The organism is Mediterraneibacter gnavus ATCC 29149 (assembly GCF_008121495.1).
GTDB lineage: Bacteria > Bacillota > Clostridia > Lachnospirales > Lachnospiraceae > Mediterraneibacter > Mediterraneibacter gnavus.
In genome coordinates this window covers 2,408,211-2,523,553 of record NZ_CP043051.1, presented here as the reverse complement: position 1 = coordinate 2,523,553, position 115,343 = coordinate 2,408,211, and the positions used below count along the sequence as shown (strand labels likewise).

The 115,343-nt window shown below is 42.0% G+C and carries 100 protein-coding genes, 1 pseudogene and 1 riboswitch (2 of these 102 cut by a window edge); of the genes and pseudogenes, 29 read left to right on the top strand and 72 right to left on the bottom strand.

Annotated elements, in window-relative coordinates:
• The 3 genes in view from FXV78_RS12440 to FXV78_RS12430 are tightly spaced (at most 24 nt apart) and all read right to left on the bottom strand, a layout consistent with a single transcriptional unit that may run on beyond the window.
• On the bottom strand, positions 1-37 hold the beginning of the coding sequence (locus tag FXV78_RS12440; RefSeq protein WP_004843343.1) for an LCP family glycopolymer transferase. It extends 1,427 nt beyond the left edge of the window; only the first 37 of its 1,464 coding nucleotides appear in the window; it begins with the start codon at positions 35-37; its stop codon lies beyond the left edge, outside the window.
• Between the two features lie 24 nt (positions 38-61).
• On the bottom strand, positions 62-3,121 hold the full coding sequence (locus FXV78_RS12435) for a fucose pyrophosphorylase domain-containing protein (RefSeq protein WP_004843344.1): 3,060 nt from the start codon (positions 3,119-3,121) through the stop codon (positions 62-64).
• Positions 3,122-4,477: a sugar transferase gene (locus FXV78_RS12430; RefSeq protein ID WP_081448187.1), complete on the bottom strand. Its 1,356-nt coding sequence runs from the start codon at positions 4,475-4,477 to the stop codon at positions 3,122-3,124.
• Between the two features lie 277 nt (positions 4,478-4,754).
• Between FXV78_RS12430 and FXV78_RS12425 the strand changes: the two genes are divergently transcribed.
• The 18 genes from FXV78_RS12425 to FXV78_RS12335 all read left to right on the top strand — a co-directional run bounded on the left by FXV78_RS12425 (position 4,755) and on the right by FXV78_RS12335 (position 21,799).
• Entirely contained in the window at positions 4,755-7,799 is a 3,045-nt protein-coding gene (locus tag FXV78_RS12425; protein ID WP_009273766.1) for an SrtB-anchored collagen-binding adhesin, read from the top strand.
• A gap of 234 nt (positions 7,800-8,033) precedes the next feature.
• Complete coding sequence (locus tag FXV78_RS12415; protein WP_004843348.1) at positions 8,034-8,360, top strand: YdcP family protein; 327 nt, start codon at positions 8,034-8,036, stop codon at positions 8,358-8,360.
• Positions 8,361-8,375: 15 nt separating this feature from the next.
• Positions 8,376-8,759 (top strand): YdcP family protein, encoded by a 384-nt coding sequence (locus FXV78_RS12410; RefSeq protein ID WP_004843349.1) that lies wholly within the window; start codon positions 8,376-8,378, stop codon positions 8,757-8,759.
• An 86-nt stretch (positions 8,760-8,845) separates the two neighbouring features.
• A complete protein-coding gene (locus tag FXV78_RS12405) occupies positions 8,846-9,331 on the top strand; it encodes a DUF6560 family protein (RefSeq protein ID WP_004843350.1) in 486 nt (161 codons plus the stop codon).
• 91 nt (positions 9,332-9,422) lie between these two features.
• The gene (locus FXV78_RS12400; RefSeq protein ID WP_004843351.1) at positions 9,423-10,814 is read left to right on the top strand and encodes an FtsK/SpoIIIE domain-containing protein; all 1,392 of its coding nucleotides are present in this window, start codon (positions 9,423-9,425) and stop codon (positions 10,812-10,814) included.
• Entirely contained in the window at positions 10,807-11,298 is a 492-nt protein-coding gene (locus tag FXV78_RS12395; RefSeq protein WP_009905022.1) for a hypothetical protein, read from the top strand. The genes FXV78_RS12400 and FXV78_RS12395 overlap by 8 nt, the downstream gene beginning before the upstream one ends.
• Positions 11,299-11,447: 149 nt before the next feature.
• On the top strand, positions 11,448-12,644 hold the full coding sequence (mobT, locus tag FXV78_RS12390) for a MobT family relaxase (protein WP_004843353.1): 1,197 nt from the start codon (positions 11,448-11,450) through the stop codon (positions 12,642-12,644).
• Positions 12,645-12,656: 12 nt separating this feature from the next.
• Positions 12,657-12,791 (top strand): DUF3789 domain-containing protein, encoded by a 135-nt coding sequence (locus FXV78_RS12385; RefSeq protein WP_004843354.1) that lies wholly within the window; start codon positions 12,657-12,659, stop codon positions 12,789-12,791.
• A 1-nt stretch (position 12,792) separates the two neighbouring features.
• Positions 12,793-13,014, top strand: a complete 222-nt coding sequence (locus tag FXV78_RS12380) for a hypothetical protein (RefSeq protein WP_004843355.1) — start codon at positions 12,793-12,795, stop codon at positions 13,012-13,014.
• 73 nt (positions 13,015-13,087) lie between these two features.
• A complete protein-coding gene (locus tag FXV78_RS12375; protein ID WP_004843356.1) occupies positions 13,088-13,396 on the top strand; it encodes a hypothetical protein in 309 nt (102 codons plus the stop codon).
• A gap of 87 nt (positions 13,397-13,483) precedes the next feature.
• Positions 13,484-13,780 carry a hypothetical protein gene (locus FXV78_RS12370; protein ID WP_004843358.1) on the top strand — a complete coding sequence of 99 codons (297 nt, stop codon included), beginning with the start codon at positions 13,484-13,486 and terminating at the stop codon, positions 13,778-13,780.
• The gene (locus FXV78_RS12365; protein WP_004843359.1) at positions 13,699-14,202 is read left to right on the top strand and encodes an antirestriction protein ArdA; all 504 of its coding nucleotides are present in this window, start codon (positions 13,699-13,701) and stop codon (positions 14,200-14,202) included. The genes FXV78_RS12370 and FXV78_RS12365 overlap by 82 nt, the downstream gene beginning before the upstream one ends.
• Before the next feature lie 17 nt (positions 14,203-14,219).
• Entirely contained in the window at positions 14,220-14,723 is a 504-nt protein-coding gene (locus FXV78_RS12360; RefSeq protein WP_004843360.1) for an antirestriction protein ArdA, read from the top strand.
• 116 nt (positions 14,724-14,839) lie between these two features.
• Entirely contained in the window at positions 14,840-15,238 is a 399-nt protein-coding gene (locus tag FXV78_RS12355; protein ID WP_004843362.1) for a conjugal transfer protein, read from the top strand.
• Positions 15,216-17,666: a conjugal transfer ATPase TcpF gene (gene tcpF / locus FXV78_RS12350; RefSeq protein ID WP_004843363.1), complete on the top strand. Its 2,451-nt coding sequence runs from the start codon at positions 15,216-15,218 to the stop codon at positions 17,664-17,666. The genes FXV78_RS12355 and tcpF overlap by 23 nt, the downstream gene beginning before the upstream one ends.
• Positions 17,666-19,867: a CD3337/EF1877 family mobilome membrane protein gene (locus FXV78_RS12345; protein ID WP_004843364.1), complete on the top strand. Its 2,202-nt coding sequence runs from the start codon at positions 17,666-17,668 to the stop codon at positions 19,865-19,867. Before tcpF ends, FXV78_RS12345 begins: the two co-directional genes overlap by 1 nt.
• Positions 19,864-20,871 carry a bifunctional lytic transglycosylase/C40 family peptidase gene (locus FXV78_RS12340; RefSeq protein WP_004843365.1) on the top strand — a complete coding sequence of 336 codons (1,008 nt, stop codon included), beginning with the start codon at positions 19,864-19,866 and terminating at the stop codon, positions 20,869-20,871. Before FXV78_RS12345 ends, FXV78_RS12340 begins: the two co-directional genes overlap by 4 nt.
• Before the next feature lie 16 nt (positions 20,872-20,887).
• Entirely contained in the window at positions 20,888-21,799 is a 912-nt protein-coding gene (locus FXV78_RS12335) for a conjugal transfer protein (RefSeq protein WP_004843366.1), read from the top strand.
• Between the two features lie 55 nt (positions 21,800-21,854).
• Here FXV78_RS12335 and FXV78_RS12330 read toward each other — a convergent pair whose 3' ends face one another.
• A complete protein-coding gene (locus tag FXV78_RS12330) occupies positions 21,855-22,217 on the bottom strand; it encodes a helix-turn-helix domain-containing protein (protein ID WP_004843367.1) in 363 nt (120 codons plus the stop codon).
• Between the two features lie 148 nt (positions 22,218-22,365).
• On the opposite strand from FXV78_RS12330, the gene FXV78_RS12325 reads away from it, so the two are divergent.
• Entirely contained in the window at positions 22,366-22,590 is a 225-nt protein-coding gene (locus FXV78_RS12325; RefSeq protein WP_004843369.1) for a sporulation initiation factor Spo0A C-terminal domain-containing protein, read from the top strand.
• A gap of 19 nt (positions 22,591-22,609) precedes the next feature.
• A complete protein-coding gene (locus tag FXV78_RS12320) occupies positions 22,610-22,972 on the top strand; it encodes a hypothetical protein (protein ID WP_015530300.1) in 363 nt (120 codons plus the stop codon).
• A 34-nt stretch (positions 22,973-23,006) separates the two neighbouring features.
• On the opposite strand, the gene FXV78_RS12315 is transcribed toward FXV78_RS12320, so the two are convergent.
• Genes FXV78_RS12315 through FXV78_RS12300 form a run of 4 tightly spaced genes read right to left on the bottom strand, consistent with a single transcriptional unit; the run spans position 23,007 to position 26,364 of the window.
• Positions 23,007-23,885 (bottom strand): sensor histidine kinase, encoded by an 879-nt coding sequence (locus FXV78_RS12315; protein ID WP_004843371.1) that lies wholly within the window; start codon positions 23,883-23,885, stop codon positions 23,007-23,009.
• Positions 23,886-23,911: 26 nt separating this feature from the next.
• Entirely contained in the window at positions 23,912-24,733 is an 822-nt protein-coding gene (locus tag FXV78_RS12310; RefSeq protein WP_004843372.1) for an ABC transporter permease, read from the bottom strand.
• On the bottom strand, positions 24,726-25,643 hold the full coding sequence (locus FXV78_RS12305; protein WP_004843373.1) for an ABC transporter ATP-binding protein: 918 nt from the start codon (positions 25,641-25,643) through the stop codon (positions 24,726-24,728). Before FXV78_RS12305 ends, FXV78_RS12310 begins: the two co-directional genes overlap by 8 nt.
• Positions 25,644-25,698: 55 nt before the next feature.
• The gene (locus FXV78_RS12300; RefSeq protein WP_004843374.1) at positions 25,699-26,364 is read right to left on the bottom strand and encodes a response regulator transcription factor; all 666 of its coding nucleotides are present in this window, start codon (positions 26,362-26,364) and stop codon (positions 25,699-25,701) included.
• 107 nt (positions 26,365-26,471) lie between these two features.
• Here FXV78_RS12300 and FXV78_RS19055 point away from each other — a divergent pair, with 107 nt between their 5' ends.
• The 4 genes from FXV78_RS19055 (at position 26,472) to FXV78_RS12270 (ending at position 29,281) form a co-directional block, all read left to right on the top strand.
• Entirely contained in the window at positions 26,472-27,179 is a 708-nt protein-coding gene (locus FXV78_RS19055; protein WP_004843375.1) for an RNA polymerase sigma factor, read from the top strand.
• Positions 27,180-27,182: 3 nt separating this feature from the next.
• Entirely contained in the window at positions 27,183-27,437 is a 255-nt protein-coding gene (locus tag FXV78_RS12290; RefSeq protein ID WP_002322727.1) for a helix-turn-helix domain-containing protein, read from the top strand.
• A gap of 371 nt (positions 27,438-27,808) precedes the next feature.
• Entirely contained in the window at positions 27,809-28,012 is a 204-nt protein-coding gene (locus tag FXV78_RS12275; RefSeq protein ID WP_004613735.1) for an excisionase, read from the top strand.
• Positions 28,013-28,090: 78 nt separating this feature from the next.
• The gene (locus FXV78_RS12270) at positions 28,091-29,281 is read left to right on the top strand and encodes a site-specific integrase (RefSeq protein WP_004843378.1); all 1,191 of its coding nucleotides are present in this window, start codon (positions 28,091-28,093) and stop codon (positions 29,279-29,281) included.
• 473 nt (positions 29,282-29,754) lie between these two features.
• Here the strand turns inward: FXV78_RS12270 and FXV78_RS12265 are convergent, their stop codons facing one another.
• The 8 genes from FXV78_RS12265 to FXV78_RS12235 all read right to left on the bottom strand — a co-directional run bounded on the left by FXV78_RS12265 (position 29,755) and on the right by FXV78_RS12235 (position 41,107).
• Entirely contained in the window at positions 29,755-31,056 is a 1,302-nt protein-coding gene (locus FXV78_RS12265; RefSeq protein WP_004844482.1) for a S1C family serine protease, read from the bottom strand.
• A 100-nt stretch (positions 31,057-31,156) separates the two neighbouring features.
• Positions 31,157-32,983: a glutamine--fructose-6-phosphate transaminase (isomerizing) gene (gene glmS / locus FXV78_RS12260; protein ID WP_004844483.1), complete on the bottom strand. Its 1,827-nt coding sequence runs from the start codon at positions 32,981-32,983 to the stop codon at positions 31,157-31,159.
• A gap of 92 nt (positions 32,984-33,075) precedes the next feature.
• A complete protein-coding gene (locus FXV78_RS17950) occupies positions 33,076-34,620 on the bottom strand; it encodes a cohesin domain-containing protein (protein WP_009243943.1) in 1,545 nt (514 codons plus the stop codon).
• A 60-nt stretch (positions 34,621-34,680) separates the two neighbouring features.
• Positions 34,681-36,240 carry an LCP family protein gene (locus FXV78_RS12255; RefSeq protein ID WP_009243944.1) on the bottom strand — a complete coding sequence of 520 codons (1,560 nt, stop codon included), beginning with the start codon at positions 36,238-36,240 and terminating at the stop codon, positions 34,681-34,683.
• Positions 36,241-36,342: 102 nt separating this feature from the next.
• A complete protein-coding gene (locus tag FXV78_RS12250; RefSeq protein ID WP_004844486.1) occupies positions 36,343-37,269 on the bottom strand; it encodes a glycosyltransferase family 2 protein in 927 nt (308 codons plus the stop codon).
• Positions 37,256-38,587 carry an O-antigen polymerase gene (locus FXV78_RS12245; RefSeq protein WP_004844487.1) on the bottom strand — a complete coding sequence of 444 codons (1,332 nt, stop codon included), beginning with the start codon at positions 38,585-38,587 and terminating at the stop codon, positions 37,256-37,258. Before FXV78_RS12245 ends, FXV78_RS12250 begins: the two co-directional genes overlap by 14 nt.
• A 15-nt stretch (positions 38,588-38,602) precedes the next feature.
• On the bottom strand, positions 38,603-39,685 hold the full coding sequence (locus FXV78_RS12240; protein WP_004844488.1) for an LCP family protein: 1,083 nt from the start codon (positions 39,683-39,685) through the stop codon (positions 38,603-38,605).
• Positions 39,686-39,700: 15 nt separating this feature from the next.
• Positions 39,701-41,107 (bottom strand): undecaprenyl-phosphate glucose phosphotransferase, encoded by a 1,407-nt coding sequence (locus tag FXV78_RS12235; protein ID WP_004844489.1) that lies wholly within the window; start codon positions 41,105-41,107, stop codon positions 39,701-39,703.
• 226 nt (positions 41,108-41,333) lie between these two features.
• Here FXV78_RS12235 and FXV78_RS12230 point away from each other — a divergent pair, with 226 nt between their 5' ends.
• Positions 41,334-42,314: a glycosyltransferase family 2 protein gene (locus FXV78_RS12230; RefSeq protein ID WP_004844490.1), complete on the top strand. Its 981-nt coding sequence runs from the start codon at positions 41,334-41,336 to the stop codon at positions 42,312-42,314.
• 46 nt (positions 42,315-42,360) lie between these two features.
• On the opposite strand, the gene FXV78_RS12225 is transcribed toward FXV78_RS12230, so the two are convergent.
• From FXV78_RS12225 to FXV78_RS12095, 27 genes are all read right to left on the bottom strand, one after another.
• Positions 42,361-45,066, bottom strand: a complete 2,706-nt coding sequence (locus FXV78_RS12225; RefSeq protein ID WP_004844491.1) for a glycosyltransferase family 4 protein — start codon at positions 45,064-45,066, stop codon at positions 42,361-42,363.
• A gap of 99 nt (positions 45,067-45,165) precedes the next feature.
• Positions 45,166-45,777 carry a GerMN domain-containing protein gene (locus tag FXV78_RS12220; protein ID WP_004844492.1) on the bottom strand — a complete coding sequence of 204 codons (612 nt, stop codon included), beginning with the start codon at positions 45,775-45,777 and terminating at the stop codon, positions 45,166-45,168.
• Between the two features lie 15 nt (positions 45,778-45,792).
• On the bottom strand, positions 45,793-46,641 hold the full coding sequence (gene rfbD / locus FXV78_RS12215; RefSeq protein WP_004844493.1) for a dTDP-4-dehydrorhamnose reductase: 849 nt from the start codon (positions 46,639-46,641) through the stop codon (positions 45,793-45,795).
• A 79-nt stretch (positions 46,642-46,720) separates the two neighbouring features.
• On the bottom strand, positions 46,721-48,247 hold the full coding sequence (locus FXV78_RS12210; RefSeq protein ID WP_004844494.1) for a glycosyltransferase family 39 protein: 1,527 nt from the start codon (positions 48,245-48,247) through the stop codon (positions 46,721-46,723).
• Positions 48,248-48,256: 9 nt separating this feature from the next.
• Positions 48,257-49,606 (bottom strand): DUF6056 family protein, encoded by a 1,350-nt coding sequence (locus FXV78_RS12205; protein WP_009243947.1) that lies wholly within the window; start codon positions 49,604-49,606, stop codon positions 48,257-48,259.
• A gap of 135 nt (positions 49,607-49,741) precedes the next feature.
• Positions 49,742-52,186: a glycosyltransferase family 2 protein gene (locus FXV78_RS12200; protein WP_004844496.1), complete on the bottom strand. Its 2,445-nt coding sequence runs from the start codon at positions 52,184-52,186 to the stop codon at positions 49,742-49,744.
• A 9-nt stretch (positions 52,187-52,195) separates the two neighbouring features.
• Complete coding sequence (locus FXV78_RS12195) at positions 52,196-52,804, bottom strand: hypothetical protein (RefSeq protein WP_004844497.1); 609 nt, start codon at positions 52,802-52,804, stop codon at positions 52,196-52,198.
• 15 nt (positions 52,805-52,819) lie between these two features.
• Positions 52,820-53,554, bottom strand: coding sequence for an ABC transporter ATP-binding protein (locus FXV78_RS12190; protein ID WP_004844498.1), 735 nt, complete (start codon positions 53,552-53,554; stop codon positions 52,820-52,822).
• Positions 53,555-53,563: 9 nt separating this feature from the next.
• On the bottom strand, positions 53,564-54,340 hold the full coding sequence (locus tag FXV78_RS12185; protein ID WP_004844499.1) for an ABC transporter permease: 777 nt from the start codon (positions 54,338-54,340) through the stop codon (positions 53,564-53,566).
• A gap of 16 nt (positions 54,341-54,356) precedes the next feature.
• The gene (gene rfbC, locus FXV78_RS12180; protein WP_004844500.1) at positions 54,357-54,908 is read right to left on the bottom strand and encodes a dTDP-4-dehydrorhamnose 3,5-epimerase; all 552 of its coding nucleotides are present in this window, start codon (positions 54,906-54,908) and stop codon (positions 54,357-54,359) included.
• 15 nt (positions 54,909-54,923) lie between these two features.
• On the bottom strand, positions 54,924-55,808 hold the full coding sequence (rfbA, locus tag FXV78_RS12175; RefSeq protein WP_004844501.1) for a glucose-1-phosphate thymidylyltransferase RfbA: 885 nt from the start codon (positions 55,806-55,808) through the stop codon (positions 54,924-54,926).
• A gap of 81 nt (positions 55,809-55,889) precedes the next feature.
• Positions 55,890-56,966, bottom strand: a complete 1,077-nt coding sequence (rfbB, locus tag FXV78_RS12170; protein WP_004844502.1) for a dTDP-glucose 4,6-dehydratase — start codon at positions 56,964-56,966, stop codon at positions 55,890-55,892.
• Between the two features lie 165 nt (positions 56,967-57,131).
• Positions 57,132-61,070 carry a GBS Bsp-like repeat-containing protein gene (locus FXV78_RS12165; protein ID WP_004844503.1) on the bottom strand — a complete coding sequence of 1,313 codons (3,939 nt, stop codon included), beginning with the start codon at positions 61,068-61,070 and terminating at the stop codon, positions 57,132-57,134.
• 50 nt (positions 61,071-61,120) lie between these two features.
• Positions 61,121-62,056, bottom strand: coding sequence for a glycosyltransferase family 2 protein (locus FXV78_RS12160; RefSeq protein WP_004844504.1), 936 nt, complete (start codon positions 62,054-62,056; stop codon positions 61,121-61,123).
• A gap of 69 nt (positions 62,057-62,125) precedes the next feature.
• Positions 62,126-63,778, bottom strand: coding sequence for an LTA synthase family protein (locus FXV78_RS12155; RefSeq protein ID WP_004844505.1), 1,653 nt, complete (start codon positions 63,776-63,778; stop codon positions 62,126-62,128).
• Positions 63,779-63,879: 101 nt separating this feature from the next.
• Complete coding sequence (locus FXV78_RS12150; RefSeq protein WP_039960159.1) at positions 63,880-64,791, bottom strand: nucleotidyltransferase family protein; 912 nt, start codon at positions 64,789-64,791, stop codon at positions 63,880-63,882.
• A gap of 25 nt (positions 64,792-64,816) precedes the next feature.
• Complete coding sequence (locus FXV78_RS12145) at positions 64,817-65,092, bottom strand: HPr family phosphocarrier protein (protein ID WP_004844507.1); 276 nt, start codon at positions 65,090-65,092, stop codon at positions 64,817-64,819.
• Positions 65,093-65,107: 15 nt separating this feature from the next.
• The gene (locus tag FXV78_RS12140; protein ID WP_004844508.1) at positions 65,108-66,415 is read right to left on the bottom strand and encodes a CdaR family protein; all 1,308 of its coding nucleotides are present in this window, start codon (positions 66,413-66,415) and stop codon (positions 65,108-65,110) included.
• The gene (gene cdaA / locus FXV78_RS12135; protein WP_004844509.1) at positions 66,402-67,271 is read right to left on the bottom strand and encodes a diadenylate cyclase CdaA; all 870 of its coding nucleotides are present in this window, start codon (positions 67,269-67,271) and stop codon (positions 66,402-66,404) included. Before cdaA ends, FXV78_RS12140 begins: the two co-directional genes overlap by 14 nt.
• A 17-nt stretch (positions 67,272-67,288) precedes the next feature.
• Entirely contained in the window at positions 67,289-68,461 is a 1,173-nt protein-coding gene (locus FXV78_RS12130; RefSeq protein WP_004844510.1) for a hypothetical protein, read from the bottom strand.
• Between the two features lies 1 nt (position 68,462).
• Positions 68,463-68,858, bottom strand: coding sequence for a hypothetical protein (locus FXV78_RS12125; RefSeq protein ID WP_009243955.1), 396 nt, complete (start codon positions 68,856-68,858; stop codon positions 68,463-68,465).
• Positions 68,859-68,911: 53 nt separating this feature from the next.
• On the bottom strand, positions 68,912-69,586 hold the full coding sequence (locus tag FXV78_RS12120) for a ComF family protein (protein WP_023923728.1): 675 nt from the start codon (positions 69,584-69,586) through the stop codon (positions 68,912-68,914).
• Between the two features lie 5 nt (positions 69,587-69,591).
• Positions 69,592-71,802, bottom strand: coding sequence for an SF1B family DNA helicase RecD2 (recD2, locus tag FXV78_RS12115; protein WP_004844513.1), 2,211 nt, complete (start codon positions 71,800-71,802; stop codon positions 69,592-69,594).
• A 152-nt stretch (positions 71,803-71,954) separates the two neighbouring features.
• The gene (gene mreB, locus FXV78_RS12110) at positions 71,955-72,944 is read right to left on the bottom strand and encodes a rod shape-determining protein (protein ID WP_004844515.1); all 990 of its coding nucleotides are present in this window, start codon (positions 72,942-72,944) and stop codon (positions 71,955-71,957) included.
• A gap of 145 nt (positions 72,945-73,089) precedes the next feature.
• Positions 73,090-75,936, bottom strand: a complete 2,847-nt coding sequence (gene uvrA / locus FXV78_RS12105; RefSeq protein WP_039960160.1) for an excinuclease ABC subunit UvrA — start codon at positions 75,934-75,936, stop codon at positions 73,090-73,092.
• Between the two features lie 29 nt (positions 75,937-75,965).
• On the bottom strand, positions 75,966-77,951 hold the full coding sequence (uvrB, locus tag FXV78_RS12100) for an excinuclease ABC subunit UvrB (RefSeq protein WP_039960124.1): 1,986 nt from the start codon (positions 77,949-77,951) through the stop codon (positions 75,966-75,968).
• 105 nt (positions 77,952-78,056) lie between these two features.
• A complete protein-coding gene (locus FXV78_RS12095) occupies positions 78,057-79,103 on the bottom strand; it encodes a PDDEXK nuclease domain-containing protein (protein WP_004844518.1) in 1,047 nt (348 codons plus the stop codon).
• Positions 79,104-79,844: 741 nt separating this feature from the next.
• Between FXV78_RS12095 and hcp the strand changes: the two genes are divergently transcribed.
• The gene (gene hcp, locus FXV78_RS12085) at positions 79,845-81,482 is read left to right on the top strand and encodes a hydroxylamine reductase (protein ID WP_004844520.1); all 1,638 of its coding nucleotides are present in this window, start codon (positions 79,845-79,847) and stop codon (positions 81,480-81,482) included.
• A gap of 86 nt (positions 81,483-81,568) precedes the next feature.
• Here hcp and FXV78_RS12080 read toward each other — a convergent pair whose 3' ends face one another.
• From FXV78_RS12080 to FXV78_RS12010, 16 genes and pseudogenes are all read right to left on the bottom strand, one after another.
• Positions 81,569-84,100, bottom strand: a complete 2,532-nt coding sequence (locus tag FXV78_RS12080) for an FAD-dependent oxidoreductase (RefSeq protein ID WP_039960126.1) — start codon at positions 84,098-84,100, stop codon at positions 81,569-81,571.
• A 27-nt stretch (positions 84,101-84,127) separates the two neighbouring features.
• Positions 84,128-85,285: an iron-containing alcohol dehydrogenase gene (locus tag FXV78_RS12075; protein ID WP_004844522.1), complete on the bottom strand. Its 1,158-nt coding sequence runs from the start codon at positions 85,283-85,285 to the stop codon at positions 84,128-84,130.
• 124 nt (positions 85,286-85,409) lie between these two features.
• Positions 85,410-86,612 (bottom strand): HAMP domain-containing sensor histidine kinase, encoded by a 1,203-nt coding sequence (locus FXV78_RS12070; protein ID WP_004844523.1) that lies wholly within the window; start codon positions 86,610-86,612, stop codon positions 85,410-85,412.
• Between the two features lie 47 nt (positions 86,613-86,659).
• A pseudogene (locus FXV78_RS12065) lies at positions 86,660-87,073 on the bottom strand (response regulator transcription factor); the annotation flags it as partial.
• An 80-nt stretch (positions 87,074-87,153) separates the two neighbouring features.
• Positions 87,154-87,462, bottom strand: a complete 309-nt coding sequence (locus FXV78_RS12060) for a hypothetical protein (RefSeq protein ID WP_009245229.1) — start codon at positions 87,460-87,462, stop codon at positions 87,154-87,156.
• A 168-nt stretch (positions 87,463-87,630) separates the two neighbouring features.
• Positions 87,631-87,756 (bottom strand): hypothetical protein, encoded by a 126-nt coding sequence (locus FXV78_RS18480; RefSeq protein ID WP_004844526.1) that lies wholly within the window; start codon positions 87,754-87,756, stop codon positions 87,631-87,633.
• Between the two features lie 22 nt (positions 87,757-87,778).
• Positions 87,779-88,435 carry an ABC-2 transporter permease gene (locus FXV78_RS12055; RefSeq protein ID WP_004844527.1) on the bottom strand — a complete coding sequence of 219 codons (657 nt, stop codon included), beginning with the start codon at positions 88,433-88,435 and terminating at the stop codon, positions 87,779-87,781.
• Positions 88,432-89,283: an ABC transporter ATP-binding protein gene (locus FXV78_RS12050; protein WP_004844528.1), complete on the bottom strand. Its 852-nt coding sequence runs from the start codon at positions 89,281-89,283 to the stop codon at positions 88,432-88,434. Before FXV78_RS12050 ends, FXV78_RS12055 begins: the two co-directional genes overlap by 4 nt.
• A gap of 3 nt (positions 89,284-89,286) precedes the next feature.
• Positions 89,287-89,658 (bottom strand): GntR family transcriptional regulator, encoded by a 372-nt coding sequence (locus FXV78_RS12045; protein WP_004844529.1) that lies wholly within the window; start codon positions 89,656-89,658, stop codon positions 89,287-89,289.
• 122 nt (positions 89,659-89,780) lie between these two features.
• A complete protein-coding gene (locus tag FXV78_RS12040) occupies positions 89,781-90,062 on the bottom strand; it encodes a GNAT family N-acetyltransferase (protein WP_009245230.1) in 282 nt (93 codons plus the stop codon).
• A gap of 34 nt (positions 90,063-90,096) precedes the next feature.
• A complete protein-coding gene (locus FXV78_RS12035) occupies positions 90,097-90,591 on the bottom strand; it encodes a DUF2798 domain-containing protein (protein WP_004844532.1) in 495 nt (164 codons plus the stop codon).
• 143 nt (positions 90,592-90,734) lie between these two features.
• Complete coding sequence (locus FXV78_RS12030; protein WP_004844533.1) at positions 90,735-91,625, bottom strand: hypothetical protein; 891 nt, start codon at positions 91,623-91,625, stop codon at positions 90,735-90,737.
• A gap of 15 nt (positions 91,626-91,640) precedes the next feature.
• Complete coding sequence (locus FXV78_RS12025) at positions 91,641-94,331, bottom strand: ABC transporter permease (protein ID WP_004844534.1); 2,691 nt, start codon at positions 94,329-94,331, stop codon at positions 91,641-91,643.
• Positions 94,331-95,035, bottom strand: coding sequence for an ABC transporter ATP-binding protein (locus tag FXV78_RS12020; protein WP_004844535.1), 705 nt, complete (start codon positions 95,033-95,035; stop codon positions 94,331-94,333). The genes FXV78_RS12025 and FXV78_RS12020 overlap by 1 nt, the downstream gene beginning before the upstream one ends.
• A 95-nt stretch (positions 95,036-95,130) precedes the next feature.
• Entirely contained in the window at positions 95,131-96,048 is a 918-nt protein-coding gene (locus FXV78_RS12015; RefSeq protein ID WP_004844536.1) for a sensor histidine kinase, read from the bottom strand.
• A gap of 4 nt (positions 96,049-96,052) precedes the next feature.
• Positions 96,053-96,733: a response regulator transcription factor gene (locus tag FXV78_RS12010; RefSeq protein ID WP_004844537.1), complete on the bottom strand. Its 681-nt coding sequence runs from the start codon at positions 96,731-96,733 to the stop codon at positions 96,053-96,055.
• A gap of 203 nt (positions 96,734-96,936) precedes the next feature.
• Between FXV78_RS12010 and FXV78_RS12005 the strand changes: the two genes are divergently transcribed.
• The gene (locus FXV78_RS12005; RefSeq protein WP_004844538.1) at positions 96,937-98,499 is read left to right on the top strand and encodes a nitrite/sulfite reductase; all 1,563 of its coding nucleotides are present in this window, start codon (positions 96,937-96,939) and stop codon (positions 98,497-98,499) included.
• Between the two features lie 78 nt (positions 98,500-98,577).
• Here the strand turns inward: FXV78_RS12005 and thiC are convergent, their stop codons facing one another.
• The 8 genes from thiC to FXV78_RS11965 form a co-directional block, all read right to left on the bottom strand.
• Positions 98,578-99,882, bottom strand: a complete 1,305-nt coding sequence (gene thiC, locus FXV78_RS12000; RefSeq protein ID WP_009245232.1) for a phosphomethylpyrimidine synthase ThiC — start codon at positions 99,880-99,882, stop codon at positions 98,578-98,580.
• Positions 99,883-99,971: 89 nt separating this feature from the next.
• Positions 99,972-100,081: riboswitch (TPP riboswitch) on the bottom strand.
• 32 nt (positions 100,082-100,113) lie between these two features.
• On the bottom strand, positions 100,114-101,271 hold the full coding sequence (ytvI, locus tag FXV78_RS11995; RefSeq protein WP_004844540.1) for a sporulation integral membrane protein YtvI: 1,158 nt from the start codon (positions 101,269-101,271) through the stop codon (positions 100,114-100,116).
• A gap of 54 nt (positions 101,272-101,325) precedes the next feature.
• Positions 101,326-101,946, bottom strand: a complete 621-nt coding sequence (yihA, locus tag FXV78_RS11990; RefSeq protein WP_004844541.1) for a ribosome biogenesis GTP-binding protein YihA/YsxC — start codon at positions 101,944-101,946, stop codon at positions 101,326-101,328.
• Between the two features lie 3 nt (positions 101,947-101,949).
• Positions 101,950-104,244, bottom strand: coding sequence for an endopeptidase La (gene lon, locus FXV78_RS11985; protein WP_243250508.1), 2,295 nt, complete (start codon positions 104,242-104,244; stop codon positions 101,950-101,952).
• Positions 104,245-104,381: 137 nt separating this feature from the next.
• Entirely contained in the window at positions 104,382-105,656 is a 1,275-nt protein-coding gene (clpX, locus tag FXV78_RS11980) for an ATP-dependent Clp protease ATP-binding subunit ClpX (protein WP_004844543.1), read from the bottom strand.
• A gap of 31 nt (positions 105,657-105,687) precedes the next feature.
• Positions 105,688-106,269, bottom strand: coding sequence for an ATP-dependent Clp endopeptidase proteolytic subunit ClpP (clpP, locus tag FXV78_RS11975; protein ID WP_004844544.1), 582 nt, complete (start codon positions 106,267-106,269; stop codon positions 105,688-105,690).
• Positions 106,270-106,362: 93 nt separating this feature from the next.
• Positions 106,363-107,649, bottom strand: coding sequence for a trigger factor (gene tig / locus FXV78_RS11970; RefSeq protein WP_004844545.1), 1,287 nt, complete (start codon positions 107,647-107,649; stop codon positions 106,363-106,365).
• A gap of 100 nt (positions 107,650-107,749) precedes the next feature.
• Entirely contained in the window at positions 107,750-108,298 is a 549-nt protein-coding gene (locus FXV78_RS11965; protein ID WP_009245236.1) for a DJ-1 family glyoxalase III, read from the bottom strand.
• Positions 108,299-108,475: 177 nt separating this feature from the next.
• On the opposite strand from FXV78_RS11965, the gene FXV78_RS11960 reads away from it, so the two are divergent.
• Together FXV78_RS11960 and FXV78_RS11955 are read left to right on the top strand one after the other, a co-directional pair.
• Entirely contained in the window at positions 108,476-108,919 is a 444-nt protein-coding gene (locus FXV78_RS11960; RefSeq protein WP_004844548.1) for a CYTH domain-containing protein, read from the top strand.
• 121 nt (positions 108,920-109,040) lie between these two features.
• Positions 109,041-109,409, top strand: a complete 369-nt coding sequence (locus FXV78_RS11955) for a helix-turn-helix domain-containing protein (protein ID WP_004844549.1) — start codon at positions 109,041-109,043, stop codon at positions 109,407-109,409.
• 47 nt (positions 109,410-109,456) lie between these two features.
• On the opposite strand, the gene FXV78_RS11950 is transcribed toward FXV78_RS11955, so the two are convergent.
• From FXV78_RS11950 to secA, 5 genes are all read right to left on the bottom strand, one after another.
• Positions 109,457-110,665, bottom strand: coding sequence for an aspartate kinase (locus FXV78_RS11950; RefSeq protein ID WP_004844550.1), 1,209 nt, complete (start codon positions 110,663-110,665; stop codon positions 109,457-109,459).
• Between the two features lie 17 nt (positions 110,666-110,682).
• The gene (locus FXV78_RS11945; RefSeq protein ID WP_039960164.1) at positions 110,683-111,897 is read right to left on the bottom strand and encodes a cofactor-independent phosphoglycerate mutase; all 1,215 of its coding nucleotides are present in this window, start codon (positions 111,895-111,897) and stop codon (positions 110,683-110,685) included.
• Positions 111,898-111,905: 8 nt separating this feature from the next.
• Positions 111,906-113,123 carry a homoserine dehydrogenase gene (locus FXV78_RS11940; RefSeq protein WP_004844552.1) on the bottom strand — a complete coding sequence of 406 codons (1,218 nt, stop codon included), beginning with the start codon at positions 113,121-113,123 and terminating at the stop codon, positions 111,906-111,908.
• A 37-nt stretch (positions 113,124-113,160) separates the two neighbouring features.
• A protein-coding gene (gene prfB / locus FXV78_RS11935; RefSeq protein WP_179954364.1) for a peptide chain release factor 2 occupies positions 113,161-114,274 on the bottom strand; the annotation gives its coding sequence in 2 pieces (ribosomal slippage) (positions 113,161-114,210 and positions 114,212-114,274; 1,113 coding nt in all).
• A 125-nt stretch (positions 114,275-114,399) separates the two neighbouring features.
• A protein-coding gene (gene secA / locus FXV78_RS11930) for a preprotein translocase subunit SecA (protein WP_004844554.1) crosses the window boundary here: on the bottom strand, positions 114,400-115,343 show its end. It continues 1,627 nt past the right edge of the window; 944 of the gene's 2,571 nt are visible here — the last part of the coding sequence; its start codon lies off the right edge, out of view; the stop codon is at positions 114,400-114,402.

Genomic DNA, 115,343 nt, shown 5'->3' with positions numbered 1-115,343 from the left:
ATATGCATAATCCTATTTTTCTGCTGATATAATTCATTTTTCTTTCCTCTCATTTTGCATTTTATTCCCAGACAAATTCCGTCTCCCAAACATCTACGCCTGAATCTTCAAACACTTGTTTTAATCGTTCCCGCAGTGCTTCTTTGGTAACGCCTCTTTTCAGAATGACCTGAAGAAATCCTCCGCCGCCTGCACCGGAAATAAACCTTCCATCGATCATGTCCTCGCAGGACTCAAAGATCTGATCAATACAGGTATTGGTAGATCCCTGATCCAGCAGCTTTGATACTTCCCAGTGTTCATTCAATAACTTTGCGAATGCATCGATATTTCCCTGTTCCAATTCAAATCGCATCAGCACTGCCAGGCGTTTCATTTCTTTTAAAGCCTCGATCGATTCTCTTCTTCCGCCGATATAATTTCCAACAACTTCTCTGAGCAAGTTTCTTGCCAGACGCCTCTGTCCCGTATAGATCAGTACAAATCTCTCCTGCAGTTCTTTTTTGGTGTCCTGATCCAATTCCAGATAAGTCACATGTATTTTCTGTCGGATCCCCGGACGTGAAGTAATATATTTTACTCCCGGAGTCAGGCCGCCAACCTGATCCTGCCATCCGCCGCCGGTACTCATAATCTGTTCCATATTCAAGACCAGTTCATACACCTGGCTGTCTGACCAGCTCTGCCCCAGGAACTCTCCGATGGCTTTCACACAGGCCCCGGAAAGGATACTGCTTGTTCCAAGTCCTGACCCCTTCGGTACATTACAAACTTTGGTGGACAGATAAAAGCCTCCGCCCATTTTTTTCAAAATTTCTCTCAGCTCTGCATGTCCATCAAGCGGAATCACTCCGCAGGCGATCAAGGCTGCTTTATGTAGCGCAAATGAATCATATGGGTTATGGCAGTCTTGAATTTCTTCCACCGTTTCCGCTTTTCCATATGCATAAAAGTCCAGACTTGCAAATTCAATTCGATATTCCGGGATCTTTTTTATTTCCACCTCAATTGGCTTTTCTCCTTTGAGTAAAATCGGTGCATTTAAAACTACTCCTCCGTTTTCATTGCAGTATGGCGGAGTATCCGTCCAGCCGCCGCCCCAGTTTACCCGGACCGGAAGTTTTATCTGTACTACTTCTTTTGCGATCTTATAATCTGCCGCATGACGAATAAAACTTTTCTGAAACAACATCTTCTGTATTTCTGAAAAACATTTTTGTTCCACCAGATCATATGAAGCACCATGAAATGTGACTGACTGATATTTCATGGAGCGTGAAATTGCATAGAGCACTCTGATTTTCTCTGAAAATTCCATATGATCTGCTTTTTCCATCAAAATTTCATACTGCTTTTCATTCAATTCTTCTTCACCGAAGATTTTCAATGCCGCGATATAATTTTCTCCGCCTTTTAGTGCCTTTAAAAAGCGTTCAATCAGGATTCTGTTTTCCAGTTCTTCATTCCATTCTACAAAATGTGCAGTATCCCCCTGTGCAAAAGATTCACACAAGCTATATCGTTTTCTTGCCTTCCATGCACAAACTTCCTCTTCGTCTGCCTCTTTGCAGCTCATCTTCCACAAAAGCAGCGCTTCCTCGGCCGCCTGATCTTGTGCAGGATGTGCAGAGTAAAGCTTTGCATTCCAAAGAGAATGATCCTGTGTATCCCAAAGATCATCTGTACATAACCCGTTGTCTTCTAAAAACGTCTGCAATGTCCCTTTTAAAAATCCTGCGTTTTCTTCCAGGGTCTTCTTCGGGTTATCCGTTACTGCATATGTACGCACAAGATATGCGTTTTGCTCTTTCAGACGGATCCCATGCCACACGGTGTCTTCCGGCACAGTCATATCCTGCAGGATCATTTGGGATACGATTGCCCCCCTTTTTACGACCGTACTGCCTGCAAGCCAGCTGCTCTCAATATAACATCCGTCTTCCAGTACCACGTCTTTTTCCAGCAGCCCGTCATGGATGGCGCTTTCCACTCTCTGTGTATTGGTAAATACGTTGGGTCTCCAGTCCAGAAATTCATAATCATTGATCTCTTCTGTCAATAATTTCAGAAGTTCTGTTGTTGTTCCAAAATGAATAAACTCTGCCGGCGACAGGCACACCAATTTCATCTGGAATTTACAAAGTGTTTCCCAGATTTTTTTTCTGCATACCATCAGCTCTTCGCAGTAAGTTCCTTCCGGCTGCTCATTATAATACTGTTCCAGTGTGGAATCTGACGCAAGAGGATATAAAAAATCCCCATAAAAACTAATTCTTGACTGTTCATTGACAAACATCTGATATTTTTTTTCATTTACCTCTCCGTGGTCTGAGATCAATGAAAATAATGCCGATACAAGATTTGCATCACACAAAACTGCGCCTGTATCCAAATCTACATTTCCCTGATCATTGACAGCGCCTAAGTTCAAAAGTGTATCGAGAGGTTGTTTATGTAAAAATTTTTTGACGTGATCCGTTCCGTCGTTTAAGAATACGCCGTGATCTTTCCCGATCTCAGCCGGTGATTTCATAGAAATAGCTGCAGCACCTGAAAACTGTGCATCAATCTGCAGCGGATTGAACAACAGCAGCACATCTCCGGAAAGCACCAGCATCCCCTCCTTAAATCTGGACGGGACTCCTGACATTCCGATCAGAAATTCATCAAATAGCGTAGATCCTCTTCCATCCGGCAATTCCCTTGGCACCGGAGAGAATAATTTTCCACATACGGAATACTGCGGAACACGTTTGCTGTCTCCGCCGGAATGTATCACAAGAATTCTCTTTCCATGAAAATCCCCCAAAAATCCTTCCCGCTCAGAAAGCGTCCGCAAAACATGCAGCGTTGCGCCACCGGAACCAATCCGTTTTCCATCCGGATCTGGAATTACCAGAAATTTTGTGGCGTCTGGCAGCACACCTTTTTCACTTCTATATTCTATCTGCTTTTGGAACGCCTTTCCCTGCTCTTCATTGGACGCTGTCAGGACAATATAATCCCACTTCGGAAAACTTTTTTTCAAAATACTTCTTTGATAATCTTCCCAGGCATCCAGATAGCTTTGCCTCAAAAACAGATTTTTCAATCTTCGATATTTGTTCATCTGATTTTGCATTTATTTTGCTCCTTTTCCTCCGAACACTCCAAACACTGTCTTTAACAAAATCTTCATATCCAACCCCAATGACCAGTTGTCTATATATTCCAGATCAAGCGCCAGGACTTCTTCAAAATCTGTAATGTCACTGCGGCCTGTGGCCTGCCACATTCCCGTGATCCCCGGACGGATACTGAGTCTTCTTTTATAAAATGTTTCATACTGCTCGAATTCATCCAGAGTTGGCGGCCTTGTTCCAATCAGGCTCATATCCCCTTTCAGCACATTCCAAAACTGTGGAAGCTCATCAATGCTTGTTTTTCGGATAAACTTCCCAACTTTTGTAATACGCGGATCATTTTCAAGCTTAAACATCAGGCCTTTCATTTCGTTCTGTGCCATCAGTTCCTTTTTTCGTTCTTCTGCATCTTTATACATAGATCGAAACTTATACATCTTAAACTTTCTTCCGTTCAGTCCTACCCGCACCTGTGAAAATATAAGCGGCCCCGGTGATTCCACCAACAAGACAGGCGCAAGAAATACAGTCACAATTCCTGTGACAATAAGTCCGACAATTGCACCTATAATATCCATCATGCGCTTAACAGCTCTCATTTTCAGACTGGAAACGCTCTCTTTGAATGTGATTACATAATAATCCCCAAAAGCTCTTAACTCTTTGGATTTGCATTTTAAATTCACATCATAAATCTGAAGATTCAAATTCACAGCAATTCCGATTGCCTCATACTGTTCGATTGCCTTGGCAACATGAATCCCTTCCGAATAGGGAATATGAATGAAGATTTCATCCACAACTCTTTGAGTGACACAGTCATACATATTGTTATAATTTCCCAGAATCGGAATGCCACAGCATTCTGTTCCAACTGCTGTGTCCGGCACATCCAGCAGGATCAAACCTTTTAAAAGATAGTTCCACATCTCGTCCATGCCAAGACGTTTTTTTATTTCCTCTACATTTTCAGCCATTGTCAAGATGACCAGACGCTTTGTATTGATACTTTTTTTGGCAACATGCAATAAAAACCCTTTGTAAATACTTCTGAATACAAAAACAAGGGTAATCGCAAAAAAGTAAAATAAGAAAAAAGCGATTCTCGAAATTTCGGATGCAATTTTAAAACAAAACATACTTGCAATCAAAAGTGCTGTATATTGTGTCACCTTAGCAGTTACTTCCACCAGCTCTTCCCATGGTCCTCGTTTGAAAAAATCCTGTTTTGAATTTTTCAAAAAGGCCAGCAACAAATAAAGCAAGATCATGTACAATATTGCGGTAGACAATTCTATGTCAATGTTTTCATACCAAAATCTACGATTTCTAATATAATTTGCACTTAAAAACACAATAAAAATCTGATTATCCGCTAAAACACAGTATCTATCAGCATTTTCAAGGAAACAAACACATCAATTTACTACTTATTTACTACTAACGAATGAGCCTTGATACGCAAGTTTTCCTAGATATGCAAAGATATGGTACAACACATCAGTATTGAAACAAGAAAAAATTGAATAACTTATAGACTATGGAACGCCTAACATGACGTTCCTTTTCTATTTCCAGCCGTTCTTATTGGACGGCTATTTTATTACCCAAAATGAAAGGAGCATTAGATTTATGAAAAAGATGTTAAAACGATTGTGTACTGGCTTCTTAGCTCTTGCAACTGTCGTTACTACTTTACCGACGACACCCGTTCATGCAGAAAGCAAGCAATACTGGACGGAGTCAAAAGAGCGTGTCGGTATCGTTGAAAAAGTAATGAATGACGGTTCGATTGGTTCTACTTTTAACGAGGGACATTTGACCGTCGAGGGCGAGGACGCTTACTGTATCGACATTAACACAGATTTTAGGAATGGCTACAAGACCAGAATTGACGCAAGCACCCGTATGAGTGCCGACCAGATAAGCGACGTTGCCTTATCTATCGAATATGTGAAACAGTACACAGACAGCCACAGCGGAATAAGCAACAATCACGCCTACCTTTTAAGACAGCTTGTTGTCTGGCAGAGATTGAGCGTACATCTTGGCTGGCAATGCGACAACGTGAGAGCTTCTTATGATGAAATTCCAAAGGCAACGCAGGACGAAGTTTTCTCTGGTGCAAGAGCCTTTGTCAAAGAAAATAAAGGACGTTATGAATGTGGCGGTTATATCTACTCTGGCGAGGGGCAGGAATTGGGGCAATTCTGGGCGAAGTTAAATATCGGAAATGCGAAACTTAAAAAGGCTACCAGTAATACCAGCATTACAGACGGTAACGGGAATTACTCTATCGCTGGTGCAACATACGGTGTCTTTTCTGATAAGAACTGCACGAAACAGCTTGCCACTCTTACGACTGATGAAAACGGAAATACAGATGTTGTAGAGGTAAAAGCAGGCACAGTCTATATCAAGGAATTATCCGCACCAGCAGGATATAAAGTAGATAAAACTATATATTCCTTAAAAGTTGAAGCTGGAAAAACAGCGACTTTGAAAGTATCTGATACACCAAAAGTAACGGACACGTTGATTGAGCTTTTCAAGATTGATATGGAAACACAGAAAGACAATCCGCAGGGGAACGCTTCTCTAGCAGGTGCGGAATTTACATGGAAGTATTATGCAGGCTTCTATAATAAAGACAATCTCCCTGCCGAAGCTACTCGTACATGGGTTACAAAGACAATCGCTGAAACAGACAGCGACGGGTCAACCCACTACATCACAAAATTTGCGGACGCATACAAAGTATCTGGCGATAGCTTCTATATGCAGGACGGTAAAGCGGTTCTTCCACTTGGAACGCTAACCGTTGAAGAAACAAAAGCTCCAAACGGATACTTGTTAGACGGTGCATATATGCAGGCTGGCGATAAGTCCGAACAGATAAAAGACTTATACCTTACACAGATTACCGAGGACGGCGACCTTGCCGTATTATCTGGAAGTAACCAGTTTTCCGTATCAGATAAGGTTATCCGTGGCGGTGTGAAAATTCAGAAACGAGATTTAGAAACGGGCGATACCAAACCACAAGGAAGTGCAACTTTAAAAGATACTGCCTTTGACATCATTTCCTTAAATGATAATGCAGTATTGGTTGAGGGCAAGCTCTATAAGAAAAATGAAGTGGTAAAGACAATTCGTACCGATATTGAGGGTATCGCTTCTACTTCTGCTGACCTTTTACCTTATGGAAACTTCCGTATCGTTGAGAGCGAAGCACCAGACGGATATTTGACAGACGGTGCAAAACCGATTGATTTTACAATCACAGAAAATGGAAAAATCGTGGACTTAACCGACGAAGCCCATTCTATCTATAATCAGATTAAGCGTGGAGATATTGAGGGTGTAAAAATCGGTGCAGGCACACACAAGCGTCTTGCTGATGTTCCTTTTAGGATCACAAGCAAGACAACGGGCGAAAATCATATAGTTGTAACTGATGATAACGGGCAGTTTTCCACTTCTTCTGAATGGGCTTCGCATAAGCACAATACCAACGCAGGCAAGACCAGCGAGGACGGTGTGTGGTTTGGAACTTCTGAACCAGACGACAGCAAGGGTGCATTACCTTATGATACCTACATCATTGAAGAAATGCGTTGCGACAGTAACAAAGGCTTTGAACTTATCCCACCTTTTGAAATCGTGGTATCAAGAAATAACCTTGTGATTGATTTAGGAACGTTGACTGATGAATACGAAAAAGAAATCTCTATCCATACCACAGCGACCAGCAAGGACGGCGAAAAAACTATCCTTGCAGGAAAAGAGGTAACAATCGTTGATACTGTCAAATTAAACGGGCTTACAAAAGGCACAAAGTATCAGTTGAAAGGTTGGCAGATGTTAAAGGAAGAAAACGCCGAGCTTATCATTGACGGGAAACGTGTAGAAAACGATTATACCTTTGTCGCTGATGATGAAGAAATGAAAGTGGAAATTTCCTATATATTCAATGCGTCTGCTTTAGGTGGCAAGAACCTTGTTACCTTTGAAGAATTGTATGATTTCAGCAATCCAGACGAACCCGTGAAAGTTGCGGAGCATAAAGACATTGAGGACGACGGGCAGACCGTACTTATCACAGAGCGTATCATCAAAATTCATACGACTGCTACCGATAAGGACGGCAACAAAGAGCTTGAAGCTGGAAAAGAGGTAACAATCATTGATACCGTAACCTTAGAGGGCTTAGAAGTCGGTACACAGTACAAACTGGTGGGCTGGCAGATGTTGAAAAAAGAAAATGCCGAGCTTCTTATCAATGGGAAACGTGTGGAAAGTGATTACACTTTTACTGCTGACAGCGAAACTATGAAAGTGGAAGTTGCCTTTACCCTTGACGCTACTTCCCTTGACGGCAAACAGCTTGTAACTTTTGAAGAATTGTACGATTTAAGCAATCCAGACGATCCGAAGAAAGTTACCGAGCATAAGGATATTGAGGATAAGGGACAGACGATTACCTTTAAGGAAAAGCCAAAAGAACCAGAGAAACCCGAAACACCACCGACACCAGAAAAGCCAAACAGACCGAGCGACAGTCCCAAAACGGGCGATAACACAAACCTTTACGGACTGCTTGCACTTCTTTTGACCTCTGGTGCTGGACTGGCAGGTATCTTCTTCTACAAACGCCGTAAAATGAAAAAATCATAAGGCGGTAACGGTATGAGAAAAGAAAAATCACGCTCTCCGCCGAAGTTGTCAAACGGCAGACTTCCGCTTATTCTGGCTTGTCTGCCAACAACCTGCAAGAACACGGATAGTCAAGGGTGCGTAAGCATTGATTTTACCCTTTACTATCTGTGGGATTGCTGGTACTTCCCAAACCGCCAGAATAAGAAATCACAATCAATTTATCAAAAATAGAAAGAAACGAGGTAAAACAATATGGAAATGAAATATGTCGTGCCAGATATGGTACAGTCTTTTGGAACTCTTGAATTTGCAGGCGAAAGTGAGCCAGTCTTTGAAAGAGATAAAAATAACCGCAGGGTCTTAGCAAGACGAAGCTATAACCTTTATTCTGACGTACAGAAAGGCGAAAATGTTGTGGTAGAAATTCCCGTGCAGGCTGGCGAAAAAAAGTTCAAGTATGAACAGAAAGTAAAACTTGTCAATCCGAAGTTATACGGCAGAGGTTATGCAATCGGGGATATGGGACATACCGATTATGTGTTAGTTGCTGATGATATTGTAGCAGTTGAAGAAAAGTAAAGGAGTGAAGAATTTATGAGATTATCAAACGGGTTTGTTATTGACAAAGAGAAAACATTTGGAGAATTAAAATTTACAGCGGTGCGTGATGTGTTCTTACAGAATGAGGACGGGACACCGAGTACCCAGCTTAAAAAGCGTATCTATGATTTGAAGTGCAGTTTGCATGGTGGAATTATCCCCGTGTCTGTACCGCCAGAAGTACCGTTAAGAGAATTTCCGTACAATGCAGTTGTGGAGCTTGTCAATCCAGTAGCCGATACGGTATCAAGAAAGACCTATACGGGTGCAGATGTGGACTGGTATGTAAAGGCAGAGGATATTGTATTGAAGAATAAAGGCAATCAAAACGTAGGCAGTCCACAGAACCATACACCGCAGGGACAGCCGAAAAAATAGGCTTGCTGAATAGATTTTCGTTGTAGCGGATATATAAAACTGTTATAATATGGGTATGAAAAATTTAATTATAAGGAGTGCTGTTTATGATAAGAGCTATTATATTTGCTGTATTCGTTGTCCCTATTATATCTCTCGTATTAGATAAGACACAAAAAGCAACTAAAAAAGAAAAATTCACAAATACTGTTTTTGTATCACACGCCTATCAAACAGTATGTCATATTTGTTCATTGATAATGGTAGGAATTGCAATAGCTTTAGGATTGTTCATGGGATTTGATAATACGGTGGGACACTCTGTTGTTTTTGCTATTTTTGTTCTATTGATTGAATTTTGTGCGTGGGCATTAAAAAGACATAAGGTAGTAATTGACGGAAATAATTTGCGTATTACTCCTGCTGTTGGAAGAACAAGAGAAATTTCATTTAATGATATTTCCCGTTGCACAGAAAAAGAGCAAATAGGATTGAAAATATTTGTAGGAAACAAAAAAATTTGTACAGTTTCTTGCGACTGTGTTGGATATAAAGAATTTCTTGAAATGTTAAAAGAGAAAAATTTACTCTAATACGTTTCGCCCAAATAAACAGTTATATTATTTTAGCAGTTAGTCTTAGGATTGACTGCTTTTTTCATACCCAGAAAGGAGTGATTGATTTATGCAAAAGATTTTTAACAAAGGACACCGTATCAGAGCCAGCGACAAGCACCTTGTCTACCACTTTTCCATAGGAACGCTTCTGTTTGTATTCGTGGCGGTTCTCCTGCTACTGAATATCAAACAGCTCATGCGTACTGATTGGGAACATTTCAGCTTGTTAGAGAACGGCTTGACGCTTTCCCCTTACAACTTCATAACTATACTGATAGCGACTGGTGTTTGTGCATTGGTCGTTTTTCTGTATTACCACTTCTGTTACGATAGTTTCAAGAAGCTCCTGCACCGTCAAAAGCTGGCAAGAATGGTACTGGAAAATAAGTGGTATGAAGCCGATACCGTACAAGACAGCGGTTTTTTTACTGACCTGCAAAGCAGATCAAGGGAAAAAATCGTCTGGTTTCCAAAGATTTATTATCAAATGGAAAAGGGACTGCTTCATATCCGCTGTGAAATTACGCTGGGAAAATATCAAGACCAGCTTTTACGGTTAGAGGATAAATTGGAAAGTGGCTTATATTGTGAGCTGACCGACAAGACCCTGCATGACGGCTATATTGAATATACCCTGCTTTATGATATGATAGCGAACCGCATTACCATTGATGAAGTACGGGCAGAAAACGGCTGTCTGAAACTGATGAAAAATCTTGTCTGGGAATATGACGCACTCCCTCACGCTCTGATTGCTGGTGGAACGGGTGGCGGTAAAACTTATTTTCTGCTGACGCTTATTGAAGCCTTACTGCATACCAACGCTGTCCTTTACATCTTAGACCCGAAGAACGCTGACCTTGCAGACTTAGGGACAGTTATGGGAAATGTGTATCACACCAAAGAAGAAATGATTGATTGTGTCAATGCCTTTTATGAGGGAATGGTACAGCGAAGTGAGGAAATGAAGCAACACCCGAACTATAAGACGGGCGAAAACTACGCCTATCTGGGACTGCCACCCTGCTTTCTTATCTTTGATGAATATGTGGCATTTTTTGAAATGCTGGGGACAAAGGAAAGCGTGGGCTTGCTTAGCCAGTTAAAGAAAATCGTTATGTTAGGACGACAAGCAGGTTATTTCCTTATCGTTGCCTGCCAGCGTCCAGACGCAAAGTATTTCTCTGACGGTATCAGAGATAACTTCAATTTCCGTGTGGGACTTGGGCGTATCAGCGAATTAGGTTACGGTATGCTGTTCGGTTCAGATGTGAAAAAGCAGTTTTTCCAGAAGCGTATCAAGGGGCGTGGCTATTGTGATATGGGAACAAGCGTGATAAGCGAATTTTACACGCCTTTAGTCCCCAAAGGACATGATTTTTTACAAACAATCGGCAGGCTTGCACAAGAAAGACAAGTCATGCCAGAACAACAAGGAAAGGAAGATGTGATTGAATAAGGACACATTAAATGTTTATCACGCACCCACAGAGAAAAACTACCTCTGTTTGTGCTTGAATACAGATATTTTTACAACGGATTGCAGGAAATATATGTTAGATTGTTTTTTAGATTATTCTGTCAATCCAAATCTGCGATTTCATTCAAGGATAGATAAAATCATTGATGATGTTATTCGTGAAAAAATCAACATTCCTCATAAGTTTAGAATGAGGTTGGAAAGTAGACATTGCGTTGAAAGCAGGATAATCTATTTTCGATTTCGAGTTTTAGATAAGGCTTGTCTGCAATGTAATGTATTTCTTAAAGGGCTGTCTGAAGAAATGAAAGAAGCACTTTCAGATGAAAGAATAGATTTTGCGGTTATCTATGAGGGCATACAAGGTTCACAGCAGGACACAGACACGGACGACAAGGACGGGTTTTGCGGTTCTCAACCGCAAGTTCCGTTCTTGGCGGACGGGGCTTGTCCCGTCCGCTGATAAAACCCCTCGGTATCTAACAGAGGGGTACGTTTACAAATAGACAATAGACAAAAAACATAGGAAACATAAGGCTTCTGGCATGATTTTCTAACAAAAATCGGCTGTGAAGTCGCCTTAAAAAACTTCACACTTTATAGATTGGGGGTATGGTTCTGAATGAAGAACAATGGATAAAAGAATTACGGGAGAAGCGGATTGCTTACGGTATCTCACAAGGCAGACTGGCGGTGGCTTCTGGTATCACAAGGGAATATCTCAACAAGATAGAAAGTGGAAAAATGAAGCCGTCAAAGGAACTTCTGGAAACTCTGTATAAAGAACTGGCAAGGTTCAATCCAGAAGCACCGCTTACCATGCTGTTTGATTATGTGAAAATTCGTTTTCCCACGCTGGATATACAGCACATCATCAAAGATATATTAAAACTGAATATCAATTATATGCTCCATGAAGATTACGGACATTACAGCTATACGGAGCATTATTCTTTAGGGGACATCTTTATCTATACGTCGGCTGACGAGGAAAAAGGTGTCCTTTTAGAGTTAAAGGGGCGTGGTTGCAGGCAGTTTGAAAGTTACCTGCTGGCACAGCAAAGAAGCTGGTATGACTTCCTCATGGACGCATTGGTAGACGGTGGCGTGATGAAGCGTATCGACCTTGCTATCAACGACCATACGGGCATTTTGGATATTCCAGAGCTTGCGGAAAAATGCAGGAAACGGGAATATATCGGAAAGTCCAGAAGTTATAAGTTTTACCAGTCGGGCGAGCTTATCAAGCACAGAGAGGACGACAGAGAATATATGGGACGCACCCTTTATCTTGGTTCGCTGAAATCAGATGTGTATTTCTGTATCTATGAAAAGGACTATGAGCAGTACGTCAAGCTGGGGACACCGCTGGAAGAAGCTGATATTATCAACCGTTTTGAGATACGGCTTCGCAATGAACGTGCCTATTATGCAGTACGGGATTTGCTGACCTATTATGACGCAGAGCAGACCGCCTTTTCTATCATCAACCAGTATGTGCGGTTTGTTGATGAAGAACCAGACAAGCGGAAAAATGACTGGAAACTCAATGACCGCTGGGCTTGGTTTATCGGCGATAACAGACAGAGCTTGAAGCTGACGACAAAGCCAGAGCCTTACACCTTAGACCGTACATTGCGTTGGGTACAAAGGCAGGTAGCACCGACCTTGAAAATGCTGAAAAGAATTGATAAGGGAAACGGTACAGACTACATGGAAACAATCGAACAGCAGGCAAAGCTCACAGAAAAACATGAAATGATAATCAAACAGCAGACGACCCCTGCAAAAGATTTGGTGGAAAGTTAGGAGTGATAAAAAATGTGGATATTATTAAAAGACTTCCTGCTGGTATCTCTGGGAATGGGTATCGGCATAGTCTTGATGTGTATTTTGACTGTCGGCAAAGAAGCTGACTGTGAAATGAAACAATTAGAAGAAAGAGAGGACAAATAACATGAATTTCGGAAACAATTTGTATCAATGGTTTTTATCAAACGCACAGAGCTTGGTGCTTATGGCGATTGTGGTTATCGGTATCTACTTAGGGTTCAAGCGTGAGTTTTCCAAACTTATCGGCTTCTTGGTAGTTGCCTTGATTGCTGTCGGTTTGGTATTTAACGCCGGCGGTGTGAAAGATGTACTGTTAGAGCTATTCAACAAGATTATCGGTGCATAAATTTTTATTGTGATGTTGTTAATGGGGTGATATAATATGGATATAAAAATACAACTTTAGGAAGTGATATTTTATGTTAGGATTTAGTATAATGATGTGGTTTGTTTCTGCTATCCTTATATTCGTGAGTATTTCTTTATTAAAGGGAAATTACTCTTTTGTTCATGGTAAAGTATTTGATACTACTGATAACAAAAAAGGATATGCAAAAGAATTAGGAAAACCTGTTTTATTCGTAGGGATTGGTATTTTAGTATCTGGGGTAATTGCGATTATAGTAAAAAATCATTCTATTCCTACCGCAGTTTTTTTCTTGGCAATTATAGCTGGTATTGCTGGACTATGGCTACACAAAATACAAAAAAACTTCCGAAAATTTTAGTTTACAAATTTATATTTATATGCAAAGCAGTTGGTCTTAGGATTGACTGCTTTTTTCTTACCTAAAATTTCAGATTGGAGTGATTACATGAACGATATTTTTAAGGATATGCAGGCAAAAGTCGGCTGTGAATACATTTCCGACCTGCCCTCTTACAAGCGTAAGGTGTGGCAGGAAATGAAACGGTTGAACCCTGCCGATTATGAAGAAAAACAGTTAGAAGATTTTTCAAAGTATGTGTTTGGTATGTCGTACCAGAGCTTAAAAGATGTGATGAAACAACAGAAAGGACGTGAGGAACAATGCAGGAAACAAGGGTGCTGGTGGAAACGAGAGGAACAACTGGCAAAGAAACAACATCATACTGGTTCGACCTGCCGATAGATGTTGCAGAGTTTGAAGAAAAGTTAGGTGTCGGTGCAGAAAGTCAAGATTACCGCATTATCGAAAAGGTACTGCCCTTTGCTGATGAAGTCCACGAACATACAAGCGTGTACCAGCTCAACGAACTAGATTTTATGTACCGCCAGCTTTCAAGCGATATGCAGGAAGAATATACAGCACTTCTTACCGTGTATGAAAACTTAGAAGCACTTTATATTTGCAGAAACGTGATTACGGTTTATCCCGACTGCAAAAGCATGATAGATGTTGCAAGGCAAAAGCTGATGAATGACCCGACATTCAAGCATTTATCCGAGGACTGTCAAGAATATTACTTTGACTTTGAAGCCTATGCTTCTCACTTGCAGGAACACGGGAAATTTTTAGTAACAGAACACGGTATCTTTGAACTGCCAGAGTAGGAAATGAGGTGGTGCTTATGATTGATGATATGGCGGTTTATATTGCTAATCTTGGCAAATACAATGAGGGCTATTTAGTCGGTGCTTGGTTCACTTTTCCTATTGACGAGGAAGATGTGAAAGAAAAAATCGGCTTGAATGAACAGTATGAGGAATACGCAATCCATGATACCGACAACTTCCCCATTGCGATTGGCGAGTATGTTTCCATTGAAGAACTCAATGAGATGTATGAAATCATAGAGGAACTTCCTGACTATATCGTAGAGTGTCTGGACGAATTTATCAGCCACTACGGGACGCTGGAAGAAGTTGTGGAACACAAGGACGATATTTATTATTATCCCGACTGTGAAACCATGACAGACGTTGCCTACTACTACATAGACGAATTGCAGGCACTTGGGGACATTCCACCCAGCTTACAGAACTACATTGACTATGAAGCCTACGGGCGAGATTTGGATATGGGTGGTTGCTTTATTGAAACAAGCCGAGGTATGTGCGAGATACCATATTAACGCTGGAAGATCAGCGACAAGCATGGTTGCTACTGACAGCGTATTTCTCTTTAAGGGACAGTCTGAAACATGGCTGTCCTTTCCATTTAGAAACTTACGAAAGGAGCTGAAAGAACTTGAAAAAGATTAAATCTTATACGGGTATCTGGAACGTGGAAAAAGTCTTGTATGCAATCAATGACTTTAACTTACCCTTTCCCGTTACCTTTACACAGATTACATGGTTTGTGATTACGGAATTTATCATCATTCTGTTTGGGGATATTCCCCCACTTTCCATGATTGAGGGAGCATTTCTCAAATACTTTGGTATTCCCGTTGCTCTCACTTGGTTCATGTCGCAGAAAACCTTTGACGGAAAGAAGCCGTACAGCTTTTTGAAATCACAGATAACCTATGCCCTGCGACCTAAAATCACTTATGCAGGAAAAGCCGTAAAACTGCATAAGCAGACCTTGAATGAAACAATCACGGCAGTAAGGAGTGTGAACTATGTTCCCGATAAAATATATTGACAATAACCTTGTCTGGAACAAGGACAATGAGGTATTCGCCTACTATGAGCTGATACCGTACAACTATTCTTTCTTATCCGCAGAGCAGAAATTTATCGTGCATGACAGTTTCAGACAGCTCATTGCACAGTCCCGTGAGGGTAAAATTCATGCGTTGCAGATTGCCACAGAAAGCTCCATACGAAGTATGCAGGAGCAGTCAAAGAAACTGGTAACGGGAAAATTAAAGGAAGTTGCCTACCAGAAGATAGACGAACAGACCGAAGCGTTAGTATCTATGATTGGGGACAATCAAGTGGACTACCGCTTTTTTCTTGGCTTTAAGCTCATGGTTACAGAAGAACAGCTTAATCTGAAGAACATCAAAAAATCGGCGTGGCTGACATTCAAGGAATTTCTCCATGAAGTAAACTACACGCTGATGAATGACTTTGTTTCCATGCCGAATGATGAAATCAACCGTTACATGAAAATGGAAAAGTTACTGGAAAATAAAATCTCCCGTCGTTTTAAGGTGCGTCGCTTGGAAATCAACGATTTTGGGTATCTCATGGAACATCTTTACGGCAGGGACGGTATCGCCTATGAAGATTATGAGTACCAGCTACCAAAGAAGAAATTGCAGAAAGAAACGCTGATAAAATACTACGACCTTATCCGTCCGACAAGGTGTGTGATTGAGGAAAGCCAGCGGTATTTACGATTGGAACATGAGGACAAGGAAAGCTATGTGTCCTACTTTACCGTCAATGCGATTGTTGGCGAGCTTGATTTTCCGTCAAGTGAAATCTTTTATTTCCAGCAACAGCAATTCACATTCCCCGTTGATACTTCTATGAATGTAGAAATCGTGGAGAACAGAAAGGCTCTTACCACAGTAAGAAATAAGAAAAAGGAATTGAAAGACCTTGACAATCACGCTTATCAAGCAGGAAGTGAAACCAGCTCAAATGTGGTGGACGCATTAGACAGCGTGGACGAGCTGGAAACCGATTTAGACCAGAGCAAAGAAAGTATGTATAAGTTAAGCTACGTGATACGGGTGTCTGCACCCGATCTTGACGAGCTGAAACGCCGTTGTGATGAAGTCAAGGACTTTTACGATGACCTCAATGTAAAGCTGGTGCGCCCTGCTGGGGATATGCTGGGGCTTCATTCTGAATTTCTTCCAGCCAGCAAGCGATATATCAATGACTATGTGCAGTATGTAAAATCAGACTTCTTGGCAGGGCTTGGCTTTGGAGCGACCCAGCAGTTAGGGGAAACTACGGGTATCTATATGGGCTATTCCGTTGATACGGGAAGAAATGTGTACCTGCAACCGTCTTTAGCTTCGCAGGGCGTAAAAGGCACAGTTACAAATGCCCTTGCTTCTGCTTTTGTCGGTTCGCTTGGCGGTGGAAAGTCGTTCTGCAACAATCTTCTTGTGTATTATTCGGTGTTGTTTGGGGGACAAGCGGTTATCTTAGACCCAAAATCAGAGCGTGGCAACTGGAAAGAAACACTTCCAGAAATCGCCCATGAAATCAATATCGTAAATCTTACCAGCGACAAGGACAATGCAGGACTTCTTGACCCATTCGTGATTATGAAGAATGTTAAGGACGCTGAAAGTCTGGCAATCGACATCTTGACATTCCTTACGGGTATTTCCTCTAGGGACGGCGAAAAATTCCCCGTACTTCGTAAAGCGGTTCGTTCCGTTACCCAGAGCGACAGTCGGGGCTTGCTCCATGTGATAGACGAGCTACGCCGTGAAGATACGCCCATATCAAGAAATATCGCAGACCATATCGACAGCTTCACGGACTACGACTTTGCACATCTGCTGTTTTCGGACGGTACGGTAGAAAATGCTATCAGTCTGGATAACCAGCTCAATATCATTCAAGTAGCCGACCTTGTGTTGCCAGATAAAGACACGACCTTTGAGGAATACACGACCATTGAATTATTGTCGGTGTCTATGCTAATTGTGATTAGCACCTTTGCCCTTGATTTTATCCATTCGGACAGAAGTATTTTTAAGATTGTAGATTTGGACGAAGCATGGGCGTTCTTAAATGTGGCACAAGGGGAAACCTTATCAAATAAGCTTGTTCGTGCTGGACGAGCTATGCAGGCAGGCGTTTATTTTGTTACACAATCTTCTGGCGACGTGTCAAAGGAAAGTCTGAAAAACAATATCGGCTTAAAATTCGCTTTCCGTTCTACTGACATCAACGAGATAAAGCAGACCTTAGAATTTTTCGGTATCGACAAGGACGACGAGAACAACCAGAAACGGCTTCGTGATTTGGAGAACGGACAATGCTTATTGCAGGACTTATACGGGCGTGTCGGTGTGGTGCAGATACACCCCGTCTTTGAAGAACTGCTACACGCCTTTGATACCAGACCGCCCGTACAGAGAAATGAGGTGGAGTGATGAAAGAAAGGATAAAAGGTGCGTTCAAAAAAAAGAAGATTTTCCACTTTCTCAAAATGGTTCTGTTTGTCGTGGCACTCTCCCTTATCCTGCTTTCACTTTTGGGGACGGTAGCTCATGCGACGGGGCTTGTGGACGATACCATAAACGCAGAAAATCTATATTCAAAATATTCTCTTTCCAACTACCAGCTTGATTTTTATGTGGATAATAGCTGGTCGTGGTTGCCGTGGAACTGGCTGGACGGGATTGGAAAATCGGTGCAGTACGGGCTTTACTGCATTACCAACTTTGTCTGGACGATAAGCCTTTATTTAAGCAATGCTACGGGCTATGTGGTGCAGGAAGCCTATAAGCTGGACTTCATCAATGATATGGCAGACAGTATCGGAAAAAGCATACAGACCCTTGCAGGCGTAACACAGAACGGTTTTTCCAGTTCTGGCTTTTATGTCGGTTTCCTGCTTCTCATTATCTTAGTGGTGGGACTTTATGTTGCTTATACGGGACTGATAAAACGGGAAACCAGCAAGGCACTTCACGCTGTTATCAACTTTGTGGTGGTGTTCGTGCTGTCCGCTTCCTTTATTGCCTACGCTCCCGACTATATCAAGAAGATAAATGAATTTTCATCAGACATCAGTACCGCTTCTTTGGACTTGGGAACAAAAATCATGCTCCCCAACTCTGACAGCGAGGGCAAAGACAGCGTGGACTTGATACGGGACAGCTTATTTTCTATTCAAGTACAACAGCCGTGGCTACTTCTGCAATTCGGTAACAGCAACGCAGAAGAAATCGGGACAGACCGTGTCGAAGCTCTTGTATCAACAAGCCCAGAGGACGAGGACGGCAAGACCAGAGAGGAAGTCGTGAAAACAGAAATTGAGGATAACGACAACAACAATCTGACGATACCGCAGGTCGTAAACCGTTTAGGTATGGTGTTTTTCCTACTGTTCTTCAATTTAGGGATAACGATATTTGTATTCTTGCTTACGGGCATGATGTTGTTCAGCCAGATACTTTTTATTATCTTTGCAATGTTTTTGCCTATCAGTTTTTTACTCTCCATGATACCGAGCTATGAAAGCATGGCAAAGCAGGCAATCGTGAGGGTATTTAATACCATAATGACACGGGCAGGAATAACGCTCATTGTAACGGTGGCGTTCAGCATTTCCAGTATGTTTTATAACATCTCCACAGACTACCCGTTTTTCATGGTGGCGTTCTTGCAGATAGTGTGTTTTGCTGGTATTTATATGAAGCTGGGCGACTTAATGAGTATGTTCTCACTTAATGCTGGCGACAGTCAAAGCATGGGACGCAGGATATTCCGCAGACCGTATCTGTTTATGCGACATAGGGCTAGGCGTATGGAACACCGTATTGCAAGGGCGGTAAGTGCTGGCGGTATTTCGGGCGGTGTGGCTGGTGCGGTGGCTGGAAGTGCCGTTGCTAATAAACGAGCTGAAAGAAAAAATACAGCTTCTAAAGAAAATCGGGGCAATACCACTTCCAGCATGGGACAGCGTGCAGGCTCAAAGGTGGGTGCTGTCTTAGATACGAAAAATAAAGTGAAAGACAAAGCAAACGCTGTCAAAGAAAACATCAAGGATATGCCGACACAGACCGCTTATGCGGTGTATTCCGCAAAGGAAAAGGCAAAGTCCAGCGTGTCCGACTTCAAGCGTGGCATGGTGCAGGAACAGCAGTACAGACAGACGGGACGCTTGGAAAAGCAGGAACAACATAGACAAAATATCGCTGACAAGCGTATGGAGCTTCAAAAGGCACAAGAAGCAAGGCAGGCACAGCGAAAGTCTGACGGATCAGCGACAACGGGAGCTACCCGTCCCCATGAGCGACCAGCCACAGCTTCAAAGCCGAGTGCGGAAAAAATGCAGGAAGTCAAACGCCCTGCCACAGCGACCACTTCAAAAGCAAGTGAACCAGTCAAGACAAATGTTATCAAAGAGCGTCCGTTATCTTCTGGTGCTTCTGATAGAAAAGCGACCCAACCTACGCAGACAGTACATAGGCAGAATGTAGAAAAAGTAGTATCGCAGGAAACACGCCAGAATTACACCAAAGACCGCAGGATAAAGGTTCAGCAGACGCAGACCGTCCAAAAGAACCAGCAGACCACAGAGAAAAAACGTAACCTTGTAACGAAGAAAGGACAAAAGAAAAAATGAAACTGAAACATATCGCTCTCATTGGCAGTCTGTTTCCTATCCTCTTTTCTCTGGTGCTTTTCTTTGGTGTCCTCATTAGTGCAGACAGCGACGACGAAAACAGCAATTTTTCTTCTGGCATTACGGGTATGAACTTATCCGCAGAAGTCTTGAAACATCAGCCTATGGTGGAAAAGTACGCCAGAGAATACGGCATTTCTGAGTATGTCAATGTGCTATTGGCTATCATTCAAGTAGAAAGTGGCGGTACGGCAGAAGATGTTATGCAGAGTTCAGAAAGTCTGGGACTACCGCCCAACTCTTTAGATACGGAAAGCTCAATCAAGCAGGGGTGTAAGTATTTTGCGTCCCTGCTTTCTTCCTGCAAAAATCAAGGTATCGACGACTTGAATGTAGCGATACAGTCCTATAACTATGGCGGTGGCTATGTGGGATATGTGGCAGGAAAAGGAAAGAAACATACCTTTAACCTTGCAGAGAGCTTCGCCCGTGAGAAATCGGGTGGAAAGAAAGTAACCTATACCAACCCGATAGCCGTTGCAAAGAATGGGGGCTGGCGGTATGGCTATGGAAATATGTTCTATGTGGAATTAGTCAATCAATATCTGACCGTGGCACATTTTGATAATGCGACGGCACAAGCGATTATGAATGAAGCATTGAAATATCAAGGCTGGAAATATGTGTATGGTGGCAGTAACCCGAACACTTCCTTTGATTGTAGCGGACTTGTGCAATGGTGTTATGGAAAAGCTGGTATCTCCTTACCGAGAACAGCACAAGCACAGTATGACGCTACCCAACATCTTCCACTCTCGCAGGCAAAGGCTGGGGACTTGGTATTTTTCCATTCTACCTATAACGCTGGTTCGTATGTAACCCACGTCGGCATTTATGTAGGAAATAATCAGATGTACCATGCAGGCGACCCGATAGGATATGCAGACCTAAGTAGTAGTTACTGGCAACAGCACTTAATCGGTGCAGGACGAGTAAAACAATAGAAAGGACTTGAAAAATATGTTTAAGAAGAATAAGAAACAGACAGAAACTATCAAAGAACCAAAAGAAAAAAAGGTGCGTACTGTTAAGGTAGGCACACATAAGAAAACCGTGATTGCGTTGTGGGTGGTGCTTATCGCAAGCGTGAGCTTTGGAGTGTATAAGAATTTTACCGCTATCGACCAGCACACGACCCATGAAAAAGAAATCATTGAACTTCGCTTGCAGGACACCAACGGGATTGAAAATTTCGTGAAGAATTTTGCGAAGTCCTATTACACATGGGATAACAGCAAAGAAGCGATTGAAGCAAGAACGCAGGCAATCAGCGGTTATCTGACAAAAGAATTGCAGGATTTGAATGTTGATACAATCAGAACGGATATACCGACCAGCTCCACAGTTACAGATGTGATTGTATGGCATATCGAGCAATCGGGAACGGACACTTTTTCTGCTACCTACGAAGTAGATCAGCAGATAAAAGAGGGAGAACAGACAAGTAATGTCACGGCAACCTATACCGTAAAAGTCCATGTGGACGCTGACGGGGATATGGTAATCGTTCAGAACCCTACCCTTGCACCAGCAATCGAAAAATCAGACTATGAGCCTAAGACACCAGAAACAGACACAAGCGTAGACGCTGATACGGTAAATGACGCTACCGCATTTCTGGAAACATTCTTTAAGCTGTACCCGACAGCCACAGAAAAAGAACTTGCCTACTATGTATCGGGAAATGTGATTGAACCTATCGGCAGGGACTATCTTTATTCTGAATTGGTAAACCCTATCTTTACAAAGGACGGGGACAATGTGAAAGTCAAGGTTGCGGTAAAATTCATTGATAATCAGACAAAGGCAACACAAGTATCACAGTATGAACTTGTGCTACAAAAGGATAGCAACTGGAAGATTGTAGAATAAATGATATAAAAAGACCGTAGCCTGTAATACACATTTATGTGCCTTACAGCTACGGTTATTTTTGAAATTGATTGCGTATATCCTTGTCTTTACGAAACGCTATTTTAGCAGACTTCATTAAATCTACTAAGAAACGTACTTCGTATTCATCACAGTCTGACAAAATATCTTTTGCTTCTTTTTCAAAAACGATTTTAGAAGTAATCACATTATCGCATAAAAGAGTATCGACTGATACAGAAAGTGCATTGGCAATCGCAATCAAGGTTGGTAAACTGACTTTTGTTTTTCCTGTTTCTACATTGCTCATGTGTGCTGGCGTAATGTCTATAAGGTCGGCAACGGTTTCTTGTGTTACGCCCTTTTTAATTCTTGCAATTTTAATACGCTGTCCGATTGCTTTGTAATCAACTTCCACAGTTTCCTCTCCTTTCCTGCTTTTTTATATTGTAACCATTCGCAGAGTGTAATATAATACTCTGTATAAATGAACAATTCTTTCAGTATATATTCAGGCTAAAAAGTTTAAAATATGGAAGAATATAAATGCAAAGGGGTATGTCTATATGTTAAGATTTCGTAAAAAGGATAGTAAAGAGCTTATAAAAAGAATGGCTAAAACAAATGGCTGTTCGGTATCTGAAATTCGCAGAGAAATGCAGTATGCTATTGATGAAGCTAGAAATAGTGATGACCCAGACAAGCAAGCGGAATTTCAACGCTTATTTGGAAATAAGATACCTAGTCCAGAAGAATTTATTTGTGTAGTTGGCAAGAATTTAAAATTTTAGCAGATGTGGAGCGTATATGATGAAAAAAGCAGAAATGCAGGAACAGGAATTTTTAGAGATTTGTTCTTCTTATGACTATGACTTATTAACTAACAAAATAGAAATGACATTAAAAGACTATCAACGAATTACTTATTTAGTTGGTTCTCTAGGATATAGTCAATATCTTCAATTCCTTATTGGAAAATATATGGACTTAGCACAGGCTGACGAAGAACAAGAAGAAAGAGAACATGAAATATATTTGGAATACCCAGAGTATTATGAGGACGAGGGAATTTTGGAAGAGGAAGAAAAATGGCTGGAAGAATTTTTAAATCAACTTCCAGAGAATAAAAGAGAATATTTTGAAAGACTTATAAAAGAAAGTCAAAGCTACTAGAAAAATAAAAAGTTACTGTATTCAGATGTTCTGATCACAGTAACTTTTTATCATTATACAAGGGAAAACAAATGCTGATAGACAAAATATTTCCTTCGTAACTTACATTTTCAATTTTACCGTCAATTTTTTTTAGCAATTCTTTTACAATATACAAGCCTAAACCAGAACTTCCTTTGTTGCGTGACTTATCAGGGGTATAAAACTTGTTAAATAATAAGTTTACATCAATATTATCAAGAGATTTTGTTGAATTTTTAATCGTGAACACTCCTTTTTGATTGATAGAAACTTCAATGTAGTTATCTGAATAACGAAGTGCATTTACAATTAAATTTTCAATAATTCGTTTACAGATAAGATTATTTCCGTATATCCATACAGGAGAATTTTCTGTTTGAATGATTGGCTGGATTTCTCCAAATTCATAATACTTTTCAATTAAACAATCTGTAACAATTCTATTTATATCAATACGCTCACATTCAACATCCGATTGCTCATTTTCTAACACAGACAAATCATAAAAGTATTGCACTAACTCTGTGAGATAGTCAGTTTTTGCTTTAATGATTTTCAGATATTGTTCTTGCTCCTGTTTATTTTCACATTCCTGCAAAAGTGTTAAATAGCCTTGTATAGATGTCAAAGGTGTTCTTAAATCATGGCTTATATTAGATATAGATTGTTTTAACTGTTCTTCCTCCTGCTTAATTTGAACCTGCATTTTTTTATGTAGAGTATCTTTTTGATTGATTGCATAAGCTAATTCTTCAATATACTTATTTGATAAGGACACCCGTATTTTCCGCTGTTCCTTTATTTGCTTATTTATATTATGAATGGTTCTGATAATAGAGAATAGGGAAAATACTAATATGAAAATAAGACAAATCAATAAAAAATATAACATATTCGCATTTCCCCTTTCTGTTATGATTAGCGTATTTCTTGCTTTCTTAATATCAATGCTGAAACAAGAAATGTAATAATTACAGTTCCTACAAAATAAGTCAGAATATTGATTTCTAAATGATTTATCATATTGTAAGAACAAGTATTCATCCAGTAGTACATAGGATTTATTTTTAAGTAGGTTAGAACTCTCCATGACTGAACCGACATATTATCCCATGTCATCATATAGATAAGCGGTCCACTAAATGTAAACAATGACATAGCACCTACAACGATTGCCGTATGTTTGAATATTACACATAACATAAGTGTGATTCCGATAAATGCTCCCATAACCATACAATTTAGTCCTGCAATTTTCAGCATTGGAAACAGTTGTATTGGAACATTAAATTTCGCACATTCTATTATAAATGCAATCATAATAAATGAAAAGTATAGAAATATACTGGTAATCGTAATCACAATATATTTCGCAACAAAAAACTTAATTCGGCTTTGTCCGCTTGCAATCGCAATTTTAATTGTTGAATCCGTATATTCTCTTGAAAAGAAAATGACAGAAAATATAAGAACAATCAGCCAGAAAAATACCGTATAAGATGTGGCTGTCCTTATTATTTCTTCAATCATTGGGTGTGCTGTATCGCTATAAGCACGTGCAAGAAATCCAACCGTTTCTCCTATTTTCCATGTTCCGTCTAAACTTGAACTTGATACCACAAATTGTTGCTGACCGCCTATGGAGAAAATTCCAAAGACCGCTAAAATCAAAGCAAAGGTTAAGTATAATGCCTTTGTATGAAATAATTTATAAAATTCTGCTCTTATTTGATTAAACATTTTTTCGTCCCCCTATTAGATTTTCAAAATATGTTTCCAAATTTTCTCCTTGCACAGAAATTTCATCAATAATAACTCCATTACTGGATAGCAATTTAGAAATCATTCTTACATTCTCTAAGCACTCGTATATACGAATAGAATTATCAGGGTAAACGGAGTAATTGTTAATTTTTCCCTTTTGCTCTAATAAAAGAGTGGTTTTTTGGATATTATCTGTCCTTAAACAAATATGGCGTTTACATTCTTCGTTTAATTTTTCAGCAGAAATTTGTTTCAAAAGTTCTCCTTCATGAAGAAATCCATAACAGTCAGCAAGCTGATGTAATTCACTTAATATATGGCTGGATATTAAAATCGTTACCTCTCGTTCTTTTACTAGTTTTTTAAGAAGTTCTCTTAATTCAATAATTCCTGTTGGGTCAAGTCCGTTGACGGGTTCGTCCAAAATTAAAAATTCTGGCTCACCTAATAATGCAACACCTAAAGCAAGCCTTTGTTTCATTCCTAAAGAAAAGTTTGCCACTCTTTTTTTGCCAGCATTGGATAAACCTATCAACTCTAAAGTATCGGCAATACACTTTTTGTTTGGAATCCCACGCTGTATCCTTTGTACTTCCAAATTTTGTGAAGCCGTCATATCCTTGTATAATGCTGGCATTTCAATCGTGCAACCGATTTTTGCCCTTTCATATTGTAGATTATCCGTATGTCCAAACAGGATTATTTCTCCCTCGCTCTTAAAATTAAGTCCCGTTAATAATCGGATTAAAGTTGTTTTTCCTGCCCCATTTTCGCCTACAAGACCGTAGATTTCTCCTTTTGGAATAGTTAAGTTCACATTCTTTAAGGCATAGAAATCTTTATATTTTTTGCTTAGATTTTTTGTTTCGCATATAAATTTTTTCATTCTAAACACTCCTTTCTATGCCACTATATCCGATAAGTCTAAAGAAAATCTAAAGTTATTTAATTTTATAACCGATTCCCCAAATGGTTTGTATATAATCTTCATTTGTAATCGCCTTAATTTTTTTACGAATATGACTGATATGGGTATTTATCGTATCATCATCATAAGCATACGTTTCATTCCAAATGGATTCATATAAATTTTGCTTTGAAAAAATTTTTTGCGGATATTGTAATAATAGTCTTAAAATCTTTAACTCGGTTGATGTAAAAGGTACTAATACTTCTTTTATATAAACTAGAGAGTTGTTGATTTCAATATCTCTATATGTCAAAGTATCATTTTGACAGGAAGTATTTGAAGTCCGTTTCAAATTTGCTTCAATACGAGCAAGAAGCTCATGCAAGTCAAACGGCTTAGTCATATAATCATCAGCACCTAATTTTAATAAGTCTATTTTTGTCTGTACCATTGTTTTTGCAGAAACAACAATAACTGGAGCGTTTGTAAATTTACGCAATCTCTGTAATACATCATTTCCGTTTAACCTCGGTAACATAATATCAAGTATTATTAAATCTGGAACAAGCGATTTACACAATTCTATTCCCTCTGCACCATTCAATGCATAATGAACGATATATTTATTATTTTCTAAGAATTTTGCAATCATATTGCAAATGTCTATATCATCTTCGATAATAGCAATTTTATTCATGCGGTTTCATCTCCTCTAATCAGATATTGTATCATAAGGATTTTTTACTATCTACATAAAACAAAGTAGTATGCGACAGATTTAGAAATTATTTAGAAATATACTTTATGATTTTGGAAAATAATTTTGATATGCAAATTAAGAAGTATGTTTCATGGAATGTTTTAAAGAAATCTATCGGCTATAAATGGAAAAAACAATCAATCAAATCGTTAATTAGATATATAAATTCATTCGCTCGTGCAAACATTCTGTTTTGTGCGGGCTTTTTTCATACCCGAAAAAAATTCAAAAATTTTTCAAAAGAGGTCATTAAATCACACCTAGCTGTCCTTATATGGTGCGGAAAGAGGGATAAACACTTTTCAAATCATAAAGGAAAGGGGGTGAGATTGATGAAACCGTCTGACTTCCAGAAAACAGTTCAATGTCGTTTTGAAAGTTGTTTAAAGAAAGTTGTCCGTAGTGTCGTGAAAGATTATTACAAGGAATTAAACCGTCGTAAGAATAAAGAAATATCTTTCAGCGAATTGCCAGATGTCCTTGTTGATAAAATGGCTGTTTGGGACGACTACGAAACAGATTATACAATCTTTTCAGTATGTGGCATTGATATTCGTGTCCTTGATGATGAATTGGCAGAAGCCTTGAAGAAGCTTCCAGAAAGAAAACGCAATACTCTGTTGATGTATTACTTCTTGGAAATGACAGAAAGTGAAATTGCCAACTTGCAGAAAATCACGCAAAGCGGTGTATTTAGAAACCGACATCACGCTTTGGAAACTATGAAAAAAATACTCAAGGAGGAACATTAGAAAATGAAACAGTTATTTAAAAAGCCGTCCTATTACTTGATTTCATCAGCTATGGACGGAAACGAAAAAGCGATTGAGAAATTGCTGGCATTTTATGACCCTTACATATCAAAGTGCTGTTTACGTTCACTTTATGATGAATACGGCAATGTTTATATCGTTGTAGATATGGAACTAAAAGGACGTATCAGAGAAGCACTTATCAAAATGATTTTAGGTTTTGATATTGAAGATATGGACTTAGAACCAGAAGAATAAGCAGTTTTTAGCGGAGCATGATTTAATGTCCCCCTCTTTCCTGCTCTGCACCTGCTTTTACATGAAAGCAACACGCTTTCGCCACAGCTCTTTGACAACTGAATAAAGCAGACAGATACGTTTGTGAGATAGCGAGCCACGGGAACTGTACGCCACGACCTTTCCAAAAGAAAGCGAGCGACCCACGCAGTGATCCGAGAGCGACTGTTGGAAAAGTCGTTTTGCCACGACCTATCCTCACAGAATAATGATACGTCCGCATGGTGTGGTTCTGCCCACAAGAATGGGAATAGTTGAGATACTAACGGAGCTTTCCAAAGCCGTCTGCCTGCTTGTAAAAAATGACACACAGTAAAGGGGGTGCATAGATTATGAACAATACTGATGTGCCTATCTGGGAAAAATATACGCTGACGATTGAAGAAGCGTCCAAATACTTCCGCATTGGCGAAAAGAAATTGCGTAAATTAGCCGAAGAAAACATTGACGCTGGCTGGGTTATCGTGAACGGTAATCGTATTCAGATTAAGCGAAAACAATTTGAAAAAATCATAGATACATTGGACGAAATCTAATGTCATTGAGCCGTAGATATGGTATAATAAGGTATAGCGTATCACGGCTCATTCCATGACGGAAAGGAGCTTTACACTATGTCTAATGTGAAACGAAAAGACAGTAAAAATCGCAATTTGCGTAATGGAGAGAGCCAGCGAAAAGACGGAAGATACGTTTATAAATATACCGATATATACGGAAAGCCACAATTTATCTATTCTTGGAAACTTGTACCGACAGACAAGACACCTGCTGGAAAGCGTGATGATATATCGTTGAGGGAAAAAGAAGCACAGATAAAAAAAGACCTCAATGACGGTATCGACACGGCAGGCGGTAAAATGACAGTCTGCCAGCTTTATGAGAAGAAAAACAGCCAAAGAAAGAACATCAAGAGGGCTACTGAAAAGGGACGACAGTATCTTATGAACGCTCTGAAAAATGACCCATTGGGTATGAGGGCGATTGATACTGTTAAACAGTCGGACGCTAAAGAATGGGCTATCAGAATGAGCGAAAAAGGATATGCCTATAAAACGATTGATAACTACAAGCGTTCCTTGAAAGCGTCATTTTATATGGCAATACAAGACGACTGTATCAGAAAGAACCCGTTTGAATTTAAGCTAAGTGATGTTCTGGAAGATGATACGGAACAGAAAGTTATCCTTACACCAGAGCAGGAAGAACGCCTGCTTGCCTTTATGGAAAAGGACAAGATTTACAGCAAGTATTATGATGAGGTTGTGCTTCTGCTGGAAACGGGACTTCGTATTTCTGAATTTTGCGGACTGACGACGCATATTGATATGCAGAATAGAATACTCAATATAGACCACCAGTTATTGAAAGATAGCGAAATCGGCTACTATATTGAAACGCCAAAGACTAAAAACGGAAAACGGGAACTTCCATTAACAGAACGGGCTTATCAAGCAATCCAAAGAATACTAAAGAACAGAGGAAAGGCACAACCGCTGATTGTAGGTGGTTACAGCAATTTCTTATTCTTGAACCGTGAGGGCTTGCCTAAAGTTGCAGGAAACTATGAGGGCATGGTGCGAGGACTGATTAAGAAGTATAACAAGTACCACAAGGACAAGTTACCGAACATCACACCACATTCATTCCGACATACTTATTGTACGAATATGGCAAACAGAGGAATGAACCCTAATACCCTACAATATCTCATGGGACACGCTAACATAACCATGACACTTGGCTATTATGCACACGGTACATTTCAATCTGCAAAAGCGGAGCTGGAAAGACTGGCTTGTTAATATCGGAGCCTATATTTACTACTCATTTACTACTTTTGGTTGCATTTTCATGCTGGTAAATGCCAGCTTATGCAAGGTATCTTCCAAAAAGAAAATACCGATAAAGCCCTAAAATAAGGGATATATCGGCATTTACCAACTTATGAAAAGATAATCAGAAATTTAGTAAGTTTTTGTATTAAAAAGCTGATCATAATTCCTGCAATATCCAAAAGCGATAACACTACAATCTGTATCTTATGTTCTTTCTGTTCCATCATATTCCATTCCCCCCCCCTAAAATTTTCTCTTTTTTACTTCTATTCAGACTATATTTCTGTATTTTATACTATATCCCTTTATTTTAACCTTTTATAACTATAATACATTTCTTAACATTTTTCAACATTTCTTTTGGTTTTTCCATTTTCACTTCTCAACTAACGCAAACAAAGCGCACAGATATTCTGCACGCTTTGCTTCATCACTATTTTTTACTGAGCTTTGCTTCCCAATGTCACATCAACTGTCTGTTCCTGATATTCTCCACCATCTCCGGGAACCTGAAGCGTCAGTGTTACCTTTTCGCCTTTCTTATAGTACTGGAGCTGCTCCTGCAATGACTCCATACTGTCAATTGTGATTCCGTTGAATCCTACAATGATACTTCCTTTTGTAATTCCTGCATCAGCTGCTCCGCCTCCGCGTGATACTTCGGAAATATAAACACCTGTCGGCATTCCATAACGCTGAGAATCAGAATCTTCTACATCCAGTCCTGTAATTCCGAGATATCCTCTCTCTGCCTCAGATACTTTTGTCTTTGTCTCCTGATTCATCAGGTTTGTAATAATGTCTGTGACATCTGAGATTGGAATTGCATAGCCGATTCCTTCTACATTCTCTCCGATCAGTTTTGCAGAGTTGATTCCAATGACTTCTCCATTTGCATTCACAAGAGCTCCTCCACTGTTTCCGGGATTGATCGCTGCATCTGTCTGAATCAGTTTTACATCAGAAGATCCTGTTGTCTCTCCTGTTGCACTGTCTGTTGTCTGGCTCTCTCTGTCTGTTGCACTGATCACTCCTGTTGTCACGGACTGTCCGTATCCCAGTGCGTTTCCGATTGCAATGGCAGGTTCTCCTACTTTCAATTTTGTAGAATCTCCAAGTGTCGCTACTGAAATTTTGTCCAGTGTATCATCCGAAATCTTATCCAGCTGAACTGCGATCACAGCCAGATCATGTGCGGAATCTGTTCCTTTGATATCTGCTTCCACACTGCTCTGATCGTCAAATGTCACTGTCAGCTGATTGCTGTCTGCAACGACATGATTATTTGTAACGATCAAAAGCTCTGAATCTGTCTTTTCAATGATAATTCCTGTTCCTGCACTGGTCACTTCCTGCTGGGAGGTTCCTCCAAAGAAGCTCTGCACCTGCTGAACACTCATATTTGTGATGGATACAATTGATGGCATCACAGATTCCACAACACTGGAAACATCCGATGTAACTACACTGGACGTCTTCGTCAGTGTCGCTTTATTCTGTGTTGTATTAGATACTTCTTTTGCAGCCTTCTGATCCAGTCCCAGCACTTTGTTTCCGACTACATTTGTTGTTAAAAATGTGGCACTTGAAACCACTCCGAACAGCAACGCGCATCCTGTCACCACAACGGCCTTTGGCATCTTCTTTTTTGGTTTTTCATGATGCTCCGGGTTCGGCTGACTGCTATAAGATGAATCATTCTGCGGTTCCTCAGAATGGTAATAATTGTATTGATTCTCCATATCAATTCCTTCTTTCTCTTGTATTTTATACTGCTATCATACCGTCCTTTTGTGATGAAACTGTGTTCAATCCTTTAACAATTCTTGAAACCAGCTTTATTTATTCTACTGTTACAGATTTTGCCAGGTTTCTCGGTTTATCCACATCGCATCCTCTTCCGACGGAAATGTAATATCCGAACAGCTGAAGCGGAATGATCGCCAGAGAATTTGCAAAATATCGATTGGTCTGCGGAATGTATACAACGTAATCTGCCGCTTTTTCAATCTCATGATTTCCTTCATTTGTAATGGCAAGAACAAATGCTCCTCTGGTCCTTACTTCCACGATATTGCTGATGCTCTTTTTGTACAGCTCTTTCTGTGTAAGAATCGCTGTTACCAGTGTTCCCTCTTCGATCAGAGAAATGGTTCCGTGTTTCAATTCTCCCGCAGCATATGCCTCTGAATGGATATAAGAAATCTCTTTTAATTTCAGAGATCCTTCCATGGAAATCGCATAATCGATTCCTCTTCCGATAAAGAATACTTCTCTCGCTGCCAGATAACGGTTGGCAAACTTCTGGATGCGATTCTTGTTATTTAATAACAGCTCCACCTGCTCCGGAAGTTTCTGAAGATCTTCAATATATCCCCGCATTTCCGAATCTGTGATTTCCCCTCTCACAAATGCAAATTTCATGGCCAGCAGATACAATGCGATCAACTGACTGGAGTATGCTTTTGTTGTCGCAACCGCAATCTCCGGTCCCGCCCATGTATACATGACATTATCTGCCTCTCTTGCGATAGAACTTCCGACAACATTGACAATTCCAAGTACCTTTGCCCCTCTCTGCTTTGCTTCACGCAGTGCCGCCAGAGAATCTGCAGTCTCTCCTGACTGGCTGATGATCACAACCAATGTTCCGTCCTCCATGATCGGATCACGGTATCTGAACTCAGAAGCCAGATCTGTTTCCACCGGAATCCGAGCCATTCCTTCCATCACATATTTTGCAGTAACTCCCGCATGATATGCAGATCCACAGGCCACGATCATGATTTTGCGGATTGCCTTGATTTCCTCATCAGACATCCCAAGCTCTTCGATCACGATATCATTTCCTTTGATGCGCGGTGAAAACGTATCCAGGATTGCTTTTGGCTGCTCATACATCTCTTTCAGCATAAAATGCTCATATCCGCCTTTTTCTGCTGCATTGGCATCCCACTCAATATGCTCAGGAGTTTTCTCGATTTCTTCTTCATCTACATTGAAAAACTGCATCGAATCTTTTTCCATACGTACAATCTCTTCATTTTCAATAAAATATACATCTCTTGTATATTTCAGCACTGCCGGAACATCGGATGCGATCACACATCCGTTTTCTGTCTCTCCCACGATCAACGGACTGTCTTTTCGCACTGCATAAAGTTCATCCGGATGATCCTGGAACATGATCCCAAGTGCGTAAGACCCTTCTACTCGATGCATTACCTTTGTAATCGCCTGCAGAGGGTTTCCCTGATAATAGTAATCCAGAAGATGTGCCAGTACTTCGGTATCTGTCTCCGACACAAACTCATACCCTTTTTTCTCCAGCTTCTGTTTGAGTTTCAAATAGTTTTCAATAATTCCATTGTGCACAACAACAATATTTTTATTTTTGTTATAATGTGGATGTGCATTTACATCTGACGGTTCACCATGTGTTGCCCATCTGGTATGACCGATCCCGATTGTTCCCGGCATTGTCTGTCCGTCATGTGTCAGTTCACTGAGCACCTTTAAACGACCTTTTGATTTTTCTGTCTGAATCTCTGCTCCGTCATAGACTGCAATTCCGGCTGAGTCATATCCTCTGTATTCCAGCTTTGATAATCCATCCAGCAAAATCGGCGCTGCCTGCTTTTCTCCTACATATCCTACAATTCCACACATATCTTTCTCCTCCTTATACTCTCCTTAAAGTGACTATTTATAAATAAAATTGGGGCATACCACAGACTTTCTCTGTTGTTTGCCCCAATTTCTTATAAATCTATAAAATCTACATCATAACTGTCTTTTTCTTCACGAGCAGACGATCTTCGTTTTGGCTGATACTCCGGAACATCATCCTCTTCTTCGTCATCATCATAGTCCTCATACTCATCGTATTCGTCGTCATAATCATCATCTTCATACTCGTCATCGTCGTACTCTTCAAAATCATCCTCATATTCATCCGAATCGTCCTCGTATGTGTCGTAATCATCTTCCCCATATTCGTCATCATCTTCGTACTCTTCGTATTCATCAGGATCTTCGTCATCTGTTTCCTCTTCGTCTTCGAAGTCATCTACAAAATCATCCTCTTCGTCCTGATATCCTTTGAACTGTTTACGAGATTTTTTCTCAACAACTGCACGACTTCCTTTTGAATTCCCGATGGATTCATGCTCATCGTAGAATTCATCAAGTTCTTCATTTCTTCTGCGTAATTTCACGCCGACTACAATAATAATGATGATCAAAATTAAAATAACCGCCCAGGCTGCTGCTACAACAATCAGCACCTGATCCTGAAGAAAGTTTTTTACTTTATCTATCAGTGTTGTCGAAGAACTTGTACTCTTTTCTTTTACATCTGTGACTGGATATCTCTGGTACGTTTCATCCTTTGTATCATACTGGTAGAACGATTCCTCTCCTGATTCGTTCATCGCATACATCAGATAAAAGTCCTCACTCTCTGAATTCTGCCATACCGGGAAAGTCAGTGTGCCGACTGTCAGTTTTGTTTTCTTAAACTGAGACGGCAGTCCTTTTCCATCATTTGTTCCCAACAAAAAGATATAACTGGAATCTGTAATCGACACCATCTCTGTAATCGCAAATGAGTTATCTTTTTCATTGTAAAGTGCCATCACTGGGTCTTTGTCTCCCTCAACCAGATACACAAAATACTTTCCGGAAGTTTCCTGCAAAATCGCGTTTACAGTTTCTCCGTTATACTCCATCGTAGTTCTGCTGCATCCGTCCGGAACAAGCGCGTCGGAAAAATCATTGTAAATTGTGTATGTGACTCCGTCGATCTCTACACTTCCCGTTCCTGTGGCCACCGCAGTGGTCCCTGCTGAGCTCTCTGACGATGTTCCGTCCCCTGCCTCCACGGTAACTGTGGAATCACCTGTTGTCAGATTTAAAGTTTCATCAGAATACAGATAAGAGGTATAATCTGACACCTCCAGCTTTGTTGCTCCTTCTTTCAGCGCTTTAAAGACCATGGTATACTCCAGCTCTGAAACAGTTCCATCCCCGGTAGCCTCCAGCTTCACCGTTCCGTCCCCACCGGTTGCATTGGTTCCGCTGACAAACTCCAGTGCTGCTTTGTCATATGTTACTGTGACAAAACCATCCCCGATTGCTTCTCCACCAGTACTGATCTTAGCTTTGACTGTAACATCCTCTCCTACTTTTGCTGTAGGATCCGAAAACTGAAACGTTCCTTCTGCCGCATGTACAGACACTGAAGGATACAGCATCAGAAAGCACACTGCAAACAAAAGAATCCCTATCTTTTTCAACGACTTCATGTACATCTCCTCTTTCCTGTCTCTCGACTTTTCTTCGTATAAATAAAAACTGTTTTTCCCTTATTCTAAGCTCTCTCCACCGGTATCACCACTGTCGCCGGTTCCGGTATCCGGTATCTGGGAATTACTGTCGCTGCTTCCACTGTCTGTACCGCCGCCATCTGACGGAGGTACATAATCACCGCCGGTATCTTCTGTATACCCATTACCAGAGCTGCCATCTCCATAGCCACTGTCCTGATATCCGCCAGTTCCATAACTGTTATCTGTGTAGCCGCTGTCATATCCGGAATAATCCTGAGAATATCCATACTCATCATATTCTGTATCGTAAGATTCTCCCGTATCATACGTGGAGTTGGAAATATCCTCACTGATACTTTGTACCGTAGAAGACGGTGTATAATCGTTCTCTCCAAATAAGAACTGGTGCAGCTTCGTCACATCGGATGCCAGATCTGTCGCTACAACAGAATTTCCAACATCAAGATCAGCCGTTGTACTTTCATACGGAAATCCCTGCGTCTCTCCAAATATATAAGACTTCACGTCTTTTGCATAAGCAATCGTCTCCGTCAGTGTAAAATTCGTCTTCACGTTGTCAAACACTTTATCAATGATCTTGTTGATCGTGGAAAGTTTTGCTTTCTGCGCTTTTATCGCAATCTGCTCCAGTACTTGCCGCTGTCTCTCTGTTCGCTTATAATCGTCACCGCCGCCGTATCTGAGACGGGCATAAGCCGTTGCCTGTACTCCATTCAAATGCTGCTGTCCTAACTGCGTAAACGGAGCTGAATCCACTCCTGTATTTTTAATCACTTCTACAACATAGTTGTTCAGATACGGAATGATGTCCATGCCATTTTCCGCTTCTTCTACATTAATATCAATTCCGCCAAGGGCATCTATCACATGAACTAAAACGGAAAAATCCACTGACACATAGTGCTCAATATTCAGATCCAGATTCTTATTGAGCATAGCAACCGCTTCTTCTTCACCGCCGTAAGCATATGCTGCATTCGCTTTATTGTAAGTTCCATCTGAAAGCTGCAGAAGCGTATCTCTGTACACAGAAACCAGCTTGATTTCCTTTGTCTCACGGTTCAGAGACGCCACCATAATCGTATCACTTCGGGATCCCATCTCCTCATCTGTCTCACGCGTATCCAGACCAAACAGTGCAACAGTCAGGTAACCGGTACCGCTGATCTCTGCTTCCTCCGAAATCGCAAGCTTATCCGGATTTAATGCAACACCGCCAATTTTTCCCCATTTTGCCGCAACCACTGCAACGGTTGCTGTAATCAGCAGGATCAGAACCCCCATCAGAATCGCCACTGCTTTTTTCCCTGTAGACCAGGATGCAAATCCTCTCTTTGCCCGCTTTCTCGAACGCCCCTTCTGTGAAGGTCTTCCGTTCGCAGACCGCCTTCCATTGGCAGAAGTGCTGCCGGACGGTCGTTTTCTCTGGGCGGACCGCTGTCTCTGCGTTTTGTCCCTGTCGTCTCCCATCTGATTTCTTTGCTCCGGACGGCGGCGCGGCTGCCCCGACCTCTGAGAACTTCTTCTGTCCGCTCCGGACATTACTGCTCTCGAACGCCTTCTTGTATCTCCCATAATTCTATCCTTTCTCATGGCATACATCATAGATTGCCTAAAATATGCACTTTAACATCATACAATATTTTCCTTCAAACATCAATGAAAAAACTGTGAATTTCAAGTTTCTCTCCAGTATCGTGGATTCATCGTACATTTCAAAATCAGCCACCGGGGCAGTTTCTTATAATTTTTCCCCAGTTTATATCCTATGTACTTCCACCCGCTCTTGCATACAAGAGATACCAGAAGCCATGGTCTGCCCGACTTCAACAGATATTTTGCTGTATCCTTCACCAGACGTATCCCTTCTCCTTCAGAAGGTACTCCTTCAAAAATCTCCGGATGATCTGCCTGTGAGACCGCCAGGTCAAAATTCCGGTGAAACTGCTGTCTGCAGTTATAATTGTGAGAATGGATCACTTTTGCATCTGCCGCATAATAAATCTTCCATCCCGCCTGAATCATCCTGCCTGCCAGGATCATGTCTTCATTGAAAATCGTTTTTCGTACAAATCCTCCAAGCCTTTCGTATACATCCTTTTGGTATGCTGCACAGACATTAGAGCAGAAATAGGTTTTGATTCCCAGTTTGGAAAGATCTTCTTTGGATTTCAATCTGCTGGTTTTCGGATAATTAAATTCTCTTGTATAGCGCTCAATAAACTGACAATCCGCTGCCGGCAGCTGTCTTGCATAAACTGCTGCTACGTTTTCATACGAAAATCCGTAAAGCAGACGCTCGATCAGAAATTGATCCGCCGGCATAGCATCCTGGGTCATGTAGACAAGAATCTCCGCATCTGACATCTCAGCTCCCAGATTTCTCGTACCACCGTGATCAAACTCTTCCGGCAGAATCCGGTGGATCTTGACTCTGTCAGAAATCGTATACAACTCTTTTGGAAAGATCCCGCTCTCTGTATCGATCAGATAGATCCGATTGACCTGAACACTCTGGCTTAACAGACGTTTTACCAGCTGTACGCATCTCTGATCCGGCTTATACGTAGGGATCAGCACATCCACTGTTCTATTTCCTTCCATGTGAACCTTTTCCTTTCCTGCGATATCCGACAAACCAGTACATCATCAAAGTCAGTGCCAGCCAGAACCAGGTCGTCGGATTACTGAACCAGGTCGTAAAAAAGGCAAGCCCCAGATAAATCGCAATCTGTCCATAAAACATATACGTCATCGGATTTTTCTTCTGACGCACCGGAATTGAAACTGCTGCTGCAGTCAGACCGATTATAAACGCAAACAAAGCGGTTCCGATGATTCCAAAATCATAGTAGGCATCATAAAACATCGTTAACGTCGTAAGCTCTGTTTTTGTGACAAAATCCGGAATTGTCACCAGCTGTGGAAATACAAATTTCAATCCCGTCAGTGCAAAAAACGGAAACAGCATCTGCAGTCCCCATGTGTGCGCTGTCAACTGCTCTACCATACAGTTAAAATTCTCAAAATTATTGGCTACATAAATATAAGGCTGTGTAATAAAAATCGGCATTTTGGAATTTTTCATCTCAAAAATTCCATTTAAATAAGTCACATTATGCCGTCTTGCAACTGTCAGAAGTACATACACTGGAATCATGATCAATAAACCTGTGACGATCATCTTCCATGTGATTTTTTTATACAACATCAGATACATCACTGCCGCAAAGCCAACCGCAAACAACAGCTGAAATCTGGAGACACATAAAATAGGAATCGCCACTGCCGTCAGGTTTCCTGCAATTAAAAGTATCCATGTCCTGACCGAAATTTTTTCTGTAACCTTGGTATACAATACAGTCAGTGCCGGAATCAAAATGCAGCTGATTGTAAAATAGTGCACTCCCGAAATATGAAAATAAGAATATGCATGAGGCGCTGAATTGAACAATGGAATATAACCTACCACCACTGCCTCCAACGTAAAACATGCAATGGAAGCTGCCATCAGTCCGAAGATGCAGATCAGAATCCGCTTTGCCGAGATCTCATCTCTTTTTACTTCCTGCCTCTGTTCTTTCGAAAAACGGCCAAGCCAGAGATCATATCCCAGATTGAAACACACATAGATCAGAAAAAAGGTCAGCCATGTCACATTGCTCCAGTCACTCTGCAGCCTGCTGAGCTTCAGGCATGCGATGCCTTCTCCGCCTACCCATGCCAGCGTAAAAAGCCCCCGCATATCCACAAGATTTTTTGTCTTTCTAAAATTCCATATAAACAAAAACATTGCCTCTGCCATCAGAAGTACTGCAGTCACATAATCCAGATGTGCCTTTGCAGCCAATACCGCTGCCGCATAAACTAAAGTATAAGAACTATATTCGATTTTTCTGTCTGCGATCATTTTTCGTAACATTCTTTTCCTCTTTCGCTACTGTGCATAATTTTCCGGATAAACCCCCGTCAGATAAGCCACATCCTGACTGATCTGCTGTACTTCGTCCGAAGGCTGGTATCCAGTCTCTCCAAAAAGCTGCTCATGGAGCTGTCTTACATTGTCCGCATGTCCGATCGCAACCGCATAAGAGCCTTCCAGTCCAATGACATTTTCACTGGTCGTAATATCAAACGGAAAGCCTTTTGTCTCTCCAATTTTGTATCGGAATATATTCAGTCCCAGTTTCATGATATCCGGTGTCGTCATATTCGTTGATATTTCCGGCAGTACCTGATCCAGAATCTTATTCCATTTTACCGGTCCTGCTGTCTTCAGCTTCTGAATCATCTTCTGCAATATGATTCTCTGGCGCTCTGCACGCTTAAAGTCATCTCCGGCTGTATAACGGATCCTGGTATAGGAAACTGCCTGTATTCCATCCAGATTGTGAACTCCCGGAGAATTCTCATCCAGGGTATGTGTCTGCCGTCCTACCACCTGTGAGGTTTCTGCCGTATATCCATTCAGCCAGAATATTTCCTCACTGGTCAGCTCTACTTCCACCCCACCCAGGATATCTATGATATCTGCAAGCGAATTGAAATTTACAGAAGCATATTTTGTAATATCCAGATCCAGGTTCCGGTTGAGCATTGCCACTGCCTCCTGCGGACCTCCAAAGGAATACGCCGCATTTGCTTTCTCATAAGAACCATCCTGCTGCTTTAGCAGCGTATCCCGATATACGGAAATGATCTTTACATCTCCGGTCTTATTGTTGATGCTGACAATCATAATACTGTCACTTCTCACGCCGCCACTTAGCTCTCCGTCTCTGGAATCCAACCCGAACAATGCCACATTCGTGTATCCCTTCGGTGTCTCATGTAGTTCCAGGCTGCTCTCATCCAGTGTATTATGGTTGAGATGATCCAGCTTGTACATCATAAATGCCGCCAAAACAAGAACCGCAAGTATCAGAAATTCCAGGACCAAAAACAGGATTCCCCGCCTTTGTCTTTTTTTATTCAATCGTTTTCTCTGCTGCAGCGATATTCGCTCTCTTCTGCGAAACATAGATCCGCCTCCGTCTTAGTATGCGTTTTTGTTGATAAAGCCTTTCAGAAACGTCAGCAGGATAATCTTAAAATCCAGTCCCAACGTCCAGTTTTCAATATAATACAGGTCACACTCAATCCGCTTCCGGATCGAAGTATCTCCACGATAGCCATTCACCTGTGCCCATCCGGTCAGTCCCGGACGCACCTGATGCTTGATCATATATCTTGGGATTTCCTCCTTAAACTTTTCTACAAACAGTGGTCTCTCCGGCCTCGGACCAACCAGGCTCATATCTCCTTTGAGCACATTGAATAGCTGTGGAAGCTCATCAATGCTGGTCTTCCGGATAAATTTTCCTACCGGAGTCACTCTCGGATCATCTTTTGTCGTCCAGCCCTTCTTCTCTTCGCTCTCTTTCTGTACGATCATGGAACGGAACTTATACATGTAGAACGGCTTGTTCTGCAGCCCGATCCGCTCCTGTTTAAAAATCAGCGGTCCCGGTGCAGTCAACTTGATCAGCACAGATACAACCAGCATCACAGGTGAAAAAAGAATGATCGCAACGATCGCACCAAAAATGTCTACTGCGCGCTTCACAAACTTATTCAAAGCATTATTAAGCGGTACATGACGGATGTTGATCACTGGAAGTCCCTGGATATCTTCTGTATATGGTTTTGTCGGAATGATATTGTTATAATCCGGAATAAACTTTGTATGCACACCTGATTTTTCACACATATTTACAATATATTCCAGCTTGTGATACTCATCCAGTCCCAGTGTGATCGCAATCTCATCGATCTGATTCTGCGGAAGAATGACCAGCAGATTGTCGATACTCCCGATCACCTTGATCCCTTTATACTCCATTCCTCTCGGCTGGTGGTCATCCAGAATTCCCCGCACGGCATATCCCCACTCCGGGTTTGCAAGAATCCGGTCAATATACTGCTCTGCCGCGCGGCTGTAGCCAACCAGAATCATATGTTTCTGATTATATCCGTTCTTTCTCGCCTTGCGCAAAACCATCCTCACCATATTTCTGGCGAATACTTCCATGGTAATATTGACAAAGCAGAAAATAAATACTACCCATCTGGAATATCTGTCTGAAAGCTTTGCAAGGAAAAATACCATGGTCACACCCATCAGGCCGATCACATTCGCCTGTACTACATGCCAGGCTTCCAGCCTTCTTCCCTGTACCCGCTTCGGCGTGTAGAGCTGAAATGCGTAATACAGGATCAAATAGGACGGCACCAGAAAGAACAGTACCTTCATATACTCTCTCAGTGACAGATACCATGGATCCAGGTCAAATAATCCGCTCCGAAAACGGATATACCAGGACAGCACATATGCTACAATGATCACTCCTGCATCCAGCACAACCTGAATGCGGTTTAATAATTTCTGATTTTCTTTTATCATAATACGACCTTCCGTTATCTTACTTATAAAAACACATTATCTATGATATAATACAATACTTTATTTCAATGGACAAGCACAAACTTGATTTTAACAGTATTTTATTCATTTTTCCGTAATATTTTCGTAATTTTTAATAAACATATGTTTGTATAGAAAAACAGAACCGAATTTGATATAATACATTCGCGAAATAAATTACAGCAGTAATAGAAATGAGGAGCACATGAAAGTTACTATCATTATTCCCAATTATAACGGAAAACATTTTATGGAGCCCTGTCTGGCTTCTTTAAATGAACAGACTTGCCGGGATTTCAAGATCCTGATCGTGGACAATGCCTCCACGGACGGAAGTCTGGAATATATGGAACAGACTTACCCTGATATCGAAGTGCTGGCCCTGGATTCTAACTATGGATTCAGCCGTGCGGTCAATGAAGGGATACGTCACGCAGATACCCCGTACGTCATTCTTTTAAACAATGATACAACCGTGGATTCTCGCTATGTCGAAGAGATGATCCGGGCGATCGAGGTCTCTGACCGGATTTTTTCTGTGAGCAGCAAGATGATCCAGATGTATCACCCCGATCTGATCGACAGCGCAGGAGATCTCTATACCTTGATGGGCTGGGGGGTATGCCGGGGAGCCGGACGACCGGTTTCGAATTACACCGAAGATGATACGGTATTTACGGCCTGTGCCGGAGCTGCTATCTACAGACGAAGCGTGTTTGATAAAATCGGCTTCTTTGACGAAAGCCATTTTGCCTATCTGGAAGATATCGATGTTGGTTACCGTGCCATGATCTACGGCTATAAAAACCGGTTCTGCGCTTCCGCTCTTGTGTACCACGTCGGAAGCGGAACGAGCGGTTCCAAATATAACACTTTTAAAGTGAAACTATCCGCCCGCAACAGTGTCTGGCTGAATTACAAAAATATGCCGCTTTTGCAGCTGATCCTGAATTTCATCCCATTACTTTTGGGATATCTGGTGAAATATTTATTTTTCTGCAAAATCGGATTTGGAACAGATTACAAAAACGGAATCAAAGAAGGAATCCATGGTCTGTCCAAATGCCGCAAGGTTCCGTTTCGGATGGAGCATCTAGGCAGCTATATCCGGATCGAATTTGCCCTGATACGCCACACATTCGGTTATGCGGCCGACTGGCTGAAAAGAAAATTATTGCATAAATAGAAAACACAGGAAGGAAAGAGACTTCTGTCATCTCTTTCCTTCCTGTTTATCTTTTCTTATACCATCTGGCAAATTTTCTTACAAATTGTGATTTCCAATACTTAATATTTTCTTCCGGGAGAAGAACACGGGTTTCATATGGGGCTGTAATCCATGCTTCTACCTCTTTTTGCATACTACGTCCTAATACAGGCAAATGCATTTCTTCACGCAACGCCTGTGCATAGTCTGTATCTGAAAGGATCAGACTTCTCTTTAGCATGGTAAGACTTTGAATCCCAATCTGTATGTTTGTTCCTATATAGTCAAGTTCTGCCGTCTCACAAAATATTTTTTTCAATGTTGATATTGAGCCCGGAAGTAATTTATATTTATTTAAATCCCCTAATTTTTGGAGATAATCCAGATTTTTCCTATCTTTGATCCAGATATACACTGTTTCGTACTCTTCCCTTAACATATTCAACATTCTGCTGTCTTCTTCCCTGCAATCTTTTTTCTCTTCCAAGACTACTAACACTTCTTTTCCTTTTTCTTTAGGGATTTTTTTGCATCTCTGTGCTGTCAGACTCCATAAAGACGGACATCCCGTCCGTATCACATTATGAATTCCTATCTGCTCCAGAAAATATCTTGTCTTCTCATCACGAACTGCATGAACTCCTTTGGAAGATAACAGAAAGTGAAGTACATTCTGTGTATAATCACTAATCTGATCACCTTCTGTAAAATCACACACACCTGCTCCCATAAGATAAATTCCCTGATATTCCATCAATTGTTCTAAAAGCAAAAGCTGTCCTGATTTTTCCATCTGTTTTGAAAGCACATTTGCACCACATAAAATTTTTCTGCTCCCAGTTAGTTCTCCTGCACTTTTTTTACAATAATATGGTGGCACACAAATAAGCGGTCTGTCCAAAAATAAATCTCTACATATCTCTCCACTTTCTTTCATCACCATTTTATCTTCAAAATAATTTGTCCTGTCTGCTATATCAAAAAATACTATTTTATCATCAGAAAATTTGAATTTTTTTGAATCTTTCATTATTTGAATTTGATGAATCCGTTCTTTTTCGATTTGACTGGATACTTCTCCTTGAAAATATTCATGTAGCTTTGGAGTTATTATTTCATATAAATCGATCTCTGGGACTATCTGCACTTTATTTTGGAAAAGCTGTTCCAGATATCTTATATAGTCATCAAACTTCAGTTTATCTTCTATCCATGCTTTTGCACCCGTCAACACTTCTTCCCGTCTCTCGCTCAAAAGCTGTTTTGTCACTTTCGCCATTTCCTCAACATCAAACTCAGAAATCAAATTTCCTCTGCCTTCGTCCAGCATTGTATTGACCCCACCAGAATTCTTAAATGCTACTACCGGAATTTCATACTTCATTGCCTCCAATACCACCGATGGAAATGGATCCTCTCTTGATGTAAGCCAGAATACATCTGCATGTCTCAACAATTCATGATATTTTTGTTTATCTTTAATAAACGGAATAAAATGAACTTTTCCTTCTAGGTTCGATTGACGAATCTGATTATAAATCCATCCTTCCAAAATCGGATCCGAAAATTTTCCTGTCCATACAAAGTGGACTTCCTCTGTTTTTTCTTTTCGAGAAAGAATCTGTGCTGCTGATACAAATAAATCTGTTCCCTTCCTCAATTCACACGTTCCTGAGCACATGACAATTTTTTGATCCAATGAAAAACCATATTCTTCAAATGAGAACCTTGAATCCCCCTCTTCGTCAACCTGCATATACACACCCTGAGGCCGAATCGAACATTTCCCCCTGATCACTGGAAAAAGAGTCTCAAATCCCTTCTGTACACTATAATCGGGAAATACAATGTAGTCAGAGTAATATGCAATCGACTCACCTGGAGATAGAAATCCATACAACTCTATCGTTGTCTTCATCTCATGTATCAAAGAAACAATAAAAAATCCATACTGTTTTAAAAGAGGAACATACTTCCCTGACACAACAGTATTCGTAATCACTCGACAAAATCCCTCTTCTCTCAAAAGCTGCATTAAATGCTCCAGATATTCTTCGGCCTCCCAGTTTTTTGACTCTCCTTTTGTACCACACCAGCCGACTGATATCTGATTTCTCGCATTATCATGCAAATAGAATATAGGAATCTCTTTTTCTGCATACTTTTCTTCTAAAAATCCATCCCCATGATTCGCAGCCAATACCACAACATCTCGACCATTTTCTTTCAGCTTTTCCGCAATATGATATGCCAAAAGCGGTGCTCCTGTATTACTCATATCATGAGTCAATACTGCTATCTTTTCTTTTCTGCCAAGTTGTCCCATATTTTCTTTTAATGCATTCAGAGCATTTTCAGAAGATGCTGAAGCAATTTCCAATTTTTCTATTTTCACAACAACATTTTGATCTGATAAGTCCAATCGAACTGCCTCTGCCGGATAAGGAAAATAGATTTCTTTCTCTATATGCCTATTCAAATATAGTGGAAAGTGGTATGCTTGTTTTTCACTAAATACCTCGCCTTTTCCTTTATAATACAGCACAGCATTCAAAGCTTCTATTCCTTCAATACAAAGAAAAAAGGATAAACGAACGCCCATCACTGATTCCGTAAAATAAACATGAAGCTGTGGATCCTGTTCCTGTAACTCCCACATATTGCCGGTCTGCTCCATGTTTACATAGGATCTGCATGCTTCGTTTTCTATACTTATTCCATCTCTTTTCATCCCCCTGTACCTCCCCGCTGATTTTTTCTTATTGTACCATATTCTTCTGTAGAAAAAAAAGACAAGATTCCTTAAATCCTGCCTTTTATCTTTTGTTGTTTAAGAAAATCTTGTCATATAACCCGGATACTCCGCGTGTCCTGTGGCAAGCATTTCTCCGTTTACTGTAATGTGAATTTTTGCACAATGGTAAACATCCAAATACGTGTTGCAGATGCTTCCAATCACCAGATATTCTGCGGAAGATCCCATCTCTTTAATGTAAGTTCCAAACTTTTCGGAGAGATCCAGATCAATGACCTGTTCTCCATCCTTTTCTTTCTTTGTAAAACTTAGAACTGTGGTATCCGATGGAAGAACTCCGGCTGCTGCCAACTGAGAAAGGACAGTTTCCGGTGTGATTGCCTCAAGTGAAACCTCTTTTTTATCAAAGCCGGATACATCCTTGTTCTGGGCATACACAGTAATTGTTCCTGCTCCCAGATTATTTGCATCCTGTGTGTTTTCTGTCTGCTCCTGCTGTGTCTGGTCTTGTTCATTCTGTCCGTCCTGATTGACATCCTGATCAGATGTGTCATTGTCCTGATCCTCTTTCTGCTCTTCCTGTGTTGCATTTTGTTCCGGAGTTGATTCTGTTGTTTTTCCACAGGCTGTAATTCCAAACATCAGCACAACCACTGTCAAAATTCCCAATACATATTTTTTCTTCATACTCCCATTCCCCCCTTAACGTATTTCTGACAGATATCTTTTCAAGGCATCCTGCCAGGTCGGAAGCGGCGTGAAGCCGTTTTTCTTCAGTTTAGATTTGTCCATTCTGCTGTTGTGAGGGCGTTTTGCCTTTGCCGGAAATTTGTCGCTTGTCACCGGAACTACATTGACATCCATTCCTGCCTGCGCAAAAATCTCTTTTGCAAATTCATACCAGGTGATATATCCCCCTTCATTTGTCACGTGATATTTTCCATAAGCATCTTTTTCCAGCATATCCACAAGCAGTCTGGCAAGATCATAAGTATACGTCGGAGTTCCTACCTGATCATCCACAACTGTCAGAGTATCATGTGTCTCTCCCAGATTCAGCATGGTCTTGATAAAATTCTTTCCATTCACACCAAAGACCCACGCGATACGAACAATATAATATTTGTCCAAGAGACGTTCCACAGCCTGTTCTCCCTCATATTTGGTCTGTCCGTAAATATTCAGTGGCTGTGTTACGTTATCATCCGGCTCCCACGGACGTGTTCCTTCTCCCTCGAACACGTAATCTGTACTGATATAGATCATCGGGATATCAAGTGCCTTACATACTTTTGCAATATTCTCAGTACCTTCAGCATTGACTTTTCTGCACATTTCTTCATTGTCTTCCGCTGCATCTACTGCCGTCCATGCTGCACAGTGAACAACGCTGTCTACCTTTGCCTCACGAATGACAGAATCTACTGCTGCTGCATCTGTGATGTCCATCTCTTCAACATCTACACCAACACCTTCATATCCTCTCTTTGCAAGCTCGTTCATGACATCATGTCCAAGCTGACCTTTTACTCCTGTTACTAACGCTCTCATAGATTGTCCTCCTTCGCAGTCTATCTATTTTCTGTTCTTTTCCTTATAAGATACATCATTCAATGCATACTGTCCAGCATTAACTGTGTTTTCTCCCTCTTGCATCTAGCCATATACCAACTTCTCGAATTCCTCCTGCAGCCGTCGGAATCAACAAAATAAAGTATGTCCAAATATACTGTGATTTTGCTTCCCACAATATATGAAAGAAAAATCCACCAAGAACTGTTGTCAATAATAATAATTCTCCTAATTCCATCTGCTTCCTTCTCTTCCATATTCCAATTCCTGCCATACTCAAAATCAAAAAGTGAATCACATCAAACCATTTATAAAGAATTTTTCCTGTTCTTCCATAATAAAAAGAGGCTGCAATTTTTGAAATCCCATCTGGATGCTGATCCGGCTGATGATTGCTAATCCACAATGCCTCAAAACTCGGTTCATTCCATTGTGAAACAATCTTGTGATAATAAAACTCAACTGCTACTTTTTTATTTTCACTAAATCCTTTCAGAGATTCTTGAATATGGTTTAATGCTACTTCTCCCTCTGTTTTCCCTGTTTCACTCGCCTCATTCATCATATCGATCAAAGACACGTCATACCAGCCTTCTGCAAGAGGACCTTTTTGCATTCCCATTGCGATCCAGAGCAATTTGGATGCTCCTTTCTCCAACTCTATCCCTGAACGTGCGGAATAATATTTTTCCAATCCTGCCTGTGCTCCAAAGCTTAGACTGAACATTAACACAATACAGAGTAAATTCCATCCTTTTTTTGATTTCATGCAGTCTACGAACAGTACTGCTGCCATAGCAATCATTGCCACCTGATAATTGCTTTTCACTAATACCGCCAGTACAGCGCATACTACAAACGCCACTGCATATCTGAGTTTTCGATTTTCAAAATGTTCCAAAAGGAATACAAACCCAAGAAGAGAAAGTGCCAGCCCTATCAGATTTCCATATACAAATGTTGTATAAAAAATCGGAACACAAAACATAAACAATATAACCACTGTAATTCGCTCTGCCGTCTCTGTTTTGAAAATTTTTTTTGACAACTTCAACAAACATCCATATACAACACACAATGTCAATACGTTTAACATCTGATAAACCAGATAATTTCCTGCTCCAAAAAGCCGATATATCTGTTCCAACAGCCAGATAATCCCCAACTGATGTACATACTGATATACATATCCGCCTTTCTGGAGCATCGAATAATCATTATTCAAAAACTGCACTGCGGCGTTGGAAACCATCATATCATCTGCAACCGGAACCGGACGAGTCAGAAAAATCCATCCAAGTGATAATACCAGCACACTTATGATCAAAAAAATTTTCATACTGATAAGTGAAATGCGTTCTAAATATTTCGTTCGATATAGTAAAAATATAATAAAAACACATACTGCCAAGGTAATTATAAAAATATCACTTTTATAATGAATAACTTCCGGAAGATATTGATTGCTCTCATCCCATTCAAAAACACTGGTAAACAGAAAACTTACAACCGCAAGAAAGCTGACCAGAATCAGTGAAAACCAAACTACAATATTTCGGAATACGCTATCGATTATTTTTCTCATGTGTGCCTCCTATATACTCATACACGAATAGTAATTGATAATCATGCCTGAAACACCACATACTGCCGTAATCCCCATAAGAAGGCAGGTTGCGTTTTTATTTTTGAAATCCCACTCTCTCAGCATAAACACAGTACAGAAAAGAAAAGCAAAATTCATGATCCATCCGGTTCTGTATCCAGACGCCCATACTGTCGGCGAAAATCCCATAACAGCCTTTGTTGCCAGTCCCATAACAAATGTTCCGATCAGAATCCACGTTGTCCATGTATTTTTTCCAAACAAATAAAACAAAATCAGAATCAAGCAACACACGCCAATAATACTTCCTACTACAATATATGTTTTGTAATTATAAACTCTGTCTCCAACAAAAATTCCCATCTCCTGTACTAAGCTAAAAGGTAATCTCTCATCACCACGATATCCATGCATTTTACTAAGTGATAACAGAAAAAATGCCGGAATCGCACCTAACACACGATACTGCCATTTTTTATATTTCTGCCAGATTAAAACCATCAGTGTAAACAGCATCATAAAAAAGAATACATTATCCTGCAGGAAAATCTCCTTGATCACCGCACTGATCCCTAAATCCACTTTATTGAACAGTGACATATCTGCAAACACTGGAAACCATGCTTCAATTTCTTTCTCTTTCCGTATGACATTTCCAGGGCTCAGTATAATATAGATTAAAGACAGCACACTCAATCCGGTCTGTATGGCTGCGTATTTATAGATTTTTTTAGTACTAAACCAGCAATAGAGATCAAATATCACATATGCCATCAATATAACGACTGACATCTGTTCTGCGTTTGCTCCGATCAGCAGACAGGCACTGTAAAAAATCATTTCAAAGCCATTGATTTTTTCATGCTCTAAAAATTTCCTCAACGGATACAGCCCCATAATTCCAAAACTGAGCGGCCACATATAGTTTACAGTCGTTGCAATCCAACCTGCAGAATTCAAGATCGTATACGTAATAGTCACTACGAGCATACTGGTGATTGTATTAATATAAATACTGTCTTCTGTCTTTTGAATTGCCATTTTAGATAAAAATATTGCCACACAGGTGATCAGAGCGGAATCCACGATTCTCCAGAAATATAACGGCGCTCTTACTGTAATCATAAGAAGCAATTCTATCGCTGTACGGGAGGACCATTCCATATAGCGCTGATGAAGCCATGTCAGAAATGAAAATCCCTCTGAACAGGCAACCTCTTTAAACCAGAGATCATCTCCAAAATCAGGGACAATTCCTTTATGTATCCATAATTCGACTAAAAACAGAACGACAAACGGTACATAGACCGCACTTTTCTTTTTCCACGCCTTTTGCATTATTTTTCTCCTTTTTGTTTTTCGCCTATGAATTATATCACACTTACTATTTTTACTCAATATTCCAGACTTTTCCTGTTTTTGCGAAAAAATGGGGCATTGCATGACATTTCGCAACACCCCACACTTTCTTTTTTAGATCCTTAAACTAAAATCAGTTTTATCCAGAGTCAGATTCGGACTATAATACGGATCCCCTTCATTCAGAATTTCCTTCCATCTGTACTGGAATGTCCGGATTTCTCCCTGAAATCGAAGTACTTTTTCTTCTGTATCTTCCAATCCTCTGGATTTTGATTCATAATGATGCAATTCTGCATATGGATTATAAACAACTAAATATCCTGCTTCTCTGACTTTCAGGCAAAAATCCACATCATTGAATGCTACTGCCAGCTTTTCCTCAAATCCATTGACTTTCTCAAATACTTTTCGTTTCGTCATCAAACAGGCTGCTGTAACTGCACTGTAATCCTGAGCTGTTACAATTCTTCCAAAATATCCCAGAGAATCTTTTGGTTCTCCGACAAATGTATGTCCGGCAACTCCGCCAAGTCCTATGATCACACCTACATGCTGAATGGTATCGTCCTCATAATATAATCTTGCTCCGACAATTCCCACATCATCACGCATGCAATATCCAAGCAGTTCTTCAATACAGTCTGGATTGATGATTTCTGTATCATTATTTAAAAACAGAAGATATTCGCCTTTGGCAAATCCTACTCCGTAATTATTAATCGCAGAATAGTTAAATTCCCGCTCCCAGAATACCACTTTTACTTTTGGATTTTCTGCCTGAAGTTTTTCATAATATGCAAAGGTTTCTTTCTTTTCGCTGTTGTTCTCGATTACAATATATTCAATGTTTTTATAAGTTCCTTTTTCTTCAATTGAACGGATACACTTATCCAGATCTTCTGTGTGGTCTTTGTTTGGAATGATCACAGATACCAGAGGCTGCTCTTTTAGACGATACTTACTTCTGTAAATTCCGTTTAACTGTTCCGCTGAAACTTCGGCGTCAATTCCACATCTGTCATAATGCGCCTGAATCGCACGGATTCCTGCTTCAAAAGCATATCTCTTGCTTTCCGGATTCTCCGCTGTTGAATCCTTATGCGCACGCCAGTGATACAAAATCTTCGGAATATGCCGGATATTCACTGCCTGCTCTGCACACCGCAATACAAAATCATAATCCTGCGCACCGTCATACTCATGATTTAACAGACCAACTTTTTCAAAAAGACTTCTCTTTACCACAAACAAGTGGCAGATGTAATTTACACTTCTGAGAAGGTCTATGTTAAAATCTGTCTTAAAATGCGGCTGGAAATGTTCTTTTCCATCCATAGAAATTTTATCTTCATCTGTATAAATCGCCTCAATTGTCTGATCCTGATTCAACAAACGAACACACTCATAAAAAGCATCCGGAGCAAGCAAATCATCATGATCTCCGAACGCAATATAATCCCCTGTGCAGATTTTCAATGCTTCATTTGTGTTGTCTGATATATGAAGCTGGTTTTCATTGTGAACAACCTTAATTCTTGCATCTTTAGCTGCATACTGGCACAATTTTTCTTTGATCGGAGAATCTTTTCCGCTTCCATCTGACATACACAATTCCCAGTTTCCATAAGTCTGCTTCTTAATAGAATCTATCATTTCATCCAGATATTTTTCTGGTGTTTTATACAATGGAACTACGATTGAAATTTTAGGTTCATACGTAAAATGCTGTTTTCTTTGTTCCGCAAGCATTTTCTCAGTTGGGAAATGCGTCTTCATCCAGTTTTTATAAGAAACTTCGTCCTTATGTGTAAGCTTTGTGTAAAACCGGTCAATTGTCCGTTTTATTCCGAACTGCTGATAGTACACATATGCTTTGAATCCACTTTTTTTCAATTTCTGGATTCCTTTTTTTATTTTAGACGGTTTTAAAATCAATTCTGATCTGGCAGTCTGCTTTCCTGATTTCATTACAATTTTAATCTTTTTAGGAACTGAGCCACTGCACTCTGCTGTAAAACCGTGTACTTCTTTCTCTGTACATTCTGGATAGTGACGCATTACATCATTTCTTCTTTTATACTTTATCACGTTATCCAACTTACGGTCTTCACTGTCATATAACGTAATTTTCACTTCCTCTGTACTTACAAACCAGCCTGTTACACGGAATACTTGATTCCCTACCGTACCACCATCAATACAGTGTTCTATTTTATTCTCCAACTTTTCCAGATGTGAAATTTTTATCCTCAGACTTTCTCTCATCTGATTCTGACACTGATTAACCAACGTCAGATATTTTTTATTTCGCCAGTCTTTTGGCAATTTTACCCAGAGATACATTCTATTCTTAATTTCTGCTTTTCCATCCGCACATTGATGAGCATCTACTACATCTGTATGCTGCTCTGTTTTATAAACCAGCTTTTCATCATCAATACTTGCTACGAGTTGATTCTCCCCCATCTCATTCTCCGCGAACCAGCCCTGTATCAGCAGAGTATTTCTATCTTTTACATGAAATCTATATGCTGTCACATAAAATTCGTTTTTCATCCTGTTCTCCTACTTGAATAACTTGTATAATAATTTCATAAAGATCACAATAAAAGCAACAAAACCAAGAAGTACCACAAACGTCTCCACATCAAATCGATGGCTGATATATCTGGCCGCAAGCGCTCCCTGCGTCTCATTGTTTTTAATGCTCAGAACTTGTGCTCCCTCTTCTTTTTGAGGCACTACATAAAAGCTTACGCCATTTGCAGCATCTGCCCCTGTCTCTGTAATCTCAAACAGATATTCTTTTCCTTTTGCAGACTCAACCGTTTCTATATCGAACCGATTGAATTTATTATTTTTAATTTCGCTTGCTTTCGTACTTCCTGATGCGACTTTCTTATTTGTCTTAGCATCCCGAAGAATATACTGTACTTCTACATCTTCTACATTCCCAGTTACAGAGCACTTAATATTTAGCCCATCCAGAATATCTTCTTCACTTACAAACTCCTGACTTATCGTTTCTCCTTCCAGAAGCACTCCTGTACTGATAAATGCTGACGTATCTGCATTTCTGTCATATAAATATGAGTTTTTATCAATATGCGCATACAGAAAAGCCAAAACTACAATAATCAGAATTCCTATGCCTGTTTTTATATATTTTTTCATTTCAACAATTCCTCTTTACGCTTTTTCATATATGCTGCATATTTCCTGAGCATCTCCAAACATCTTCAACACCCCATGATCCAGCCATACTACCTTATTACAAATTTTTTTCACCTGTTCGATACTATGAGACACAAATAAAATTGTTGTTCCCTGATCTTTCATATTCTGGATTCTGGCTTCACACTTTTCCTGAAATCGAAAATCTCCAACAGACAGCACTTCATCCACGATCAGAATATCCGGAATCCCGATTGTTGCGATCGCAAATGCCAGGCGGGATACCATTCCGGAAGAAAAATTCTTGACGGGAACATCCATAAACTCACTTAATTCCGAAAACTCTACGATATCTTCATACTGTGCTTCCATCTGTGCACGATTATAGCCAAGCAGGGCTCCATTTAAAAACACATTTTCTCTGGCTGTCAGATCCATGTCAAATCCGGCTCCCAGTTCAATCAATGGTGCAATGTTTCCTCCGACTGTCACTTGTCCTTTTGTCGGCTTTAGCACTCCTGCAATAGTTTTCAGCATCGTACTTTTTCCACTTCCATTTAGACCAATAAGTCCTAAAGAGTCTCCTTGCTTAACCTCAAAAGAAACATCCTTTAGCGCCCAGAATTCGTCATAAGAAACCTGCTTTTTCAAACTCTTTATCACATATTCCTTAAAACTGTCAAACTTCTCGGAAGACAAACTGAATCTCATCGAGACATGTTCGACACTGATAATTGTTTCATGTTCCATACACTTCTCCTAAATATTCAGTATAAACTCATCCTGATTTTTATAAAATACATACGTTCCCAATATAAGCGCAACTGCCACTTCCACAACTCCCAGTACAACTGCTGAAAATGTTGGTAAAGTATTATAAAACATCACATCCCGGAACATCTGTACCATATTCGTCAGAGGATTGATATTTACAACTGTGCGGACTGACTCGGGCAGAATTGACATTGGATAAATAACCGGTGTCAAATACAATAGACCTGTTGTAAATACGGAATATAAATGCATAATATCCCTAAATTTAACAGTCAAAGCTGCGAGCAGCATCCCCACACCCAATGAAAACAAAATAATCATCGCCAACGGGATCACACTGAAGATTACTGTCCAATGCAATTCTGCACGCATTGCCACCATGACCAAAATCAATGCTACCAAAGATGCCATCAGATTGATAAAACTAGAGAACACTCTGGCAATCACAAACAAATATTTAGGTACATATACCTTTTTGATCAGTGCTGCGCTTCCTATGATCGAAGTCATGGAACTTGTCGTCGCATCATTAAAAAAGTTAAAAATTAACTGACCGCTCAAAATGTACAGCGGGAAATTTTCAATATCAAATTTAAAAATACTGGAAAACACCACTGACAGAATAATCATCATAAACAGCGGATTCAACAGTGTCCACAGCACGCCCAATACAGACCGCCGATACTTAATCTTGATATCTCTCGCCACAAGTTCTGCTAAAAGCGGCTGAAATTTTTTAAAATTCTGAATATAACTTGACACAATCTTCCTCCGGCTTCTATTTATTCAATTCTTTGATTCCGCCCCATTTCTGATCTTTTTCAGAAATTGTCAGCTCCATATCTTCCGGAATCGGCCATTCAATCCCGATATCCGGGTCATTCCATGCCAGACCGCCCTCATCATTTGGATGATAGAAATCTGTACATTTATAAGCAAACTCTGCTGAGTCTGACAGTACAACAAATCCGTGTGCAAAATCCTTCGGAATAAAGAACTGCTTTTTATTCTCTGCTGAAAGCACAACTCCATACCACTGTCCATAGGTCTTAGAGCCTTTTCTCAAATCTACAGCAACATCGAATACTTCTCCGCTTACCACGCGAACAAGCTTGTCCTGCGGATAATTGATCTGGAAATGGAGGCCACGGAGTACTCCCTTTTTCGAGCTGGATTGATTGTCCTGAACAAATTCCATATCAATTCCGGCTTCTTTATAGTCATTGTAATTATAAGTCTCCATAAAGTATCCTCTCTCGTCCCCAAATACAGCTGGAGTAATTACTTTTAACCCTTCAATTTCGCAAGTTTCTACTTTAATTTTTCCCATGATTAAAATTCTCCTCTATTTCTGATCAATATATTTTCCGTCCAGAACATCTTTCAAATATCGTCCATACTGGTTTTTCTGATAAAGTTCACATGCTTTTCCAAGTTTTTCTTTATCGATCCAGCCATTATTGTATGCAATCTCTTCCAGACATGCAATTTTACGATTCTGATGTGTCTCAACTGTTTTTACGAAATTTGTCGCATCAACCAGTGATTCATGTGTTCCTGTATCCAGCCATGTAAATCCCTGCCCAAGCAGTGCCACATCCAGATTCCCTTTTTCCAGATAAATTCTGTTCAGATCCGTGATCTCCAGCTCTCCTCTGGCACTTGGTTCGATCTGTTTGGCATATTCTACCACATGATTGTCATAAAAATACAATCCAGTCACTGCATAATTAGATTTTGGATGCTCTGGTTTTTCTTCCAGTGAAACTGCCTTTCCATCCTGATCGAATTCAACCACACCAAAACGCTCCGGATCGTCCACATAATATCCGAATACTGTCGCTCCATCTTCTTTTGCCGCAGCGACTTTGAGCCGTTTGCTCAGTCCATGCCCGTGGAAAATATTATCTCCCAGGATCATCGCACAGCTTTCCCCGTTAATAAACTCTTCCCCGAGTAAGAATGCCTGCGCCAATCCGTCCGGTGATGGCTGCACCTTATAACTGAGCTGGATTCCAAACTGGCTTCCATCTCCTAAAAGTTCTTCAAATCTCGGTGTGTCATCCGGAGTTGAAATAATCAGGATCTCACGGATTCCTGCTTCCATTAGAATACTGAGAGGATAATAAATCATCGGCTTGTCATAAATTGGAAGTAACTGTTTACTTGTTACCTGTGTCAACGGGTAAAGTCTTGTTCCTGATCCCCCTGCTAAAATAATACCTTTCATCTTTCAATCTTCCTCCTGTTCGTAGATTCAACCTCATAACGCAAACCAGCAGTATCCTAGGATACTGCCTGTTTGAACGCATTATTTATACATTTCTTCGTAATATTTCTGATAGTCACCGCTTGTAACATTCTTCATCCATTCCTCATTCTCAAAGAACCATTTGATCGTCAAGCGAATACCGTCTTCAAACATTGTTTCCGGATACCAGCCCACTTCTTCTTTGATCTTATCCGGCGCAATAGCATAACGTCTGTCATGTCCTTTTCTATCTTCCACATATGTGATCAGCTTTTCACTGACAAGTTCTTTTCTTGGATCTCCCTCTGGCAACATCTCCTGTAATGTATCCAGAATAATGTGGATAATCTGAATATTCTGTTTTTCATTATGACCGCCAATATTATACGTCTCAAAAAGTCTTCCTTTTTCCTGAACCATGTCAATTCCTTTTGCATGGTCTTCTACATACAGCCAGTCTCTGACATTCTTTCCGTCTCCGTATACCGGAAGATTCTTGCCCTGCAGAGCATTGTTAATGATCAGCGGAATCAACTTCTCCGGAAACTGATACGGGCCATAGTTATTGCTACAGTTTGTGATATTTGCCGGAAATTTATACGTATCCATATAAGATTTTACCAGCATATCCGATGATGCTTTACTTGCAGAGTATGGGCTGTGCGGATCGTACGGAGTTGTCTCATAGAAATATTCTCCCTCTTCTTCCAGTGATCCATACACCTCATCTGTAGAAACATGAAGGAATTTCTTGCCCTCCTTAAATGTTCCGTCAGGAAGCTCCCATGCTGCTTTTGCCGCATTGAGCATCACAAGTGTCCCGAGTACATTTGTCTTTACAAATACATCCGGATTTTTAATGCTTCGATCAACATGACTCTCTGCAGCAAAATGTACTACTCTGTCAATCTCGTTCTCTTCAAAAATCTTGTTAATCGCATCTGCATCACAGATATCTGCCTTTACAAATGTGTAATTTTCTCTGTCTTCTATATCTTTCAGGTTCTCAAGATTTCCTGCATATGTCAGCTTATCTACATTGATGATGCGGATTTCGTTGTCATACTTTTTAAACATGTAATGAATATAGTTTGATCCAATAAACCCGGCTCCACCGGTTACTAAATATGTTCTCATAATTTTAACCTCCAATATATTCTTTAGAATTATAACATTTCTTTAACATCTATGCAACAATTTTAATTGCATCACTCCGAATAACTCTTAATACGATTTTAAAATAAAAAAGACCCCTTACATTCCATTCATCGAAACATAAGGGGTTCTTTCCTCAAATTCTGTTTATTTGTTTTTTAATACATCCATCATATTTACAATCTGGTATCCATAATTTTTGCTGCTTGCCCATCCTGTTCCACTTGGATTTTCTTTAATTCCCAGCCATTCCACATAAGGTGCTGAATTGCGGGTAACATATTTAAATCTTGGATCTACACATGCATTTTTTAAAGCTTCAGAAGAAGCATAGGCCTTCAGATGCTGGATCTGTGCCCGAATTCCGGTTCTAACGTCCGGAAAACTTGCTGCCTGCCCCTGTGAATTGCCATCCAATGCTCCCAGTCCCGCAAAATTGAATTGTTCAATCTTTACTATACCACCAAATTTCAACCATGCACTTTCTTTCATGGCCTGCGCAAACGCAACTTCAGCTTTTACTCCTTCTGCTGTCGCCTCGTCATAATATATCTGGCAAAAATCTCTCAACGTAGGAGCTCCACCTTTTCCAAGTGCTTCCGCAGGATACTGATTTCCAGTACTTTCATAATAACGCATCATCTGTTCCACTGTAGTAGTACTCTCCCCCATAATCGGAGTTAAATTTTCAGTATTCTGTTCTGATGAATTACCAGAAACCTCATATGTTGTTCCAGCTACAAATGCATAGATACTTGTTTCTGTTAAGATATATACATGGATATTATATGTACCTTTATTATTCTGGTGTCTGGACAGTTCCACTTCTGCTTTATATGTTCCATCACCTTGTTTTTCAGCGGAATACCAGACAATATCACTTTGATCTTCTTTGCTCCAAACCGGAATCTGCACTTCCTGCACTCCGGATTTAGAAGATACATTCTTTACAACAACATCAAAGGTTCCTTTTGCAGCATTATAGTTTTTTACTTCTATTGTTCCTTTCGGTTTTGAAACTTCAAATGTGTCTGCAACAAGAAACTTCTGTACTCCATCAATCATTCCATATACATGAACATTATAGCTGCCAGCAGTTTTATGATTACTAATCTCAATTTCTGTACTCCATGCATCTGCATTTTTCTGTGTTCCCTGATACCAGATCAAATCATCCTGTCCGTTTGTATCACTCCACACTGCAAACTGCACACTACTGACTTTCCCAAGCGCATTTGCATTTTCTATCGTGGCAGTGTATTTCTTTTCTTTCCCATCTGCATTCGATATACTTACTTTGGGCTCCATTTTGCTTACATCTTTGCTTGTACCGTCCACAAACTGCATGATACCGTTTTTGGCAGTTACATATGCATGGATATTATATATTGTATTCTGATTGTGATTCTTTGTCTTCACAATCACTTTATAGCTGCCATCACTCTGTTTATCTGCCTGATACCACACAATATCACTCTGATTTGACTCGCTCCAAACTGGAATATATACTGCATTGACGCCTGATTTTGAAGTTACATTTTTCAAGATTACTTCAAAACTTCCTTTTGACTCGCTGTAATTTTTCACTTCCAGAGTTCCTGTCGGAGAACTCACTTTAAAAGTAGTATTTCCAATTAACGTCTGCTTTTTCCCAACTGTGCTGTATACATGGACATTATAAACACCTGCTGTCTTATGATTTACAATCGAAATTTCTGTACTCCATGTAGATGATTTCTTCTTTGCATCATACCAAATCAAATCGTCCTGTCCATTTACGTCACTCCACACCGCAAACCTTACCTGATCTGCGTTTCTGACATTCTTTGCTGTCAATTCATACTGGCTTTCTTTTCCGGTCTCATCTTTTGCTGTAATCTCAACTGCAGAAGCTTCTACCTTCTGCGTAGTAGAAGCAACCATCGTCTGACTTCCGTCATTGCCCAGAATATATATGTGAATATTATATGTACCAGTATTATTTTTGTGGTTTGCAATGTCTACTCCTACTTTATATGTTCCATCAGACTGTTTCTCTGCTCTGTACCAAACAATATCACTCTGACCCCTAAGACTCCAAACCGGAACCTGTACTTCTTTGACCCCTGCCGGTGCCACTATATTTTCGACAACTACATCAAAAGTTCCATTTTCAGCACTATAATTCTTAATTGTAACATCTGCGCTTGGTCCCACCACTTTAAATGTAGAATTTCCAATAAATACCTGTTTGCCATTCGTGAGACTTGCATAGGCATGCACCTGATAGATATCTCCTATTTGATATCCTGATATACTTACATCCGCTTCCCATACTCCACTTGACGTTTTCTGAGCTGTAATCCATCTGATATCACTTTGATCACCTTTACTCCAAACCGGAAACTGTACACCGCTTACTTCATCTGGCATATCTGCAAAACTCAGTTTCACACGGTATAAGTCTTGTCTTCCATCAACTGCAGAAACCTTCAGTTTTGCAGATGTATCTTTTGAAACACGAAATGTCGTATTACACAAGATTTTCGTAGATGATGAATTGTATACATGCACATTATATGTCCCTGCTGATTTTTTGTGGTTTTTGATATCAAAATTTACTGTCCCACTGTTTCCGGATACAGAATACCACTTCAAATCATCCTGTCCATTGTCATCACTCCATACTGCAATTTGTGCTCCGGCACCAACTCCACTCACCTCAATCTGTGCAGTTCCATTAAAATCATTTTTGTTCTTAATCTGCACAGTTGCCTGCTCGTTTCCGTTATTGCCTTTGCTGAACCCGTAAGTTGCTGCAATTCCTGCTGCATCTGCTTCTCCCAGCTTTTTCAAGAAATTCTCATCTTTCAATTTCGCGGCATCAGATGCACTGTCTAAGAATGCGTGTTCTACGATCACCCCTGTCATTCCATACTGTTTAGAAAGATAGTTTGTCGTAAAATAGTCATCTTTATTTCCATTCGGATCTGTCTCTCCAGTCGTACCGTCTTTAATCTTTGCACCACGATTTCTTAATCCAAGTGCTGACAACTCGCTCAGAATCTTATTTGCCAGATTCTGACCTTCCTGATGGATTCCTTCATTATAGCTTTTGTTTGGATAGTAAACCTCGGCTCCCGTTCCCCCTCCTGTATTGAAATGAATATCTACAAATACGGTCGCTCCGAGTGCCGCTGCATCTTTGATTCTCTGATTCAGGCAATAGCTTGTATTCTGTCCCGGATATTTACAGGAAATAGAATCTCTGTCCATATACACTGTAACTCCCTGATACTGCTCCAATGCCTGTTTGCAATACTGTGCAACTTTAAAAGTAAGCTCTTCTTCTTTTAGTCCATTGCCGCTGGCTCCTGTATGTGTCGCATCATGTCCGGCACAGATCACCACCGTTTTATTGGCTCTTGCTTCTCTTGCAAGCGGTGATACAGGATCTGCCTCTTCCAGCACTCCTGCCACAGTTTCCTCAATGTTCTCTGTATCTGAAGAAGCCTCGATCACATTTCCGTCTTCACTAAGTGAATATACTGCCACATCCGGCACTGCTTCCTCTGAAGAATTCTCCTCTTCCGGTTGTACTGTAACTGTATAACCCGCATCAATTTCTTCATCCAGCAGATTTACCGTAGAACTTACTCCCGAGCTCTGATATGTCAGGCTATCCAGCTGATACACATCTTCTGCTGATCCTTCCGGATAATCCTGTGTAAACAAAACTGTATTGTTCACAATTGCTGACGCCGGCATTTCAAACTGTTCACCTGTAACAACAGAACTATAATGTAGAACTGCAGATTCCAGCACCAGGCTCTCATCCGAAAATCCAACTGCTATATTCTGTGTCTGTGGCATATTGACCACTGCTTCATCCACATATACATACTCCAGAATTCCTTCCAAAGGCTGCTGTGTTGTCTCCTGCTGTGTGTCTGTTTCATCTAAAGTCTGCTGTTGCTCCTGTGATTGTATATCTGCTTCTCCTGCAACAGAATCCATCTCCCCAGCTGCCGCCACATTCATTCCAGCTGTAGTAAACACCATCATAAACACCAGTAACAGCGTAAGTACTTTCTGTACTTTTTTCATTCTTTTGTTTTAACCCCTTTCTCTCTTGCGTAATATCTATATATAAAAGCCTATGGCTGAATATTTGTCTCTTTGCAAATAAAAATTGGTCTTTTTTTCAATTCCATATATGCTTTTGCAAAATACTCCCCTAAAATACCGATACAAAACAGTTGAATTCCACCTATGAATAGCATAATACATACCATAGACGGCCATCCAGAGGTCGGATCTCCAAAAATCAGTGTTTTTGCAACAATTACGATAATCAATATAAACGCAAGTACACAGAGTACAATTCCCATGATTGCTGAAATCAGCAACGGTACTGTAGAAAAAGCAACAATCCCTTCGATTGCATACACAAACAATTTCCAGAAAGACCACTTTGTCTCACCTGCAACTCTCTCGATGTTTTCATATTCCATCCATTTTGTTTTATATCCAACCCAACCATACAGACCTTTTGAAAATCTATTGTATTCTTCCAGCTCCAGAAGACTGTTTACAAACTGACGCGTCATCAATCGATAATCTCTGGCTCCATCTACAATTTCCGTATCTGAAATTTTCTTGATCAAATGATAAAATCTCCTTGCAAAAAATGACCGGATCTTTGGCTCTCCTTTTCTTGTCACTCGTCTTGTTGCCACCGAATCATATCCTTCTTCTTTGATATAATGCATCATCTCCGGCAATAACCTCGGTGGATCCTGCAGATCAGCATCCATAATCGTGACATAGTCCCCAGAAGCATAACTTAATCCTGCATACATTGCTGCTTCTTTCCCAAAATTTCTGGAAAATGATACATACTTTATACATTCGTCTTTTTTTGCCAGTTCTTTTGCAACTTCAAGAGTTCTGTCCTTTGACCCATCATCTACAAAAAGAACTTCAAACTGGAATTCTTTCATAATCTCCATTACTTTTTTTATTTCATTATAAAACAAAGGAATACTTTCTTCTTCGTTATAGCATGAAACAACTACACTTATTTTTTCCATCGCTTTTCCTCTTCATATTTTCTTAACTTCACTATAGCACATTTATTAAGATGCTTCAATTTTTCATTTTTACTTCATATCCATGACTGAATCATCAATATTTTCTTTTCCTGCTATCTGTTCATAAAAAATAGAACGTTTTCTAATTTCCTTATTCAGGGTATCCATTCCCACTTTTTCTGCAAGAGCCGGCTCTGCTGAAAACAAATTTGTTCCGAGTCCCAGGCGATCCCCTTCAATCTGTGCTCCCAATGCCGCAATTGTCGTTGGAAACATATCCATTGTTGTCGCCATTCTGTTTTTCTGATTGACCGGAACAATTGGAGCATTGATGATCGTATTATATACACCTCGCGTATAATCTTCCGGCACATCCTGACAAAAATCACTGTCCATCGTCAAATGATCTCCTACAATCACAATCGTGGTATTCTCATAAAATGGCTGTGCTTTCAACCAGTTCACAAAATCCACGACCTGTCTGCTAGCGCAGGACATCACGTTTGCATACTGATTGCCCGGATGTTCATCCTGGCACAGATCACAAACATATCCATCTTCAAAATGGGTGTCAACAGTCAGCATCGTAAAGTTAAATGGTTGTCCGCTGTTAGCCAGATTTGTTACTTCCCGCCTTGCAAAATCGTACAATTTATGATCCTCATATCCCCACCACACTCGATAATCCGGAGGTATGAGACCGTTTTGCTGAGCGTAGAGCAAATCTTTCACTTCATAATTTCCATGTCCCTCAAAATACTGTTTTCTTCCGGCAAACTCCCCTTCTGAGCCAAACATAACAACCTGTTTGTAGCCTTGTACCGCTAACATATCACCCAGAACAGTTGCTCCCGGAAGCACTTGCACATCTTCCTGTATATTCTCCGCGCGTAGCTTTACCTTCAGCGGCAACCCGGATGTCTGCGCCACCATAGCTCCCATTGTCCACGTGGCACCATCAGAAGGAATCAGACCGCCCAGCATATCGCCCGTCGAAAAATTAACGTTTTCCATTGCCAGCTGCGTCATCTCCGGAATATCATTTTCTGCAAAAGCGCCGCCTACATCTGTTGAAGCGTACGTGGATTCCATGGACTCCATAAAAATGTACACCAGATTTCTCTTCTGCTCGGGAAATGTAACCGGAACCAACGCCGGATCCATATAATTCTCCTGCAAAAACATCGAGATCGTATCCTGATTTTCCAGATATTCTCCAACATCCAGTTCATTCCACACCATCTGTCCGGATGATACAATCAGTGCCATCGAACCTGCAACCGCTCCAATCTGTACCACCCATTTTGTAATCTTTGTTTTTCGCACCATTACGATTACCAATACCACAAAAAACACTGCCATCACTGCGGCCGGTATACAAGTCTCTACAAAATCCCAGAGTACCTCATGACTGGTGCCCTGGATTGGTGTCTTTAACTGAGCGACAAGCTCCTCCATAGACAGATTTGTCCATGTCGCCAGCATCCAGTTTGCCGCTTCATGAAGCAAGATTGCCAGAAATGAGAATAACACTGCTAACATACACAACAGCACTTTCATCACAATCTGAATCACCTTTATCATGTTTCCCAAACGAACAATCCCGATATTCACTTTCAACTGTTCTTCCGTTATATCCGTCAGATTCTTCTGCTCTTTTTGCGCCCCTCTGTCTAACTCTTTTTTCGGCTTCTTTCTATGCTTTTTCTTTAACTCCTGCAATCTTATGTCCTCTCCTTAATTCCAACTTTTATACTGACCACTTTTACGCGGCAAAAGGGAACGCAGCCTGATTTGCTGCGCCCCCTCTCTTATTTTTTATTTCAGAATAACTTTTTCGGATAAACTCCCGCATGAATCAAAGCCTGCAATTCCGAAACAACGGAATCCTTATCTTCTTTATAAGTCACACCAAACCATTTATCTTTTGATGTCAGCACTTTTACTGCAAGCTTTTTCTCCGCCAAAAGATCACCAATGATCGTCGGCAGTAAATATTCTGCTTTCAAGTTATCTGCCGGGGTATTTGCTACAAATGCCTCAAATCCACTTTCCAGAATCTGGAAGAACTCTGGCGTAAGTCCCCACATATTCATGGAAACGCTGGATTCAATATCGATTGGAATGTACGCTTCTCCCTTGTGAACGGCTGCTCCGCTCTCATATTTCTCAATATTGGACGTCTCCACAATATCTGCAAGATATCCGTTTTCATTTACTTTACAGACTCCGCGTGTTACCCCGCCGTTATCACTCAGTGTATTTTTCAAAACAAAGCTGACCATACAGATCTCATCCTTTGATGTTGTCTCTCTTGTAAGGTACTCGTACGCTTCCACATATGCCTGCTTTCCATAGTAATCATCTGCATTAATGACCAGAAACGGACTGTCTACAACATCCTTACAGCAGAGAATTGCCTGTCCGGTTCCCCATGGCTTTGTGCGACCTGAAAAACGTTCCCGATACGCCTGCGGAATATCATCTACCTCCTGATATGCGTAAGCAACCTCTACAACCTTTTCAATCCGGTTTCCGATCACTTCTTTAAAATCTTTTTTCAGATCCTTTCTGATTACAAATACAACCTTATCAAATCCGGCTTCCATTGCATCATAAATGGAGTAATCCATAATAATCTCTCCGTTTGGTCCCACCGGTTCCAGCTGTTTGATTCCGCCACCAAATCTGCTTCCAATCCCTGCCGCCATTACGACTAATGTTGCTTTGTTCATGTTTTTCTCCTTTGCTCTGTAACCTTTATTCTCCCAGTCCATCCTCAATGATCCTGATCATCTCTGCAAGAGCTGCTGTCTCATCAGAGCCTTCACAGATCACTTCGATCTCATCTCCGCTTTTGATACATGCCCCAAGTACACTCAGTACACTTTTTGCATTGGCAGTGACCTCCTCATTTCGAGCCTGCTTTCTGACCGTGATCTTACTTGCAAACTGCATTGCTGTTTTGCAGAATAATCCTGCCGGACGTAAATGCAGTCCTGTAGGATTCTTGATTTTTGTCTTTCCACTGACCATTTTATGTCTCCTCCCTTATTTTTCCGATTTCTCCTGTGTACTGTCAGATTTCTTATCGGCTTTCTGATCTGTTTCATCTTCCTTTTCTGTCAGCTTTACTTTTATTGTAGGCTGTTTTTCCAATTCTACTCCGTCAGGCACTTCAATCGATACCGGAACCTCATACTCTCCTGTAGATTTACAGTCCTGCAGATCAATCGAAACTGCATTTGTAATATCCAGCTGATCAAGTGTTGTCTGTTCTCCGATAAACTTCAATTCGATCACTTCATCTGATTCAAACGTAAGCTCATATTTGTCTTTCAGATTATTAACCTGAATTCCTTCTACCGGGAATTCTATAATCCTGGAACCCTCCTTCTCAATCATAACAGTGATCAAAATCGTATTGGCATTCTCATCCACCAGTTTGATTCCCTCCGGAAGATACTGCGTGATATCCACTGTCTTTTCTACTTTTTTAGTAACATCACTGACATCAATTTCCGATGTCGGAATTTCTATCTCCGATATCGTATCCAGCATCTCTTTTGTACCGCTGACTTGTATTGTCTGCGGCTCACAGGTCCATCCTGTGCAAATATAATTCTCTTTCAGATTCTCCGGCTGCTGATATGTAATCGGTACGTCTTTTGTATTCAGCATCTGGATCTCTACCTGAATTCCCTTCTCCGTGTTCAGGTTATTGCTCAACTTGCTCTGATCCACAATATTACCCTGACTGTCATAAAGTACCAGATTTCCCTGAACAGTTCCCGAATCTGCGCGTCCCGTCACATCCACTTTAACCACTGCTTTTTCAATGCTTTCTACAAGCGGTTCTGAGCCTTTGATCGTAATCTTTTCAGGATTTACAGTCATGTTGCCAATGATACATCCATTCTGCGGCGTTCCTGACACACTGACTGTCAGAGGAAATACCTTCTGTTTGACATCATTGATCTCCACTACCAGGTTATTCGGCGAAGCCTCAGCTTTACACTCACTGCTATATCGCTTTACAGAAACTTTGATCGGGATCAGACTGTTGATCTGCATTTCCTGCATGTCAGCAACCGCGCTGAAATCTGAAGATGTCAGTTTCTCCAGTATTTCACGCTTTGCCGTCACTTTTACACTTACATTCTCTGTCCCATCCAAAATCTGATACATTTTTCCTTTACTTTTTACAACCTGCTCATTTTTTACTTCCACCGGAATATTATCAAACGTCTGTGTGTCAACAGGATCATCAATGTTTATCACGATCAGCCACAGAAATACAGCGAAGAACAGGGCAATCACTTTCAAGCTCAGATTTTCCATGTATTTATGCTTTTTCATTCCTGCGCCATCCTTTCCATTTTTTTGCTTTCTTCTCTGCTGATCTGTACTGAATCCGATTCAGTCGTTCTGTAAGCCTCTCCTTTGACACTCCTCTCTCTAATTGTCCGCCCATTGCAACAGATACCTGACCTGTCTCTTCCGAAACTGCGATCACCAGCGCATCACAGACCTCACTCATTCCGAGCGCCGCTCTGTGTCTTGTTCCCAGTTCTTTGCTGATCTGCATATTATCTGAAAGAGGAAGGTAACACGTTGCTGAGGTAATCCGATTTCCCCGTATGATCACTGCTCCGTCATGAAGCGGTGTGTTATGCTCAAATATATTGACCAATACCTGTGAAGAGATCTTGCAATCCAGTTCAATTCCCGTCACCTCATACTCTGTCAGATGAATCGCCTGCTCTACAACGATCAACGCTCCTGTGCAGACACTGCCCATCTCAAAGCATGCGCGCACGATCCCGTCTCGGGTTTCATCGGAAAAGCGCTGATTTTCTTTGCTTTTATCAAAAAGAGTAACATTCGTAAGAAAATTCTTTTCGCCCAGCTTTTCAAGAGCTCTTCTAAGTTCCGGCTGGAACACGACAACTGCCGCTATTGCAAGTACGCTGATCGACTCCTTTGCCACAAATAAAATCGTATGCATCTTAAAGATCGCGGCAAGCAAAAAGAATGCCCCCAGCATGATCATCCCTTTTAAGAGCATCCACGCTTTTGTATTCTTGATCCACAGCATGATCTCATACACGATCACTGTAATGATCAATATCTCTATCACATCTGTCAGGTGTACCGTTGGAAAGTATAAACCATTTATGTAATTGTTTAAAAAAATTCTGATCCGGTCTTCCATCCAGTCACCTCCTCATCCTATTCTCCAGAACCAGGCTTCTTGGTCCACAAATCTCCAAGACTTTTCGTAAGACTCAAGTCATCCTCCGGCTCGTTCTGATTCTGTCTCAATTCTTCATTTAAACTCTGCGTCAGCAGAAGTTCATCTACATTTTTCTCCAGATCTGCTTCCTGGATCTGGCTCGTATCAATCGCCACCGTTTCCTGAACCATCGGCTCCGGCTTCAGATTTACTGCTGCTTTTGCTTCCTTTGGCTGTTCTTCATGAGGCTCTGTAATATGCTTCACCTGTTTTTCAGGTAATGTAACCCCTACTTTCGGCACCGCTTTTACATAGTAGTAATACTCATCGTCCTCAAACTGTAATGTCTCTGTTCTTGAATAATCCACAGAAAGGAAGAAAAATTCTGCTATCAGACCTGCTGCTACTGTCACCACAAGATCCAGTAAAATAAAACTTGCCTGGAAGGAAACATCCAATGTCATACAGCCTGACACCTGAAGCACTGCCGCCACGATTGCTCCCGCAACGGAAGCTGTCTTCCACGCATGACTGATGCCTCTTGTTCTCACCCCATATACTACCATCATCGCCAGGAGCAGAACAACTACCATCATCCACATCTCTTTGTTGGCCAGTATCTGTTTTGTAAATACCATGATTCCATCCAGAAGTTCTTTTACCCCTCCACTCTGAAATGCCGATGCCGTCAGCTTTACTGTGTGGAGCATATAATAAACAATCGTCCCCAGCATCATCGAAACTGCAAATGAAGGCGCTCCGAGCAACCCAAATACAACCGGGATCACATATGGGACCTTCAGAGCAACTGCTACTGCCGCCACTACCACCAGCCATGATTTTTTAGGTGTAAATCTTACATAAAAAATATACATCACCAGAAAAATTGCCAGACATAATCCCGCTACCGGCAAAGACAGTGCATACAGATGTACCAGAACAAGCAGGGCTGCTACAAGTGCCAGCATCCCGACCGGAAGAAAGGCCGTAACAGCAGCAAGACCAACTGTACAAACTGTAGAGGATAATGCTTTCATAAATCCTATATTGGAATTGATCAGTCCGAATACACATAATCCCAACACGAACTGCAGTATCTTTACAATATAAAAAGAATATCTGGCATAAATTTTTTCTATCTGATCCTTCCATACAAGTAATGTGCTCATATTATTTTTTCTCCTTCATGTTTATCTTTTCAAGACGGGACAGATCCCGATAATATTTTTTCACATGCTGCTTGGCAAGATTGTGTTTTCTCTTGTAGAACATCCTTGCACCGGTACAATAAAGAATCAAAAGAATCAGATAACCGCCTACTGCCGTTCCCATCAAGAGAAGAAGCTTTAGTATCGTAAGCTTTTCCAGAATCTGCTCCAACGTGCAGAATGCGATCAGTGCCGCTACGATTGCATAACCGATGGTAAACCAGATTGCCGTAGCCCACACATTCATACTCACATAATCCTTTTTATAATAACTGCTGATTTTCAGATCCTCTTCTGCTCCCTGCTTTTCATAAGAAGCCATCTTGATCATCAATCGTATTTTTCTTTTATCCAACATGTTTCCACCTCGATCCATTGCCTTTTAAACATCATTTTTAGTATATCATACTGTCAGAGTCCTTGTCCAATGCTTATGGTCAAAAAATATACTTTTTGTGCTCCTGCATTTTTCAACACCTTTGCCACTCTGTGTATGGTATTTCCGGTTGTATAAATATCATCGATGACCAGCACACATTTTTTCGGAATCCAGGATTTTGTGACACCAAATGCTCCTTTTAGATTTCGAATCCTGTCTCTGCTCCCAAGCACTTTCTGAGGTCGCGTTTTCTGAATTCTTTTTACTGCATCTTTGTTCACGGGAAGATCCAGCCTTTTCCCAAGTTCTTCCGCCAGAATTTGTGCCTGATTGTAACCTCTTATCCTCTGTCTGGATCTGTGAAGCGGAACTGGTATAATTTCTTCTATTTTCCATTGTTTCACAGCATCTCCTAATTCTGCAGCCATTTCCGCAGCAAAAATTTCTCCATAACATCTTCTGTTTTTGTATTTAAATCTGTAAATTCCCTGCGAAACCGGTGCTTTATGCACCCAGATACTCTTCCCGGCTTCAAACGCATACTTCTTTTTTTGGCAATCACGGCAGTACTCCTGCTCTTCCTTTCTCAATGGCTTTCCGCATTTCATGCATCTTGGCTGACGGATATACACGATCTTTTCTTTACAGGAAGGACAGATTCCATACTTGTATACATTTTCGCAAAATGGACAAACTGAAGGGTACAACAGCTCTAAAACTCTTGTATACGCTCGTCCAAACTTGTGTATCGTTCCTGTTCGTTTTTGTTTTTTATCATTTCCTGAAATGTATCTTCACTCCCAACTATCGTTAAACATTTTTTTGCCCTTGTCACTGCTGTATACAATAAATTCCGATTATATAACAGCTTTGGTCCCGGAAGCAGCGGAATTACCACCGCCGGATATTCGCTTCCCTGGGATTTGTGAACCGTGATCGCATACGCCAGTTCCAGTTCATCCAACAGCTCAAACGGATATTCTACCTGTCGCTTCTCATCATACTCAACAGTCAGAGTTTCTTTATAGGAGCTGATCTCCCGGATGATTCCCATATCCCCATTGAAAATCCCCATTCCTTTATCTACCGTCACCCCATACTTTGTACAAACTTCCCACTCCAGCTGATAATTATTCTTGATCTGCATCACTTTATCACCGGTACGGAAAATCCTTCCGTTTGCTTCCTTTTCTTCCTTCTTCGGATCCGGAGGATTTAAATATCTCTGCAAAATCACATTCAGACGCTCTACTCCAAGCAGACCTTTTCTTGTCGGTGTCATCACCTGAATATCAAACGGAGATGCATCCACATATTTCGGAAGTTTCTTCTGGATCAGTGTGATCACAACTCCTATGATCACATCCGCCTCCTGTCGCTTCAGGAAAAAGAAATCACGACTTTTGTTATTTATGATCACGCGCTCACCCGCATTAATCTTATGCGCATTCAGTACGATATCACTTTCTCCCGCCTGACGGAAAATCTTTGTCAGTGTAACCACATGAAATTTATTCGATGCAATCGTATCTTTTAATACACTTCCCGGTCCTACCGACGGCAGCTGATTGACATCCCCCACCAAAATCAATCTTGTTCCGGGCACAACTGCTGTAAGGAGTGCATGCATCAAGGTCAGATCTACCATGGACATTTCATCAATGATCAGCACATCTGTTTCCAGTGGATTGTCGCGATTTCTTAAAAATCCATTGACATTTCCTTCTTCTTCTGGATTTCCGCTGACTTCAAGCAGACGATGAATCGTCTGCGCTTCATAACCTGTCGCTTCTGTCATGCGCTTTGCTGCACGCCCTGTCGGCGCTGCCAGAAGAATACTCATCCCCTCGCTCTCAAAAAACTGAATCATGGTGTTGATTGTTGTTGTCTTTCCGGTTCCGGGTCCTCCTGTCAGGATCAAAAGTCCATGCTTGATCGATTCGATCACCGCCTGATGTTGCATTGGATCCAGTGAAATCTGTTCCAGCTCCTCCACTTTTCGCAGTCGTTTTTCCATCATATCTTCCGGCATCGCGCAGTCAATATCCAGATCATTCAGCATACGGGCAACATTCAGTTCCATATAATAAAAGCGGGACGGGTAGATACGGATCTCTCCTTCTATTTCTTTCATAACTGTCTTTCGTTCCATGCAAAGATCCATGATATATTTTTCAATTCCTTCAATCTCAACACCAAGAAGCCTGGAGGTCCTTACCTCTAAAACATTCTTCGGCAAATATACATGTCCTTCTGTCATGGACTGCTGAAGCACATAAAAAATCCCGCTTTGGATCCGGAAATCAGAGTCTGTATGTATTCCAATCTTTGCCGCAATCTCATCCGCAGTTTTAAACCCAACACCTTCGATATCATCCGCAAGTTTGTAAGGATTGGTTTCCAGGATCTCATACACTTTACTGCCATACTTCTGATAGATTTTTGCTGCCAGTGCTGTACTGATTCCAAAGTTCTGTAAATAAATCATCACTTTGCGCATTCCTTTTTTCTCATCCACCTGCAGCGCGATCTCCCTTGCTTTGCGTTCGCTGATTCCATTCACTTCTGCAAGCCGTTCCGGCTCTTCTTCTATAATACGAAAGGTGTCTGTTTTAAACTTCCTTACAATTCTTCCTGCCAGAGTTGCACCGACTCCTTTGATCGCACCGGAACCAAGATACCGCTCTATGGAGATCAGATCTTCCGGTTCCTTCATCTCGTAAGAACTGATTTTCAACTGGCTTCCGTAAATATTGTGATTCACATAATCTCCCTTAATTTCCAGGCGCTCTCCTTCGCTGATAAAATTCAGGGTTCCTACACAGGTTACTTCGCCCGCTTCACTTTCCAGCTGAAATACTGTATATCCATTTTCTTCATTGCGAAACACAATATGTTCCACGTATCCTGTTACAATCTCCACTTCTTCCTCCCATTTTATGCAGCCTCAACATTGTATACATGTATTCTTGCATATTTTTTCTGTTTAACAGTCCTACAATAGAAGACAGACTCCCCCGACATACAGAATCTTCATTCTGTTGCCGAAGCAGCCTGTCCCATCCTGATTTCTTCTCAGAAATCCTTCCTGCCACTCATAAATTCCACAAACTGTCCGGTTCCGATCGCTACTACTTTCATCGGATCTTCTGCCGTCATTGTATTGATACCTGTCTTTTCCTCTATCAGCTCTTCCAGACCTCGCAGCATTGCCCCACCGCCAGTCAGAACAATCCCCCGATCCAGAATGTCGGCAGACAGCTCCGGCGGAGTCTGTTCCAATACCGAAACAACCGCTTCCACAATCTTCCCTGATGTCTCGCGAAGTGCTTCTTCTGTCTCCGAGGAAGTCACTGTTACCGTCTTTGGAAGCCCTGTCACCAGATTCCTCCCTCTGACCTCCATACTCTCTTCCTCAATCAGAGGATATGTCGTGCCGACTTTGATCTTAATATCTTCAGCAGTCCGCTCCCCGATCAGAAGGTTATGCTTTTTCCGCATATACCGTACAATTGCTTCATCAAAATCATCCCCGGCAATTTTAATCGAGGTATGCACGACCGCGCCACCCAGCGAAATTACAGCAATATCTGCAGTTCCGCCTCCAATATCCACGATCATATTACCACATGGCTTTCCGATATCTATTCCTGCTCCGATTGCTGCTGCCACCGGCTCTTCAATGAGATGTACTTCTCTTGCTCCTGCCGCAAACGCAGCTTCTTCTACAGCTCTTTTTTCTACTTCTGTCACACCGCTCGGTACACAAATGCTGATTCTTGGCTTCTTAAACGTTCTTTTTCCGATTGCTTTTCTTACAAAGTACTGAATCATCTTTTCAGTTACTGTATAATCTGAGATCACACCCTGCCTGAGAGGACGTACTGCTACAATATTGCCCGGTGTTCTGCCTAACATCAGCCGTGCTTCCTCTCCGATCGCTCTTATTACATTCGTATCTCTGTCAAACGCTACTACAGATGGTTCTTTTAAAACAACCCCTTTTCCTTTCACGTATACAAGAACACTTGCGGTTCCCAAATCTATTCCGATATCTACAGCCATCTTTTCTCCTCCAGCCTTACAAATTCTTTTTCCCCTCTTTTGTATTTCTCAGTTCATTTATAATCTGTCTTCTCTTCGGCTTCAGATACTCGCATAGTTAAGTATAATAAAATTTATTTCACTTGGAAACCCCTTTTGCACATTTTTATTTTTTATTCAGAATTGCGGCAATATATTTGCCTGTATACGATTTCTCATTTGCTGCAATTTCTTCCGGTGTCCCGCTCGCTACGACTGTACCACCTTTATCTCCGCCTTCCGGACCAATATCGATAATATAATCTGCTGTTTTGATCACATCCAGATTATGTTCAATCACGATCACCGTATTGCCGTCACCTGATAAACGTCGCAAAATCTCTGTCAGCTTATGCACATCTGCAAAATGTAGTCCTGTTGTAGGCTCATCCAGAATATATACCGTCTTTCCTGTACTTCTGCGGCTTAACTCTGTTGCCAGTTTGATTCTCTGGGCTTCTCCTCCGGATAATGTCGTAGATGGCTGTCCCAGTCGGATATAAGACAGACCAACATCATTGAGTGTTTCCATTTTTCTCCGGATACTCGGAACATGTTCAAAAAATTCCAACGCCTCTTCCACCGTCATGTTCAATACATCATAAATTGTCTTTCCTTTATATTTCACTTCCAGAGTTTCTCTGTTATAGCGTTTTCCTCCACACACTTCACACGGTACGTATACATCCGGCAGGAAATGCATCTCAATCTTAATGATTCCATCTCCGCTGCAGGCCTCACAGCGTCCGCCCTTCACATTGAAGCTAAATCTTCCTTTTTTATAGCCTCTCGCTTTTGCATCCGGTGTTGCTGCGAACAAATCACGAATCAAATCAAATACACCCGTATATGTTGCCGGATTGGAACGCGGTGTTCTTCCAATCGGAGACTGATCAATGTCGATCACTTTATCTACCTGCTCCAGCCCTTCAATTCTCGTATGCCTTCCCGGAATTGTTCTTGCATGGTTCAGTTTTTTGGCAAGTGTTTTGTATAAAATCTCATTGACAAGAGAACTTTTTCCGGAACCGGACACTCCTGTCACACATGTCATGATTCCCAACGGAAACTTGACATTGATATTTTTCAGGTTATTTTCTTTTGCGCCTACTACTTTCAAATATCCGGTCGGTTTCTCTCTTTTTTCCGGAACCGGGATCTTGAGGCGTCCGCTCAGATACGCTCCGGTCACTGATTTTTCGTTTGCCATCAACTCTTGAGCCGTTCCCACTGCAACAACCTGTCCACCATGCTCTCCAGCTCCCGGACCGATATCCACAATGCAGTCAGCCGCCAGCATCGTATCTTCGTCATGCTCCACTACAATCAGAGAATTTCCCAAATCGCGGAGATGCTTCAATGTGGCAAGTAACTTGTCGTTGTCCCGCTGATGCAATCCGATACTCGGTTCATCCAGAATATAGGCCACACCAACAAGTCCGGAACCAATCTGAGTTGCCAGCCGGATTCTCTGCGCTTCCCCGCCGGACAGTGTCCCTGTCGCTCTGGCAAGCGTCAGATAGTCCAGTCCTACATCCAGCAAAAACTGAATCCGCGCTTTGATTTCTTTTAAGATCTGTTCTCCGATCAGCAGCTGCGTCTCTGTCAGTTCCAGCCCCTGTAAAAATTTCTGCAGCTTATCGATTGAAAATGCTGTGAGTTCTGCAATATTTTTCTCTCCCACAGTTACCGCAAGAGAACCTTTTTTCAATCTCTGACCTTTACATTCGGAACATGGAGTAATCCGCATAAAAGTCTCATACTCTGCCTTCATTGTCTCAGACCCCGTTTCGCGATAGCGGCGCTCCACATTTTTGATCAGTCCTTCAAAGACCACATCATAAACACCTTCTCCACGCTGTCCTTTGTAATGTACTTTCACAGATTTCCCGTTTGTTCCGTAAATCAAAACATCGTGAATCTCTTTCGGATAGTCCTGAAACGGCGTCTCCAGATCAAAATGGTATTCTTCACACAACGCATCTAAAATTGCACGTGTAAAGCTTGATTTTTCTGTACAGGACTGCCAGCCCATCACTGCGATTGCTCCCTGCTGAATGCTGAGTGTCGGATCCGGTATCATCAAATCCTCATCAAATTCCATCTTGTATCCCAGCCCAAAACAAGTCGGGCAGGCACCAAACGGATTGTTGAACGAGAAACTTCTCGGCTCAATTTCTTCAATACTAATTCCACAGTCCGGGCAGGAAAAACTCTGACTGAAATTCATCGGTTCTCCGCCGATGATATCTACGATCAGAAGCCCTTCCGCAAGTGAAAGTACACTTTCCACGGAATCTGTCATTCGTTTTTCAATTCCCGGTTTCACAACAAGACGGTCTACAATAATCTCAATATTATGTTTGATATTTTTATCCAGTGCGATATCCTCTGACAATTCATACAGATTCCCGTCTACACGAACACGCACATATCCTGACTTCTTTGCCCGTTCAAACAGCTTTGCATGGGTTCCTTTCCTGCCTCTTACGACAGGAGCAAGCAACTGGATCTTTGTACCTTCCGGAAGTGCCATCACCTGATCTACCATCTGATCCACCGTCTGCTTTTTAATCTCTTTTCCGCATTTCGGACAATGTGGAATCCCGATTCTCGCATAGAGCAGTCGGAAATAATCATAGATCTCTGTCACTGTACCCACGGTAGAGCGAGGATTGTGATTGGTCGATTTCTGATCAATAGAAATCGCCGGAGAAAGCCCTTCTATACTTTCCACATCCGGTTTCTCCATCTGACCAAGAAACTGCCTTGCATAGGAAGAAAGCGATTCCATATATCTTCTCTGCCCCTCGGCATAAATTGTATCAAAAGCCAGGGATGATTTTCCCGAACCACTCAGTCCTGTCAGCACTACCAGTTCATTTCTGGGGATGTCAACATCTATATTTTTCAAATTATTCTCATTCGCGCCGCGTATTCTGATATACTGTCTGGCGTCCATCTTTTTTCCCATGTAAAATTCCTTTCCCATTTATATCATAATTATTCGATCTCATTCAATATCTGTTTCAGCTCAATCAATTTATCTCTTAATTCTGCCGCTGATTCGAAATCCAGCTCTGCTGCCGCTTTCTTCATTCGCTTCGTAACTTCTCCGATCAACTTCTCCAGTTCTTTCCTGCTCATAGACTCTGGATCTTTCTCCAGCTTCAGTTCTTCTGCTGCTACTTTTTTGGAAATACTGATCTGATCGCGGACCGCCTTCTGAATGGTCTTTGGCGTAATGCCATGTTCTTCATTGTATGCCATCTGAATCTTGCGTCGTCTTTCCGTCTCATCAATTGCCAGACGCATCGAGTCTGTCAGTTTGTCTGCGTACATGATCACGTGACCTTCCGAATTTCGTGCCGCACGCCCGATCGTCTGAATCAGAGAAGTCTCGGAACGTAAAAATCCTTCTTTATCTGCGTCCAGAATTGCCACCAGCGTAATCTCCGGAATATCCAGACCTTCTCTCAAAAGATTAATTCCCACGAGTACATCAAATACATCCAGACGCATATCACGGATGATCTCCGTCCGTTCTAATGTATCCACATCGGAATGCAAATATTTTACGCGAATCCCGATTTCCCGCATATAATCTGTCAGATCCTCTGCCATCCGTTTTGTCAGAGTTGTAACCAGCACTTTATTTTTCCTGGAAATTTCCTGATTGATCTCACCGATCAGATCATCAATCTGACCTTCTACCGGACGCACTTCTACTTCCGGATCTAAAAGCCCTGTCGGACGAATCACCTGCTCTGCCCGCAGAAGCTCATGCTCCTCTTCATAAACTCCCGGGGTTGCTGACACAAACAATACCTGATTGATCTTACTTTCAAACTCTTCAAAATTCAACGGGCGGTTGTCTTTCGCAGAAGGAAGACGGAATCCATAATCCACCAACGTCGACTTTCTCGACTGATCCCCGGAATACATTCCTCCAATCTGCGGAATCGTCTTATGAGACTCATCGATCATAATTACAAAATCATCCGGGAAATAATCAATCAGTGTATATGGAGCCTGTCCGGGCGCCAATCCTGCCAGATGACGGGAATAGTTTTCAATCCCAGAGCAAAATCCTGTCTCTTTCATCATCTCAATATCAAAATTTGTCCGCTCAGCAATCCGCTGCGCTTCTAACAGCTTATCCTGTCTTTTAAATTCTTTGACGCGCTCTTCCAGCTCTTCTTCAATCGCCTTGACGGCGCGGTTGATATTCTCTTTATCCACCACATAATGAGATGCCGGGAAAATCGCTACATGCTTTAACTCGTCTTTGATCTCTCCTGTAAGAATGTCCACCTCTGTGATTCTATCCACTTCATCACCAAAAAATTCAATTCGGATCGCAACGTCTGACTCATATGCCGGAATCACTTCCAAAACATCTCCCCGAACCCGGAATGTTCCACGATGAAAGTCCATGTCGTTTCTGTCATACTGAATCTCAATCAGCTTTGCTACAACTTCATCTCTGTCCTTGATCATCCCCGGACGCAGAGAAATCACCATGTTCTGATAGTCTACCGGACTTCCCAGTCCATAGATACAGGAAACACTCGCCACAATGATCACATCTCTGCGCTCTGCCAGTGCCATCGTAGCAGATAACCGCAGCTTATCAATCTCATCATTGATTGCTGAATCCTTGGCGATGTAGGTATCCGAGGATGGGACGTAGGCTTCGGGCTGATAGTAGTCGTAGTAGGAGACAAAATATTCCACGGCATTGTCAGGGAACATCTCCTTGAATTCTCCGTATAACTGCGCTGCCAGCGTCTTATTATGTGCAATGACAAGCGTCGGTTTCTGAAGCTGCTCAATAACATTTGCCATCGTAAAAGTTTTTCCAGAACCCGTAACCCCTAGTAAAGTCTGGCATTGATTGCCTTCCTTGAAACCTTTTACCAACTGCTCGATCGCCTGTGGCTGGTCTCCGGTTGGCTTATATGGGGCTTTCAAAATGAATCTATCCATAGCAAAATCCTCCATGTGTGACTTTTCGTATGCTTACTGTCAGCCACATTTTCAAATATATTCGTAACGGAATGCAAAATACTCCGTCGAGTATTCATCATTTATTTATTCAAAATTTTTGTCTTCCAACACTGTTTGTAATTCTTCTTTACTAGGAAGTACCGTTTCGTATTTACTCGCAAATATCTGATTATTATCCTTAGGCAATGTCATTTCTACAATAGCATCCTTCTTATCTTTACAAATTATAATACCTATTGTTGCATTTTCATCGTCCAATTTAACTTTTCGGTCATAATAATTGACATACATCTGCATCTGTCCTATATCTTGATGCTTTAACTGGCCAATTTTCAAATCAAACAATACAAAACAACGCAATAAACGATTATAAAACACCAAATCAACTCTAAAATGCTCTTCTTCAAATGTAAATCTAACCTGTCTGCCTACAAATGTAAATCCTCTCCCTAATTCTAATAGGAACTTCTGCAAATTATCTATAATTCGATTTTCCAATTCCGTTTCAGAATAAGTAACCATTTCCGGAAGTCCTGTAAACTCTAAAATATACGGATCTTTGAATATATCTTCTGGCTTTTCAAGCATTTGTCCTTCTGTTGCAAGACGCATTACTTCTTCCTTATTTCTGCTCAATGACAAACGTTCATATAGCGAACTACCATACTGACGTGCCAATTCATCTTTACTCCAGCCATTTCTATATGCTTCTATTTCGTAAAAATGACGTTCTTCAATCTTACTTATTCTCATTAAAATAAGATAATGAGACCAACTCAAATAAAATTTTCTTCCTTCTTTTGTAGTCGGCAAGTTTTCAGATTGGGGAAACACCGTTTCCCCAATTGAATCTTTAGAATATACCAGATAAAATTTTCTCATCAATTTTAAATTATCATACGAGTAACCTCGCCCAAATTTTTGCGTTAACCTCTTTGATAATTCTTTTAATATGTACTTTCCATATGCTGCACGTTCTTTTCCATCCTGTTCCTCTTCAATAATCATTCGCCCTGCTTCATAATATGAGTATACCATCGTCATATTTACTGCAACTGATAATTTTTTTTTTGCATTTTGGAATAACTCTATTACTTTATTATAAAAATTTTCCTTTTGAATGTTATCCATCTATTCACATCCTTTCATTTTTCTTACTCTAATCTTCGCAAAACTCTATAATCTCTTCCTCTGATATCGGACAATAATCATTCCATCCGAAAAATCCATACTATTCGGTACTAAAGCACCAAATAGCACTCGTTTTCCCCCCTGACATTCCAGCTCACGAATTATTCCACCGCGATCTCCGGGAAGGACTCCTTAAACTCACCGTAAAGCTGCACGGCAAGGTTTTTATTGTTCACTATGATAAGCAGGCGTATTCTGATACTAATTCAAAGTGATCCACATTTTCTCCTTATCAGTATAGGCATATTTTGCTCACACTTATTCCCTGCCGTTATTATATCAAAATATAAAATAAAAGTACAGAGCAAAATCGAATGTTTGTTCTGTACTGTGATATACTTTTTCACTATAACTTCTATTACATATTTACAACTCCTTTTTCAAATTCTGCCTCTGAACCAACAAAATGATCTGGTTCATACTCTCCATACGTTGTTTTCCATGCAACACAGCCGACCTAATCAATCTGTTTCGCTATCAAGTAACACATGTTCTAACGTCTCCTTAAAATCTTTTCTGATAAGATCTTAGCTCCCCAATATTTCTATATACATTTTCTCTTTTTCGTTGTTATAACAACATACTTTCCTTGTTCCATGCGCTATAATCCTCCCATAACTTGAATCACTATTCGAAATTTTTATCTTCGAACCTTATTGAAACCACAGGAGGATTATCAAAATGGAACAAAATATGTTTTGCTATCAATGTCAGGAAACAGCCGGGTGTACCGGATGCACAAAAATGGGCGTATGTGGAAAAACACCACACGTAGCCGCTCTGCAGGATCTGCTTGTCTGGGTGACGAAAGGATTATCTGCAGTGACAACGCAGATGCGCCGGGAAGATTTAAACGTGACCGGTGAAATCAATCAGCTGATTACCAAAAATCTCTTCACAACGATTACAAATGCCAATTTTGATCCCGAAATGATCACTTCCCAGATTGAAAAGACACTTCAGATCAAAAAAGTGCTTCTTTTACAACTGAAAAATCCGGAAAAATTGCCGGAGGCTGCCCGATGGTCTGCAGCCCCTTCTGAATTTGCAGCCAAAGCTGCCACTGTAGGAGTTTTATCAGCAAAGGATGAAGATATCCGTTCATTGCGTGAACTGATCACTTACGGACTGAAAGGATTATCTGCATACTCCAGACATGCCAATGTTCTTTTAAAAGAAGATAAAGAACTGGATACCTTCCTCCAACGCGCTCTCGCAGCAACGCTGGATGATACCCTGACCGTGGAAGATCTGGTGAATCTGACACTTGAAACCGGTAAATACGGTGTTTCCGGAATGGCACTTTTAGATCAGGCAAATACAGAAGCCTATGGAAATCCGGAAATAACAAAAGTCAATATTGGAGTCGGTAAAAATCCGGGGATTCTGATTTCCGGTCATGATCTGAAAGATCTGGAAATGCTTCTTGAGCAAACCGAAGGAACCGGAATTGATGTCTATACACATTCTGAGATGCTTCCGGCACACTACTATCCTGCATTCAAAAAATATTCTCACTTCAGAGGAAACTATGGAAATGCATGGTGGAAACAAAAAGAAGAGTTCGAGTCTTTCCACGGACCGATCCTGATGACAACCAACTGTATCGTTCCTCCAAAGGACACTTACAAAGACCGCCTGTACACTATCGGTGCGGCTGGATTTCCCGGCTGTCAGCATATTGACGACATACCTGAAAAAAACAAAGATTTCTCCAAGCTGATCGAACAGGCAAAACACTGCGCACCGCCTTTGGAAATTGAACGTGGTGAAATTATCGGTGGATTTGCCCATGCACAGGTTTTCGCTCTTGCAGATCAGGTTGTTTCTGCTGTCAAATCCGGGGCGATCCGGAAATTTGTTGTGATGGCAGGCTGTGACGGGCGTGCAAAAAGCCGCAGCTACTACACGGATTTTGCGAAAGCGCTCCCAAAAGACACTGTCATTTTAACGGCAGGCTGTGCCAAATATAAGTATAACAAACTGAATCTGGGTGATATTAACGGAATTCCACGTGTTCTGGATGCAGGACAGTGCAATGACTCCTACTCCCTCGCAGTAATCGCTCTGAAACTGAAAGAAATTTTTGAATTAAATGACATCAATGAGCTGCCGATTATTTACAATATCGCGTGGTATGAACAAAAAGCTGTGATCGTCCTGCTTGCCTTACTTTCCCTCGGAGTGAAAAATATTCATCTGGGACCTACACTTCCGGCATTTTTAAGTCCTAATGTAACGAAGCTTTTGATCGAAAATTTCCAGATTTCAGGAATTGATACAGTTGAACACGATATGCGCCTTTTCTTCGGTGAATAATCTGTCTCTCTGACCGTCAGAGAATGCACAAAAAGTGCAGAGCTCTTTTTCGCTCTGCACTTTTTCTTATCTTTTTATTCTGTTTCTTACAATTTTAACTCCTGGTACTGTACATGCTCTTCCAGTGCCTGTGTCATCTCCGCCATACGGCTCACATCCCCGATCAGGATCACGCCACAAAGACGGTTGTTCAGGAAATAGTATTTCTGATACTGTTTTTTGCCCATATCCTTCAATTCAATCGTCTTGTATACCAGATTTGGATTTTTTCCGTTGTCTCCTGCTGCAAACAATGCGGTTCTCATTCCGTGGAAGCTCAGTGCCGCCGGAACTGTCTCATATTCCATCTCTTCTCCTGCCGCATTCGCTCCTGCCACTTTTCCCTGTTCAGATGCTTCCGGCCAGATTGCATAGTTGAGACCGTCATACTGTGCACAGTCACCACATGCATAAATATCCGGCACATTCGTCTCCATTTTAGAATTGACGATCACCGCACGGTCCACTTCGATTCCGGCCTTCTTAGCCAGCACCGTATTTGCACGGACTCCTGCAGATACAATCACCAGCTCTGCCGGGAAAGTTCTTCCATCTGCCAAAGTCACTCCTGTCACATTGTCTTCACCGTCAATAGAAGCAATGCTGACACCTGTGTAAATCTGCACGCCCTGCTGTTCGCTGATGTGCTTGAGCATCTCACCTGCCGCGTCGTCAAGCTGACGTCCCATCAACTGACAAGCCGCTTCCAGAACCGTCACCTGACAGCCGGCCTTCTTCAATTCCCAGGCAGCCTCCAGTCCCAGAACTCCGCCTCCGATTACAACAACATGCTCCACATCCGGCAGCATTGCCGCTACCTTTTTCGTGTCATCCAAACTGCGGATTGCGATCACACCTTTTTTTTCCGCTCCTGCGATTGGTGGAATGAAACACTCAGATCCCAATGCGTAGATCAGCTTTGTATAAACAAACTTTAAACCGCCTTCCAGTTCGATTTCTTTTGTTTCCGGATGGATCGCAACCACCTCCATATCCAGAACCTGCTGGATATTCTGCTCCTCATACCAGCCTGCATTCTGCACCGCGATCTGCTCCTCATCCAAATCTGCCATGATCGACTTTGTCAGCATCGGTCGGTTATACGTGCGGTAAGGCTCATTGGAGATCATCAGAATGGAAGCTGTTTTATTTCTCTTTCTGATCTCAGCCGCAGCATTCCAGCCTGCAGTTCCGTTTCCAAGGATCACATAGAAATCCTTTGTATCATTGGAAAACTCACTTTCCTGTGCGTCCACCGGAACAAAATTCTCTTTTCCGACGCCGCAGACCGGACACACTTCCAGTGAAGAATCAAAGATTTCTCCACAGACCAGACATTTTACAAGCTGACGTGCACCGCTTTTTTCTGCTCTTTTATTTTCTTTATTCTGAAGGATACATCCGAAATTATATCCATAGTCAAATGCGTCGATCAGATTGTCCTCGCCCGGTTTAAACCGCACACGAAATCCGTCTGCTACTCTCATCCGCAGCTGTTTCAATCGTTCGATTATATGAGGAACACCTTCCCCGCTCCATCCATAACTGCCGAATGCACTGGCCAGTTTTCCGCCATGTGTCCCTGCAAAGATAGAAGTCGTCAGATCCCAGATTGGCTTAAGTGCCTCTCCCACAATGGTAGGTGTTCCAAACAGGATTCCGTCTGCAAAACCGAGTTCTTCCAGCACTTTTGCCTGATCTGCCTCTACCATATCATAGCAGCGCACATCTATATCTCCGCTGGCCTTTATTCCTTCTGCGATCTTCTGCGCAAGCTGGGCAGTATATCCATAAGCACTTACATACGGAATGATCACTGTTTTCTTCGGATTTGGATTCACGACAGTACACCACTCTTCATAAGTATCCAACATCCACGAAATCTTGTCATCGATCACCGGTCCATGTCCGGTACAGATCATACTCAGATCCAACTCCCGCACTCTTGCCAGTGCTTTAGACATAAACGGCTTAAACGGTCCGATAATATTGTCAAAATAATATTTTGTGGCACGCACATAATCGTCCCACTGTGTCACCTTGCTTAACAAAATATCATGGAATCCATAATGAGAACCAAAAGAATCGCAGGTCACTAAAATCTGCTCTTCTTCTATATAAGTGTACATCGTATCCGGCCAGTGCAGATTCGGCACGCTCAAAAACCGCAGCGTCTTATTGCCTATCTTCATGGTCTCATTGTCTTTCACCGGAATCGCCGTAAATTCTCCGTTTACAATCTCCTTTAAAAATCCGATGGCACATCCTGTAGCAATAATCTTAAGTCCCGGGTTCAGTTCCAAAAGTCGCTCTACACTTCCTGCATGATCCGGTTCAGTGTGGTTGACTACCAGATAATCGATCTTTCTGATATCCGTAATCTCACTTAATTTTTCCAGATATTCGTCAAAAAACTTTGCTTTTGCCGTCTCAAACAGAACCGTCTTATCCCCTGCTTTTAAAATATAAGAATTATAAGTTGTTCCAAACTCTGTATACATAATAATGTCAAATACACGAAGCTGGTCATCTACAATTCCAGTCCAGTAAAATTCCTCTCTTAACTGTAATGTCTCCATTGTCATTTCCTCCTTCTTCGAAATTCTTTACATACACATTCTATAAATATTCACAACATCTTCTGCTTTCAGCGGAACATATGCCTCTGACAGTCCGCCAAAGATCACTGCATGTTCTGCCATTTCTGTAAAATGTTCTTCTGTAATCCCTACCTCAGACAAGGTCATCGGGATTTCCAGGCTTTTTAAGAATTCCTCTGTCGCATCAATTCCTGCGTTTGCAGTTTCAAAAAGATCCGCTTTTTCTGCGATTCCCCATACATTTTTTGCATATTCTGCAAACTTTTCTACCGTATGTTCATTCAGAATATATCGCATCCAGCGCGGAGTCAGGATCGCGAGCCCCACTCCATGTGTGATATCATAATAAGCACTCAGCTCATGTTCCATCGGATGACAGCTCCATGCACAGTCTTTTCCTGTGGAACAGATTCCGTTGATCGCCAGCGAAGACGTCCACATCAACTCTGCACGTGCTTCATAATTTTCCGGCTCACGCACTGCGATCGGCGCATACTGGATCACAGTTTTTAAAAGCCCTTCACTGATTCGATCCGGAACCGCTGCCCTTCTGGTATCAAAATACACCTCCAGAATATGTGACATAATATCTGCACTGCCTGCTGCCGTCTGGCTTGCAGGTACCGTAAATGTATTCTCCGGATTCAGAACAGATGCCTTCGGCAGCAACAGCGGATTTCCAAAGCCCAGTTTTTCTTTCGTCTTCAGATTGGTGATCACTCCGCCATTATCCATCTCACTTCCTGTTGCAGAAAGCGTCAGCACTGTACAGATTGGAAGTGCTTTTTCAATCCAATCCGGATGTAAGATCAGATCCCACGCATCTCCCTCATAATATGCAGCAGCCGCAATGGCTTTGGAACAGTCGATCGTACTGCCGCCTCCTACTGCAAGAATCACATCGATATCCTCTTCCTTGCAGATTTCCGCACCCGCATAGACACTCTCAATCCTCGGATTCGGCTCGATCCCGCCAAGTTCAAATATCTCAAACTCATGAAGCAGGTTTTTAATCCTGTCATAAAGTCCTGTCCGTTTGATACTTCCGCCGCCATATGTCAACAGTACCTTATTTCCATATGGGCGTAAAAGCTCCGGCAGCTTTTCTTCCTGTCCTTTTCCAAATAAAATTCTGGTACCAACACAAAAATTAAAATTTTCCATACTGCTCCGCCTTTCCTACGCTATACGTCTATTTTCCATCAGATAGTTACATTTTACCATTGAATTTTAAAAATGTCTTTCTTTTTATGTTTTTTTCATATATTTGATGCTCTTGTTTGACGCATTAGCTGTCTGCAACCGGGAACAAAATCGTAATCCGAAACCCATTCTTCTCCTTCATAACCGCACATTTTCCCGTCATTTTTTCCATCATATTTTTTATGCTCTGTAATCCGATTCCATTACTCTGCGTTTTTTCTCCCGAAAGCCGAATCTGATTTTCAAAACAAAAACCTGCCATCTCTCCCTGATCAACCGATAATATTTTCACCGGTACAGACGGATCTGCATATTTTATAATATTTGATGTAATATTATCCATGATCCGCATCATATAATCTGTAGAAATCCTGATTTTTTTATCCGGCCACCGGACTTGAAAAATCGTCTGAAATCCCCTCTGTTCCAGATAACTGCACGTTTCTGAAAAAAGATCATATAGTAATGTCTCAAAATTATCTGGTTCTTCCAATTTTACCTCATCTTCTCCGGAAAGCAGAGAATATTCGAACAAATGCTCCGAAAGCTGCTTCATACGACGTGCTTTCTGATCGATCTTTTTCAGATATTCCAACAACTGTGCTTCATTTTCATACTTTCCTTTTTTCAGAATTTCTGTATACAGCATGATCGAAGTAATCGGCGTTCTGAGATCATGCGACATCTCCGTCACAATTTTCTGGTTTTCTCTTACAATCTCTGTCTCCTTATGAATCATCCTCTGAAACGATTTTCGCATATTCTCAATTCCTTCGGCGAGCTTGGACAACTCATCCTTCCCTTTTACAGTAATCGCATATTCCAGGCTTCCGCCCTCTAATATTTGAATCTCCTTACTAAGCTGTAAAATGTAATCCATCTTTCTGCGTATTCCGATAAGAACAAGCAGTAAAAACAGAAGAAATGAAAAAAGTACCTCAACGATCATCGCATAGTGATAAAATTGATAATCATAGATTCCCCATATGTTCACCTGAGCCGAACCATCTGCAAATTCGATCGGGTAATAATCCATCCACTCATATTCATTTGCCGGAATCTCCTCTTCCCATAATTTTTGTTCCGGATATTCCGATTCAAATACTACAATATCACCCTTATATACCCGGACATGCAACACCTTTTGTTGTTCAACCCACCTGTTTAACTGGTCTGCATCCTTAGAACTGATATTTTTCTCATGGATATATTTCTGCAGCTCTTGTATGTAATACTCATTCTTTTTTTCTTCCTGCTCTGAGCTGTCATAATACTTGTTAATGAGCATTTCTCCTGCATAATTGATGGCACAATATACAAAAAATGTTATCGCCGCAGATAAGGTTCTGCTTCTTCACGGACTTCATTATTTCTGCCTCTGTATATATTGTACCGACGCAAAAGTGCTTTGACTCTTCCCAATAATTCTGCATAAGAAAAAGGCTTGGCCAGATAATCATCTCCACCCGCCATCAGACCGATCAGTTTGTCTGATTCCTGAGCTTTTGCCGTCAAAAAAAGAACCGGCACATTGGATACTTTGCGGATTTCTTCACACGTACGAAGTCCTGACATCCCGGGCATCATAATATCTAAGATCACCAGGTCTGTTTCATCACTCAACAGTTCTAATCCACTTTTTCCATTTTCCGCTTCTTCCACACAATAATTTTCACTTTCTAAAAGAATCCGTACGCCTTCTCTTATATCTGCATCATCTTCAATAAGCAATACCTGTTCTTTCTTCATATCCAGCTCCTCTCCGGAAAAGATTTCCTGCAAAAATTAAGAGCGTACGTCTGTTAAAACATACACTCTTACGATCATCTTTAATCCACTTTACTTTCTGATGTTGTTCCTGATGTAGTCCCTGAACTTGAAGAACTGCCAGTCTTGTCATTTGAAGAAGTTTCTGATTTCTTACTTGTAGAATTGTCTGTGCTGCTGCCTGAAGTACTTTCTGTGCTCTTACCCGCTTCTGTACTACTGCTGGCTGAACTTTCTGTACTCTTTTCAGAAGAGCTTGCAGATTTACTGCTGTTCGATCCACATGCTACTGTTCCAAAAGATAACATTGCTGCCATGCATAATATAGTTCCTCTTTTTAAAATATCTTTCGTTTTGTAACATCCTTTCATCTTGTGATATCCTTCTTCCTCTTGATTTTATTTCAAAGGCTTATCTGTTTTTGATGGGTCTTATTATCCATGAAAAATCTTAAACATTTCTGATTCAATTCTTAACAAATCTAAACTTTCACTCACGATCGCCCTTTGCTTTATTGAAGTAATCATCCAGAAATGCTATCATATCCCCTTAAATCCTTCTCCATTTTTATCTTCTCGTTTCTTTTTCCACTTTTTATATCTCTTATTCCGCAAGGGAATTCCCACACCCAAAAACAGGACAACGATCAAAATTGTCAGCTCCATACCGTACCTCCCTTGATTCTGGCTAAAACTCCTTTTTCTCCATGATACGCACACTGATTTTATAAGAAATTACGATAAGAATCACGGATACAATACAACCGATCACACTGACTGTACCTGCCCCCATCTTTTCGACCCTTTGCAAAGCCGCTGTCATCTCAATATCAAAAACTTTTCCAAGCTGAATTCCACCGACAATCACTGCAAATCCTCCAACTCCAATTGCAACAACTGCCAGCCTTCCTTTTTCATTTCCGTACTTTAACTGTACCGGAATGGAAGTCCCCATAAATACAAGAACGAGTATGATTGATACTGCATAATTCACCATAAGTGCATCATCGATCGGAATCTCTTTTGTAATCCAAACATAGATAAGACTGATCAGAACAGACAGGATCCATATTCCTCCACAGAAAAGTAAGCCAAACACATACTTTTCTTTCACATATCCCCGCCTCGATACAGGAAGTGTAAACAAAAATGAATATCCTCTGTCAAATTCATCATATGTAAGTGTTCCCAATACAAGAAGAAAGCCATACATCGGAAACAGATTGACAATATAAGTAGGACTTTTCATGAAAACTGTGAATACCACACACATTGCCAGAAGTACCAGCACTGCATTCTTCTGCAGCTTCAGAATACAAAAATCTTTTATCAACATCCCTTTCATACGCTTTCCCCCTTGATCATCATCAAAATTGCTTCATCAATCGTTCCGTTTTCCACCACGACCTTCGGATAATTTTCCAGATAAAACTGCTTCTGATTCGTCAGAAGCTGATATCCGAAAGCTTCCTTCTTTCTGCTGAGAATATACTGTTTATCCAGAGTCTGATACTGCTCTTCATCCACTTTTAATACCGCGTATTCGCCAAGCAATACATCCGTCTCCTCATGCAGCACGATCTTTCCATTATGGATCATATACAGATCATCACACAGCCCTTCCAAATCGCTGGAAATATGGGAACTGATCAAAATCGCACGCTCTTCTTTTTCCTCCATATATTCTCGCAAAAGATCCAGGACATCTTCTCTTGCTGCCACATCCAGTCCGGCTGTCGGTTCATCCATGATCAGGAACTTCGCATCATGAGATAATGCAAGAAGTACCTTAAGTTTTGCCTTCATTCCGGTGGAAAACTCTTTGATCTTCTTATCCAGAGGAATTTGAAACTGCTCACATCTGGAAATAAAACAGTCCTTTTCAAAATTCGGATACATGGACTTCATTACAGCGATCACATCTTTTACCTGCAGATACTCACTGAAACCTGCATCAGAAAGTACGACTCCCAATTGCTGTCTGTCACTTTCTTTCAGCTCTCTCTCCGGCTTTCCCAGCATCTCAATGTTCCCTCCATCTGTATGGATCAGTCCCAGAGCCGCTTTAAATGTCGTGGACTTCCCGGCTCCATTCTGTCCGATCAGTCCGGTAATACATCCCGGTCTGACTTCCAGTGAGCAGTCCAGTGTAAAATTTTTATACTGCTTCTTTACCTGTTCTAACTTCAGCATATGCTATCCCTCCAATATCAGCTCCAGCATCTCCCGGATATCCTCTTCCGACAGGCCGTATCTTTTTGCTTTGCGTATCACCTCGGTCAGCTCTTCTTCCACCTCCCGGCGATACTCTTCCATCATCATCTCTTTGTTGGCGGCAGCCACATAGGTGCCCTTTCCGTGTATGGTAACCGTAAATCCTTCCTGTTCCAGAGAATCATATGCTTTTTTTACAGTCAGTGCGCTGATCCTCAATTCTTTTGACAAGGTCCGGACAGACGGCAGATTGTCATCTTCTTTCAGCTCGCCGCTTATAATCTGTGCCTTGACCTGGTCTACGATCTGTTCATAGATCGGTACCATCGATGAACTGTTGATTATAATTTTCATATGTGCCTCCTTTATTTATAAACAGTATATAACAGTTTGCATCTGTTGTCAACTGTTATATACTGTTTATTTTTTTCATTTAAAAAAGAGAAGGCATTTCGCCTTCTGCTTCTGTCCAAAACTTATCTTTCTAATTTTACAAGATATTCCGTTGTATTTTCTTCCAGTCTTTTCCTACCTGTCACTTGAAATCCATGATTTTGATAAAACGAAATTGCTCTTTTATTCTTTTCCAATGCCCATAAATTGTCTGCACCAAATTCTTCTGTCGCATATCGGATCAGTGCATCACCAACTCCCTGACTCTGAAAAAATGAATCCACATATATTTTACTCAGTTGTGTCCCGTTCATCTCAATGAATCCTCTGATCACTCCATCGTCAAATACATATATATTTTCCATAACTTTCTCTTGTTTCATGGGATATTGCTTACATTCAGATATTTGCTTTTAAAAGTACGGTTCCCTCCGGAAATGCGGTTCGAAATACTTTTCTTACCAACGGACCGGCGATTAACAGCTGAAATGGAAGTGCCATAATAAAATTCTTTGGAATATTGGTCAGCCAGATCAGAAGTAAGCTTCCCCATTCTCCGCTTTTTATGCAGGCTTCCACACCTCCGTAAAATGACATAATGATCACCATCGGAATTACCATACAGCCGGAAACAGCGATCGCCTTTTGAAGCACACTGCTGTCCGGTTTAACCAGAAACCGGAATGCGAATGCTTTCGCCGGACCTGATACGACAAACCAGTCAAACACCATCGCAAAAATATAAGCCACTGGAAAGCCGAGCCATGCTTCCTTTAAAGTCTCCACACCGAATTGCCCCATATGCAGCGTCACGTTGTAAACACTCATCCATAGTACCATCACGAAACACATCATTACCGTATAAATCAAACTTTCTCTCTTATGCTTTGGCATATTTTTCTCCTTTTCTTACCTTCTTTTTCATTGTTGCTACATTCGCTTATTATAAAGATATTTTTTTCTCTTCGTAAGTTTCTTTTTTCATTTTGTCGTTTTGACTGTATCGTAAGAAAAGGACTGTCATTTTTTAGGAAATTTTACCACTGTTTCAAACACGATTTATCCAACCTGATGCTCAGATATTTTTCTTCAAGCTCCTGCCTGTAAAATACCGGTTTCCAGGTTGTTTCTTTCACCGGATGAAAATGAGGGGATGAATACGCCACCTGATCACTGGGCTCTATCGTCCCCGCCAGAAAAATAGATGTGGGACCAGACTGACCGCCGATCACAGATACCGATCTTTTACCATGTGCAGTCGTCCAAACGGTGTCCCCTTCTTCACAATCCTGCAGATAAAAATCATCCTTTGGCTGTGGTGCAATTTCATACGTAATCTTCAAAACATGCTCCGGAAATTTCAGCCCTTCCATATCCGGAACCTCGATCCTCTCATCAACGGATTCTTTTATATTCAGTTCATAGTGTTCTTTTGTCACCGGATGCATGACTTCCACTTTCTGATCGACGGCCCCCGCTTTGACTGCAAAAGACGTTCCTTCGTACCGCGTTTTTTCCGGCTTCACACTTAACTCTAACCTCTTCGGAATTTCTCCTGTCCATTCATAGAAATATCTTTGAAACTTCCAGAATCGTTCCTGATCACACTGATAATATTCCATCCACTTTTCAGCCCGCACATCCTTTGCTTCCCCCGCTTCCACCGGCACCCAATACGTTCCGTCTGCACAAAAGGGGATGACCTGTGTATCTTTTTCTCTCAACGTAATGTTTAAATATTGCATCGCCTGTTCACCCAGATGATCAAGCTCCTCGCAAGTATCGATCACAATTCCATGCTCACAAAAAAAGAGTCCTCTGACTGCTGCTTTTCGTGTTTCCCACTCGCACATCTGATCAACACGAAACTCCTTCCTGATTCTCCCCAGATTCTGATGTACAAATTCTCCTTCAAAGACATGTGTCATGTGTTTTCCTCCTGTCTACTCCCGTATCACATCTACCACCTGTTCTTTCAGCACAGACTGTCCGGAAATCACCACTGCCGCTGCACAGATTGCCAGGTTCACCAGGATCATGATCAGAATCGGCACAATCTGAATACCTGATTTTGGATGCAGATACAAAAATACATGTGTCATAAAATAGTATAACATTTTTTGTACCGCCAGATAAAGTGCGATCATCACAATACTGGAATATACTCCATACCGCAGCCCTTCTTTGAGCAGCATGATCCGAAAACCGGAATCCGTGATCCCCATCGCCCTTAAAATCCCGAATTCATGCTTTCTGGCTGCCACCAGATACTGCATACTGTTCATAATATGCAGAAGGCTGATCACCAGAAGGACAAAAGCAATGCCATAGAAGAACAGCATTTTCTGATTCAGATAAAAGTTCTGCACCTTGATCTGTTCCGTATAATCCTTGACGACACAGTCGGATACTCCGGAAACAACCTTACGGATCTCATCTGTCACTGCGACCGCATCCGCATGTTCTTTCAATGCAATGCTGATGGTCCGGTATCCTTCGATGCCAAAATATTTCTTCATCTGTTCATTTGTCATAATAATGCTGGCTGCTCCATCCCCGTAAAACTGATCCACTCTTGCCAGTGTTCTGCTGACAACTGCCTGGACTTGAAGATCCGAATTCTGATACAGCGAGTCTTCCCCCTGAAATTTCAGTAATTCTGTCTGGGCAGTCTTCGGTATCCTGACTGAAAGCGCATCTCCGGGAGACACACTGATTCCATCATAGTTTCCCTGTCCGTCCATCAGCGTCGCCAGTATCACTGTATCCTCTTCCCGCATTTTCTCCGGATCGATTTCTCCCTCCAGAAGATAATCATTCAACTCATTTAACATCCTGTCATCATATCCGTAGATATTGACCTTTAATCCATATTCTCCGTTTGCTTTTCTCACCAGTCTTCCATTGAATTTTTCCTCCATATCCGAATCTGCATCCAGAATGTTTTCCTCCGGATTCTCACTGCCCATATAATACTCCGGCCAGTGAAAAACATCATCTGACATCGTAAGCTCTCCCGCCATATACCGCACCGGTCTGACAGACTCCAATCCGCTTATCTTTTCCATCTGCTCTGCACATACCTTTGGAATCAGACTGGACAGTGAATCTGAATCTTCATACACCTGAATATCCGAACCAAGTCCGTCATCTGCCTTGAATGTCAGTTCATTGTTGACCTTTGCATTTTCTGTCAGATAGGCAGTCCCTAAAAAAAGAACACTTCCCACAGACAGAGACAATATAATTCCGATAAAAGTTTTCTTTCTCGAAAACATAAACTTCTTTGTCAGGACACCCGTCAGATCCTTTCGTTTCAGACTGTAGATCTTACGTCTCTTTGTCTGTGCTTCGCCTTCTTTTGTTATCATTTCCCGCAGTGTCAGCGTTTCCATCCGCCTCACTAAAATCAAACTTACAAGTGTAAGCAGGCACAGCAGAAAGATTGCTCCAAATAAAATCGCCTCTCCTGAAACCTGAAACGCGCCCGCCTGTGCACGTCCTGCCTGTGCAGCCTCTCTGGCCGCCTCTGCTGCGACGTACTTATTCGTATGCTGAATTCCCTTTGTCCGTACAAAAATACTGCCGATTTTCTGATAAATCCCCCATGCTGCTGCGTTTCCGAGAACACATCCAACCGGATAAGCCACTGCAAAGATCATCCACAGCTCGCTTGTCAGCACCCCAAACGTACGCTTTGACTCCATCCCCAGTGTCTGCATCACACTGTACTGTGACATCCTTTTCCGTACCGATACCTGAAACAGACTGTAGATCACAAATGTTCCGAATACTCCTATCGCTGCCAGTACCGCTTTATCCTTCAGATTCCACTTGTCGTCCAGATTCCCCCAGATATAAGGCAATCCCGCTTCCTTCCAGTGGAGGATCCCGGTCTTCACTGCTTCTGCCGCATTGATGCGGTTTCCGTTTTTCAGCCATTCCAGCAGCTCCCAGTTTGCCGCAATTTCCTTTTCGGAAATTCCAAATGTATCTGCAAATGCGCTCATCTGTCCGTAACTATCTTTGGACTCATCAAATTTCACATACAGGAATGTTCCGTTTGTTCCATAGTCCAGTGTCGGGTTCACAAATACCTGCATCCGCTGCGTAAGAGCGGAAGGCTGCTCTGACACAATTCCGCACAACGTAAATGTTTCTCCATCCAATGTAAATGTCGTGCTGATCTTACGCGGAATATCCAGATTCCGAAGTGTAAATTCATCCAGCGCCGCTTCTCCTTCCTCTTCCGGATACCTGCCCTCTTTCACTGTTCTTCCCATCATGGAAAGATAGCCTTCTTCTGCGTAATCCAGCTCGATCTCATAAGGCTCCTCTGTCACTTTGCGCATCGTCAGCACACCGGTTTTTTCCACGCAGTAACCCTGCTCTTTTTCTCCCGGCTGATACGTTTTCTCAAACTCCTCAAACCAGTCTGTGTCACAGCGCATCGTATAGTGCCAGTCTCCGGATTTTGTGCGGGCATTTTCTCTTGCTGCATGATTTCCGCTCTTTTGAAGTGAACCGATTCCGGTAAACAGAGCACAGGACAAAACAATCCCCAGAAACAGAGCCATCGTCTGTTTTCTATAATATTTCAGATAGGACCATGCAAGACGTATGATCTGCTTCATTACAGCTCACCGCCTTCCCCGTAGAATGCGTCTTCTCTCTGATACAGCCTGCCGTCCTCAATCCGGATAATCCGGTCACAGGTCTGTGCCAACGCTTCATTGTGTGTCACCATCAGCACCGTCTGATGGTATTTCTGACTGCTGGCTTTTAACAGGCCGATTACCTCCACGGCAGTTTTGGAATCCAGATTCCCGGTCGGTTCGTCTGCGAGCAGAAGGGCAGGTTTGTTTGCAAGCGCTCTTGCAATTGCAACTCTCTGCTGCTGACCGCCGGATAGCTCACTCGGATACCGTTTCCGTTTCTCCCACAATCCCAGCTCATTTAATAATTCCCTGATATGCTCACGATCTACATGACTTCCTTTGTCAAAGGTGACCGGAAGCGCCACATTGTCATACACATTGAGCACCGGCATCAGACTGTAATTCTGAAACACAAATCCAATATTGCGTCTCCTAAAAATCGTCTGTTCCTTTCTGGTCAGACTTCCGATATCATGCCCCCTGATGCTGATCTTTCCTTCTGTCGGAACATCCAGACCTCCAAGCAGATTCAACAATGTACTTTTTCCGGAACCGCTCGTTCCTACGATTGCAATAAATTCTCCCTGTTCTGCAGCAAAGCTGACATCGGAAAGTGCCGTTACCTGATTTTGATGGGAACCATATGTTTTCACCACATGCTGTACTTCTAAAATCTTCATTCTCTTCCAGTTCTCCTTTTCTCTTTGATACCATCAGTGTAACAGCCCCATCTTACAAAAATCCTACAGCAGAAAAGAAAGTTCTTACAAAATTGTCATTTTTCCATCCGCAGAAATACCGAAAAGCAGCTTCCCTTTCCATAGACAGATTCCACCTGAATGTATCCCTTTTCCTTCTCCGCGATCAGCCTGGACAAATAAAGACCGATCCCGCTTCCTTCCAGATTTTCTACATCTTTACTCCGATAGAATCTCTGAAAAATCCGCGGCATCTCTTCTTTTCGGATTCCGATTCCTGTATCTGTGATCCGGATTTCTGCGTACATTTCATACTGCTTAAGATCAATCTGAATTGCTCCGCCCTCACTGGTATATTTCACTGCGTTTTCCAACAGATTTGCAAACACTTCTGACGTCCACTTTGCATTGTGATAAAGAAACAGATCCGGGATATACCCTGTTTTGATCGGAATCTGTTTCCTGGCAGCCTTTTCATACACCAGATTCACCGCATCCAGAATGGTCTTTCGAATCGGGCACATCGAAACCTCAAAGACCATGACATTCTGTTCCAGCTTCACCATTTTAAACAGAGAATTTAAGATCCATTCCAGTTTTTCACTCTGCGTCTGCATTTTTGCCAGAAACTTTTCTCTTGTCTCCGCGTCCTGGTTTTCTTCCCTCAAGATTTCTTCGTACATCCGGATATTGGCAAGCGGTGTTTTCAGCTGATGAGACATATTGGAGATCAGACTTTTCACCTGCTCTTTTTCCTCTTCTGCCTGAGATACAGACATCTCCTGCATTTCCTGGATTTTGCGGATTTTCCCGGAAAGAGCTGACACTTCGCCTTCCTTCAGATCCGAAACAAGGATCGGATCTCCCTCCAGAATAGATTCCAGCATCCGATCTGTCTCCCGGTATAGTTTTTTCCGCCTGCGATACTCATACATCCCAAACAAAACACCGGACACACATCCTGCTGATAGAATTCCTGTTATGATCGATTCCATACCTTTATCGTTTCTCCTCTTCTCTCCAGATATATCCAAGTCCGTGAACCGTCTGGATCCACTGCGGATTCTGCGGATCTGCCTCGATCTTTCTGCGAAGTCTCCGAATATTGACGGAAACGGTATTCTCATCCACAAACTTTCCGTCTTTGTCCCAGATCCGCTCTAAAATCTGTTCCTTTGACAATATCTGTCCCGGATTTTCCAGAAAATACAAAAGCAGTTTGTACTCGATCTTACTCAGCTCCAGCACTTCTTCCTTGCAGATCACCTGACAGCTGCTTTTGTCCAGACGGATTCCATTGGAGCTGATCCACTGTTTTTCACTCTTTCTGGAGAGCAGCTTTTTGATCCGCGCTTTCAGCACCGCGATAGAAAATGGTTTTGACATATAATCATCCACTCCCATTTCCAGTGCTTTCACCTCATCCAGTTCCGTATCCCTTGCCGTCAGCATCAGAATGAACACATCACTGCTTTTCCGAATCTCACTGCACAGCGAAAAGCCATTTCCATCCGGAAGATTACAGTCTAACAGAATCAGATCGCAGGAAGATGTCTTCCATAGCTTTCGTCCTCTTTCTGCATTTTCCGCTGTCAGGATCTGATAGCCTTCCCCACTCAATGTATACTCCAGCCCTTCCCTGAGATCTGCGTCATCCTCTATGATCAAAATTGTATCCATGTCTATTTCCCCTGTTTTCGTTTTGTCTTTATTATAACAACAGGGAGTGTGGAAATCTATCTTTATTCTCGTTACTGTTCCAAATTTAAATATCCGTAAAGAAAATCAAGACCAATCTCCAAATTCCCCTTGTACTCTCTTTCCCCGTTTATTATACTTAGTACAGAGTTTCTAAACCCATCAAAAAGAAAGGAGCATTTACCATGCTTTCAAAAGATTTATTACAGCAATTTGAAGATAATATCACAAGATTTGATGAAAACATACATGCTTTCGAAAATGGAGAGATTGACCGCCAGACCTTCAAAGGCATCTCCGGAGGCTTTGGAAGCTATGCACAGAAGGAACAAGGATATATGCTGCGTCTTCGTCTTCCGGGCGGTCATATTACAAAAGAGAAATTAAAATTCCTTGCAGACAAAATTTCTGAACATCAGATTCCTCTGCTCAAACTGACTACCTGCCAGACCATCCAGTTTCACGATTTGTCTGCAGACTCTGTTCCGCAGCTTGTTCGTGATGCCTTAAAAGTCGGCATCATCACACACGGCGGCGGAGGCGACAACCCGCGTAATGTCATGGCAAGTCCTCTGACTGGTACCGCTGTGGATGAGACATTTGATGTGTTTCCTTATGCAAAGGCTGCCGGAGAATATCTCCTGACCAAGATGCCGGGACTTCACATGCCCAGAAAACTGAAAGTCGGTTTTTCCAATACCCCGGCGAATGAAGTTCATGCCACATTCCGTGACCTTGGATTTGTAGCCAAAGAAAACGGGACATTTTCCGTTTACTGTGCCGGCGGACTTGGACCAAATCCAAAGCTTGGTGTTCATATTACAGACAATGCAGATCCAAACGAGGTTTCCCTTTACGTCCATGCCATGATCCGTCTCTTTACCACATACGGCAATTATGAGTCCCGCGCAAAATCCAGAACCCGCTATCTGCAGGATACCCTTGGCGAAGAAAAAATCCGGAACTATTTCCTCCAGTTTGTGGAAGACGCGCAAAAAGAAATGACTCCATGGCCTGTAGAACCAGTCCATCCGATTTCCAAATCTGCTGACGGCACTCTGTCCGAAGCACTTCTGACAGAAAAACGGGTACTCCCACAGAAACAGAACGGCCTGTACACGGTTTCTTATCATCCGCTGGGCGGACGGCTTGCACCTCAAAAACCGTCTGAACTGTATGCCGTGATCAAAGAGATGCCGGAAACCGAGCTTCGGATCTCACCGGACGGCACCTTGTATATCATCAATCTGACTGCAAAAGAAGTACCTGCTGTGTTAGAAGCCACAAAAGACGGAGCTGCTTCTTTATTTGAAAGCAGTGTCAGCTGCATTGGCGTTCCAATCTGCCAACACGGACTGCGCAATTCCTATGCACTGTTAGAGTCCTGCATTCAGCGGGTCCGCAAGGAACAGTTCGCCGACAGAGTCCTTCCATGTATCCATATTTCCGGATGTCCTTCCAGCTGCGGAAGCCATCAGGCGGGAAGTATCGGTCTTGTCGGACACTCCAAACGGGTGGATGGAAAAATGGAACCTGCATTCAAATTATTTGTAAACGGAGACAGCGAAGAACCTGGAGCACATCTGGGCATCGAAAAAGGTGTTCTTCTGGAGACTGTAATCCCGGAATTTTTCGCAGCTCTCGGAAAACGAATTGCCGCAGCAGACAGTACCTTTGACGTCTGGTATCCGACTCACGCAGAAGAATTTGATACACTTGCTGCTGAATACGCAGAGAAGACACAATAGCTTCAAAATAAAAACCAGGCAGGATGCCTTCCTTTTTACGGGAACATATCCTGCCTGGTTTTTCTGATTATTCTGTTTCTATAAAATATCAATATGTTCGCCTGCAAGTGCCTTGTTCATACTTCGCACCGCACAGAATTTTCCGCACATGGAACAAGTATCCTCATGTTCAGGCTTTCTCTCATTCCAGATCCGTTTTGCCGTCTCCGGATCCATGGCACACTCCCACTGTGCTTCCCAGTCCAGATTTCTTCTGGCTTGTGCCATCCTGTCATCTGCCTGTCTTGCTCCCCGCACTCCTTTTGCAATATCTGCCGCATGTGCCGCAATCTTAGACGCCATGATTCCCTGTTTTACATCTTCCAGATTCGGAAGAGCCAGATGCTCTGCCGGTGTCACATAGCACAAAAATGCCGCTCCTGCCGATGCTGCCACGGCTCCGCCAATCGCAGAAGTAATATGGTCATATCCCGGAGCAATATCTGTCACAAGTGGTCCCAATACATAAAACGGCGCTCCCTGACAAATGGACTGCTGCACTTTCATATTTGCCTCGATCTGATCCAGAGGCATATGTCCCGGACCTTCCACCATCACCTGAACATCCTTCTCCCATGCCCGCCTGGTCAGTTCGCCCAGACGCACCAGCTCCTCGATCTGGCAGACGTCCGTTGCATCTGCAAGACATCCTGGTCTGCATGCGTCACCGAGTGAAACCGTCACATCATATTCCCGACAAATATCCAGAATCTCATCATAATATTCATAAAATGGATTTTCTTCCCCTGTCATACACATCCACGCAAATACAAGAGAACCACCTCTGGATACGATGTTCATTTTTCGCTTATGCTGCCGAATCTGCTCGATTGTTTTACGCGTAATGCCACAGTGCAGTGTCACAAAATCCACTCCATCCTGTGCGTGAAGACGGACCACATCGATAAAATCTCTGGCAGTCAGCGTATCCAGATCCCTTTGATAGTGGATCACGGAATCATAGATTGGAACAGTACCGATCAGCGCCGGACACTCACTGGTCAGCTTTCTTCGAAATGGAATTGTATTTCCATGAGAAGACAGATCCATGATGGCATGTGCGCCCATCTCAACTGCCTGCATCACCTTCTGCATCTCCACATCGTAATCTTTACAGTCTCTTGAAACTCCCAGATTTACATTGATCTTTGTACGCAGCATCGAACCGATTCCTTCCGGATCAATACAGGTGTGATTTTTGTTGGCACAGATGACAACCTTTCCTTCTGCCACCAGCGGCATCAGCTCTTCGGTCGTCATATGTTCTTTTTGTGCCACGATCTCCAGTTCTTTTGTCACAATCTGTTTTCTCGCTGCTTCCATCTGTGTTGTATAGTTTCTCATATGCATTCCTTTCCATGCCCGCCGCGGAGTATGCAAAAAGCTGCTGCAACGCAAACGCATTACAGCAGCAATTTTTCTTCTCAGATCCTATCACTTTCTCTGTATATCCCTACGTTGGCATTATCCAAATCAGGTTACGGGTTTTAAGCGATCCAGCTTTCTCTCAGCCTGCTTTCTGCAAGCACCCCTTTTTTGTTTCTGTTGATATTATAAACACTCTCATTCTTGGAATCAAGTGTTATCTGAATTTTCTTTTTGCCCTTGAGGAAGCTCTTCGCGAAGTCCCAGTATCCCTTCAACCAGAATCTTCACGTCATCCAGAATATAATCAAATGCACCGGCCTGACACATATTGATCAATACCAGTCCCAACGGAACTGCCAGAATCATACCAAAGACTCCCTTGATCTTATATCCCACATATAAAAGCAGCAGTGTCACCAGCGGATTCATTCCCATGCTGTCACCTACCAGCTTTGGCTGCAAAAGCTGACGCACTACCTGGGAAACTGCATAGATGATCACCAGACCGGCTGTAATTTTATATTCACCGATAAATACGGAGTAAATTGCCCATTGGATCAACGCAGTTCCCGTTCCAAAAAATGGCAGAAAATCCAAAAATGAAATCAAAAATGCAACCAAAACCGCATAATGAATTCCAAGCACAAGAAATCCGGCAAACAGGATCAAAAAAACAACACCCATGATCTTAAACTGCGCCTTGAAATATCCGCCTACTGCATATTTCAGATTATCCATCACCAGGATCATCCTCTTTTCCACAGACGGCGGTGCGATTTTATGAAACCATGCGATCACTTCTTCTCTCTGGATTGTAAAAAAGTAAGCTGCCAGTATCGCAACAATGAAAGAAATCAGATAGGACGGAAGTCTTTTTGCAAAATTTCCCGCAGCCGTCACCGTCGGCTCGCTGATTTTCGAAACAAGATTCCCCATATAAGTATCCAGATTCTCCACTATCGTTGTCCACCCATTCTGCACTCCCCGGGGAAGCCTGCTGAACGCACCGGATAAGGTATTTCCAATCTCACGCATCCCCTCTTCCAGCTGTGCATAAATATCCGGAAAGTTCTGAATCAGATCTGTCACTTCCGCTGCAATCCTGCTGACTGCAAAATATCCCACTAAAACGATCAGCCCAATGACCATGATAACAATCATTGCTGTTCCCAGCTTCTTTACGATCTTCAATCGCTTTTCCAGCCAGTTCACCAGAGGTGTCGCAATGGCAGAAATGATCCAGCCCACAACGAACGGCATGAGAAATCCGATTGCTTTTACGCCCAGGATAATAAACGCAGCCGTTGCCAGTATACTGAACATAAGACTTACCGCCACTTGCCAGTAAGGTCTCTTTCGCTCCATAAAAATCTCCTTCCCGCATCGTGCTTTTCCTGTTTACTCTATCATTCTCCGAAATTATTCTTTCGTTTCATCCTCCAAAAATCTTTCCGGAAACAGATATTCCCGCTCAGCCAGATCCCAGATTTCGTCTCTTCCCTGCTTTGTAACCGAAGAAAACGGGATTACTTTTGTTCCCGGAAGCAGATTCAGACCTGTTTTTAACATCTTCACATGCTTCTGCACCTGACTGCGTTTTAATTTATCCAGCTTTGTAGCAATGATGATCGGCTGAAATCCCTGATCGACGATCCACTGATACATCATCTTGTCATTTGCCGAAGGGTCATGCCGGATGTCGATCAGAAGAAAGACTGCTTTCAACTGTTTTGATGTATGCAGATACCGCTCGATCAGATTTCCCCACTGGATCTTTTCTTTTTCGGAAACCTTCGCATATCCGTATCCCGGCAGATCCACCAGATAAAGTTCCTCGTTGATATTATAAAAATTAATCGTCTGTGTCTTTCCCGGTGTGGCAGAGATCCGGGCATACGATTTTCGGTTCATCAGCGCATTGATCAGGGATGACTTACCCACATTGGATTTCCCCGCAAACGCAATCTCCGGTTTTTCATTTTCCGGCAATTTACTTGTAATTCCACAAACAGTTTCCAGATTGATATTCTTTATTACCATAGTTTACTCCCCTCCGGATATTTTATCCTGATCTTCTGACACAAATGCTGCCTTCAGCACTTCCTCCATATGCTCTACAGGCAGGATCTCGAGTCCTTTTGTGATTTCCTGAGAAAGCTCTTCTACATCTGCCAGATTCTTTTTGGGAACAAGAACTGTTTTTATCCCGGCATTTTTCGCAGCCAGAAGCTTTTCCTTTAATCCTCCAATCGGCAGTACACGTCCGCGCAGAGTCACTTCTCCTGTCATGGCAATATCTGCACGCACCTTTTGTTCTGTGATCGCAGAAAGCATTGCAGTTGCCATGGTGATTCCGGCTGACGGACCGTCTTTGGGCACTGCACCCTCCGGAATATGTACATGGATATCATGTTTTTCAAAAAAGTCATCCGCAATCTGATAATCTCTGCTGACAGAACGGATATAGCTGATCCCGGTCCGTGCCGATTCTTTCATCACATCTCCAAGCTGACCTGTGAGCATGATCTCTCCTTTTCCAGGCATCACATTCACTTCGATCTGGAGGGTATCCCCACCCACACTTGTCCATGCCAGTCCACGCACAATCCCGATCTCATCCGCTGCATTTGCCATCTGATACGTAAACTTCTCTTTTCCCAGATATTTGAACAGATTCTTCTCTGTAATTGTAACACTCTTTTTCCCGGTTGTAAGTATTTCTTTTGCTGCTTTTCTGCAAATATTGCCGATTTCTCTCTCCAGCTGACGTACTCCCGCTTCTTTTGTATAGTTGGATGCAATCTTCCAGACTGCATTTTTGCTTATTTTCAGCTGTTCTTTCTTCAGACCATTTTTCTCCAGCTGTTTTGGGATCAAATGCTCTGTCGCAATATGCAGCTTCTCATTCTCTGTGTAGCTGGTCACCTCGATCACTTCCATACGATCCAGAAGCGGACGCGGAATCGTCTGCAGTGAATTTGCAGTGGCAATAAACAGCACTTCCGACAAATCCAGCGGAACTTCCAGATAATGATCACGGAATTTGTAATTCTGTTCACTGTCCAGTACTTCCAGAAGCGCAGAGAACGTATCTCCCTTATAGTCTGTGCTGACTTTATCAATTTCATCCAGAAGCATCAACGGATTCTTGACACCTGCCTGACGAATTCCATTTGCGATGCGTCCGGGCATTGCTCCTACATATGTTTTTCTGTGTCCCCGGATTTCTGCCTCATCCCGCACTCCGCCAAGTGAAATCCTTACATACGGCTTCTTCAGTGCCTTTGCAAGAGATCTGGCGATCGATGTTTTTCCTGTTCCCGGCGGTCCCACCAGACACAGGATCGGGCTCTCCCCTTTTTTCGTCAGAGAACGTACTGCCAGAAATTCCAGAATTCGTTCTTTGACCTGTTCCAGACCATAATGATCTGCTTCCAGCACTTCCTCTGCATATTTGATATCCTGATTGTCCTTCCCGGCTTTATCCCACGGCATCTCAAGCAATGTTTCAATATAGGTCCGTATCACACCGCTTTCTGCCGGACTGTTCAGTGAGCTTTTAAATCTGCTGATTTCTTTTTTCAGCTTTTCGTTCACTTCTTTTGGCGCTTTCAGATTCTTTGCTGCTTTTTCAAATTCTTCCGCATCGGACAATGTAGAATCATCCCCCAACTCCTCCCGGATCAGCTTCAGCTGCTCCCGAAGAATGTATTCTTTCTGATGCTTATCCACACGTTCCTTCACCTTTTGCTGCAGTTCATCTTTGATATCCATGATCTGCACTTCGTTGACCAGCTTAAACGCCAATGTCTCATATCTCTCCCAAAAATCCACTTTTCCGAGGATTTCCTGTTGATCAACATAATAAAAAGGCGTGTTTGCAGCAATCTCATCCACCAGCTTTTTCAGGCTTTTGATCTCCAAAATCTCTGCCACTGCTTCTTTTGACATTTTTCCGTTGCGAGCGGCATAGTCCAGAAAAGTATCTTTAAGACTCCTTGCCATTGCCTCTCCATTTAGATCATCCTGAATGACAAGATCGGACTCATCGATCACCTCGACCTCTGCCCGCAGATACGGCGTATCCTGCTGAAGCTGTTTTAAGATTCCTCTTGTTTCTCCTGAAACAAGTACCCGGACGATATGCTTTGGAAGCTTCATGATCTGTTTGATCGTTCCAACAGTTCCCACCTCGTAAACATCTTCCTGTGTAGGGTCGTCTGTTTCTATTGATTTTTGTGCCACAAGAAAAATCTTCTGGTCTCCCGCCATGGCTTCCTGAATCGCTGCGATTGATTTTTCTCTGCTCACATCAAAATGTACTACCATTTCCGGCATGATAGTCATTCCACGCAGAGCTACCATCGGAAGGCTTTTTATTTCTCTGTTCACCTGTATTTTCCTCCTGCTTTTTGTTTTATCCAAAATCAAAACAAGCGGGTACATGGTCCTCCCTATGCACCCGCCTGTGTTATCTATGCACTTTCAGATGTCAGAAAAGATTTTCGCTCTTCTCCATCGCACTCATACAATGGCTGACCCTTTCCTTCCACAACATCTTTTGTAATCATACATCCTTTGATGGTATCATCAGATGGTACACGGAACATTGTATCCATCATAATATCTTCCATAATGGCTCTTAATCCTCTGGCTCCCGTTTTCCTTGCAAGAGAGGTCTCTGCGATCGCATCCAGAGCTGCTTTATCAAACTCCAGCTTTACGCCGTCCAGTTCCATCAGCTTCTGATACTGCTTCACAAGAGAGCTCTTCGGTTCTGTCAGAATCCGGATCAAAGCCTCTTTATCCAGAAGATCCAGAGATACTGTAACAGGAACTCGTCCTACCAGCTCCGGAATCAGACCAAACTTCACCAGATCCTGCGGAAGCACCTGATGCAGCAGTACATCTACATCCTCCTCATGCTTCTTAGCTATCTCTGCATTAAAGCCGATCGACTTCTTATCCAGTCTGGTCTCAATGATCTTATCAATCCCTTCAAATGCACCGCCGCAGATAAACAAAATATTGGTCGTGTCTATCTGGATCAGTTCCTGATGCGGATGCTTTCTTCCGCCCTGCGGCGGAACAGATGCAACGGTTCCCTCAATGATCTTCAAAAGCGCCTGTTGAACTCCCTCTCCGGATACATCTCTGGTAATGGAAGGATTCTCAGACTTTCTTGTGATCTTGTCAATCTCATCAATATAAATAATACCATGCTCTGCACGTTCAATATCGCCATCTGCTGCCTGAATCACTTTCAGGAGGATGCTTTCTACATCTTCCCCCACATATCCGGCCTCTGTCAGAGCTGTCGCATCTGCGATGGCAAACGGAACATTCAGTATCTTTGCGAGGGTCTGGGCAAGCAGAGTCTTTCCGCATCCGGTCGGTCCAAGCATCAGAATATTACTCTTCTGCAGATCCACGCCCAGATCAGAACCTGCCATGATCCGCTTGTAATGATTGTATACAGCAACAGAAAGAACCTTCTTTGCCTCGTCCTGTCCGATTACATATTCATCAAGGAATGCCTTGATCTCCTCTGGTGTCAAAAGATTGATATCATCAAATTCTCTTCTGTCATCATCGTATTCAAACTCTTCTTCTATAATCTCCGAGCAGACCTCGATACACTCATCACAGATATAAGCGCCGTTCGGCCCTGCGATCAGCTTTCTCACCTGAGACTGCGGCTTATTACAGAAGGAGCATCTTACTATATCATCACTTGCTTTTCCTGCCATATCACTCTCACCTCATATTGCCGACACAACATTAATGTTTGGCAATTACCTCATCTATTAATCCATAAGCTTTTGCTTCTTCTGCAGACATGAAGTTATCACGTTCTGTATCAGCCTTGATCGTCTCCAATGGCTGCCCTGTGTTTGCTGCCATAATCTCGTTCAATTTCTGACGGGTTCTCAGGATGTGCTCTGCTGCGATCGAAATCTCAGTTGCCTGTCCCTGTGCTCCGCCGGATGGCTGATGAATCATAATCTCTGCGTTTGGAAGCGCAAAACGTTTTCCCTTCGCTCCACCGGAAAGAAGGAATGCCCCCATGCTTGCTGCCATACCGATGCAGACTGTAGAAACATCACATTTGATGTACTGCATGGTATCGTAGATTGCCAGTCCCGCTGTCACGGAACCTCCCGGGCTGTTGATATATAACTGGATATCCTTATTCGGATCATCCGCTTCCAGGAAAAGAAGCTGTGCTACGATCACACTCGCAGATACATCATTGACCTCTTCTCCCAGAAAAATGATTCTTTCTTTTAACAGTCTTGAATAAATGTCGTAAGAGCGCTCTCCACGGCTTGTCTGTTCAATAACATAAGGTACTAAACTCATTTGCTTTTCCTCCTTATTATGCTGACTTAATCTGCCGCTGCCTGCGGCCCCCTCTCACTGCGGATTCACGGTACTGTTATGTACCAGAACAGATTATCCCTCTACAGATTCGTTTACAAGCAGAGTGATTGCTTCCTGAACTGCAAGATCCTCTTTGATCTGTTTCTTCTCGTTCTCTCCCATAAACTCTTTGAGTTTTTCAACTTCCATCTGGTATGCTTCCGCCATTTTTGTGAGTTCTTCTTCTACACGCTCATCAGAAACTTCGATGTTCTCAGCTTTTACGATCGCTTCCAGAACCAGTCTTGTCTTGATGCTCTTTTCAGCCTGTGGTCTCATCTCTTCCAGCATCTTCTCTGCTGTCATTCCTGTAAACTGGAAGTACTGTTCTACAGTCAGACCCTGCTGCTGAATACGGCGTGCAAAATCATCTGCCATTTGTCTTACCTGGAACTCGATCATTGCTTCCGGAATATCCATCTGTGCGTTCTCGATTGCCTGATCTACTGCCTGGTTTTCTTTCTTTTCTTTTCCAGTTCTCTCTTTGCGCTCTTTGATGTTTTTCTTTACTTCCGCTCTGTATGCGTCCATTGTCTCACATTCAGAAACTTCAGAAGCAAATTCATCATCCAGCTCCGGAAGTTCTTTTGCTTTGATTGTGTGTACTGTACACTTAAATGTAGCATCTTTTCCTGCAAGCTCTTCAGAGTGATACTCTTTCGGGAATGTCACATTCACTTCTACTTCTTTGTCGATCTCAGCTCCGATCAGCTGCTCTTCAAATCCAGGAATGAATGATCCGGAACCGATTGTCAGCGGATAATCTTCTCCTTTTCCACCTTCAAATGCAACACCGTCTACAAATCCTTCGAAATCTAATGTTACTTCATCTTTATCCTGAACTGCGCGGTCTGTCACTTCGATTGTTCTTGCATTGCGCTCGCGCTCTTTTTCAATCTCTTCATCAACTTCCTTCTGTGTCACTCTTGTAGATACTTTATCTACTTTCAGTCCTTTGTAATCTCCGAGTGTCACTTCCGGTTTTGTAGCTACTTCTGCTGTGAAAATGAACGGTTTTCCTTTTTCCATCTGTACAACCTCGATCTTCGGCTGAGACACGATGTCCAGTTCACTTTCATCATAAGCTTTTGCATATGCGTCCGGAATCATGTTGTTTGCTGCTTCATCATAGAATACTTCCGGTCCGTACATTTTTTCGATCATCTGACGCGGAACTTTCCCTTTACGGAATCCCGGAATATTGATCTGTTTGCGCTGTTTTAAGTAAGCTGCCTGCAGTGCTTTCTCTACATCTTCTGCGGCTACTTCTACTGTAAGCTTCGCCATATTATGCTCTAACTTTTCTACCTGTAAACTCATCTTTCTATTTCCTCCTTGATTCGTACCATTCAAACGCAAATTGTATATTCGCAGTCATTGAATTAGTATAGCATAGTCACTTCAATATTTCCAGTACTTTTTAATAATAAACTACTCCATGCCCGATTTCTTCTGCCTTTTCCTTTCCGCACAGGAGCTCGATCAGCTTCAATGCGAATGGAATCGCGGTTCCCAGTCCCCGGCTTGTGATCATATGCCCGTCTACATTTACCGGCTCTTCATTTGTCTCTGCGTGAGAAAGTCCTGACTCCATGCCCGGATAACAGCATGCTTTTCTTCCTTCCAGAAATCCCAGTTCTCCAAATACAGTAGGCGCTGCACAGATTGCTGCCAGATAACGCTCTTTTGCATAAAATTCTTTGAGCAGCGCACACAAATCTCTGTGTTCTTTCAAATGCTTTGTCCCCGGCATCCCACCCGGCAGTACGAGCATATCCATTCCCTCAAACTCCATCTCCTCAAACAGGGCGTCTGCCTCGACACCGATTCCGTGTGAGCCATGTACTGTCTTTTCTCCTGTGACCGATACGTTCGTCACAGTAACACCTGCCCTGCGCAGCAGATCCGTAACCGTAAGTCCTTCGATTTCTTCAAATCCTTCTGCGAGAAATACCGCAATCTGTTTCATGATCATTTCCTCCTGACTTAAAATCTGAACCTGATTTTCATTTCTTTCATATGGTAAAAAGTGTAGCAAATCCCTGTTAAAAATGCAATGCCTCCCCGTTTACATTTTCCGTTTTTCATATTATGATGATACCGGATATCAAACAACAAACGATGTTTTCAAAGAAAGGAGTTTTTCATGGAAATCGAGCGCAAATATCTGATTTCATCTGTCCCCTTTGCTCTTTCATCATATCCATGCCGCAAGATCGAACAGGGATATCTCTCCACTGCACCTGTGGTACGTATCCGCCGGGACAACAATGACTACATTCTGACTTACAAATCCAAAGGAATGATGATCCGGGAAGAATACAATCTTCCGCTGACAAAAGAATCCTATGAACATTTAAAAGAAAAAATCGACGGACGGCTCATCACGAAAAAAAGATATGTGATCCCTCTTAAGGATTCCCTCTTTATTGAGCTTGATATTTTTTCCGGAGACCTTGCGCCTCTGATGCTTGCGGAAGTAGAATTTCCTGATAAAGAGACTGCCAATCACTTTACTCCACCCAAATGGTTCGGCGAAGACGTTACCTTTTCTTCTTCCTATCATAACAGTACACTCAGCAAACTCTGATATCAACTTTTTGTGGCTTTTTGTTCTTTCGCTACGTTTTGTCGCATAGATATCTATTTATAGGGAAAATTGTTATAATTTACTAAGCTTTTAACAATTCCCTGTAAATGGAGGTACAGCAATGTCTAATATTCAGCTTGTTGAAAATTTATACCGTCTTCGTAAAGCACATCACTACACTCAGCAAGAGATCAGTGACTTGCTCAATATTTCCAGACAGGCTTATTCCAACTACGAAACCAGTAAACGGACACCGGATCTGGATTCTCTGATGCGTCTGGCTGATATCTATGGAGTATCTCTCGACCAGCTGGTCAATCATCCCTGTACAAAAGACGGACTGATCCTCGAACAGAAAGGTCCCTTTACGTATGCCATGGAGATCGACACTGCCGATACACTCTATCTTACGCGGGAAGAAGTCGAACTGATCAAGGGATACCGGGCCATGAATCCGGAAGATAAATTACTATTGAAAAAACTATTGTAATAAAGAAAAAGGAAATCCGCCAGCTCCAGTCGGATTTCCTTTTTTTATTATTCTCCCAGTCCAAATCTCTCGTGAACTGCATTGATCGCACGTTCTACATCGCTTTCATTGATCAGAACCGTGATTCTTACTTCTGATGTTGAAATCATATGGATGTTGACTCTGGCATTTGTCAGTGCCTCGAACATCTTGGCAGCAACACCCGGATTACTCATCATTCCTGCTCCGACAATCGAGATCTTCGCTACACTCTCCTGAGAATTGATTTCCTGGATCGTCAGCGCTTCTTTATTTTCTTCCAGGATCGCCAGTGTATCCTGAAGATCATCCTCTGCCACTGTAAAGGAAATATCTTTTGTACCGTCTCTTCCTACAGACTGAAGAATGATGTCCACATTGATATTCTTCTTTGCAAGTGTATTGAAGATCTTGAACGCTGTTCCCGGTTTGTCTTCGATTCCGATGACAGAAATTCTCGCTGTATTTTTATCAGATGCAACTCCGCTGATTAACAATTTTTCCACTTTTACTACCTCCTTGACCACCGTACCTTCTTCTCTGTTCATGCTGGAACGTACAACCAGCTGTACTCCATATTTTTTCGCCATTTCCACAGAACGGTTATGCAGGACATTCGCCCCCATGGATGCCAGCTCCTGCATCTCATCATAACTGATTTCTTTTAATTTTCTCGCAGAAGGAACAATTCGTGGATCTGCGGTATACACACCGTCTACATCCGTATAAATCTCGCACGCATCTGCGCCCAGAGCCGCTGCGATTGCAACTGCCGTGGTATCTGAACCGCCCCGTCCCATTGTCGCATAATCCTCATATTTGTTCACTCCCTGGAATCCAGTGACGATCACGATCTTCCGGTATCCCAGTTCGTGGAGGATTCTCTCAGATTCTACCTTCTTGAATCTTGCATTTCCATAGGTGGATGTGCTGTGCATCTTTACCTGGAATGCATTCAGCGATACTGCCGGGATTCCCAGCTTATGAAATGCCATCGCCATCAGTGACACAGAAATCTGTTCCCCTGTTGTCAACAACATATCCATCTCTCTCTTGGATGGATTCAGATTAATCTCTTTTGCTTTTGCGATCAGATCATCTGTTGTGTCTCCCATCGCTGAAAGGACCACGATCACATCGTGTCCGTTTTTATAATCTTCCGCGCAGCGCTCTGCCACACGAAAAATACACTCTTTATCTGCGACCGAACTGCCGCCAAACTTCTTTACTATCAGCATTTTTTCTTCCTCTCTGTTTACCGTTCATTGTCCATCTCAAAAAGACGGGAAAGCAGCCTGTGTCCTTCTTTCTCGAACAATGGGCTCTTATTGCCCAGTCTTTCTGAATACTCCGGCATTCCTTCTGCTTTCTTTCTGGAATCATATAAAAGATACGGAACCGGATTACCGGTATGTGTGCGGACACAGATCGGCGTCGGATGATCCGGAAGGACTAACATCCTGAAATCCATGCAAAGATCTTCCAGTTCCCCAACGATCGGTCCGATGATCTTCTGATCGATATTTTCAATCGCCTTAATCTTATCCGGAATACTTCCCTGATGTCCCATCTCATCCGGTGCTTCAATGTGTACATATACAAAATCATAATCCTGCGCCGCCAGCGCGTCCACTGCTGCCTCCGCTTTTCCTGTATAGTTCGTATGAAGTCCTCCGTTTGCACCTTCTACGATAATATTGTCAAGCCCTGCTCCTACAGCAATCCCCTTCAACAGATCCACTGCTGAGATCATGGCTCCTTTTTTATGATATTTTTCCTCGAAAGAGGTCAGCATCGGCCTGGTACCTGCCCCCCAGAACCATACGGAATTGGCAGGGTTGAGTCCTTTTGCCTTTCGCTCCAGATTCAGCGGATGATTGCTTAAGATCCGGTAGCTGGTCTCCATCATTTCCCGAAGTACCGCATCCTGAGGGAGATACTCCCCAATCCGCTTTGTCAGGATATCATGAGGCGCTGTCAATTCGACTACACTTCCGAATTTATGGATCAGCAAATGCCTGTAACTCGTGCCTGTATAAAACTCATACCCACCTCTTCGCATTTCCTGCATCAGGGTCTCCATCAGAACAGCCGCATCCTCAGTGCTGATCTCGCTGGAACTGTGATCCAGAATCCGTTTATCCTCATACCGCTCTTCTTCCTCGGACAAGGTCACCAGATTACAGCGAAAAGATACATCGGTTGGCGCCATATCCACCCCGATACTCAACGCCTCCAAAGGGGAGCGTCCGGTATAATATTCCTTTGGATCATATCCGATCACAGAAAGATTCGCCGTATCACTTCCCGGAGCCATCCCGTCGGGAACAGTCTGCACCATGCCAATCTCTGAAATCTGCGCCATGCGGTCCAGATTTGGAGTATGCGCCTTCTCCAGAGGTGTCATACCGCCCAGTTCTTCCAATGGTTCATCTGCCATCCCGTCACATAAAACAACAACATATTTCATACGCATCCTCACCCTTCTACTCTAATCCGGTGGAGAATGGACGGAAATTCTTTCTGGCACTGTTCAAAATGTCCTTCTGTCATAATTTCTGTCAGAAATCCGAATTCTCCCTCCAACGGTTCCACCTGTACAATCTCAATCGGTCCGAATTTACTTTCCAGATGTGCTTTCATTGCCTGTGGTTCTCCCTTGATCCGCACAAAGAAACGCTTGCTCGTATCCGAGATCGGAAGCAGTTCCACTTTATCCTGATCCCACATCGTCATAATATTCCGGTTCAAATGCTTTACTTCATCTACAATATCAGAAACAACCGCACTCGCTGTCGGAAGCTTTCCTGCACCGCTTCCGTAAAACATTGCATCTCCGAGTACATTGCCATGTACAAAAATCGCATTAAAGACATCATTTACGCTATACAATGGATGCGAAGAGCTCAGCAGATACGGAGCAACGATGGCATGGATATGATCTTCATCCCTTCTGCTGCATGCAAGAAGCTTGATCGTCATTCCCATTGCCTTTGCATACATCATATCTTCTTTTGTAATCTGCGTGATCCCCTCTGTATAAATATCTTCAAAATCCACCTGCTGTCCGGAAATCAAAGATGAAAGAATCGCAATCTTCCGGCATGCATCATATCCTTCCACGTCCGCTTCCGGATTTCGTTCCGCATACCCTTTTTCCTGCGCCTCTTTTAAAACTTCCTCATAATCTGCTCCTTCATAAAACATCTTACTGAGCATATAATTGGTCGTTCCGTTTAAAATCCCTGTGATTTCTTCAATCTCATCTGCTGTCATTGAAGAATTTAACGGACGGATGATCGGAATTCCGCCTCCGACACTGGCCTCAAACAGAAAATTGATATTTTTCTCCCTTGCAATGGAAAGCAGCTCTGCACCGTGCTTTGCCACCAGCGCTTTGTTTGAGGTCACCACGCTTTTTCCGGCCATCAGGCACTTCTTCACAAAAGTATATGCGGGTTCAATCCCGCCCATTACCTCTACTACGATCTGAATGGAAGGATCTTCTGCGATCACCTGAAAATCATGTACGATTTTTTCCTGAATCGGATCTCCCGGGAAATCTCTCAGATCCAGAATGTATTTTACATGGATCTCATCCCCGGCTCTCTGGTCGATTCGTTCCTTATTGGTCTGTAATACTTCAATGACTCCGGATCCCACCGTGCCATATCCCATAACTGCTATATTTACCATATTCGCCTTCCTTCCTGTTCTTTTTTCTGCATCTGTCCTACTCTTCCGGGTTTTTCGGAGCACTTAAATATGCGTTGATAAACGGATCCAGGTTGCCGTCCAGCACACCGTTCACATTGCTGATCTCCATATTCGTACGGTGATCCTTCACCAGTGTATACGGCTGCATGACATAGGAACGGATCTGGCTTCCGAATCCGATCTCCTTGATCTCACCGCGAATACCGGACACTTTGTCTGCTTGCTCCTGCTGCTTCATCAGATACAGCTTGGCTTTGAGCATTTGCATGGCTTTGTCTTTATTCATGTGCTGAGAACGCTCATTCTGACACTGAACAACAATTCCTGTCGGGAAATGCGTGATACGGATTGCCGAAGAAGTCTTATTGATATGCTGTCCACCTGCTCCGCTGGAACGATATGTGTCGATCCTGATATCGTCATCATTGATCTCAATATCAATATCTTCCTCAATATCCGGAATCACATCACAGGATGCAAAAGAAGTCTGCCGCTTTCCGGCCGCATTAAACGGAGAAATTCTGACCAGTCTGTGCACCCCTTTTTCAGAGCGCAGATATCCGTAAGCATTCTCTCCTCGTACTTCAAATGTCACGCCTTTGATTCCCGCAACATCTCCTTCCAGATAATCCAGAACTTCTACGGAAAATCCCTTTTTCTCTGCCCATCTGGTGTACATTCTGTAAAGCATGTTTGCCCAGTCACAGGATTCTGTTCCGCCTGCTCCGGCGTGAAGCGTAACGATCGCATGATCTCTGTCATACTCTCCGGTCAGAAGTGTCTGGATCCTCAGCTCTTCAAACTCTCCTTCAAAACGGAGCAGTTCTTCCTCGATCTCCTGCACCGTCTCTTCGTCCTGTTCCTCCTGACTCATCTCAATCAGCAGTCCCAGATCCTCATAATCTGCGTACATCTGCTCAATCTGCTTTACCGAATCCTGAAGACTTTTCAATACCTGCATCGTCTGTCTGGACTGATCCGGATTATCCCAGAATCCCGGCTCCTCGATCGTTCTTTCTAATTCCTCAATTCGTTCTTTCTTTGACGCTAAGTCAAAGTGAATCCCTCAAATCTTTCAGCGGCTCTTCGTATGCACTCAGTCTTACTTTCAGTTCATCTAATAAAACCACCTTGATCACCTCTTTCTTTTTTCAAAAATCTGTTTTAAATCAACATTGACTGTGTATATATTGCAGCACAATGTCTGATGCAGTATACACACAGTCAACAAAATATTCAGGCACTTACCTGGTTACTATTTTCTTCCGCAGCACTGTTTGTACTTCTTGCCACTTCCGCACGGGCATGGATCATTTGGATAAACCTTTTTCTCTTCCCGTTTTTTCGGAGTGTGTGATGCGCTGTCATCTTTGTTTGTTCCGGTCGCCTGTGCCACCTGCTCTCTTTCTACCTTCTGCTCGATCCGGATATGGAATAAGGTACGGATCGTCGTCTCTGCGATGGAATTGGTCATCTCGCCGAACATATCGTATCCCATCATCTTATATTCTACCAGTGGATCTCTCTGTCCGTATGCCTGCAGACCGATTCCCTGACGGAGCTGATCCATATCATCGATGTGATCCATCCAGCGTGTATCGATTGCCTTTAACAGTACCACTCGCTCCATCTCACGCAGCTGCTCTGCTTCCGGGAATTCTGCTTCTTTCTCCTCGTATGCTTTTACAGCACGCTCTTTCAATGTATGCTTGAGCTCTTTCTGTCTCATGTCCTTGACTTCCTCTGCATCCGGCATCTTCAGCATCGGAATCTCCCCGTGAAGTGTCAGCTCCAGTCCTGCCAGATCCCATTCTTCCGAATCTGCATCCGGTGCGGCAAAGCGGTCTGTCATATTTTCTACATATTCTGTCATCATATTGTAGATGGTATCTCGCATGCTCTCTCCGTCCAGAACACGACGTCTTTCCTCATAAATGATCTCTCTCTGCTCATTCATAACCTGATCGTATTCCAGCAGATTCTTACGGATTCCAAAGTTATTGCCCTCGATCTTCTTCTGTGCTTTCTCAATCGCACTGGAGAGCATCTTATGCTCGATCTGTTCTCCGTCCTCTACACCAAGTGTGTTGAATACACTCATCAGACGTTCAGAACCAAACAGACGCATCAGATCATCCTCCAGAGAAATATAGAAACGGGATTCTCCCGGATCTCCCTGTCGTCCGGAACGTCCGCGCA

Excerpts from the sequence above, each read along its gene's own strand:
- FXV78_RS12435 (WP_004843344.1), bottom strand. The coding sequence starts at position 3,121 with ATGCAAAATCAGATGAACAAATATCGAAGATTGAAAAATCTGTTTTTG.
- FXV78_RS12425 (WP_009273766.1), top strand. The coding sequence starts at position 4,755 with ATGAAAAAGATGTTAAAACGATTGTGTACTGGCTTCTTAGCTCTTGCA.
- FXV78_RS12415 (WP_004843348.1), top strand. The coding sequence starts at position 8,034 with ATGGAAATGAAATATGTCGTGCCAGATATGGTACAGTCTTTTGGAACT.
- FXV78_RS12410 (WP_004843349.1), top strand. The coding sequence starts at position 8,376 with ATGAGATTATCAAACGGGTTTGTTATTGACAAAGAGAAAACATTTGGA.
- FXV78_RS12405 (WP_004843350.1), top strand. The coding sequence starts at position 8,846 with ATGATAAGAGCTATTATATTTGCTGTATTCGTTGTCCCTATTATATCT.
- FXV78_RS12400 (WP_004843351.1), top strand. The coding sequence starts at position 9,423 with ATGCAAAAGATTTTTAACAAAGGACACCGTATCAGAGCCAGCGACAAG.
- mobT (WP_004843353.1), top strand. The coding sequence starts at position 11,448 with ATGGTTCTGAATGAAGAACAATGGATAAAAGAATTACGGGAGAAGCGG.
- FXV78_RS12385 (WP_004843354.1), top strand. The coding sequence starts at position 12,657 with ATGTGGATATTATTAAAAGACTTCCTGCTGGTATCTCTGGGAATGGGT.
- FXV78_RS12380 (WP_004843355.1), top strand. The coding sequence starts at position 12,793 with ATGAATTTCGGAAACAATTTGTATCAATGGTTTTTATCAAACGCACAG.
- FXV78_RS12375 (WP_004843356.1), top strand. The coding sequence starts at position 13,088 with ATGTTAGGATTTAGTATAATGATGTGGTTTGTTTCTGCTATCCTTATA.
- FXV78_RS12370 (WP_004843358.1), top strand. The coding sequence starts at position 13,484 with ATGAACGATATTTTTAAGGATATGCAGGCAAAAGTCGGCTGTGAATAC.
- FXV78_RS12365 (WP_004843359.1), top strand. The coding sequence starts at position 13,699 with ATGCAGGAAACAAGGGTGCTGGTGGAAACGAGAGGAACAACTGGCAAA.
- FXV78_RS12360 (WP_004843360.1), top strand. The coding sequence starts at position 14,220 with ATGATTGATGATATGGCGGTTTATATTGCTAATCTTGGCAAATACAAT.
- tcpF (WP_004843363.1), top strand. The coding sequence starts at position 15,216 with ATGTTCCCGATAAAATATATTGACAATAACCTTGTCTGGAACAAGGAC.
- FXV78_RS12345 (WP_004843364.1), top strand. The coding sequence starts at position 17,666 with ATGAAAGAAAGGATAAAAGGTGCGTTCAAAAAAAAGAAGATTTTCCAC.
- FXV78_RS12340 (WP_004843365.1), top strand. The coding sequence starts at position 19,864 with ATGAAACTGAAACATATCGCTCTCATTGGCAGTCTGTTTCCTATCCTC.
- FXV78_RS12335 (WP_004843366.1), top strand. The coding sequence starts at position 20,888 with ATGTTTAAGAAGAATAAGAAACAGACAGAAACTATCAAAGAACCAAAA.
- FXV78_RS12325 (WP_004843369.1), top strand. The coding sequence starts at position 22,366 with ATGTTAAGATTTCGTAAAAAGGATAGTAAAGAGCTTATAAAAAGAATG.
- FXV78_RS12320 (WP_015530300.1), top strand. The coding sequence starts at position 22,610 with ATGAAAAAAGCAGAAATGCAGGAACAGGAATTTTTAGAGATTTGTTCT.
- FXV78_RS12315 (WP_004843371.1), bottom strand. The coding sequence starts at position 23,885 with ATGTTATATTTTTTATTGATTTGTCTTATTTTCATATTAGTATTTTCC.
- FXV78_RS12310 (WP_004843372.1), bottom strand. The coding sequence starts at position 24,733 with ATGTTTAATCAAATAAGAGCAGAATTTTATAAATTATTTCATACAAAG.
- FXV78_RS12305 (WP_004843373.1), bottom strand. The coding sequence starts at position 25,643 with ATGAAAAAATTTATATGCGAAACAAAAAATCTAAGCAAAAAATATAAA.
- FXV78_RS12300 (WP_004843374.1), bottom strand. The coding sequence starts at position 26,364 with ATGAATAAAATTGCTATTATCGAAGATGATATAGACATTTGCAATATG.
- FXV78_RS19055 (WP_004843375.1), top strand. The coding sequence starts at position 26,472 with ATGATTTTGGAAAATAATTTTGATATGCAAATTAAGAAGTATGTTTCA.
- FXV78_RS12290 (WP_002322727.1), top strand. The coding sequence starts at position 27,183 with ATGAAACAGTTATTTAAAAAGCCGTCCTATTACTTGATTTCATCAGCT.
- FXV78_RS12275 (WP_004613735.1), top strand. The coding sequence starts at position 27,809 with ATGAACAATACTGATGTGCCTATCTGGGAAAAATATACGCTGACGATT.
- FXV78_RS12270 (WP_004843378.1), top strand. The coding sequence starts at position 28,091 with ATGTCTAATGTGAAACGAAAAGACAGTAAAAATCGCAATTTGCGTAAT.
- FXV78_RS12265 (WP_004844482.1), bottom strand. The coding sequence starts at position 31,056 with ATGGAGAATCAATACAATTATTACCATTCTGAGGAACCGCAGAATGAT.
- glmS (WP_004844483.1), bottom strand. The coding sequence starts at position 32,983 with ATGTGTGGAATTGTAGGATATGTAGGAGAAAAGCAGGCAGCGCCGATT.
- FXV78_RS17950 (WP_009243943.1), bottom strand. The coding sequence starts at position 34,620 with ATGAAGTCGTTGAAAAAGATAGGGATTCTTTTGTTTGCAGTGTGCTTT.
- FXV78_RS12255 (WP_009243944.1), bottom strand. The coding sequence starts at position 36,240 with ATGGGAGATACAAGAAGGCGTTCGAGAGCAGTAATGTCCGGAGCGGAC.
- FXV78_RS12250 (WP_004844486.1), bottom strand. The coding sequence starts at position 37,269 with ATGGAAGGAAATAGAACAGTGGATGTGCTGATCCCTACGTATAAGCCG.
- FXV78_RS12245 (WP_004844487.1), bottom strand. The coding sequence starts at position 38,587 with ATGTTACGAAAAATGATCGCAGACAGAAAAATCGAATATAGTTCTTAT.
- FXV78_RS12240 (WP_004844488.1), bottom strand. The coding sequence starts at position 39,685 with ATGTTTCGCAGAAGAGAGCGAATATCGCTGCAGCAGAGAAAACGATTG.
- FXV78_RS12235 (WP_004844489.1), bottom strand. The coding sequence starts at position 41,107 with ATGATAAAAGAAAATCAGAAATTATTAAACCGCATTCAGGTTGTGCTG.
- FXV78_RS12230 (WP_004844490.1), top strand. The coding sequence starts at position 41,334 with ATGAAAGTTACTATCATTATTCCCAATTATAACGGAAAACATTTTATG.
- FXV78_RS12225 (WP_004844491.1), bottom strand. The coding sequence starts at position 45,066 with ATGAAAAGAGATGGAATAAGTATAGAAAACGAAGCATGCAGATCCTAT.
- FXV78_RS12220 (WP_004844492.1), bottom strand. The coding sequence starts at position 45,777 with ATGAAGAAAAAATATGTATTGGGAATTTTGACAGTGGTTGTGCTGATG.
- rfbD (WP_004844493.1), bottom strand. The coding sequence starts at position 46,641 with ATGAGAGCGTTAGTAACAGGAGTAAAAGGTCAGCTTGGACATGATGTC.
- FXV78_RS12210 (WP_004844494.1), bottom strand. The coding sequence starts at position 48,247 with ATGAGAAAAATAATCGATAGCGTATTCCGAAATATTGTAGTTTGGTTT.
- FXV78_RS12205 (WP_009243947.1), bottom strand. The coding sequence starts at position 49,606 with ATGCAAAAGGCGTGGAAAAAGAAAAGTGCGGTCTATGTACCGTTTGTC.
- FXV78_RS12200 (WP_004844496.1), bottom strand. The coding sequence starts at position 52,186 with ATGAAAAACGAATTTTATGTGACAGCATATAGATTTCATGTAAAAGAT.
- FXV78_RS12195 (WP_004844497.1), bottom strand. The coding sequence starts at position 52,804 with ATGAAAAAATATATAAAAACAGGCATAGGAATTCTGATTATTGTAGTT.
- FXV78_RS12190 (WP_004844498.1), bottom strand. The coding sequence starts at position 53,554 with ATGGAACATGAAACAATTATCAGTGTCGAACATGTCTCGATGAGATTC.
- rfbC (WP_004844500.1), bottom strand. The coding sequence starts at position 54,908 with ATGGGAAAAATTAAAGTAGAAACTTGCGAAATTGAAGGGTTAAAAGTA.
- rfbA (WP_004844501.1), bottom strand. The coding sequence starts at position 55,808 with ATGAAAGGTATTATTTTAGCAGGGGGATCAGGAACAAGACTTTACCCG.
- rfbB (WP_004844502.1), bottom strand. The coding sequence starts at position 56,966 with ATGAGAACATATTTAGTAACCGGTGGAGCCGGGTTTATTGGATCAAAC.
- FXV78_RS12165 (WP_004844503.1), bottom strand. The coding sequence starts at position 61,070 with ATGAAAAAAGTACAGAAAGTACTTACGCTGTTACTGGTGTTTATGATG.
- FXV78_RS12160 (WP_004844504.1), bottom strand. The coding sequence starts at position 62,056 with ATGGAAAAAATAAGTGTAGTTGTTTCATGCTATAACGAAGAAGAAAGT.
- FXV78_RS12150 (WP_039960159.1), bottom strand. The coding sequence starts at position 64,791 with ATGAACAAAGCAACATTAGTCGTAATGGCGGCAGGGATTGGAAGCAGA.
- FXV78_RS12145 (WP_004844507.1), bottom strand. The coding sequence starts at position 65,092 with ATGGTCAGTGGAAAGACAAAAATCAAGAATCCTACAGGACTGCATTTA.
- FXV78_RS12140 (WP_004844508.1), bottom strand. The coding sequence starts at position 66,415 with ATGAAAAAGCATAAATACATGGAAAATCTGAGCTTGAAAGTGATTGCC.
- cdaA (WP_004844509.1), bottom strand. The coding sequence starts at position 67,271 with ATGGAAGACCGGATCAGAATTTTTTTAAACAATTACATAAATGGTTTA.
- FXV78_RS12130 (WP_004844510.1), bottom strand. The coding sequence starts at position 68,461 with ATGAGCACATTACTTGTATGGAAGGATCAGATAGAAAAAATTTATGCC.
- FXV78_RS12125 (WP_009243955.1), bottom strand. The coding sequence starts at position 68,858 with ATGTTGGATAAAAGAAAAATACGATTGATGATCAAGATGGCTTCTTAT.
- mreB (WP_004844515.1), bottom strand. The coding sequence starts at position 72,944 with ATGGCTGTAGATATCGGAATAGATTTGGGAACCGCAAGTGTTCTTGTA.
- uvrA (WP_039960160.1), bottom strand. The coding sequence starts at position 75,936 with ATGGGAAAAAAGATGGACGCCAGACAGTATATCAGAATACGCGGCGCG.
- uvrB (WP_039960124.1), bottom strand. The coding sequence starts at position 77,951 with ATGGATAGATTCATTTTGAAAGCCCCATATAAGCCAACCGGAGACCAG.
- FXV78_RS12095 (WP_004844518.1), bottom strand. The coding sequence starts at position 79,103 with ATGGATAACATTCAAAAGGAAAATTTTTATAATAAAGTAATAGAGTTA.
- hcp (WP_004844520.1), top strand. The coding sequence starts at position 79,845 with ATGGAACAAAATATGTTTTGCTATCAATGTCAGGAAACAGCCGGGTGT.
- FXV78_RS12080 (WP_039960126.1), bottom strand. The coding sequence starts at position 84,100 with ATGGAGACATTACAGTTAAGAGAGGAATTTTACTGGACTGGAATTGTA.
- FXV78_RS12075 (WP_004844522.1), bottom strand. The coding sequence starts at position 85,285 with ATGGAAAATTTTAATTTTTGTGTTGGTACCAGAATTTTATTTGGAAAA.
- FXV78_RS12070 (WP_004844523.1), bottom strand. The coding sequence starts at position 86,612 with ATGCTCATTAACAAGTATTATGACAGCTCAGAGCAGGAAGAAAAAAAG.
- FXV78_RS12060 (WP_009245229.1), bottom strand. The coding sequence starts at position 87,462 with ATGAAAGGATGTTACAAAACGAAAGATATTTTAAAAAGAGGAACTATA.
- FXV78_RS18480 (WP_004844526.1), bottom strand. The coding sequence starts at position 87,756 with ATGGAGCTGACAATTTTGATCGTTGTCCTGTTTTTGGGTGTGGGAATT.
- FXV78_RS12055 (WP_004844527.1), bottom strand. The coding sequence starts at position 88,435 with ATGAAAGGGATGTTGATAAAAGATTTTTGTATTCTGAAGCTGCAGAAG.
- FXV78_RS12050 (WP_004844528.1), bottom strand. The coding sequence starts at position 89,283 with ATGCTGAAGTTAGAACAGGTAAAGAAGCAGTATAAAAATTTTACACTG.
- FXV78_RS12045 (WP_004844529.1), bottom strand. The coding sequence starts at position 89,658 with ATGAAAATTATAATCAACAGTTCATCGATGGTACCGATCTATGAACAG.
- FXV78_RS12040 (WP_009245230.1), bottom strand. The coding sequence starts at position 90,062 with ATGGAAAATATATATGTATTTGACGATGGAGTGATCAGAGGATTCATT.
- FXV78_RS12035 (WP_004844532.1), bottom strand. The coding sequence starts at position 90,591 with ATGCCAAAGCATAAGAGAGAAAGTTTGATTTATACGGTAATGATGTGT.
- FXV78_RS12030 (WP_004844533.1), bottom strand. The coding sequence starts at position 91,625 with ATGACACATGTCTTTGAAGGAGAATTTGTACATCAGAATCTGGGGAGA.
- FXV78_RS12025 (WP_004844534.1), bottom strand. The coding sequence starts at position 94,331 with ATGAAGCAGATCATACGTCTTGCATGGTCCTATCTGAAATATTATAGA.
- FXV78_RS12020 (WP_004844535.1), bottom strand. The coding sequence starts at position 95,035 with ATGAAGATTTTAGAAGTACAGCATGTGGTGAAAACATATGGTTCCCAT.
- FXV78_RS12015 (WP_004844536.1), bottom strand. The coding sequence starts at position 96,048 with ATGGAATCGATCATAACAGGAATTCTATCAGCAGGATGTGTGTCCGGT.
- FXV78_RS12010 (WP_004844537.1), bottom strand. The coding sequence starts at position 96,733 with ATGGATACAATTTTGATCATAGAGGATGACGCAGATCTCAGGGAAGGG.
- FXV78_RS12005 (WP_004844538.1), top strand. The coding sequence starts at position 96,937 with ATGCTTTCAAAAGATTTATTACAGCAATTTGAAGATAATATCACAAGA.
- thiC (WP_009245232.1), bottom strand. The coding sequence starts at position 99,882 with ATGAGAAACTATACAACACAGATGGAAGCAGCGAGAAAACAGATTGTG.
- ytvI (WP_004844540.1), bottom strand. The coding sequence starts at position 101,271 with ATGGAGCGAAAGAGACCTTACTGGCAAGTGGCGGTAAGTCTTATGTTC.
- yihA (WP_004844541.1), bottom strand. The coding sequence starts at position 101,946 with ATGGTAATAAAGAATATCAATCTGGAAACTGTTTGTGGAATTACAAGT.
- lon (WP_243250508.1), bottom strand. The coding sequence starts at position 104,244 with ATGCCGGAAATGGTAGTACATTTTGATGTGAGCAGAGAAAAATCAATC.
- clpX (WP_004844543.1), bottom strand. The coding sequence starts at position 105,656 with ATGGCAGGAAAAGCAAGTGATGATATAGTAAGATGCTCCTTCTGTAAT.
- clpP (WP_004844544.1), bottom strand. The coding sequence starts at position 106,269 with ATGAGTTTAGTACCTTATGTTATTGAACAGACAAGCCGTGGAGAGCGC.
- tig (WP_004844545.1), bottom strand. The coding sequence starts at position 107,649 with ATGAGTTTACAGGTAGAAAAGTTAGAGCATAATATGGCGAAGCTTACA.
- FXV78_RS11965 (WP_009245236.1), bottom strand. The coding sequence starts at position 108,298 with ATGAAACAGATTGCGGTATTTCTCGCAGAAGGATTTGAAGAAATCGAA.
- FXV78_RS11960 (WP_004844548.1), top strand. The coding sequence starts at position 108,476 with ATGGAAATCGAGCGCAAATATCTGATTTCATCTGTCCCCTTTGCTCTT.
- FXV78_RS11955 (WP_004844549.1), top strand. The coding sequence starts at position 109,041 with ATGTCTAATATTCAGCTTGTTGAAAATTTATACCGTCTTCGTAAAGCA.
- FXV78_RS11950 (WP_004844550.1), bottom strand. The coding sequence starts at position 110,665 with ATGCTGATAGTAAAGAAGTTTGGCGGCAGTTCGGTCGCAGATAAAGAG.
- FXV78_RS11945 (WP_039960164.1), bottom strand. The coding sequence starts at position 111,897 with ATGAAATATGTTGTTGTTTTATGTGACGGGATGGCAGATGAACCATTG.
- FXV78_RS11940 (WP_004844552.1), bottom strand. The coding sequence starts at position 113,123 with ATGGTAAATATAGCAGTTATGGGATATGGCACGGTGGGATCCGGAGTC.